The following is a 114,207-nucleotide window of genomic DNA, read 5'->3' as shown; positions in this document are numbered from 1 at the left end:
GCATGGGGGGTCTGGCGCTGCATGCGCTGCCATCCGCACAGCCCACGCGCGCCAGCTTTCCGCCGTGGCTGCTCGTCGTGGCCGGCCTGCTGGTCGGGGTCGGCACACGCATGGGCAATGGGTGCACCAGTGGTCACGGCGTCTGCGGGCTGGCGCTGCATTCGCGTCGCTCGCTGGCCGCCGTGGCGGTGTTCATGGCGGTGGCGATGGCGGTGACTTTCCTGGTGCGGCATGTATGGAGTGGTCCGTGAGTCGCCAGATCTGGGCCGCGGCGGCCTGTGGCGCGCTGTTCGGCGTCGGCCTGGTGGTCTCGGGCATGACCGATCCGCAGCGCGTGCTGGGCTTCCTCGATGTCGCCGGGCGCTGGGATCCGCGTCTGCTGTTCGTCCTGGGCGGCGCGGTGCTGACCAGCGGCGCGCTGTTTCCGCTGATCCGGCGACGTCAGGCACCGGTGTGCGCGCCGTCGTTCTCGCTGCCGGCCGCACGCGCGATCGATCGTCCGCTGTTGCTGGGCGCCGCGCTGTTCGGCGCCGGCTGGGGCCTGGCCGGCTACTGCCCCGGCCCCGCGCTGGTCGGCCTCGGCGCCGGCATCGGCGAGGCGCTGTGGTTCGTGCCGGCCATGCTGGCGGGCATGGCGCTGCACCGGCTGTTGGCGGGGGCATAAAAAAAGCCGGCGCAACGCGCCGGCTCTTCTCTGCAAACCTTCTTGGGCGAAGGCTTACTGCTTGGCCTGCCAGCGCACGCTGACGGTGTACTCGCGGCCGGGCTGGTTGTACCACTGGACGGTCTCGTAATCCTTGTCGAACACGTTGGCGGCCTTGGCCAGCAGGGTCCAGTCGCGCGACAGGGCGTATTCCAGGCGCACGTCCATCGTGCCGTAGCCGGCCAGGCGCTCGGTGTTGGCCGCGTTGTCGTAGCGCTTGCTGGCGGCGTTGCCGGTCAGGCCCAGGCGGAAGTCGCCGATCGCATAGTCCAGGTCCAGGCGCGCGGTGTCGCGTGCGCGGCGCGCCAGCCACTTGTCGTGGTTGGCGCCGTCGCCGTCGTCGCGCGCATCGGCGTGGCTGAGCTGGGCGTTGATGTCCAGTCCGGCCAGGGTGACGAAGCCGGTCAGCTCGGCGCCGCGGATCCTGGCCTTGTCCACATTGACGATGTTGAAGGCCGTGTCGTAGCCGATCAGGTCCTCGATACGGGTCTCGTAGGCGTTGAAGGTCCAGTTCCAGCCCTGGCCGTACTGTGCCAGGCCCAGATTGAGCGACTTGCTCTTCTCCGGCTTGAGGTTCGGATTGCTGAAGCCCGGGTAGTACAGGTCGTTGAAGTTGGGCGCCTTGAAGCCGGTGCCCGCGTTGGCGGTGAACTTGAAGCCGTTGCCGAAGCCGAAGCCATAGCCCAGGCTGCCGGTGGTGTGCGAGCCGAACTGTTCGTTGTCGTCGTTGCGCACCGAGGCCTGCAGCGCGTGCGCGCCGAAGCTGCCCTGGTACTCGGCGAACACGCCGGTGTTGTCGCGCGCGTCGATGTCGTAAGGCGTGGTGCTGGTGACGCGGTCGTTCAACCAGTCCACGCCCAGGGTGAAGGTCTGGCCTTCGGCGAAGCGGTAGTCGCCCTGCGCCGAGGCGGTGTCGCGGCGGGTATCGAAGGTGCTGACGAAGCTGCGCGTGCCGGTATCGGCATCGGCGAAGTAGTTGTCGGCCTCATCGTCGTTGCGGCCGGCCTGCACGGTCAGCTGGAACGCTTCGTTCGGGTTCCAGCGCAGCTTGCCGCCGGCCACGCGCTGCAGGCTCTTGGCCTCGTTGCCGCCGAACAGGGTGCCGTCGTACTCGTTGTAGCTGTCGGCGTTGAGGAAGTTGCCCTCCAGCGCCAGCGTGTCGGTGACGTCGATCCCGGCGCGCAGGCCGAAGGAGGTGTTGCGGTAGCCGTCGCGGTCCGGCTCGTCGGCGTAGCAGCCGGCGCCGAAGGGATGGGCCGCATCGCCGGCGGTGCCGCGGCAGGCGTTGATGCCGTCGGTGTCCTGGTAGCCGCCGTTGGCCGACAGCCAGCCGCGTTCGCCGCGATAGCTGAAGCCGGCGCTGTGGTCGCGCAGGCCATGGCTGCCGAAGCCGGCCTGGGCGTAGGTGGTCAGGCCCTTGCCGCCGCTGCGGGTGAAGATCTGGATGACGCCGCCGATGGCTTCGGAGCCGTACAGGCTCGAGCGCGGGCCGCGCACGATCTCGATGCGCTCGATCTGCGACACCGGCAGGTCCTGGAACGCGGCCAGCCCTGCGGTGACCGAGCCGATGCGCACGCCGTCCACCAGCACCAGCACGTGATCCGATTCGCTGCCGCGCAGGAACACGCTGGTCAGCTTGCCCGGCCCGCCCTGGTTGGCGATGTTGATGCCGGCGCGGCCGGCCAGCAGCTCGGGCAGCGAGGTCGCCTGGCTGCGCTCGATCTCCTCGCGCGAGATGACCTGCACGGGAACCAGGCTGTCCTGGACGGCGACTTCGGTGCGCGTGGCGGTGACGCTGATCTGGTCCAGATCGGTCGCGTCGTCGGCGGGCCGCGCCAGGGCGGTGGCGGAAAGGCTCAGGCCGATGGCCAGGCACAGCAGGGTGGTCTTCATGTGGGGAACTCCGTCGCGCGCCTCGCGCGCTTGCAAGGCAGGAAAGTCGCGGCGACGGAAGGCAACACAGGCGGACAGCGCGCACGGCAAGGCGTGGGCGCGGCACGCGCGACGCCCTCCGCATCGCAACCGGTGGTGGGTTCGGTACGAACCCGTGCTGCTCAGGCCGGTCTCCGGGCTTGCGAGCTGGAAGGCACTCCTTCCGCCGTCGCGCCTTCCCGCGTGCGCTAAAGGCACGCAGTGGCCGATGCGTTGGCATGGCTCGCTTACCGTTGCGGGGGCAGCGCCGGATTCGTCCCGTGGCGGGGCTCACCGGCTTCCCGTTTCAACCTGGACGCGATGGATGCGCGGCAGGTCACCTGAAAGCGGCGCGGATTGTACGCGATCCGGCGCCTGGCGCGGCGCTCAGTCGCTGTCGCGGCCGGGGCTATCGAAGAAATCGAACGCCGGCGCGGCGCCGCCTTCCTCATCGTGGCGGGTGGTGGTCACCGGTGCGGCGGCGGGGCGGCCGCGCGGGGCGGGCAGTGCGGCGGCGGCGACCTCGACCTCGGCGACCATCTGCTGACGGCGGGCGTCGGGCACGTCCTGCCAGTGGCAGCCCAGCAGGGCGCCTTCCAGGGCGTAGAGCAGGTTGAGGCTGGGGCGGAAGCCGGCGCGCTTGATGCGCATGAAGGCTTCCACGGGACCGGCCGCGCGCAGGTCCTCCTCGGTGCGCAGGCCGACCTGACGCAGCCACGCAGCGGACTTGGGGCCGATGTTGCGCAGCTGCGTGGTGCTCACGCCAGGGTGTCCACGAAGGCCGCGGCGATGGCTTCCAGGCCGCGCTGGTCGTCTTCGTCGAAGCGGCCCACCTGGGGGCTGTCGATGTCCAGCACGCCGATCAGGGCGCCGTCCTTCACCAGCGGCACCACCAGCTCCGAGCGCGAGGCCGCGTCGCAGGCGATGTGGCCGGGGAAGGCTTCCACGTCGTGGACGCGCTGGGTCTGGCGGGTGCTGGCCGCCGCGCCGCACACGCCCTTGTCCAGGGCGATGCGCACGCACGCCGGCAGGCCCTGGAACGGCCCGACCACCAGCTCGGTGCCATCGAAGAAATAGAAGCCGGCCCAGTTGAAGCCGGGCAGTGCGTGGTAGAGCAGCGCGGCGAGGTTGGCGGCGTTGGCGATGCGGTCGGTTTCCCCGTACATCAGGCCGCGCGCCTGCTCCAGCAGCTGCGCGTATTGCTCGGGCTTGGTCCCGGATAGGGTCTGGGTCGCGAATGACATGTCGTGGATTCTACGACGCATGGCGCGTAGATCGGCCATGGTTGTGCAGGAAACGCTATGTCCCTGGTGCGCGCGGCGCGGAAAGTTTGGTTCTTGCGATCGAGGATCGAGGGGGCGTGTGCGGTTGGGCAGCGGTCCGGCGGGCGGTGTCCGCTTTTCCCTCGGTCGGGGCGTCATGCCCTGATTCGGGCGCTCGGCTTCCTGCCTCGCTAGGCGCGGCCCCCGCCCGCCGGCCCGCTGCCGCGCGCGTCGAGATGATCGGCTTCGGTCGAAAGAGGTCCTGCTTGGTTCACTGGGGAGCCTCGACTGTCCCGGCCCGTGGCGGCGCGCTATCGGATCCCCCCATCTCCATGGGAGCGACTGTCTCCTCAATCTCGCAGCGGCCTGTCTGTAGAGCGGAGCTTGTGGCAATCCCCTTTTGGGGACTCCGCTGCTCTTCGTTCGGTTCGTAGGGAGGGCCCCAGCGGAGCGAGCTCCGCTCTACAGGCTCCCACCGAGCACGAGCGGAGCGAAGATCGGTCGGCGAAGCGTGTTTCCCGGCCCTGCACCCTGATGGTGGAGACAAAAAAAAAAAGGCCCGACAGGGGGAGGGACCTGTCGGGCCTGGATTTGTGCGGGGGGAGGGACCCACACAAATGGGGGTTGCGTGGCGCGGTGCGCCGGCGCGAGAACTGCTGTTGCGACGCAGCATAACGCCGGACTTGGTGCGATGCAACATCCCCTGTTCGTACGACCGACGAACGGTCGGCCGCGGGTCGATGACGCGCCTCGGTGTCAGTCCGCGCGCGGTCCGCGATAGCGGCTGCCGGCCGTGCAGGTCTCGTGGACCACGACCTGGCTCAGCATCGGCAGGGCCGGCTTGAGGTGGTCCCAGATCCATTCGGCGATGCGCTCGCTGGTCGGGTTGTCCAGGCCCTCGATGTCGTTGAGGTAGTGGTGATCGAGCCGTTCGTAGAGCGGCTTGAAGGCCGCCTTGACGTCGGCGAAGTCCATCACCCAGCCGGTGTGCGGATCCAGCGGGCCGGTCAGATGCAGTTCGACGCGGAAGGAATGGCCGTGCAGGCGGGCGCACTTGTGCCCCTCGGGCACGTTCGGCAGCCGGTGCGCGGCCTCGAAAGTGAAGACCTTGAAGATGTCCATGGCGGGCAGTCCGGGGCCGGCGCGTGGGCGTCGGCGGTGAAGGAAAGGAGACGCGCCGGCCTGCGGCGCGTCCCCGCTGGCAGCTTAGTGCGCGGCGCGCGGCGCGCTCTGGCGCCGACCGCCGTCGCGGCGGCCGCCGTTGTTGGGCGCGCTGCCGCTGCCGTGCTTCTTCGGGCCGGCGTGGGCGTGGGCCTGCCCCTGGCGCGGGGCGTCGCCGTGCGGGCGGCGGCCGTGGCGGCGCGGCGGACGGGTGCCCGACGGCTGCTCGGCCTTGCCCGGCGCGCTGTTGCCCCAGCGGATCGGATGCTGCGGCACGAAGCCCTCCACATCGCGGATCTCCACGTCGCGGCCCAGCAGGCGCACGATCTGGCGCAACAGCTTGGCGTCTTCCTGCGCGACCAGCGACACCGCCTCGCCCGTGGATCCATTGCGGCCGGTGCGGCCGATGCGGTGCACGTAGTCCTCGGCCACCATCGGCAGGTCGAAGTTGATCACCTTGGGCAGCTGGTCGATATCGATGCCGCGCGCGGCGATGTCGGTGGCCACCAGCACGTTGATCTTGCCGGCCTTGAAATCGCGCAGCGCGCGCAGGCGCTGGGCCTGGCTCTTGTTGCCGTGGATCGCCGCGGTCTGGATGCCGGACTTCTCCAGGAAGGTGGCCAGCTTGTCGCTGCCGTGCTTGGTCTTGGCGAACACCAGCGTCTGCACGCGCGTGTCGGCCGCCAGCAGGTGCAGCAACAGCTCGCGCTTGCGCGCGCTGTCCACCGGGTGCACGCGGTGGGCGATGGTGTCGGCCACGGTGTTCTTCGGCGTGACCTGGATTTCCAGCGGGTCCACCATGAACTCGCGCGCCAGCGCCTTGATCGGCTCTGCGAAGGTGGCCGAGAACAGCAGCGTCTGCCGGTCCTGCTTGGGCAGCTTGGCCAGGATGCGCTTGATCGAGGGCAGAAAACCCATGTCGAGCATGCGGTCGGCCTCGTCCAGCACCAGAATCTCGATGCCCGACAGGTCCACGCTGCGGCGCTCGATATGATCCAGCAGGCGGCCCGGGCAGGCGATGACCAGGTCCACGCCGCGACGCAGCGCGTCCAGCTGCGGGCCCATGCCCACGCCGCCGTAGATGGTCGCGGCCGGGATGCGCAGGTACTTGCTGTAGTCGCGCAGGCTCTCGAAGACCTGCGTGGCCAGCTCGCGGGTCGGGGTCAGCACCAGCGCGCGCGGCCGGCGCGGGCCGCGGGTGACCTCCTGCGAGGACGTGCCCAGGTGCTGCAGCAGCGGCAGGCCGAAGGCGGCGGTCTTGCCGGTGCCGGTCTGCGCGCCGGCCAGCAGGTCGCGGCCTTCCAGCGCCGGCGGGATCGCCTGCTCCTGGATCGGGGTGGGATGTTCATAACCCTGCTCGGTCAGCGCGCGCAGCAGGAACGGGGCAAGCCCCAGGGATTCAAACGACATGAGAAAACTCCGGATGGACGCCCACGCCGCGCGGCCCCTGCCTGATCCGTGCGACGCAACAGCGCCGCCGGCCACGCAAGCCAACGCGAGGAGAAGCGTGTGTTGCCCGAAGCGTTCCCGAACCGCGCTGCGAGTAACTGGATGGGCGGCCCGTGCCGACACTGGCGCGAACCGTCTTTGCGAAGCGAAAAGGCGTCGGAAGGAAGGGGGGCGAGGCGGGCGTAGGGCCCGGGCCGCGCCGCTGGTCCCGTCAAGGGAAACACGACTGCCGCTAGCGAAGCGCGTCGATGGTAGCAGATTCCAGGCCCGCCCGTGGCCCCGCCTCGCGCCCGCCCCCGCACCGCGGCGCTTCTGACGAGCGCCACTGCCGCCTCCGACCACGTCACGGCCTTTGTAGAGCGGAGCTTGCTCCGCTGCTTTTCGGCCGGATCAGGGGAAAGCCCCAGCGGAGCAAGCTCCGCTCTACAAGGGCCGGATCAGGGGAAAGCCCCAGCGGAGCAAGCTCCGCTCTACAAGGGCCGGATCAGGGGAAAGCCCCAGCGGAGCAAGCTCCGCTCTACAGGTGGGGGCCGCCATGGCGGCGATGAGGCTTTGCCATGGGCCAACCCGGCCCCCAACACCAGGGGCGTATCATGCAGCCTCAGTTAAGGCAGAGCGGCCGATCCGACCATGAGCCTGCGCATCCAACGCAATCCCACCGACCCCGGCCAGACCAGCGTGGAGGGCCACGGCTGCCGCGTCTGCCTGGTGCGCCATCTCGCCGTATGCACCGCCCTGCCGCCCGATCAGGCCAAAGCGCTGGAGGCGATGACCGGCGACACCCATCTGCGCGCCGGCGAACTGCTGGCGCGCGAAGGCGAGCCGCGTCGCTACGTCTTCACCGTGCAGAGCGGCGCCCTGCGCCGCACCCGCACGCTGGCCGACGGCCGCCGGCTGGTGGCCGGGTTCCTGATGCAGGGCGACTACATCGGCTTCTCCGGCGCCAGCCACTACCGCCACACCATCGAGGCGATCACCGACGCCAGCCTGTGCGCGGTCTCCCAGCCCGGCATGCGCCAGCTGTGCCAGACCTATCCGGGCCTGGAACACGAGCTGATGGAGCGCGCCTGCATCGAGCTGGACGCCACGCGCGACAAGCTGATGGCGCTGGCGCGGATGACCCCACCCGAGCGCCTGGCCGGCTTCCTGGTGGACATGGCCGCGCGCCGCGCGCGCCAGGGCCTGGACGATGCCGTGGTCGAACTGCCGATGACGCGTACCGACATCGCCGACTACCTGGGCCTGACCATCGAAACGGTCAGCCGCTGCTTCACCCGCCTGCGCACCGACGCGCTGATCGCCACGCCCGAGCCGCACACCGTGCGCCTGCTCGACCGCAACCGGCTCGAGGCGTTGGCGGCCGCCGCCTGAGGCGTCTGCGCGGTCCCTAGGGACTGATGCTGTAGGTGATGTACAGGCCGCCGCCGGTCAGTACCACCATCGCCACGATGAAGGCCACGTCGGCCACCTGTTCGAGCCGGTGGTTGCGCGTGCCGGTGCGCAGCCCGAAGTAGGACACCAGCGTGGCGATCAGGAAGATCACCGCGTCCCAGGCCAGCAGGTCGTCGGCCAGGGTCGCCTTCTGATTCACCGCCGTCGCCACGTGCAGCAGGCCGACTCCGGTCAGGCACACGCCGACCATGGCCGCCGAGATCGGGCAGATCAGCGCGCAGATCTTCTCGTCGAGCTTGCTGCGAGCAGGGTCGTACATGGCAGAACATGGGGGGGATACGAACGTCGACTCTAGCGCAGCTGCGCGCATCGGCCGTTGCCCGGACTTAAACGCGGGCGTGCGTTTCGCTCATGGCTGCGAGCGGGGCGCGAGCCGGCCGTCGATCAGCTGCCAGTGCGCGTCGGCCCAGCCTGCCGGCAAGGCGTCGTGGGTGATCACGATGACGGTGCGGCCGGCGCTGGCCTGGGCCAGGTCGGCGAGCAGGGCCTGGGCGGTGTCCACGTCCAGGCCTTCGGTGGGTTCGTCCAGCAGCAGGATCGGGGCATCGCGCAGCAGCGCGCGTGCCAGGGCCAGGCGCCGGGCCTGGCCGGCCGACAGGGTGCGGCCGTGTTCGCCGACCCAGCCGTCGAGCTGGCCGGGCAGCGCGCGCACCAGATCGTCCAGGCGCACCTGCGCCAGCGCCTGCCACAGGCGCGCCTCGTCGGCTTCCGGCGCGCCCATCTGCAGGTTCTCGCGCACGCTGCCGGCGAAGACCGGCGCCTCCTGCGGCAGCCAGGCGATGTGGCGATGCCAGTCGGCCAGGGCGAAGCTGCGCAGTTCCTGGCCGCCGTAGCGCAACGTACCTTCGGTGGGATCGACCAGCCGCAGCAGCAGCGCCAGCAGCGAACTCTTGCCCGCGCCGCTGTCGCCGCCGATGGCCACACGCGTGCCCGGCGCGATGCACAGCTGCACCTGCCGCAGTACGGGCGCGGCGGCGCCGGGCCAGCGGAAGGCGACCTGGTCCAGCTCTAGTGCGCCGGTGGCGGGTACGGCCTGCGGCGCTTCGGGATCGGCCACCTGCGGGGCGGGGGCCAGGGTGGCCTCCAGCCGCTGCGCGGCGGTGGCGGCGGCGTGGCGTTCGCGCCAGGCCAGGGCGGCGCCCGCGCTGGCTTCCAGCAGGGCCACGGTCATGAAGAACAGGCCGGCGGCCGCGGGCGAACCCAGCGAGCCGGTGCCGACCGCCTGCAGCAGCAGGCCCAGCACCAGCACCAGGGTCACCGCGCTGATTGCGCCATGGCCCAGGGTGCCCAGCGCGAGCACGCGCTTGCGCTGGCGTTCGAGCCGTTCGAAGTGCGTGCTGCGCGCGTCGATGCGCGCGGCCCAGGTGGCGCTGGCGTGCAGGGCGGCCAGGTCGGTCGCGCCGTCCAGGCCGTCCAGCACCTCGGCGCGCAACGCGGCGCGGGCCTGCGCGCGGGCCTGTTCCTGCGCCTGTGCGCCGCGCGCGGTCAGCCAGGGCAGGCCGAGGCCCAGCAGCGCGCACGCCAGCAGCAGGGCCAGCCCGGCCAGCGGCAGCACGCAGGCCATGACCACGCAGGCCAGCACCATCAGCGTGCCCAGTGCGACCAAGGGGCCGAGCGCGCGCACCAAGCCGCCTTCGACGCGTTCGATGTCGCCGACCAGTTGGCCCAGCAGTTCGCCGGTGCGCAGATGGCCCAGCTGCAGCGGCGCCAGCGGCAGGGCGCGGCGGAAGAAGCCGGTGCGCAGATCCGCGCCGATGCGCAGGGTCACGTCGTGGCCGATCAGTTTCTCGAAGTAGCGCGACAGGATGCGGATGAAGGTCAGGCCGCGGATGCCGGCCGACGGTCCGAACAGGTTGAACCCCAGCGCCCCCACGCCGGCCAGCGAGGCGGCGGTGAGGAAGTGCCCGGCCAGGCCGAGCAGCGCGGTGCCGGCCAGCGCGGTGAGCGTCATCAGGGCCAGGGTCAGCGCGACGCTGCGGCGATGCCGGGCCAGCAAGGCGTTCATGCCGCCCTCCGTACGCCCGGCGTGCGGTCATCGCCCAGCCACAGCACCTGGCCCAGGCGTTCGATCACGGCCGCGCTGTGCGTGGCCACCAGCAGGGCGCGGCCCTGGCCGAAGCGCAGCAGGGCCTCGAGCAGCGCGGTCTCGGTGTCGGCGTCGAGGAAGGCGGTGGGCTCGTCGAGCAGCAGCAGTTGCGGGTCCTGCAGCAGGGCGCGGGCCAATGCCACGCGCCGGGCCTGGCCGCCGGACAGGCCGAAGCCGCCCTCGCCGATGCGCGTGTCCAGGCCATCGGGCAGCGCGCGGGCGAAGTGCAGCACCTGCGCGGCCTCGGCGGCGGCCTGCAGCTGCGCGGGGCTGGCCTGCGGTGCGGCGACGCGCAGGTTGTCGGCGATCGTCCCGGCGAACAGATGCGGGCGCTGCGGCGCGTAGCCGATGCGCAGGCCGGGGGCGTGCTGGATCAGGCCGGCCTCCGGCGGCAGCCAGCCGGCCAGGGCCTCGAGCAGGGTGCTCTTGCCGCAGCCGCTGGGGCCGGCCAGGGCCAGGTGCTGGCCCGGGGCCAGGTCGAAGGACAGGCCCTGCACCGCGGCGCGCGCGGCACCGGCATGGCGCAGGCGCAGGTCGCGCACGCGCAGCAACGCCGGGGCGAGGGTGGGCGCCGGCCTGGCGTCGGCGTGCGGCGGCGGAGCGGGTGCCGCGTCGTCCACGGCCAGCGCGCGGTTGATGCCGTCCAGCGCGGCCAGCGCGCCGGCGCGGTCGTGGTAGTGGGCGGCCAGCCGGCGCAGCGGGGCGTAGACCTCCGGCGCCAGCAGCAGGCAGAACAGGCCGGCGGCCAGGTCCAGCGGCGCGCTGCGCAGCTCGAGCATGCCCAGATAGGTCAGGCCCAGGTACAGGGCCACCATCGCCACGCCCATCGAGGCGAAGAACTCCAGCACCGCCGAGGACAGGAAAGCGATGCGCAGCACCTTCAGGCTGCCCTCGCGCACACCCTGCGCGGCCTGCGCGATGCCGGCCAGCGCGGCGGAGGCCTGGCCGTACAGGCGGATCAGCCCCAGCCCGCGCAGGCGGTCGGCGAAATGCGCGCCCATGCGCGCCATGGCCTGCAGCTGGCGGTCGCTGGCGGCCTGTGCGCCCCAGCCCACCAGCGCCATGAACACCGGGATCAGCGGCAGGGTGAGCAGCAGCACCGTGCCGACCACGCGGTCCACGCAGAACACCGCGGCCAGCAGCGCCAGCGGCACCCAGACCATTTCCATGCGCGCCAGCAGGAAGCCGCCGACATAGCCGTCCAGCGCGTCGATGTGCGTGCCGGTCAGCTCGCTCAGCGCGCCGCTGCGCTGGCGCCGCAGCCACAGCGGGCCGCGCGCCTGCATCCGCGCGAACACGCCCAGGCGCAGGCCATGGCGCAGCGCCTGCACCGCATCGTCGGCCAGCGTTCGGGACGCCCAGGCCAGCCCAGCGCGCGCCAGGCCCACGCCCAACAGCGCGGCCAGCGGCCACCACAGCGTCTGCATGGGCCGGTGTTCGGCCAGGACGTGCTGGGCCAGCAGCGCGATCAGGCCGGCCTGCGCGATCAGCAGCACCCCGCTGGCCGAAGTGGCCAGGCCGGCCAGACGCAGGCGGCCGCGGACCGGTGCGACCAGGGTCTCCAGGGTCAGGGGGGCGTCTGCGGTGGGCGCGACCAACATGGCGTCCATTCTGCGCCACGCCTCCTGGAAGGGCGTTGATCCAGATCAAGGTCGAATCCGGGCCAGGCGCGTAAGCTGTCTGCAATCTCCCAAACAGCTGCTCGTGCCATGCCCGACATGACCGTCGTTGAACTCAGCAGGCTGCAGTTCGCCCTGACTGCGCTGTACCACTTCCTGTTCGTCCCATTGACGCTGGGGCTGTCCTTCCTCATCGCCATCATGGAAAGCGTCTATGTGATGACCGGGCGCGATGTGTGGCGGCGCATGACCCTGTTCTGGGGCACGCTGTTCGGCATCAACTTCGCCATGGGCGTGGCGACCGGCATCGTCATGGAGTTCCAGTTCGGCACCAACTGGTCCTACTACAGCCAGTACGTCGGCGACATCTTCGGCGCGCCGCTGGCCATCGAGGGGCTGATGGCCTTCTTCCTGGAGGCGACCTTCATCGGCCTGTTCTTCTTCGGCTGGGACAAGCTGTCCAAGGTCCAGCACCTGGTGGTCACCTGGCTGGTGGCGCTGGGCTCGAACCTCTCGGCGCTGTGGATCCTGATCGCCAACGGCTGGATGCAGTACCCGGTCGGGGCGAAGTTCAATCCGGAGACCATGCGCATGGAGGTCACCGACTTCGCCGCGGTGCTGTTCAACCCGGTGGCGCAGGCCAAGTTCGTGCACACCGTCAGCGCCGGCTACGTGTGCGGGGCGGTGTTCGTGATGGCGATCAGCGCCTGGTACCTGCTGCGCGGGCGCCACCTGGAGTTCGCCAAGCGCTCGATGGCCGTGGCCGCCAGCTTCGGCCTGGCCGCTTCCTTGAGCGTGGTGGTGCTGGGCGATGAGAGCGGCTACATCGCCGGTGAGAACCAGAAGATGAAGCTGGCCGCGATCGAGGCCATGTGGGAAACCGAGCCTGCGCCGGCCGGCTTCAATGTCTTCGCGCTCCCCGACCAGGACACGCACAGCAACAGCGCGCAGATCCATATCCCCTGGGTGATGGGCCTGATCGGCACGCGCTCGTTCAATACCGAGATGCCCGGCATCCTGCCGCTGGTCGAACGGGCCAAGGAGCGCATCCGCAGCGGCCAGCAGGCCTATGCGGCTCTGCAGGCCCTGCGCGCGGACAGGAACGACGCCGCCGCGCGCGCCACCTTCGATGCGCACTGGGGCGATCTGGGCCACGGCCTGCTGCTCAAGCGCTATCGCGACGACATCGCCAACGCCACCGACGCGCAGATCGATCAGGCCGCCTTCGACACCGTGCCGCGCGTGGCGCCGCTGTTCTGGCTGTTCCGCGCGATGGCCGGGCTGGGCTTCTACTTCATCGGCTTCTTCGCCCTGGCCTTCTGGTATGCCAGCAAGCACACGCTGCATGAGAAGCGCTGGTTCCTGAAGCTCGCCTTCTGGACGCTGCTGCTGCCGTGGGTGGCGATCGAGTCCGGCTGGATCGTGGCCGAATACGGCCGCCAGCCCTGGATCATCGACGGCGTGCTCCCGACCTTCTTCGCCGCCTCGGGTCTGAAGCTGCACCAGATCCTGATCAGCCTGGGCGTGTTCGTCGGTCTCTACACCACGCTGGCGGTGATCGAGATCTACCTGCTGCGCAAGACCATCCTCAAGGGCCCCACCGAAGTCTCCGGTGGGCGTCAGCCCGACACCACCGGCACCCCGCTCGCCGCCGTCAACGCCTGAAGGTCAGCTCATGGACACGATTCCGCTTAATTACGAAACCCTGCGCTTCATCTGGTGGCTGTTGCTGGGCATCCTGCTGATCGGCTTCGCGGTCATGGATGGCTTCGACCTGGGCGTGGCCACGCTGCTGCCCGGCGTGGCGCGCACCGATCAGGAGCGCCGGCTGGTCATCAACGTGGTCGGCCCGGTGTGGGAAGGCAACCAGGTGTGGCTGATCCTGGGCGGTGGCGCGATCTTCGCCGCGTTCCCGGCGCTGTACGCGGTCAGTTTCTCCGGCTTCTACCTGGCGATGATCCTGATCCTGATGGCGCTGATCCTGCGGCCGGTCGGCTTCAAGTTCCGCAGCAAGCTGGAGAAGCCGGCCTGGCGCGCGACCTGGGACTGGGTGTTGTTCGCCGCCGGGCTGGTGCCGGCGCTGGTGTTCGGCGTGGCGATGGGCAATGTGCTGGTCGGCGCGCCGTTCCGCTTCGACGAGTCGCTGCGCACGATCTACGAAGGCGATCTGTTCGGCCTGCTGATGCCCTTCCCGGTGCTGTGCGGCCTGGTCAGCGTGGCGATGCTGGCCACGCACGGCGCGGGCATGCTGGTGATCAAGACCAGCGGCGAGATCCAGGCCCGCGCTCGTCGCCTGGGCAGCCTGACCGCGCTGGCCACGGCGGTGCTGTTCGCGCTGGCCGGCGTGTGGCTGGCGCTGGGCGTCAAGGGCTATCAGCTCGTCGGCGCGCTCGATCATGCCGGCCCGTCCAATCCTTTGGCCAAGCAGGTGGAGGTGGCCGCCGGGGCCTGGATGAGCAACTACCACGCCATGCCGTGGACCTGGATCTTCCCGGTGCTGGGCGTGGCCGCCTTCCTGGCCTGCGCGGCGCTGCTGCGCGCCGGGCGCGAGGTGCCTTCGTTTCTGGCCTCGGCGGTGGGCATCGCGGCGATCATCCTGACCGAGGGCGTGGCGGTGTTTCCCTTCATGCTGCCGTCCTCGCTGGATCCGCGTTCCAGCCTGACCCTGTGGGATGCCTCGTCCAGCCACATGACGCTGTTCATCATGCTGCTGGCCACCGCGGTGTTCCTGCCGATCATCCTGGCCTACACCGCCTGGGTCTACCGCGTGCTGCGCGGCAAGGTCGGCGACGACGCCCTGACCCGCAACCCCAACGCCTACTGACGGCGCTCAACCTTAGGAGCAACGACGATGTGGTACTTCTCCTGGATCCTCGGCGTGAGCCTGGCCTGCTTCTTCGCCATCCTCAACGGCATGTGGTTCGAAATGCGCGAGGACGCGCGCAAGCGCTGATCCTCCGCGCGTGATGAAGCGAAGCCCGCCGTGAGGCGGGCTTTCTTTTGGTTTCTCCTGATCGAGGCGCTGTGGCGCTTGGGCATTGCGGCTTCGGATGGGCAGCGGTCCGGCGGGCGGTGTCCGCTTTTCCCTCAATCAGGGCATCCTGCCCTGATTCGGGCGCTCGGCATCCTGCCTCGCTCGACGCGGCAGGATGCCGAGCGCCGGCCCGCTGCCTCGCGCGTCAAGTCACAGGACTTCGGTCTGAGCCCCCCTCCCTTTCGCCGCAGGCGAAGGGGAGGGCCGGGGTGGGGTGCTTTTGCTCTTGCTTCTGTGGCTTGCCCGGGAAAGCCCCCGACCCCTCCCCATCCCTCCCCTTCGCCTTCGGCGAAGGGGAGGTGGCAGAGCGCTTGCTCGATGCCTGCGAGTTGTAAGGAGTTCCGATCTTTCCACGCACCGAGCCTCGCGCCGACCGGGCGTGGGGCAGAGCGGACTGGATGTCTTGTGACGACGCGCGGATGGGCATGGCCCTCGCGGATGACCGACGCAATCCCCGTGGGAGCCGCCCTTGCGGCCTTTTCGGCCAACGGCGGCGATGGGGCTTTACCGATAGAGCCTCATCGCCCCCGTGGCGGCTCCCACCGAGGCGCCAGCCTCGGTCAATTACAAGCATCGGCCATGGAGGCCAGCCGACGATCGGCGCCCGGCCGGGTCGAGGCTGATTGGCGAAGTCCGTTCGCCGATCCGCCTCTCATGCCGCCAACTGATTCGCGTCCCGCACTCCGGCAAAGCCTCTGTCCGCTCGTCGGCTAGCGCCGTACATGTGGACGCCTGTGTCGTTTATTCGTGCGTGCCCGGGTCGGCCAGGAACACCGTGCTCCACAGCTGTGCGGCATTGGATTCGTCCTCGTGCGCGCCCTGTGCGCCGAAGGGCTCGATGCGATAGCGCCCCTGTTCCCAGCGCCAGGACCACAGCTCGGAGGTGCGCACCTCGCCGGCGGCCTTGATCAGCTGCTGCAAGCGCGCCTGCGCCTGCTGCAGCTGGGCGCGCACGGGTGCAGGCAGGTCATCGCGCGCCAGCTGGCGGCGCAAGCCCGCCAGCATCACCGCCTGTTGCCAGGCCCACACCACGGTGCCGTGGTAGGCCTGCGGCCCCAGGCGACCCCAGGCCGCCTGGTCGGCGAAGACCGGGTTGGCGACCACCATGCCCACGTCGGTGATCAGCCCGGCCGGGAAGGGGCGCATCACCGCGGCCACGTCGCGCGCCAGCGTGTCCGGATCGGGCCGGCCGAACAGCAGCCCGAAGCCCACATCCGAATGCAGCACCGGCACGGCGCGCCCGTCCGCGTCCAGCGACAGCGCCGGGAACGCCAGCCCGGCACCGTCGAGCGAGGCCAGGGCCGGCTCGACCGGCACGCCGAGCTGCTGCGCATAGCCACGCAGCGCAGCGTCGGCCTGCGTGGCATCCAGGCGCACTTCGAACAGCGCCCGCGCCTGACGTTCCCAGGCATCGGCGCGTGCCGCGGCCGCGCGCAGGGCCTGGCGCTGCGCGTCGCTGGCGACGCCGTCCAGCAGGCCGCTGTCGACGAAGGCGCCGATCGCGCGCAGCGCCGCTGGCATCCAGGCCACGTTGACGTCGTATGGATAACGGCCGCGGCCCAGGCCTTCCTCGCTGTCGCGCCACTGGCCAGTCATGCGCCCGGGCTTGAGCGCAAGCAGATGATCGAAGGTCGGCGCCGCGGCGAAGGCCTCGCTGTTGTGCGCCACATGCAGCAGGTTGCGCAGCAGCGCCTGGGCGTTGCTGCTGTGCTGCAGGTCGTTGCGGGCGGCGAGGAACGCGCGGGCGCGGGCCTGGCCGCGCGGGTCCTCGACCAGCCAGGCCGCCATCACCGGCGCCAGCATGTAGTCGCCGTCGATCATGCCGTAGTCGTAGATCGGCGCATCCGAGCGCGTGCCGTCGCCGGCCAGATGGCGCAGGATGGCGAACTCGCCGATGTCCTCCTCGTGCGCGACTTCGCCCTGTGGCGACAGACGCGCCAGCACCGCGCCCAGGCCGGCTTCGACCGCCGCCGGCTGCAGCACGGGCATCAGCAGGCGCGTGGACATCAGCGTGTCGCGGCCGAAGTAGGTGTCGAAGCGCCACGAGCCGGCGAGGAACTTCTCGCGATAGCTCAGGAACTGCAGCGCGTTGCGCATGCGCGCATCGGATGCGGCCTTGGCGTTGAGCAGCTGGCCGCTGGCGAGCGGGGTCAGCGGCGTCTCGCCGGTCGAGACGAGCAGGCGCAGGTGCACGGTGCCGCCGGCGCGCGCCGGTTCCAGCGTGATCGCGCCGGCCCGGGAGACGACGCGACCCTGGGTGATCTCCAGCGCGACGCGGTAGCCCGGCGCATCGTCGAGCCGGCGCCGCGCCCAGCTGACGCTTTGCGCGGCGACCTTCGCCTCGGTGGCCACCTGCGCGGGGATGGGCTGGCCCAGCTGCACATCGCGCAGCACGCGGATGCTGCCCAGCGCCGCCTTGTCCAGCGTCAGCGGACCGCCGCGCAGTTCGAGCTCGGCCACGATGCCGTGCATCGCCGGATCATCGCCCGACGCCTGTGGCCGCACCGACTGCAGCGTCCATTGCACCGGCGCCGTGGTCGGCGCGAACCACACCGCCACGCCGCTGTTGCCGGCCGGGAATGCGACCAGCAGACGCGGACGCGTGCCGCTGGTGGCCAGCACATGCGCCGCCACCGGCCCATGCTGATAGAAGGCGTTGGTGGTGCTGCCCTCGTCGATGCGGAACTGCAGCGCCTGCGCGCTGGCCGCGGACGGGGCGAGCGCGGTCAGCAGACCGGCGATCGCCAGGCCTCTCCAAGTCCTGCCCAGTGCGGCGCGCAGGCGTGGCGCGGTCGATGGCCGTGGACGGCGCGATGGCTGGTGCATGTGCTCGTTCCCTTTCAAGAAGTCATCAACGACAACGCCCGGGCAGATCCCGGGCGTTGTCCTGTGCGTTGCCTGTCGTGTCACCAGACGGCGCGCCTGCGGGTCACCACAGGTACTTGGCCTGGAAGTTGACCTCGCGGCCCTCCAGCGGACGGGCCAGCAGCACGCCGCCGGCACTGGCCGCATTGCCGAAGATGCGCGAGTTCGACTCGGTCAGCCCCAGCTCGTTGGTCATGTTGGTGCCGCGCAGGTTCAACTGCCAGTGATCGCCGATGTTGCTGGTCACGCCGAAGTCCACCGTGTGGTACGAGCCCAGCTGCTGCAGGCCCGACTGATCCTGCGTGTGATCGCCCACATAGGTGTAGGTGACGTACGGCAGGATGTCGCCCCAGGCGGTCACGAAGCGGTAGCTGGGCGTGAACATGCCGCGGAACTTCGGCTGGCGCTGCAGCTGCTTGCCCTCGATCGGCGCGCAGGCGTTCTTGCCGTTGATGTCGGTGTACTGGAAGCAGGCGTTGTAGTCGGTGTACTCGCCGTCCAGGTAGTTGGCCACCACCTGCAGGCGCAGGTTCTCCACCGGGGTCAGCGCGCCCATCAGGTTCACGCCGTTGGACTTGGAGCCGTAGATCGAGCGGTCGCCCACCGGCGTGCCCAGGCCGTTGGTCGGCTGGTACTGCAGGCCGGTGAAGACGCGGTGGTAGGCGCTCAGGTCCACGTAAACCAGCGGCGACTGGTACTTGAAGCCGACTTCGTAGTTGCGGATCTTCTGCAGCGGCGGGTAGTCGTCGTTGGTGGTCCCGCGGATGCCGTTGTCGAAGTCCAGGAAGTGCCCGCCGGTGTTGACGCGTCCGTAGGCCGAGGTGTGCTCGTTGAAGCTGTAGTTGGCGCCGGCCGTCCACGAGGGATGGGTCTTGTCGTACTCGTTGCGCGCGTAGGTGCCGTTGCACACCGGCACGGCGTTGTCGTACAGCGTGCGCGGATTGCCATCCAGGTCCTGGTTGGTCATGTTGCACACGTCGCTCTTGGCGTCCTGGTTCTCAAGACGCCCGGACAGGTCCAGCAGCCAGTTGCCCACGCGCCACGAGTCGGACACGTAGATCGCCTTGTTGGTGGCGCTGCCGCGCTGGGCGATGTGGTAGCCGCCGAAATCGGCGAAGCCCTGGCCGTCGGTGCGGTAGTAGGTCTGCCCGCCATCGACGTAGGTGACCGCGATCGGCGTGGCGTTGGGCGTGTTGGTCATCAGCATCTGGTTGCCCAGCGACCACTTGTCGGCCATCGTGTAGTGCGCGTAGTACAGGCCGACGGTCAGCGTGTTGCCTTCGAACAGTTCGCGGCTCAGACGGAAGTCGTTGTTGAAGCTCTTCAGGTGCTTGTGGATATGCCACCAGCCCTGCTGGATCACGCTCTGGTCCAGCGGCACCGCGCCACCGGTGGTGGTGTAGGTGGCGGTGGCCGAACCGGCCGGCAGGTTGAAGCCGCCGGGCGTGTTCGGGTTGTAGAGCATGTCGGCCAGGCTGGCCGGGTTGTTGCCCGAGAACAGCGCATTGGTGTCCATGTCGCCGGCATCGAACAGGAAGCGGTCGCTGATCGACCAGCCGTTCTCCAGCTGATAGTCGAAGTTGCCGCCCAGGAAGAACATCTTCGCGCCGCGCCCGTCGGCCAGGTCGGCGTTGGTGCCGCCGTTGGGATAGCTGGGCAGGTACACGTGCTGCATGGCCTTGCTGTAGTACGTGTCCTTCAGCGGGTCGAAGCCCGGATAGGCGCTGAAGCTGTCGGTGCCGCGCTGGATCAGCGGGATCGGGGTGATGAACTGATTCTTGTCGTTGAGGTAGCGGCTGTACAGGGTGAACTTGCCCGCGTCGGTCTCGTGCGAGAGCGTGGCGGTCAGCTGGCCGCCCTTGTCGGCCTTGAATTGCGGGTCGCGCACGCCGTCGGATTCGCGCCAGAAGCCGCCCACGCTGCCGTACCAGCTGTCGGCCAGCTTGAAGCCGGAGAAGCCATCCAGCCGCCACAGTCCCTCGTTGCCGTAGGTCACCCCGATGCTGCCGGAGGGCACGTCGGTGCCGGTCTTGAGGAAGAAGTTGGCCGAGGCGCCCATCTGGCCATCGGCGAACACCACCGACGGGCCGCCCTGCAGGATTTCCACGGCCTCCACCGTGTCGTCCAGGCGGAACATCGAGGTGGTCTCGAAGAACGACAGCGTCGGCATGCCGTACAGCGGCGAGCCCATCAGCAGCGTGGAGAAGTACGGCGCATCGCCGCCGCCGGGGAAGCCGGCGATCTCGATGTTGGCGCCGGTCTGGCCGCCGCTGCTTTCCGGCCACATGCCCGGCGAGATCTTGAGCAGATCGGCCGTGCTCTTGGGATTGGCCTGCTTGATCTGCTCGGCATTGGCCGTGACGATGTTGAAGCTGGCCTCCAGCTTCTTCACACCGCCGGCCTGGGCGGTACCCGAGACCACCACGGTATCCAGTGTGGTGGCGTTGTCCTTGGACGCCGGGGCGGGCGTCGGTGTCTGTGGAGCGGTCGCGGCTTCCTGCGCGAAGGCGGTGGCGTTGAGACTGGCGGCGATCGCCGCCGAGAGCGCATAGCGCGTCAACCAGATGCGTTGCATGGTTCCCCTCCCCGGAGAATGTGGTTCCACGTCGTTCTTAAAGACAGCACGGACACGCATGCGCGACGCTGTCTGCCTCCGTTGCCAGCGCCCCTCCTGCAGCCGGCAACGGCCCATCGCGCACGCGATGCGCGGCACGGTAGGGACGCGGTTACAAAGGTGTCAAATTGCCCAAGGCAACGGCGCTCACAGTGCCGTCATGTCCTGCGCTGTCATGCGCGCGGACCAGCGAAATCGCCTGCAATTCGCGCTCTTTTGATTTTGCTGCTATCGAACGCGATGACACGCGCAGGCAGGGCGAGCGTTGCGACGCAGCACAGCGTGGCGCGAACGGGACATGCGCTGACGTCGGCGCTGTCCGTTCATGTCCGGCACGCGCCCGGCCGGCGCGCCATGTTCATGGTCGCGCCTAAGGTTGGCGGCGGGGAAAGTTCCATACGGCAATATGCGGTGCGTCAGCAGGCTGCCGCTGCCGAGGTCTCGACCTAGACCTGTCCCATGCCCCCGTCCACGAACAGTTCCACGCCGGTGATGAAGCTCGCCTCATCGCTGAGCAGGAACAGCGCCGCCGAAGCCACTTCCTCCGGCCTGGCCATCCGCCCCAGCAGAATGGGCGCGACGATCGACGCGCGCACCTCGTCCGGCACGCGCGCCATCATCTCGGTGTCCGTGGGGCCCGGCGCCACGACATTGATGCGGATGCCGCGCGGCGCGAGCTCGGCCGCCCAGGTCCGCGCATAGGAGCGCAGCGCCGCCTTGGTCGCCGCATAGGTGCCGTAGTTGGCGATGCCGAGCGAACTGGCGACCGAGCCCACCAGGACCACCGCCGCACCCGATCGCAGCGTGTCGACGGCGGCCTGCAGGCCATGCAGCGCGCCTCTCACATTGACCGCGAAGTGTCGATCGAAGTGATCCTGGGTGACATCGCCCAGCGCCGCGGGCTCGCTGATGCCGGCATTCAGCACCAGCGCATCCAGGGCGCCACAGGGCTCCCGCACCGCAGCGATCGCACGATCCAGGTCCTCGCGCGCGCTCGCATCGGCGACCAGCCCCTGGGCGTCATGGCCGATGACGGAGACGGCGGCCTCCACCTGATCCCGCGCGCGCCCGGTGATGAACACCTTGGCCCCCTCCGCCGCCAGGCGCGTTGCGATGGCCAAGCCGATGCCCTTCGCGCCGCCCACGACCAATGCGACCTTGTTTGCCATCCGATTCATCACGCATGCCTTGCCCAGGAAGAGATGCGCGCTAAGGTATACGCAGTAAATCTGGTATCAAGAACGCACCATGAGTAGCGTAGATATACACGGCGATACCGAGCTGGCCGCTCAGTCGTGCAGGGTGCTGTCCCAGATGGCGCAGATCCGGCCCGTGCTCGACAAGATCGCGGACAAGTGGACGATCCTGATCCTGATCGTGATCTGCCCGAAGCCCTCGCGCTTCAACGAAATCAAGCGTCGACTGGACGGCATCACCCACAAGGCGCTGGCCGACGCGTTGAAGCGCCTGGAACGCAACGGGCTGGTGACAAGAACCGTGCTGCCGACCTCGCCCGTCGGCGTCGAATATGCGATCACGCCGCAGGGACACGCCTTGCGCGAACCGTTCGAAGCGTTATGCGCCTGGGCGCTCGAACATGGCAGCGAACTCGATGCCGCGAGCACGCGGTTCGATCAGCAGCAGAAGGCGCAGGCTTGAGCTGCGGACGCAGGTCGCGACAGGCCTGGAGACTCTGGCTAGGCCATCGAGCGCGGCCCTGATCTTCGATGCGCAGGCGACCTTGCCGAAGCAGGTTGTCCCCCTCGCATCGGCGTCGCCCAACAAAAAACCCGCCGATGGGCGGGTTCTTCCTAACGCGCTGATTCCACAAGGGAAATCTGGTGGCTATGGGTGGACTCGAACCACCGACCCCAGCATTATGAGTGACCGCTCGATGCTGCCAAGTCGCTGAAAATATTACTAAAAATCAAAGATTTCTAGGCCTGAGTCAGGGGCGGGCACGGCCGTGAGCCGAGGTGAAGCCGGCACAAGCGATGGATCCGCCAGTATGAGCTCGCAGTGCCTCATGTGGCGGATCGCCTGGAGGCCTCCTAATCCGTATGCTGGAAGCCAGGGAGTGGTGAGCAGGGAGCGGGAAGCATGGCCATTTACGAGGAAGTGTTGGCTTGGTCTGGAAGATTGCCGCTATGGCGGCAAGACGCACTGCGTCGTCTATGCGTCCACGGATCGTGGAGCGAGCTAGACTTGGAACAGCTCCTGGATCTCGTCGAGCAGCAACACGGAATCGCGTCCGGGCTTGAGTCGGCCACTGAGCCCACGCCATTTGCGACGGACCATTTCCCGGCAGAGGCGACCAGGGGCGCGCGAGTGGTGCTTACATCCCTCCACTCACTGAACAACGTCGGGAAAATCCCGAGCGACCAAGTGCTGGAGTTCGCAGCACAGGGATTGACCATCGCGTATGGAGGAAACGGTACGGGGAAATCCGGGTATGCGCGTGTAATCAAGCAGGCTTGCCGCGCGAGAAGCCCAGGTGCGGTCTACCCCAATGCCTATGACCCCCAGTTCCAACAACTCACACCCAGCGCAACGCTCACCTTTCTGCTAGACGATGTGCCCCATCAGGCGAATTGGAGTGCACCGAGGATCAATAGGGTTGCATGCGTCGACCAGCACGTCTGCGAACAGAGCTAACCATTGCGTGTAATAGCCGCGACAAAGGCACTCTCAACCTGGCGGCGAAGGTCTTCGTCCAGGTCTTTGATTGACTTCATAGCTCGCTCTTGAAGTGGTTCCAGAAGTTCTACATCACTTGGATCAACATCCTCAAGTCTTCGAAGATCTGTTGGCCAATCCGACTCAAGATCGACTACAAGCGACACTCGTCGAAGAATGCTGGGGATGGACAGAGAAAGGTCCCCCCCACCGCACGAAAGGACGACGACGGGAGACCTTTTCGTCCCTGAGGTTGCATCATCAATAAGTGAGTCGATCAACGAAGCAGCATAGATCTCGATAGGCGAAAGGTCCGAATTGAGGATAGCCAGCCCGCCTGCACCAGCTAGCTCGGATGCTTCGCTATGAACGAGATCACTTGATGTCAGTCCCATTGAGACTTCCATGAAAGCAGCGTTGTCTCGATCCTGGCGCGCCAGAATTCTGGCGCATTGCCTTGCCAAAGTTCCTACCAGAGCCAATGCTATCCCGCAGGACGCCGCCATAACTGCAAGCGACGACAAGATAATGGCCTTCCGTCTATTCACTCCTAGCGCCAACATCCTCGAAATCGCATCTTCAGTTGAAATCGCGGTATGGCGAACGAACAAGCCTGATGGCGCCTTCTCTGCAGGGGTATCACTCGAAAGGCTCGGAGCACGGTATGTGCTAGATAGCGTCTGAAACACCTCGGCATTTGCTAGCGCCACGGTGCCTTCGCGGATCGCTCTATCGAAGGCCTCTTTCACCTGCTCCGCCGCGGATTCGGCTTGCTGGCGGTTGCTGCGCTCTTTATCTCTTGCAGCTTTATCAAGCTCAGAAATCTTACTCCTGAGAGCAGAGATCTCGGCCATCAGTCCGGCTCTATCGGACTGCCGCGCTTTCAGCTCCTCGGCTACAAGTTCCTCAACTCTATCGCGAACAGCGTTCTGTGAACCAAGAAGAGAAAGCACTGCATCCAACTCATCGGAATTCATCGAGATCTGCTCAATGGATGAGGCAATCCTTTTGGCTCGGTGAGATATTTCTCCTCCCGCCCTCTTGCGAAGAAGTTCTGAAATCTCGCGTCGCTGGGCTTTGGTGGACGTTAGCTTTGTCTCAGATTCAATGTCTCGAAGCAGTCTCCGGAAAGCGATCTCAAGGGTGGATAGATCCAGATTTGATGAGGGCCCAGTAGGAAGGCTCAAGCAATACTGTTCGCCTTCTATGAGGTGTGTTTCCAATGAGCTCCAGGCCTGCCATGGCTGCTCAAATGCGTCGTCTCGTGCATAAGAAATCCCTTTGGGTGAGGCAATCGCAACGTTGTCAGATAGTAAGAAGACGACCTGCTGTCCCGCCTGGGCCCGGCCATGGATCGAGCAAGACTTAATGCGATCGCGGACTTCGTCAGCGTCACTGCTCGGGACTGAGAGCTTAACCACACTGATGGGCGCATTCTGCTCGCTGCTCATGTGGAATCTTGTCTTGCCCTCCGCACCATCTCGCTCAGACACGATCCAGCGAACAAGCGCGCCTCGTTTGAATGCAGATCTAAGCGCAGATCTGTGGCTCATCACGGAGCCGCTCTCTGGAAACATATGAAGTCTGTCTTCCCTGCCGAGATAGTAGGGATTGCCCTCCAAGATGATGAGGACAGGATCGACAAAAATTGCTCCGTTACTCAGTTCCGTTGTGTAGATTCCAACAATCTCAAACTGGGCGCCCTCTGGTATGCGCGGCAGTGCTGATGGAGTAAGTGCACGAATTCCCGTCGGAGAGGCACCATCCGCCTGATGGTGACTGGCCTGCGCGAGTGCACGGCGAACAAGGTCAGATTCAGGGCCGCTAGATGGCAGAAGAGACAACTGTTCTCGAGCAGAATCCTTGTCGCCGGCACGTAAGCGAACTAGCGCATTGACTAGCCCGCGAGTGCTTTCGGAGAACGGAGCCAAGGCGTCATCGATCGCGTTCTCATCGCTCGCGACAATGGCGGCGATGAGCTCTGCTAGGTGAAAGTTCTGTATAGGACCAACGCTATCGTGCTCTTTTGACACCGACTCAAAGTCCTGCTCATCTAGATCTGCTGAAACTTCATGGTCGTTTGCCGCAATTTCCTCAACCACCCGTGGACCAAGTGGCCGTGCGAGAAGCTCAATCAGACGCTCGTCAGGGTTGTCAGAGAACAGATTGCTGAGCGCTGAGCGACATATGGCGAGTTCCTCCGCGGCTGGAAGCGGTTCGTTCTCGTCGAACAGCGCCTCCAGATACATAAGGGCCTCTTCCATGGGCGTCGGTGTCGCAATGGAAGCATTTGTCGTAAACCAGTTACGGAGGACTTCGTCCGTCTTTCTAGGGAGCCTTTCGCAAATGACCCGAATTCGCTCCTCTCGCCCGTGAGGAAGGTTCTGAACCTTGGCGCCCCTTAGAAGTAATAGCTGCTTTGACTCCTGAAAGAATCTTCTTAGCTCGCCTTCGTGTGTTCCATTCGATATCAGGACATTGAGCTTTTTTGCATTGATGTTAAGAAACGCCATGGGTGCTCTCAGAAGACAGGGCGGTTAGCACAAAGGGAAGGGCGTGCGAGGCATTGTTTTCCATGGCCCAACGGACAGCCTGTTCTTTCGAACAGACATCCGCCAGCTTGCCTGACGCTGCTGGCGATAAAGATCGGAGAATGTGCTGGCTCAAGCTGTGGTGCCATGGTCGCGGCTGCTCGCTAACGACGATCGGCTTTCTGGGGACATGAACCGACCCAAAGGAGCCAAGATCGAGAGCGCCGAAACTCCCCGAGAATGTATTCTCTAATCCGTCCGGCACAGGTCGAACTGCCACGTCATCTATTCTTAGCTTTCTCCACAGTAGCTCCGAAGGAACGACAAGGTCGACGTAGCCAGTTCTGGAGATATGCTCAGCCGCCTCCGTTGAGAACAGGTTGACGGCCTCGTGTGCTATGACCATTGCCCCGCGTGGTCCAGTCAGGTCGTGTGGTAGAAAGCGGATAGTTCTAACAAATCCAGAATCTAACCAGATTGCGAGTTCACTAGGTCTCTCGCAGAAGTCAACCTGGTAAAAGGCGTCTGCAATCTTGTTCACCTTTACGGCAACATCGGTCTGTGTTGCAGCGGCATGGATGGTAGGTGCCCAGGATCGAACAATCAGCTGCGTGACCGTGTCTGCGAAGATAGGGGATCCATCAAGATCGAAGCGAATCGGCGGTGGCCAAACGATATCGACGCGTGGCTTGGAGGGTGCGATAGCGCGCGCCAAGTAATACTTTAGGTCGATGATGTCGCCTGCTTGGTGCTCAGGTGAGTCGCGGAGACGTAGGCGGTAGATAGTCCAGCTTCGATGCTGCTTCTGGGGCTCTGTATGAATCAACGCGGGTGGACAAGGCGAGCGCAACGGGCGCTGAGTAACAAGAACGTACTCTTCACCAAGTTGAAGTGGCGCAGTCGCCTTCTCGAGAACTCCGCCGGTGGCTGTTACTCGAAAGTAGTTTCCAGAGAGGCAGAACTGAGACAAGGCCGCCTCCACTCGCATTGCCAATCCAGGATCAACCGGACTAGTTTCAACTTTGGCAGGCGGGGTGCTCAGCGAAAGCTGTGCGAAAGAAGTTCGTGATAGCTCCTCTCCAGAAAACTCGGCTCTGCCCAATGATGAGCAGACTGCAAGGGTGGATCTATAGCCATCGGCAACTTTCGGAAGGCGAAGTTGTAAGCTAAGCGGAATGGGTCGCTGATCTACCCAGACAACTGCCGGACCTGCTGACGTCGGCGGCTTAGAATGGGGCGACGCTGCCTTCGGTCTGACTGAGCCAGTGCCGGGCTGATAAAGCTCGCATGCGAGACTAAAATTCCGACTGTAATGCGCAAAGTGCGGTCGATTGTAGTTCCCGTGTCGATGATAGACGCTTGCCTCGCATACCGGGCATCTCAGTAGATGCTGATAGGCCGCAGGAGTTCCGGCCTTGACGTGATCTCTGGAAGAGTCAATTGCCCAGTCCATGCGCTTGCACACCGGCTAGATCGAGTCGAGGCGAATTTCCATGTATCGAGGCGAGGAGGTCGGTGACTAGCCAGTCTCTATAGCGAAGATCTCTTTCACTTCGAGGAATCACCCATCTCTCAAGCGCAGCCCGCGAAGCCTCGCGAACGGTAGGTAGACCGCCATACAAGACGCGTCTTCCCTCACCTCGGAGCAAAACGTCCGCATTAGAGGCAATCTTACAAAGGAACACCTCTCTGACAAAGCCGTGCTTAGCGAGCTTGGTGTCCATCCCAAGTCGCTCAAGCGCTCGCCGAATAACGCGAATTCGCCAATTCGGGCCTGAGCCGAACTCGAAGTTAGTCGCATAGTCATCTTTGACGTGCTCGAGGTACGAGCGAAGCTCGTCAAAGATACTGCCTGAGAAGTGGAAGTGACCCCATCCCGAAGTGAATCCAATTGGCTCGAAGATCTTTCGGCCATTCAACTGAAGCCGATTGTATGTCGACGACCTTCCAAGTGCAGATGTAGTTGTCACTGCCAGAAGTCGCGCGCTCTTCTTCTTCTTTGAAATGAGGCCTCTTGACCCCACATATCTCTCCTCGAAGGCGTTGACGACCTCCCGCGATCTGATCAGCGAGGCAACCAACTTGCCTCCGAGCAGGTGGCTGTATGGGGGTAGGGCTCCAAGTACGTAAGCATCCATCAGGTTCACCAGCGCTTCGGAGCGGCGATGGTGATCCCAGCCTATTGCTGCGTCACGAGCTGCCTGATTGAAGACGGCATCCCCCAGGGCAAATATGCCAATCAGCTTGTCATTTCCCCGATCCCACACAAGAAACCTCATCCTTCTCCCATAGCCGTCGGACACAGGCACCTGCCAATAAAGGCTCGCCATGCGGAATAGGTCTGACTGCCAGGTGCGACCATCTACGAGCTCCAGTTCTGGACGGATCAAGTGAGGCTTAATGTCAGAGCCTGATGCAAACCATCTAAGAAGAGAGCTCTGATGTTTGCCTAACCAAGCCTTGTTTGCAACGAGCTTCTCTTCGCGTTGGCCGCGATGGAACCGCCGATAGGCATCCTTATCTAAACTTGGGGGCTGCAAGCGACCTTCTGCATCGCGCTGAAAGCCGAGCTCCTGGAGATGATGCCGGATCAGATGCTTAAGCCTTGCTTCTCTTGATGCCAGCGGGATCACGTTTCCCTTACTCATGCCAGTTCCGCGAATGCACTTGGAAGGTCCCTTGCTAGCTCATAAGGAGTAAAAGTTAGAAGTGTCTCTCCGTCTAAGCGAACCTTTGGGTCGCAGGCTCGTAAGGATGGGCATGCCGCTAGACGAAGTGCTCTGCCATTGTGAGTTACGGAAGTTCCCCGCGGCCCGTTTGTGATCGTCCATCCAGCTAACCTAACCATCTCTAAAAGAGGATGTAGAGCCGCCAATTGCGAATCCTCCGATAACTCTTCTGGTGCCAAGCCGAGTTCTACGTAGTTGGCAAGGTCGATTCCTAGGCTTCTGTCGAGATCTGCATGAAAGAAGCGATTCGAGTAGTGGCGTAGGCACTTCTCACACGATGTGGTGCAATCGCAATTGGATAACAGGGTTCTGGCTTCGGCAAATATCGATGCAAAAGACTCTCCGGCCTGCAGCGCGTAGCCGGCGCCGCCAGACAAAGTGTCATAGATAAAAATGTCCGCAAATGATGTCGACCCGTCATTGCCAAGGCGATAGCCCGCGCTGACTTCCTTCGTATCTATGTCAAGAATACGCCCCATTGAAAGAGTTAGCGCTTCGCACAGCGTCTGCAGTGCGTCCTCCAGCGGTTTCCTGTCTCGGCGCTCAAGAATTCCGAACCTTAGTGGGCTATCGAGATTTACTCTAAGAAGAAGCACGTCCGATGTGAATGCATAGCCCAAGAAGACGCTCTTGAACTCCCCATCGCAGCGCGGCGGAAGCTGTTTGCCAGCGGAGCGAATGTAGTAATCGCGAGCGTGAGCTCCCTCGTGATCTCCCTCTGACAGAACCTTTCCGCATTTGCAGCACACGCGGAAGCCGACTTCATCCGACTCTGGATCGCCCTCATTGACTACCACCAGCCGTTGCTTGCGTAGGTGAGCAAGGCCGCCGCGGACTCCAAACGGCTTGGTCTCGATCCGGCGATCCTCTTCGGGTAAGGGGAGCTGTGCTTGAGTAACGCGGCTGAAAACCTGGTCCTCAAACTCATCTAAACCTTTACGCCCATCGGGGAACACCATCTCCGGACGGATGACGGTCATCGTTCTGAGCGTGCCAGACCCACACTGAGGGCACTGCTTCTCACCATCATCGCTCGCTATGAACCCAGCGGTGTATGAGCACTGTGTGCAGCTTCTATGTACCTTGCTCTGGTCGAACAAGACCTTTGCGCGGTCCACTTCAGTATCCGGCCCGGAGGACGCGACGGTTCCTATGCGATAGGTTTTCTTGTTTACTACTACAAGGCGTCCTGGGGCATACTCCGAGAGGGCAATGCTAAGGCCCTGCTGCGCCTTCTCTACGGTTCGAAAACCGCCCTTGCTAGTCGGCTCCTGTATTTGCAAGGCGCAGAGATCCGTAGGGAATGCGTAGGAAGGCAGTAGTCCCTTTGAGAACAGGAACTCTATGAGGCTTGTCTCTAGGCCTTCTTCAGAAGAGGGGCGCCTGGCTTCGATCTCTTGGATCATCGCGTCGGCGACGGATGCAGCGATCTGCCCATCAGGAAGCCATTCTTCAGCTCTCCGAAGCGAGTCAATTCCCTCAGGTTTTGTGCGCACCCATGATTTGAACTCTTCGAGGCCGGTCGACTTATCCGAGTTGTAGAAGGTCCAAGTGTCACCGAGAGCGGTGTAGATATCCCCGGTCGCCGAGGCCGTTGCGAGAGGGCGAAAGAAGTCTTGCAAGAGCTGGGCAAGAAGATGCCTATCCGTGATCCGCGCGTTAGATGTATCGAGGACGGGCTTTGGCGGGTCGCCGGCCAAGATCTTGTTCGGATTCTGGAAGTAGTGAGCATCGTGAGCGCTGGATTGCGCATACGTAACGACAGTAGACACCGATGAACCGCGTCGGCCGGCTCGGCCTGCACGCTGCTGGTAGTTCTGGCGCATCGGTGGGACATTGCGCATTGACACCGAAATCAGTGAGCCGATATCGATGCCGACTTCCATAGTCGTTGTGCAACTTAGCACGTCGATTGCCCGCTCTCCGGGACGAAGTATGTCGCGAAACTGTCGTTCAAAGACTTCTGTAGTCGGGGAAGGGCTGCTCGCATCCTTGTGGGAAAGCTGGGCGCTGTGCTCCTGCACATCAATGTTCATCAAAGGCGAACCCAGAGCCACAGCCCTTGCGACCGGATCTCGCCAGAAACCCTTGCGAGCTCGAAGATAGCTGGTGCTGTTAGGGTCGACTAGCGTCGCTGCGCTGTCTGTGCAGTTTGGGCAGCGTCCGAAAAGTAGTCTTGGCGATACGCTTTTGCATCGCGCGCACTGCGCCCAATGGTCGTCTAGCGCGGGACGCAGGGATATGTGGGCCGGTCTGAGATAGATTGAACCATCTGGTTTCGCATCGCACAGATTGCTGGCGAGGCAGTTTGCTATATGGTCAACATTCAGGCCTTTTGATTCAAGTAGAGCTTTCTGTGAGCGCGAGAACCCATCGGCAGCGAACGAACGCTTTATTGGATACCTAGATGCCTGGTTCCTTACGCCATCAGGAATGTCTCTCCCGAAAGCAAAACGAGCCAAGAGACGTTGTATCCATACAACGGAGATGGCTTCTAGATCGACTGGCGTGACTCCATCTATTTCAGAGGCGATCTTGAGTCCAATGGGCCGGGCTACCGGGGCAACGTATCCTAGAGTTAGCGCACTCACTGAATAGAAGGGCGTTCCCAACTGTTTGAGGAGGATCGCCCAATAGCTCGGGGGTGGCGACAAGCTATCGTCCTGCAGCTGCGCTTCTAAGTCGCCGTCGTAGAAGCGATTGAAACTCCGAAGGTCACTCTCAATATGTGATCTGTCATCGCCATCGAAAAATCGTAGATCATGGACGAGAAGGCACTTAAGAAACGCGACATACAAGTCTTTGTGCAGCCTCGGCTCCCGCTTGCGCTCCAGAAGGAGCTTGGCAGCCACAAATATTGTCTGACGAAAGACGTCAAGCTCGATTTCGCGAGGAATATCTCGAGCCAATCTGGCGGCCTTCTGTCGACCATCAGAGAAGACAATCGTCTTTCTGCCACCATTTGGTGTCTGCGGTGTTTGAGATCTAGTAAGAGGCTGGGCAGCCACTTGCGCCCGGATTAGATGAGCGAATGGGGCTTCTCCCTTGGTTGCTAGATCCATTGCAAGAGGTGCTTCTGCGCTACTTCTTTGGCCGCACGCGGGGCAGTCGCCCTTTAAGCTAAGAACTCGACGTCCCTGCTCTCTTGTCTCTGCGTTTGGACGAAGAAGCGGCAGGTACTCTCCGCTTCTTTTTCCGCTCGGAGCCGTCGAAACCAATTGGCCGGTCAAAGTGTGCAGCCAAGTCATCGTGCCGCCACTTAAGGTGGCGGCTTCCTGTTCAGAAACGACATAGAACTGAGATTCGACTAATTGGGTTTCCGTCCAGGTTCCGTTGGATGGCTGATGCCACAAGAAGTCACCATCTGCGCCCGACAAGTATCCACGTAGAAAGCTAGCGCCGCATGATCTGTGAGTGAGCAGCTCGTAGACTCTGGATCCACACTCGCATCGCAGTCTTGCATTCGCGTGAAGTCGTCCGAGCACATGGCTTCCGGATGATGCGCGTGAGCCACACTCGATGTTGGTGCATGCAAAGAGTCCGGGAAGACCGCGAAAGAACAGGTGAGATCGGATAGGGCAGAAGGAGCGGTTCTTGTCGTAGTCCTTTGCGAACGACATCAGCGCCAGAAGAGCCTCCGTTGCAGCTAGCCTGCCTTCGCTATAAGGAAATGCGAGCTCAGCACATTCGGTGAGCGTCAGCGGCGAGCGCGATAGCCGCTCTGCAACTAGCAAGGCCACAGGGAGCTTCTCAAGAAACCTGAAAGCATATTGCTGAAGACCCTCTTGGCTAGGCGATGGATCTGCCACCAAAATGGATAGAGACTTAGACAGTGCGACTATATCGGCCTGCGCCCTGCTGACGTCCATGGAGGCAGAGAGAATCGCAGAGAAGTCGAACTCTGAAAGCGTCTTCTGCGTTAGTGCGTCGGCCGGTTCCCCGCCTGAACGCTTTTCCAGGTCGCCTACTACTAATTTGAAACTCGAAGAAGGACCCCCGGTAAGCTTCTCGGCAAAATTCGTGATCTCAGTCTCGGCATCCTCAGATGATCCTAGACTTGCGCTGGTCAAGATGAATCGGATGCGGTTTGCCGCAACATTTAGTCGTGATCGAAGCCTGCGGAGGAGGTAGGCAACCTCGGCGCCGCCAGAGCCTCTATACATGTGAGCTTCGTCAAGAACAATTATCAGTTCATTCTGATTGTCTTCCTGGAGCCACTCTGCAGTCTGCTGAAAGATGGGCGCTTCGAGAGGCCGCAGCATCATGTACTCAAGCATGGAGTAGTTTGTGACCAGGATGTCTGGAGCAACGCACTGCATCTCATGACGCGTTAGGAGTTCAGAGTCGGTTGGACTTGTTTCAAGTCTCGAGTCCAAGAAAGATGCGAGGTCCTTGGCTGGCCATTTGCCTTCAGCCTTAAGTTGGCTGCTGTAGTCGTCAGTCATTCCCTCGAAGTAGAGTTTTCTGATCTCGTCTTCTATGCGCTCCTTATCCTTCCGGTTCGATCGAATTCCGGGATAGGGAGAGCGGCTTGTATACATGCCGAATGTTGCTCTCCGGGAATTGGCCCCTTGTAGCTTCTCGCTTACCGTTCGATTGCCGAAGAGGCGTCTCAGTCGACCCAGTTGATCATTGACCAGCGCATTCATCGGATACAAAAGAATCGCGCGAACTCCAGTCTTTCGCCAAGATTGAGGCCTGCTTTTAGCCTCAATGGCGAGGCTCGAAAGGATTGGCATCAAAAAGCTCTCGGTTTTTCCCGAGCCGGTGCCTGTTGCAACAATCAAGTTCTTGCCGGCAAGGAAGTGCTCAAGTGCTTTGCATTGATGCGTGTAAGCGATCTTTGGGATCCCGGTGGAGCCTTCACTGGAGGCGCACACCAAGATTGACTTTGCGGGTTCGGGAATTTTCAGGTCAGGGTAGCGGCTGCCCTGAGAGTATTGCGGTGTCGCCTCGAGCCTAGGCTCCTGGAATGTGTTTCCAGGCTGCTCAAAGATTCGGTCCCGTTCGCTGATAAGCCATTCGTCCCAGATGTGATATTGAGCACTAAGGTATTGATGTAGTGTGTCAAGCAGCGTCTTATGGACTGAGTGAACGGAATAGGATGGTGTAGTCATATCAGGGTGTCCGAGAAGCAGCCTAGCTTCGCGATTCGCGAGAGGAGAACTGGTGCTAGTTCCGTTGGTGCTGTGAAGGTTGTTGTAAGGCCGGAACGGACTGTCTGCGTAGAGATGGCAAGGGCGAGTCGGTATTCCGCGGCGGGTAGCCTCAGATTTAGAGTGATGCTCGTTTCACGCTCGCTCGACCGAATGATGGCTTTGGGGGCCGATCCAAGGTGACTCGCAACAGAGAAGAACAGCCTGGCAGCCTCAATATTTATCGGTGCTTCGGAGATGACTGAGCCGTTTCGCACGCTCGCGGAGAAGAAGCGCGTGCTGCCATGAGCTCGTTGTCTACATATGGCAATCTGGTCGACTAATGCCGCTTTGTTGGGCTGGTCAGTCCAAAGAAATGGGATGTGTCCGTCTCTTGTGCTCGGCAGGCTCAAGAATTCCACGCCAGACAAGCCAGAAGTCTTGGCTGAATTGAGTTTGTGGCCGGATATGAGTGCAGCGACAACGCTAGCGGGGTCGTGGTCGGAAGCCCCCATCCAATTTTCTAGGGCCTGGTGCGGCAAGTTCTCAGCGGTATCTTTCGACACAAAACGAGAAAGCCCGTGGCGTGTGCATCCTCCCAGCAACCCATGCATGTTAGGGGCCGCTCCCACAAACATGAATTTTCCATTGATCTCTACGACTCGGTATGGTGTCAGTAGCCAGTAGCCACCCATGACGGGCTCTGCTTCTCGCAGAAGTTCGAGTAGTCTCAACGCCACCCTACACAGCGTTGCCGAGCCAAGTCTATTAAAGGAATTTCGTACGCGGGAAACGTGCACTGCACCAAAAGCCCCCGCTTCCAGCCTGGCCAGGCCGTAGAGGGTTCCACGGGCGAATTCCATCAGGGAAAAACGATCCCCATCTTCAGGTGACTGAAGCCAAGAAAGCGGTATCGATTGTCTGTAGCCGCTTTGAGAGTCGGTAGGCGCACTGCTCATTCGCTGTCACTATCCGTTTGTCAGCGGTCTTCGACTGCGTACGCGTCAGGCTTCGAACCTGCCGTTGCTGCGAATTTGATCCCCAGCGATGAGAATAGTGCACTCTCCGCTGACATGCGACCGGCCCGCTGGCGCACAACTTTAGTGGACGGTTCTGAGCCTGGCCGCGATGATTTGCAGGCCATCCGATGCAGGGCACGGCAAAAGCCGGCGTGAGATGGAAACTGACGCTCCTCATTTTGGAGAGATCGGCGCTCCTAGAGACTAGAGCGAGGGTGGCCTGTTGCCAGTGAGTGCAGCGAGGCGAGGCGGCCCACTAAGCCGTCCTTAAGCCGACCTCATCCCATGCCGTAAGCCTTCCCGCAGACAACAAAAAACCCGCCGTGAGGCGGGTTCTTTGTAACGCGTTGAATTTCAACGAAATTCTGGTGGCTATGGGTGGACTCGAACCACCGACCCCAGCATTATGAGTGCTGTGCTCTAACCGGCTGAGCTACATAGCCGCGCGAAGAACCGGCAATTCTGGGCATCGGCCCGTGGCTTGTCAATCGATGCGCGGCGGGTTGAGGCTGCGGCCGGGGCGTGGCACATTCGGACCCAGTAGATTTTCAGGAGTCCGCGTCGTGATCGATCCGGACGGTTACCGACCCAACGTCGGCATCGTGCTCATGCATCCGGAAGGCAAGGTCTTCTGGGCGCGCCGCGTGCGCCGCGACGGCTGGCAGTTCCCGCAGGGCGGGATGAACACCGACGAGACGCCGGTGGAAGCCATGTACCGCGAACTGCGCGAGGAGACCGGGCTGCTGCCCGAACACGTCGAGATCCTCGGCGCTACCCCCGGCTGGCTGCGCTACCGGCTGCCGCCGCGCGCGGTGCGCCGCAACGAGCGGCATGTCTGCATCGGCCAGAAGCAGGTCTGGTTCCTGCTGCGCCTGGTCGGCGAAGAGCGCCACGTGCGCCTGGACGTGACCGATACGCCCGAGTTCGACCACTGGCGCTGGGTCGACTTCTGGTACCCGATGGAGCACGTGGTGATGTTCAAGCGCGGCGTGTACGCCCGGGCGCTGGGGCATCTGGCGCCGATGGCGCGGGTCGTGGCCGGCGCGCAGGCCGTGCCGCAGCAGCGCCAGGAGCGGCGGCCGGGCGAAGGCCAGGCGCGCAGCTCGCAGCGTCCGCGCGCCCGGGCGGGCCGGCGGCGCGAGGGTTCAGGCCCGGGCACGCCTGCAAATTGACAATCATTCGCATCCGCGATTGAATGGCATCGGGCCGGTCCGGCCCGCCGCCGTCCCGCCATCGCCGTGTACGTCTGCATCTGCAACGGGGTCACCGACCACCAGATCCGCGAAGCCGCCGCCAACGGCTGCAGGACCGTGTCCGAACTGACCATGCGCACCGGCGCCGGCAGCACCTGCGGCAGCTGCCTGGACATGGCCGCCGACCTGCTCGATGCGCACCACGCCAGCGTGGGGTTCCCGCTGCCGCTGCTGGGCGCCGCCCTGGCCAACGCCGCCTAAGGGCGCACCGCCCGCGCAGCGCGCGGGACTGATCACGATTCGCGTTTCCTCACGGCCTCGTGTCGGTCGCTATCCTGCGCGTCGATTCTCTGCGCATGGATATGACGATGAAGGGCGACGCCAAGGTCATCGAGTTCCTCAACAAGGTCCTCTACAACGAGCTGACCGCGATCAACCAGTACTTCCTGCACGCCAAGATGCTCAAGCACTGGGGCCTGAAGGAACTGGCCGAGTACGAATACAAGGCATCCATCGACGAGATGAAGCATGCGGACAAGCTGGCCGACCGCATCCTGTTCCTCGAGGGCCTGCCGAACTTCCAGGCGCTGGGCAAGCTGCGCGTGGGCGAGAACCCGCGCGAGATGCTCGAGTGCGACCTGGCGCTGGAGCTGGAGGCGCTGCCGGTGCTGCGCGAGGGCGTGTCCTACTGCGAGACGGTGGGCGATTACGTCAGCCGCCAGCTGCTGGTGGACATCCTCGATTCGGAGGAAGAGCACGTGGACTGGCTGGAAACCCAGCTGGACCTGATCGGCCGGATCGGCGAACCGAACTACCTGTTGACCAAGCTCGACGACTGAGCCGCGGCCGGCGCGCCCTCCAGGCGCGCCAGATAGTCCTGCAGCGCCACCCGGGCACGCGCGAACTCGGCGATCACCAGCGCCACCGCCACGGCCGGGCGCTCCAGGCGCGCCTCGCGCGCGCCCAGTTCGATCCGCTTGGCCGCGGCCGACAGGGCCAGCGCGCCGAGATTGGCGCTGGAGGACTTGAGCGAATGCGCCGCCGCGCGCATGGCTTCCAGGTCGGGCGCGGCCGAGGCGGCCTCCAGCTCGGCGATCAGCCGCGGCGCGTCCTCGAGGAAGACCTGGATGATGCGGCCGGTGTCCGGGCCGGTGAACTCGACGAGCTCGTCCAGCAGCGCGGTGTCCAGCGCGACCGGGATGCCGAGCGCAGGCGCGCTGGGCGGCGGCGCAGGCGACGGCGGCGCGGCGGACACGGGGTTGCCCTCTGAGACCGGAACCGCGGGGAGCGCGTCCGCACTGGGCTCGTTGCTTGGGGTGTCCGAATCCGAGGCTTCGCCGACCGGCGGCAGCCAGCGCACCAGGCATTCCTCCAGCAGCGCGCGCGAGACCGGCTTGGACAGGTAGTCGTCCATGCCGGCGTCCAGGCAGCGCTGGCGGTCGCCGGCCATGGCGTTGGCGGTCATGGCCACGATCGGCAGGCGCGGCTGGCCGCGCTCGGCCTCGCGCTCGCGCCAGCGGCGCGTGGCGGTATAGCCGTCCAGCAGCGGCATCTGACAGTCCATCAGCACCAGCGGGTAGCGGGTGCGCTCCATCTTCTCCAGCGCCATCACGCCGTTGTGGGCGTGGTCGGCGCGGAAGCCCAGCGACTCGAGCATCTTCTCGGCCACCGCCAGATTGACCGGGTTGTCCTCGACCAGCAGCACGCGGCGGCCGTCCACGGCGATGGGCTGCGAAGCGTCGGCGGCGGGTCCGGCGCCGGCGAACGGCTCCGGTTCGGGCAGGGGCAGCGGCTGCTCGACGTGGACCGGCGCGCTGGCCGGGGCAGTGGGGGGCTTGGGGATGGTGCTCAGCAGCGCGCGCAGGTCCGATTCATGCGCCAGGCGCGGCAGCGAGGTCGCGCCGACGCGCAGCTCCTCGGGTACCGGTTCGTCGCCGTAGAGCCAGACCAGCTGGGTGCCGGTCTCCTGGGCGAGGCGGCCGATCACGCGGTGCAGGGCGCGGGCGCTGCTGCGCATGCTCGGGCTGAGATCGGCCACCACGGTGTGGAAGCCCGCGGTGTTGGCGCGCAGCCGTTCCAGCGCCTCCTGCACGGTCTCCACGCACTGCAGGGAGGCGTTCCACTGCGGCACCAGGTTGGACAGGCGCGAGCGCAGCCGGCCGTCGGCGCTGACCAGCAGCACGCGCGCCTGCGCCGGGCGCGCCGGCGCGGGCAGGTCGCCCAGCGCCTTGAGCAGCGGGATCTCGAACCAGAAGGTCGACCCGCGCCCCAGCTCGGACACCACCGCGATCCGCCCGCCCATCAGGCCGACGATGCGCTTGCAGATGGCCAGCCCCAGGCCGGTGCCGCCGAAGATGCGGGTGGTGGACGCATCGGCCTGGCTGAAGGGACTGAACAGCCGTGCCTGCGCGTCGGGGTCGATGCCGATGCCGGTGTCGCGGACCTCGAAGCGCAGCAGGTGCTGGGCGCCGGTCTCGCCCAGGCGCCGGGCGACCAGCGTCACCGAGCCGCGCTCGGTGAACTTGATGGCGTTGCCGATCAGGTTGGTCAGCACCTGGCGCAGGCGCAGCGGATCGCCGCGCACCGACAGGCGCACGGTCGGGTCCAGCTGCAGGCCAAGGCGCAGGCCGCGGTTCTCGGCCGGGCGCTGCATCAGCTGCATGACCTGCTCGAGCACCTCGCGCAGGTTGAAGGCGGTGTTCTCCAGCTCGAGCTTGTTCGCCTCCAGCTTGGAGTAGTCCAGGATGTCGTCGACGATGCGCAGCAGGGTCTGCGAGGAAGCGGTGGCGGTCAGCAGCAGCTGGCGCTGGTCCGGCGCCAGGGCCGAGCGCGAGAGCAGTTCGAGCATCGGCACGATGCCGTTGAGCGGGGTGCGGATCTCGTGGCTCATCGTGGCCAGGAACTCGCCCTTGGCCAGCACCGCCGATTCGGCCGCCTGCTTGGCCTTGATCAGCTCACCCTCGACGCGGCCCAGGCGCTCGACCTCGCGCTGGGCCATCTGGCGCTCGGACTCGGCGATGGCCGCGCGCGCGTCGGCGGCCTCGATGTGGCGCGCGACCGCATGCAGCAGCACCAGCGTGGCCACGGTGGCCAGCAGGGCGGCCACGCCCGAGGAGAAAGCCACCAGCAGCCACGGGCCGGGCACCATCGACAGGTCCAGCCACAGCGAGACCAGCAGCAGCACGGCCGCGGCGGCGGCCAGCCAGGACATCAGTGCCGCACGTCCTGGCGCGGCGACCACTACAGCACCGCGTTATGGAAGTCGAAGCCCAGGTCCTCGCCGACGCCCTGCACCAGGTTGCCCTGGATGAAGTCGACGCCGCCCATCCACATGGCCGCGGCGGCCTGCGGGTCCTCGATCTGCTGGCCGATCACCAGCAGGTTCTGGCGGTGCGCCAGGTCGATGGTGGCGCGCAGCTGGCCGCGCAGCGCGGCGTCCTTGTGCGCGCCGGCGAAACGGCTGGAGACGCGCAGATAGCTCAGCGGCAGCAGCGAGAGCAGCGCCTCGGCATCGGTGCCGGGCTCGAACTGGCTCAGGCAGAACTGTACGCCGGCCTGCATCGGAGCCTGGCAGAAATCGCGCAGCGCCACGGTGTGAATCAGCGCGTCGGACAGGCGCAGGTCCATCACCAGCGAGGACGGCTCGATGCCGCGGCGGCGGATCTCGCCGATCAGCCAGTCGGCCGCGCCAGGGCGGTTCAGGGTCAGCGGCGACTGCGACACGAACAGACGCAGCTCGGCGCCCTCGACCTTGCGCTTGGCGATCAGGTCCAGCGCGCGGGCGATGATCTGGCGGTCCAGATCGACGATGTCGCCGGACAGCTCGGCCGCCGGCACGACCTGGGCGGCCGGCAGCAGCGTGCCGTCGGCCTGGCGCAGGCGCATGAGCACCTGGAACTGGGCCTGGTCGCCGCCGGCCACCGACACGATCGGCTGGAACAGCAGCTCCAACGTGGTGTCGGCCAGCGAGGCGCGGGCCTGTTCGCTGGCCGAGGGCGCCGGCACGTGCGCGGCGACGTGGCCGGGCTGGCTGCGCGCGGCCACGGCGGCGTGCTCGACCGCCTCCAGCGCCGCATCGCGGTCGGCGAAGCCCAGGGCCAGCTCGGAGTAACCGATGATCGCGCGCAGCTGGATGGTCTCGCTGGCGCGCACCGGCAGCGACACCTTGGCCAGCTGGTCGTGCAGCGAACGGGCGAAGCCCTCCAAGGCCTCACGCGGCAGGCCGCGGGCCACGGTCAGGAAGCTGTTGTCGTTCAGGCGCGCCAGCGGATGCGGCGCGGCGAAGCCGGACAGCTGGCGCGCGGCCTGCGACATCAGCTGCTCGAAGGCGGCATAGCCGTAGCGGTCGCGCAGACCCAGGGCGCCGGCGATCTCGATGAAGAACAGGCCGCCGTCGGCGTGTTCCTCCAGCGCCGAGGCCAGCTGCTGCTGGACGTAGGCGCGGGTGTGCAGGCCGGTCTCCGGATTGACGTCCAGCGGGGTCTGGTTGACCTCGGGCGCGGCGCTGGTCAGCACCTGCACCGGCAGGCGCTGGCGCATGCGGCGGATGCGGTTGGACACCGCGGCGATCAGGTGGCGCGGGCGGATCGGCTTGTTCAGGAAGTCGTCGGCGCCGCTGTCCAGCGCGTCGTACTGGCGTTCCGGATCCGGATCGCCGGTGAGGAAGACGATCGGCAGGTCCAGGTACTCGGGGCGCTCGCGGATGGCCATCGTCAGCGACATGCCGTCCTGGCCGGGCATGTGCAGGTCCATGAGCAGCAGGTCGGGCACGAAGCGCTGGATGCTGTCGATGACCTTGTCGGCCTCCATCTCCACTTCGGCCAGCATGCCCGCGCCGTGCAGCACGCTCTGGGCGAACAGGGCCTGCGGGCGGTCGTCTTCGACGATCAGCACGCGATACGGCGATTCGGCCGGACCGCCTTCGCCCTCCGCCGCGCCGGCGGCCGGGGGCGCGCCCGCGCCGCCGGGCAGGCCGGCGCCAGCGCCGTTATCGGACTCTGCTTCGGCGCTGGCGGAGAGGGCCGGCACGTCGTCGGTCCAGCGCCGCCAGTAGTTCGGCGGCGGCATCTCGGCGCGCACCAGCGGGCGCGGAGAAGAAGATGACGAAGACGTGGGGGACGGCGGTGCGGGCATCGGGCTTTCCGGCGTGACTGATGTCCATTATGCGACGGACTGCCGTTAAAACGGGTTCTCGACCCGCTTACGGCCGCGATGCGGCCGTGGGTGATGAACGGGGTCGCAGGCGTCGCCACACCGCGCGGGCGATCCATCCCAGCACCAGCGCGATGGTCAGGCTCAACACCACCGCCACCGACAGCGCCAGCCAGGGATGGGCCAGCGCCAGGGCCAGGCCGCCGGTCACCACCACGTCCTCGGCGAGCGAGGCGGTCCAGTTGCTGACCGGCTCGGGCGAGGTGTTGAGCAGGGCGCGCGAGCCGGCCTTGAGCAGATGGCTGGTCAGCGCCACGCCGGCGCCGGCCGCCAGCGCACCGGTGCCCAGGTGCCCGTCGGGCGAGAGTGTCGCGGCCGCGAGGAAGGCGCCGGCCGGCACCCGCGCCAGGGTCTGCAGCAGGTCCCAGACCGAATCCACGCCGGGGATCTTGTCGGCGAAGAACTCGGCCACCGCCAAGGCGCCGGAGGTGCCCAGCACCCACCACGACTGGGTGGCCTGCAGCGCCGGCGGCAGCTCGACCCAGCCCAGCAGCCCGGCCAGGCCGATGCCGAACACGGTCAGGTAGGCGCGGATGCCCGCCATCCAGGCCAGCAGGATCCCGATCACGAACAGATGTGCTTCGGTCATGGCCAACACGCTCTAGACTGGGGGCGACGGGAGGGGAGCGCGCGTCCCGTCGGGTCATCGCCAGTATAGGTCCCGCCGGGGCCGCGTCCGTGCAGGCGCGCGGGGGCGGTGCGTGGACCGTGCCGGCCTTCCTTGCCAACGCCGTGTCCGCCATGCACTCCACCATTCCGCAGTACCGCATCGTCCGCGGCCGCCAGGGCCGCCGCCTGCCGTGGCGGCTCCTGTTGGTCCTGGGCTGGCTCGCCTCGCTGGCGCTGGTCGCCGCCGCCGTCCTGTGGCTGACGCGTCCGGCCGGCCTGGACCAGCTGCGCCAGCGCGCGGCCAGCGCCGAGGCCGCCGAGCGCCAGTCCAGCCGCGAGGTCGCCGAGCTGCGCCGCCGGATGGTGGTGCTGGAGCAGTCCGACCGCATCAGTCGCGCGGCCAACCTGGACCTGCAGGACACCCTGGCCCAGCGCGAGACCCAGATCAACGATCTGCGCAGCGACCTGGCCTTCTACGCACGCCTGGCCGGCCCGACCGCCCAGCGCACGGACCTGACGGTGTTCTCCTCCAGGTTCGCCGCCCAGGGCGACGGGGCCTTCGGCTACCGGATCGTGCTGACCCAGACCCTGGACCGTGATGCGATCAGTACCGGGCAGATGCAGCTGGCGGTGGACGGGGTGCGCGCCGGCCGCCACGAGACGCTGGACTGGGCGCAGCTGCACACCGGCGGCGAGTCCGCGCCGCAGGCGTTCTCCTTCCGCTATTTCCAGGAGCTGTCCGGGCGCATCGTGCTGCCGGCCGGCTTCACCCCGCAGCGCGTGCGCGTGACCCTGCAGGCGCCCGGGCGGGCGCCGGTCGAGCGCGCGTTCGACTGGGCCCCGGCCCGCGGCTGACCGCAGTCCCCTTCCTCCCACGGAGCGTCCATGTTGAAGAAGAAGAGCAGCTGGCACGACGGCCAGGCCGTCGACACCCTCATCGGCGCGCAGGTCGTGCTGCATGGCGATCTGCAGTTCAGCGGCGGGCTGGTGGTGGAGGGCCGCATCCACGGCCGGGTCTTCGCCGCGCCCGGCCAGCCGGCCACGCTGACGCTGGGCGAGGCGGGCCTGATCGAGGGCGTGGTCGATGTGCCGGTGGTGATCGTCAACGGCCGCATCGAAGGCGACGTGCGCGCCACCGAGCGCGTAGAGCTGGCGCCCAGGGCGCGGGTCAGCGGCAACATCCACTACAAGGTGGTGGAGATGCGCGCCGGCGCGCTGCTGGTGGGTCAGCTGATGCATCTGGCCGAGGGCGAGCCGGCGCAGGCTGCGGCGCCCGTGCCGGCACAGCTGGACGCGCTGCCGGAGGCCGCCAACGCCTAGGCCGCGCAGGTGGACCTCGGCCCTGTTCATAACGGGCCGACTAAGCTGACCCCATGTCCGCGAACGATCCGCCCAACGGCGCGCCGCGCCCGGCGTCCGAAGGCCCGCATCTGCTGCCCGTCAGCCGCGGCGCGCGGCTGACGGTGTATGCGCTGCTGGGCGTGCTGGTGCTCGCGCTGGGCTTCGGTGCCTGGGGCCTGTGGACGGTGTTCGCCCCGGGCGCGCGACAGGCGCCGACGGCGGCGCAATGGCAGGCCACGCAGGGCCGCGTTCATGACCTCGAACAGCAGGTCGCCACGCTCTCGCGCTCGGACCAGATCAGCCGCGAGGCCAACCGCGACCTGCAGGCCACGCTCAGCGACCGCGAGGAACAGATCGCCGGCCTGCGCGCGGACGTGGCCTTCTACGAGCGCTTCGTCGGCGCCACCGCGCAGCGGCGCGGCCTGGCGGTGCACGAGCTCAAGCTACAGCCGCAGACCGACCAGGCCTGGCACTTCACCGCCACGCTCACCCAGAACCTCAACCGTGGCGCGGTCAACCGCGGCCGCCTGCAGCTGAGCGTGGAGGGCACGCGCGCGGGCAAGCTGGAGACGCTGGACTGGGGGCGGCTGCGCCAGCAGCCGCAGGCCGACGGGATGGCGTATTCGTTCAAGTATTTCCAGCAGATCGAGGGCGAGATCGTGCTGCCGCCGGACTTCAAGCCGCTGCGCGTCACCGCGCGCCTGCAGCCGGACAACAGCGAGCGCGTGGACCAGTCCTTCACCTGGGCGCAGGCCGCCGGCGCGCAGGACGATGCGGCCCAGCCCTCGGGTTGAACTGACATCGTCCTGGCCCCATCCTTGCCGTCATGAGCACGCTCGTCTCCCTGCCCAATGCGACCCCGGCGCCGGACTACCAGTCGCTGGAGCGTCCGCTCAACTTCACCCATGCCGCCGCGGCCAAGGTGCGCGAGCTGATCGCCGAGGAAGGCAACGCCGACCTGGCACTGCGCGTGTACATCGAGGGCGGCGGCTGCTCGGGGTTCCAGTACGGCTTCGAGTTCGACGAGAACCGCGCCGAGGACGACGTGGCCGTGCGCACCGACGAGGTCACCCTGCTGGTCGATCCGCTCAGCCTGCAGTATCTGATGGGCGCCGAGGTGGATTACACCGAGAGCCTGACCGGCGCGCAGTTCGTGATCCGCAACCCCAACGCCAAGACCACCTGCGGCTGCGGCAGCAGCTTCAGCATGTGATGCCGGCCGACGCGGGCGGCGCACGCACGCCGTTGCCTCTTCAGACCGGACCCTTGTCCGGTTTTTCGTTCGTGGCCGAGCCATTGGACCGCGCCGATGCGCTGCGCGACGACGCGCGCGCGCTGGCCGCGCTGTGGCCGCAGGCGCGGGTGCTGGTGATCGACGCCGACGGGCTGGCCTACGCCGATCGCCACGGCGAGCTGCTGGCGCCCACCGGCGAGCAGCTGGGCGGCGGGCCGGGCCTGGCGACGTTCTTGGGGCTGCGCGGGGAGGTGGCGTGGTTCGCCATCTCGGCCGACGTGGTCGCCTTCCAGGCGCCGGGCCGGATGGAGCTGCGCCAGGCCGCCAGCGACTGGGCGCATGCCGATTCGACCGCCTTCGCCCAGGCGCGCGCGCTGCTGCACTGGCAGCGGCGCACGCGGTTCTGCACCGTTTGCGGCGGCCGGCTCGAACTGCGTCGCGCCGGCTATATCGCGCGCTGCCTGCAGTGCCGCGCCGAGCACTACCCGCGCGTGGATCCGGCGGTGATCGTGGCCGTCAGCGACGGCACGCGGCTGCTGCTGGGGCGCCAGGCGGCGTGGCCGGCGCAGCGCTACTCGGTGGTGGCCGGTTTCGTCGAGCCGGGCGAGAGCCTGGAGCAGACCGTGGCCCGCGAGGTGCTGGAGGAGACGCAGGTGCGCGTGCGCGCCGCGCGCTATCTCGGTTCGCAGCCGTGGCCGTTTCCCGGCGCCCTGATGCTGGGCTTCGAGGCCGATGCCGAGCCCGACGAACCGCGCGTCAACGGCGAGCTGGAGGACGCGCGCTGGTGCAGCGTGGACGAGGTCGGCGCGGCGCTGCGCGGCGAGGGCGAGCTGCTGCTGTCGCCGCCGCTGTCCATCGCCCGTGCGCTGATCGCGCACTGGCACCGCAAGATGACGGCCTGAGCCGCCCGGCGTCGATCGCTCTAGAATCGGCGCCACGCAAGGGAGCCTTCGAAATGTCGATCACGCTGGTAGCGGTCGTGGTGGCGGTGGTGCTGGGCCAGCTGGCGCCGCATGCGGTGAGCGCGTACCGGCGCCACGATCTGTACGCGCGCTGGTTGCACTGGCTGCAGGTGCGGCTGGGCGGCAGCGGGCTGTGGACCGGTCCGGCCGGCGCCGCGCTGGCGATCGCGCCCTGGCTGCTGCTGGTGATCGTGGTGCAGGCCTGGCTGCATGCGCCGCTGCTGGGCCTGCTGGGTCTGGTCTTCGGCGTGGCGGTGCTGGTCTGGGCCTGGGGTCCGCGCGACCTGGATGCCGACGTGCGCGCGGTGCTCGAGGCCGAGGAGGCCGCCGGGCAGCGCCTGGCGATGGCCGAGCTGGGGCCCGACAGCGACGACGCGCCGGGCCTGGTCGAGGCGGTGTTCCGCGCTGCGCTGACGCGCTGGTTCTCGGTGGTGTTCTGGTTCGCGCTGCTCGGCCCCGCCGGCGCGGTGCTGTACCGGCTGTGCGCCCTGTCCGCGCGCGGCCCGGCAGCCGACACCCTGCCCGAGGCGCACCGCGCCGGCGCCGCGCGGCTGCTGACCCTGCTGGACTGGCCGGTCGCGCAGCTGATGACGCTGTCGATGGCGCTGATGGGCAACTTCGATGCGGTATTCCAGGCCTGGCGTGGCGCCGGTGGCAACCGCTGGCGGCTGGACACCGGCTTCCTCGGCGCGGCCGCGCGCGCCAGCGTCAGCGCCGAAGTCGCCGAGGAAGTGCAGGACTACCTGGACGACGGCGTGCCCCCGCCGCCGCAGCTGCGCGACATGCCCGAACTGCGCGACGCGATGAGCCTGGTCTGGCGCATCCTGCTGCTGTGGCTGGCGGTGATGGCCTTGCTGGTGATCGCGGGGTGGGTGAGCTGAAGCGCGGCATGCCGCGCTTCAGCGAACGCCCGGCCAGGGATGGCCGGGCCGGACAATCCGTAAGGCAGCCAAGCTGCGCCATGGACGGCGATGCGGCGGATAATCGAAGTGCAATGGCTTGCGCGGCATGCCGCGCTTCAGCGAACGCCCGGCTGCTGCGATACGTTGGCCAGCTCGATTCCGCGTGCCGGCTTAAGGTAGATCACAAAAAATCGTCGCTCCCGCGAAAGCGGGAGCCCATGGACGTTGTGCGGTCTGGACGAATGTCCCTGGATCCCCGCGTTCGCGGGGATGACGAGAAGAAGGATTTCCCGCGAACGGCGCAGGCATCCGAACGGGGTGAGCGCTTGCTCGCGCTGACCTCAGGCAATGTCAGCGCTCAGGCCGTGCCAGCACTCAAGCCGGCGGCGCCAGCAGCGTGAAGGGAAACCACGGCAGATTGCGCAGCAGCCAATAGGCGGGAATCACTACCAGCCACACCCGCGGATCCATCGCCCAGCGCATGAGCGGCTGCAGCACGCGCGGCTGCCAGCCCCACGACCAGAACAGCATCATCGGCAGCAGCGGCAACATCAGCATGCCCAGCGGATTCATGTGCAGGGCGGTGGGCAGGTCGCCCTGCAGCAGGGCGTGCAGCGCGCGGGTCATGCCGCAGCCCGGACACCACAGGCCGGTGAGGCCGTGGAAGACACAGCGAGGCAGCAGATTGCCCGGCTGGTTGGGATCGACCACCCGCAGTACCAGCGCGCCAGCGGCGACCAGTGGAACGGTTGCCGCCAACAGGAGGACGCGCGGGCGCGTCAGTGCGATCACTGGCCGGCCTGCGCCCGGATCTGCTGCATCATCAGCTCGTAGTTGGCCATCGCATGGCCGCTGGCGAAGTTGTAGATCATCAGCACGATGCCGATCGCGGCGAACACCGTGGTCACGATGCACCAGGTCTTGGCCGTCTGCGAGGCGCGCTGGGCACCGGCGAAGTCGCCCGCGGCCAGCAGGCTGTTGACCTTGGCGGCGAACACGATCGCCACGATGCCGGTGATCAGGCCCGGGATGCCGCAGCACAGGCACAGGCTGAAGACCGTGGCCAGGATCGCCCACACCAGGTGATTGGGCACCGGGCCCGGCGCGGCGGCCTGCGGCGGCGGGGTGTAGGGAGGCGGCGTATACGGCGGCGGATCGGACGGCGGCGTCGGCGGGCCGGGCGGCGGCGGAATCGTGCTCATCTACTCATCTCCCCAAGGGTTGGTGGCTGGAGTCTAGTCCAGCGTTGTGATCCTGCGAACCCGCTGTGCCTTCAGGCCGCATCGCCGCGCAGTGCGCGTACGCGGGCTTCGAGCTGCTCGGCGCTGCTGTCGGCGGGCATCGGTGCGCCGGCGACCACTTCGATGTGGGCACGGAAGCGGCGCGGCAGGCGCATGCGGTGCAGGCGCGAGTCGCGATGCGACCACATGCTGGTCCACATGCCGCGCAGCGCCATCGGCACCACCGGCACCGGGCGGCGTTCGAGGATCTTCTCCACGCCGGACTTGAACGCGGCCATCTGCCCGTCCTTGGTCAGCGCGCCCTCTGGGAAGATGCCCACCAGCTGGCCGTCGGCCAGCGCCGCATCGATCTGTTCGAAGGCCTCCTGCATCAGCGCGGGGTTCTCGCGCGCGCCGGCGATCGGGATCGCCTTGGCGTTGCGGAAGATCCAGCGCATCACCGGGATGTTGAAGATCTTGTAGTACATGACGAAGCGCACCGGGCGCGGGATCGCCGCCGAGAGGATCAGCGCGTCCATGTAGCTGACGTGGTTGCACACGATCAGCGCCGGGCCCTCGTCGGGCAGGTGGCGCTCGATGCCGTGCAGGCGCAGCCGGTACAGCGCGCGCACCATCACCCAGCTCAGGAAGCGCATCAGGAACTCGGGCACGATCGAGAAGATCCAGATCGCCACCACGGCGTTGGCGATGGCCAGCGCCAGGAACACCTGCGGGATCGACCAGCCCAGGAAGCGCTGCACCGCCACGCCCAGCACCGCGGCGATGACGATGAACAGCGAGTTCTGGATGTTGACCCCGGCGATCACGCGCGAGAGCTCGCTGCGCGGCGTGCGGCTCTGGATCAGCGCGAACAGCGGCACCACGAAGAAGCCGGTGAACAGGCCGATGCCGACCAGGTCCATGCAGATGCGCCAGCCGCCGTGCGCCTGCAGGAACTGCATCACGCTCAGCCCGCTCTGCGTGGCCGCGCCCGGGCGGGCGAAGTACAGGTCGAGCATGAAGGCGGTGATGCCGAACGCGCCCAGCGGCACCAGGCCGATCTCCACCACGCGGCCGGAAAGCTTTTCGCACAGCAGCGAGCCGGTGCCGGTGCCGATGGAGAACAGCGCCAGGGCGAAGATGTACAGCGAGGGCGTGCCGCCCAGGTTGACCTCGGCATAGGTCGGCAGCTGCGCGGTCAGCACCGTGCCGATGAACCAGAACCACGACACGCCCAGGATCGCGTTGCGCACCGCCAGCTGCTTGCGCGCCAGACGCATGATGGCCAGCGATTCGCCCAGCAGGTTCCAGTTGAGCTTGAGGTCCGGCGCGCCTGCTTCCACGCGCGGCACCTTGCGCGCGACCAGGTTGCCGGCCACCGCGAACACGATCACCGCCGTGGCCGCGGTCACCGGCCCGTGCGTGCCGGCGATCTGGAAGATCAGCCCGCCGAAGATCATGCCCACCAGGATCGACAGCGAGGTGCCCATCTCGACCAGGCCGTTACCGCCGGTGAGCTCCTCGGGCTTGAGCACCGAGGGCAGGATCGAATACTTGACCGGACCGAACAGCGTGGACTGCGTGCCGGTGCAGAACAGCGCCACCAGCAGCACGGGCAGGTTCTGCGTCAGGAAGCCGACCGCGGCCAGCGTCATGATGCAGATCTCCATCGTGGTAGTGATCACGATCAGCCGCTGCTTCTCCAGCTTCTCGGCGATCTGCCCGGCGATGGAGGAGAACAGGAAGTACGGCAGGATGAACAGCGCCGGCGCCAGATTGGTGTAGAGCGTGCGCTGCTGGGCATCGATGCCTAGGTAGAACAGCAGGCCGATGATGGCCTGCCGGTACACGTTGTCGTTGAAGGCGCCGAAGCACTGGACGGCGAAGAACGGCAGGAACCGGCGCTGCTTGAGCAGCGCGAACTGGTTGTGGCCCGAGGACATGCGCGATTCCGTGCGAGAGCTGGGGCGCAGCCTAGGCCATCGTGGTGGGGTTGGGGAAGCGGGGATTGAGGGGAGCGGGGATTCGGGATTGGGGAGTTGCATGGGGCGCGGCAGGGGTAGAGCGCGTGCCGCGAGGTGAGCGCTATTGATCGCTGAAGCGCTCTTATGGGCGCAACCGTCTCTTCCGCGCCACATCGCGGCCTCCTGGTAGAGCGGAGCTTGCTCCGCTGCCTTTCGGCCGGGTCAATCGGGAAAGCCCCAGCGGAGCAAGCTCCGCTCTACAGGTGGGAGGCGCCGTGGCGGCGAGGGGCCTTACCGGGAAAGCCTCATCGCCGCCATGGCGGCTCCCACAAAGCTCTGCCCCGTCCCTTTCGCGAAGCGAAGGGAGGGATGGGGAGAGGTTGCTCTTAGGCGGGCGCCGCGCTGGCGCCGGGTGTGCTGGGCTCGGACGCGGGGCCGCGGATCACCTCGTCGGCGGCGGCGCGCAGTTTGGGCAGCAAACGCAGGATCAGGGCCAGCTGGGTGCGCAGCAGGCGCTGCTTGTCCTCGATGTCCTCGGGCATCTGTTCGAGCGTGTCGGCCAGCTCGGCCACGCCGGCGTCCAGGTCGGCCGGCGGCGGCTGGCGCGCGGACAGCGCGCTCGCGGCCTGGCTCAGCGCGTCGTGCAGGCGCTGGCCGGCCTGGTCGATGAGCGCGTCGTCGGCGTGCGGCGGCAGCGTGGCGCGGTGCGCGCCCAGCGCCGAGAGATAGCCCAGCAGCGTGTTGGACAGCGCCAGGAAGCGGAAGCCCGCATCCAGGTTGCGGCGCAGATAGCCTGGTTCGCGCACCATGTTGGCCAGCGCCGCCGATAGCGCCGCGTCGGCGTTGTGCATGTCGCGCCGGGCGATGCGATAGGCCAGATCGTCGCTGCCGCGGCCGCGGTACTGCGCCAGCACCTCGTCCAGGTAGCGGGTGCAGGCCTGCACCACGGCGGCCATCACCAGGTGCAGGCGCCGGCCCTGCCAGTCGGGCAGGATCAGGAACGAGGCCGCCGCGGCGATCGCGCAGCCGATCACCGTATCCAGCAGGCGCGGCCAGATCAGCAGGAAGCCGTCGCCCAGCAGGTTGAAGCACAGCAGCGCCATCACCGTGATCGCGGCGGTGGCGATCATGTAGCGGTCGGTGCGGGTGACGAAGAACACCAGAGCGCCGGCCAGCGCGATCAGCAGCTGCAGCTCGGTGCCGGGGAACAGTTGCATCAGCGCCCAGGTGGCGCCCAAGCCGACCAACGTGCCGGCGATGCGCTGCACCAGCCGCAGGCGCGTGGCGCCGTAGCTGGGCCGGCAGACGAAGGCGGTGGTCAGCAGGATCCAGAAGCCGTGGTCGGGATGGATCGCGCGCATCACCCCGTAGCCCACCGCCAGCGCGATGGCCATGCGCAGCCCATGGCGGAACAGCAGCGACTTGGGCGTCAGCTGCGCCACCAGGCGCGCGCCCATCTCGCGCAGCGTATGCGGCGAGGCATCGCGCAGGCGCGTGTCGATGCCTTCGCTGGTGGTGTCGGACAGGGCGGTTTCCGACAGCCGCCGCTCGATGGTCTGCAGGTTGGTGCCCAGCAGTTCCAGCGAGCCGAGCAGGCGGTTCCAGCGCGGGTTGTGCTGGTCGCGCAGGAAGGCCAGCGACTCGCGCAGGTCCGCCGTGGCGATGCGCGTCTGTTCGCCGTACTCGAACGGCGTGCGCATGCGGATCGCCACGCCCAGCGCGGCGCAGGCCTTGCCCTGCAGCGCCAGCAGGCGCTGGCAGCGGTACAGCACGTCGCTGTGGAAGAAGGCCTCGGTCAGCGCCTCGTAGGGGTAGTGCGAGGAGCTGGCGCGCTCGTGGAAGTCCTGCGCCATGTAGTACAGGCGGAAGTACAGGCCCGACTGCACGCCGGGCCGGCCCGAGCGCCCGAAGCGCGCCAGGATCGCGGTCTTGGCGCCGTTGAGCGCCTCGACCACGCGCGCGTTCTGCTGGGCCAGCGCCAGCCGGCGCGCGTTGACGTCGACCTCGCGCACCGGCTCGAACAGATCGGCCTTCAGGCGTAGGAAGCGGCCCAGCTCCCAGAACAGCCGCGCCAGCCGTTCGCGCACCGGGCGGTTGGCGAACAGCACCGTCCACAGGATCGACAGCAGCCCGTACCAGGCCGCGCCGAGCAGCAACAGCCCGGTGCCCTGCCAGCTAGCGGCGGTGTGCGCCGGCGCAGGGTTGATGCCATGGTCCATGCCGATCATCGCGTAGATCGACAGGCTGACCGTGCCGGTGGCAATGGAGGCATAGCGCTCGCCCAGCGCACCGAGCAGGGTCAGGGCGAAGGTCGCCAGCGCCAGGCTGATCACGAACAGCAGCGGATGCGGGAACAGCAGCTTGACCGCGCTGGCGGCCAGCACGAAGCACAGCAGCGACAGCAGCACCGACTTGGTCCGGCCCAGCCAGTTGTCGTCGGTCTCGGCCAGGGCGCTGGCGATGATCCCCAGGAACAGCGGCGGGATCCACAGCAGCCGGTCGTGGTACCAGCACAGGCCCATGGCCACCGACAGCGCGATGAACACCCGCAGCCCGTAGCTGGCTTTCTCGTGGGCCCAGAGGCGGCCGAGGCGGGATTCGAAGGACGAGGACATGCGAAAGGAGCAGGCGCACCGGGACGGACGAGACGCCAGTGTGCCGCAAGCCGATGCAACGCAACGTGGCCGGCGCGCGTGGGCCTAGCGGCATCCCGCGTCCGTTCGAGTCCAGACACGGACTCAGCGGGCGGGCGCGGGGCACGCCAATGCCCGCAGTGGCCGGCACGCTTGTCGGTCAGGCGATCGATGCGCCGGCGCAAGATCGGCGTATGCCCATCGAGCCGGCGCCGCAGCGGCTGCCGGCATTGGCGAGCCGCAAAAAGGAAACGCGCCCGGTGGGGCGCGTTCCGTTCAACGCGTCGCGCTGAAGACGCCGGCGCTCAGTCCTGCTCGCGCGCGATCGCGCGCCAGCCGATGTCGCGGCGGTGGAAGGCGTGCTCGAAGCCGATCCTGTCCACGCCGGCATAGGCGTTGGCCTGGGCCTGTGCGACGCGCTCGCCCAGCGCGGCCACGCACAGCACGCGGCCGCCAGCGCTGACCACGCGGCCGTTGGCGTCCAGCGCGGTGCCGGCGTGGAAGACCTTGGCGCTGGCCGGCACCGCGTCCAGGCCTTCGATGACCTCGCCGGTGACCGGCGTGTCCGGGTACGGGCGCGCGGCGATCACCACGCCCAGCGAGGGCCGCGGGTCCCACTGCGCCTGGACCTCGTCGAGCCGGCCGTCGATGGCGGCCTCGACCAGCTCCACCAGGTCCGACTGCAGGCGCAGCATCACCGGCTGGGTCTCCGGGTCGCCGAAGCGCACGTTGAACTCGATCACTTTCGGCGCGCCGCTGGCGTCGATCATCAGCCCGGCATAGAGGAAGCCGGTGAACGGCACGCCGTCGGCGATCATGCCGGCCACGGTCGGCTCGACCACCTCGCGCATCACGCGCTCGTGCACCTGCGGCGTCACCACCGGCGCGGGCGAGTAGGCGCCCATGCCGCCGGTGTTGGGGCCGGTGTCGCCGTCGCCCACGCGCTTGTGGTCCTGGCTGGTGGCCATCGGCAGCGCGGTGCGCCCGTCGACCATCGAGATGAAGCTGGCCTCCTCGCCGTCGAGGAACTCCTCGATCACCACGCGCGCGCCGGCCTGCCCGAAGGCGTTGCCGCTGAGCATGTCGCGCACGGCGGCCCCGGCCTCCTCCAGCGTCATCGCCACGATCACGCCCTTGCCCGCGGCCAGGCCGTCGGCCTTGATCACGATCGGCGCGCCCTTGTCGCGCACATAGGCCAGCGCCGCGTCCACGTCGGTATGCACCTGGTAGAACGCGGTCGGGATGCCGTGGCGGGCGAGGAAGTCCTTGGCGAAGGCCTTGCTGCCTTCCAGCTGCGCGGCGGCCGCGCTCGGCCCGAAGATGCGAAGGCCCGCGGCGCCGAACGCATCGACCACGCCGAGCACCAGCGGCACTTCCGGCCCGACCACGGTCAGCGCCACGCCTTCGTCCTGGGCGAGCTTGAGCAAGCCTTCGATGTCGGTGACCTTGACCGGCACGTTGCGGCAGCCGCGCTCGGTCGCGGTGCCGGCATTGCCCGGCGCGACCAGCACCTCACTGACGCGGGCGGACTGGGCCAGCTTCCAGGCCAGGGCGTGTTCGCGGCCGCCGGAGCCGATGACGAGGATTTTCATTGGGGGGCTGGGATTGGGGATTCGGGATTGGGGATTCGTTAGAAGCAGAGGCGGGATCGTGGGTCTGGAAGGGGCTTCGCTGTTACGAATCCCCAATCCCGAATCCCCAATCCCGGCTTCTCAGTGCCGGAAGTGCCGCACGCCGGTGAAGACCATCGCGATGCCGTGCTCGTCGGCCGCGGCGATGACTTCGCCGTCGCGCATCGAGCCGCCGGGCTGGATCACCGCCTTGATGCCGGCCTGCGCGGCGGCGTCGATGCCGTCGCGGAACGGGAAGAACGCATCGCTGGCCATCACCGAGCCCTCCACCACCAGGCCGGCGTCCTGCGCCTTGATGCCGGCGATGCGCGCCGAGTACACCCGGCTCATCTGCCCGGCGCCGACACCGATCGTGCGGTGGTCCTTGGCGTAGACGATGGCGTTGGACTTGACGAACTTGGCCACCTTCCACGCGAACAGCAGGTCCTCGAACTGCGCCTCGGTCGGCGCCAGCTGGGTCACCACCTTCAGCTCGTCGCGGGTCACCACGCGGTCGTCGGCGGTCTGCATCAACATGCCCGAGCCGATGCGCTTGGTGTCGATGAAATGCGGCGAGGGCGGCGCCAGCGGGATGCGCAGCACGCGCACGTTGGCCTTCTTGGTGGCATAGTCCAGCGCGCCCTGCTCGTAGTCCGGCGCGATCAGCACCTCGACGAACTGGCGGTCCAGGATCACCTTGGCCGTGGCCGCGTCCAGCGTGCGGTTGAAGGCGATGATGCCGCCGAAGGCGCTGGTCGGGTCGGTCGCGTAGGCCAGCTCGTAGGCATCGCCGGTGCCTGCGCCCACGGCCACGCCGCAGGGGTTGGCGTGCTTGACGATCACGCAGGCCGGCGCGTCGAACTGGCGCACGCATTCCCAGGCCGCGTCGCTGTCGGCGATGTTGTTGTAGCTCAGCTCCTTGCCCTGCAGCTGGGCGAAGGTGGCCAGCGAACCGGGCGCCGGATACAGGTCGCGATAGAACGCGGCGCGCTGGTGCGGGTTCTCGCCGTAGCGCAGGTCCATCACCTTGACGAAGTTGCCGTTGGCCTGCGCGGAGAACAGCGAACGCTCCGGCGCGGCCTCCATGGCCTGGTCGCGTGCGGCGGTGCCGGCCTCCGCGGAAGGCTCCACGCACGAGGACAGGTAGTTGCTGATCGCCGCGTCGTACTGCGCCACGCGGTTGAACGCGGCCACCGACAGCGCGAAGCGCTTGGCCGCCGAGAGCTGGCCGTCGTGGGCGTCCAGCTCGGCCAGCAGTTCGGCGTACTGGTCCGGCGAGGTCGCCACGGCCACGCGCGCGAAGTTCTTGGCCGCGCTGCGCAGCATCGCCGGGCCGCCGATGTCGATGTTCTCCACCGCGTCGGCCAGCGTGCAGTCGGCCTTGGCGGTGACCGCCTCGAACGGATAGAGGTTGAGCACCAGCAGATCGATCGGGGCGATGCCGTGCTGCGCCATCACCGCATCGTCGAGGCCGGCGCGACCCAGCAGGCCGCCGTGCACCAGCGGATGCAGCGTCTTGACCCGGCCGTCCATCATCTCGGGGAAGCCGGTGACCTCGGACACGTCCTTGACCGGCAGGCCGGCGTCGCGGATCGCCTTGGCGGTGCCGCCGGTGGACAGCAGTTCGACGCCGCGCGCGGCCAGCGCACGGGCCAGCTCGAGCAGGCCGGTCTTGTCGGAAACGGACAACAGGGCCCGGCGCACGGGCAGCAGATCGGAAGACATGGTCAGGAGTGGGAAGCGACGCGGGGGCGATATTGTAGAGCCCCGCGGCCCGTGGCTGCCGCCGGGCTGTCCCGGCTCGCGCCGCTGCCAGGCAGTGGCTTCGCGGTCCACGCCGCGCAGCGCGCGGGTGATCAGGCGGGTGCCGAGTGGCAGACCGCTTCGATGTTGTGGCCGTCCGGGTCGCGCACGAAGGCGCCGTAGTAGTGGGTGTGGTAGTGCGGCCGCACGCCCGGGCCCCCGTTGTCGATGCCGCCTGCCGCCAGGGCCGCGGCGTGGAAGGCATCGACCGCCGCGCGGTCGGCGGCCCGGAACGCGATATGGATCGCCGGCCGGTTGGGGCCGCCGCTGCTGATCCAGAAGTCGGTCTTGGGCGGCTCCCCGAAGCCGGCCATGTCGTGGCTGCCCGTCAGTTCCGCGCTCACTTCCATGAGCAGGCGGTAGCCCAGGGGCGCGAGCGCCTGGGTGTAGAACGCCTTGCTTCTCTCGTAGTCGCTGACGGCGATGCCGGTGTGGTCGATCATGTTGGATGCCTCTGCCTGTCCATCGGGTTCGGGAACCTGCCTCGGCGAGAGTTTATGCCGCCGGCCTGTCGTGGCAGGCGCTCCTGCCATGGCGATGGCGCGTTGCTGGCCGCCGCTGGCTCCGCCATCTGTGCAGTGCCTGTGCGCAAGAGATGCAGGTCGACGATCCGCTCGACCGTTCGCCTTCTGGCCGGCTTCGCAGTGCGGGTGTGACGTGTTTGTTGCTTGTTGCGCCATGCGCAGCGTGGATCGCGTGGTGCGCGATGCGCGCGTTCGGATGCGCGCGATGTGGATCGTCAGCGAAAGCGTGCGCGTGCTGCGCCGCGCCGGATGCCGATGGGCCACCGAGCGCTCAGGTCAGCCCGTAGTCCTTGAGCTTCTTGCGCAGCGTGGCGCGATGGATGCCCAGCAGGGCCGCAGCGCGGCTCTGGTTGCCTTCGCAATGGTTGAGCACTTCGACGAACAGCGGGATTTCCATCTCGCGCAGCACGATCTCGTAGACGTCGTCGGCCTCGCAGCCGTTGAGGTCGCGCAGGTAGCGGCGCACCGACTGGGCAACGTGTTCGCGCAACGGCGACTTTGGCGTGCCACGACTGGAGTCCTGGCGGGTCGTGGCGTTCAAGGCATCCCCGGATGTTTGTCGCATCGAAATGAACCCGGCCGGCGTTCGACACGCGAGGCGGAGCGCGGCGGGGGAGCGAGTCTAGCGCGTGGCCGCGGCGGGCGCACGCGCGCTGCGTCGCTTCTTCGCGTGTTCAGCGAAATTCGAAGGCGAAGGCAACCGCGCCGCCGTCCGGTTCACGCACCGGTACGGTCATCTGGCCGCTCTGGCCCGGGGCCAGCGTTGTCCCGCGCAGGCCAGGCTCGAGGTAATCGCTGGGCAGCAGCGCGCGTGCGCCGGTCACGCGGCCGTCGGCATCGGACAGCGACAGAACGATCGCAGGCCAAGGCTGCGGCCACGGCGCGTCGTTGCGGAAGGTGGCGCGCACACGCAGCATGCCGGCGGCATCGGCCATCGGCTGCACGTCGCGGGTCAGCATGGTGTAGTCGCGCGGCTGCTGCCACGCCGGCAGCGTGCAACGCAGCGCACCGCACAGCCGCTCCAGGGTCGGGCGCCAGGCCGCGTCCTGGGCCAGGCGCGCGCGATCGGCCACCAGCAGCTGCAGCGCCAGCAGCGCGCCCAGCGCGGCCAGGATCGCCCACTGCCAGCCCGGCACCGGAGGCCGCGCCACCGGCGCCGCAGTGCGCAGGAAGCTCGGGGCGGCCTGCGGCGTGTCGGCGGTCGGCGCTTCGGTCGTGGTGGAATCGCGGGAGTCGGGATCGATCATCGAAGGGTCTTGCACGACGGCGGCCTGCGCGGCCGCCGGAGGTTCTGTGGGGAGGTGTTCGGGAACGGCGCGCGGCGCTTCGGCAGCGGGCGCGGCCGGTGCGGCGGGCGGGTCGGAAGACGGCGCGGGCCGGGTGAAGTGGCCCACCTCGCCCTGCGGCGGCGCGCGCAGCAGGCTGGCGATGCTGGCCGCGCGCGCGGGCGCCTCGCCCAGCGCCTGGCCGCAGCGCGGGCAGTGCGCCGGCCACGCGCCGCTGCCCGGTTCGGTCGGCAGCGGCAGGTGGCAGTGCGGGCAGGCGCTCATCGCCTTATTCAAGCATGTTCAGGCCGGCGCGGCCTCGGTGCGGCGCACGCCGTCGATGCGCATCCAGTCCTCCATCCGGGTGGCGCGCAGCTCGGTGAACCACGGCGCGTAGCGCTGCAGCAGTTCCTCCTCCTGGCCGTGCAGGATGCCGCTCATGGCCAGGCGTCCGCCCGGTGCCACGCGCGCGGCCAGCGTATCGGCCAGCGCATCCAGCGCCGAGGCCAGGATGTTGGCCACCACCACCGGATAGGTGCGCGCCGGCTCGTCGGCCGGCAGGAACACCTGCAGCCGCGCCTGCACCGCGTTGCGCTCGGCGTTGTCGTGGGTGGCGATCAGCGCCTGCGGGTCGTTGTCCACGCCCACCGCGCGTTCGGCGCCCAGCTTCAACGCGGCCAGCGCCAGGATCCCCGAGCCGCAGCCGAAGTCGAGCACGGTCTGGTCCCGCAGTCGCCCCTCGCCGGCCAGCGTGTCCAGCCACTGCAGGCACAGCGCGGTGGTCGGGTGCGTGCCCGAGCCGAAGGCCAGCCCCGGGTCCAGCCGGACCACGGCCGCGTCGGCGGCCTGGGCGGCCTCGGGCAGGTCATGGTTCCACGGCACGATCCAGGTGCGCGCGCCGAAGGCCATCGGCTGGAACTGGTCCAGCCATGCGCGTTCCCAGTCCTGGTCGGCGACGATGCGGAAGCTCGCCTGGGTCCAGTCCAGCCCTGGATCGAAGGCCTCCAGCGCCGCCAGCAGGGCCAGTGCGTCGGTCTCCTCGGGGAACAGCGCGGTCAGCACCAGCGCCTCCCACAGCGGTGTCTGGCCCACGCCCGGTTCCAGGATCGCGCGCTCGTTGCTGGTCTCGGCGTCGGCATCGACCAGGGTCACGGCGAGCGCGCCCAGGTCCTCCAGCGCGGTCTCGTAGCGCGGCTGGCGGGCCTCGCTGCAGGGGACGGAGAGTTCGAGGAACGGCATGGGCGTGGTCAGGCGGGCAAGGGGGCCGGGCATGCTAGACCATTGCCCTCGGACAGGCCCAGAACCGGGACGCAGGTCCGCTCTGCCGCGCCTGGGCGAGGACCCGGCGCCGGGCATGGGCTAGACTGCCGGCCGCCGTGACCCGCCGCGCCCTGCGCCGGTGGCGGTCACGCCTCTTTTCTGGCTTCCCGCGTGTGTCGTCTCGACGATGAGGCATCTGGTGTTTCGCAGCACTGCAATGCGTTGCGCTGCCGGGCTGGCCCTGGCGGCGGCGCTGGCGTGGGCGATGACCGCCACGCGCGGTGCGCGGCATGCGGCGCTGGAGGCCGATGCCGGTACGCAGGCGCCGCTGCACAGCCTGCCGGTCGTGGCGCTGTCGGCGCTGGAGCAGGCCCGGCGCGGGACGTCGATTCCGCTGCACGGTCTGCCGGTCGATCTGTCCGCCGCGTTCGAACAGGTCCCGGACCTGCACGACTACCGCCAGCGTCTGCAGGTCGCGGCCGACGCCGGCGACGTGCAGGCGCGCTGGGTCGCCAGCCAGGTCGACGAGTACTGCGCCGGCTATGCGCAGGATCCACAGGCCTTCGACGCCGATACGCGCGCCATCGCCGGCCTGGCCGGACAGGCCGGCGCGGCGATGGCGCAGGCGCGCGCGCGCATGGGTTCGCGCTGCAGCGGCTATTCGCCGGCCGATGGCGTCAGCCGCGATCGCATCGTCGCGGCGCGCCGGCAGGCCGCGCGCGGCGGGCAGCTGGCGGCCGAGGCCTCGCTGCTGGCCTTGGGCCAGCCGCTGGAGCCGTCGGCGGCGTACAAGCGCGCGCTGGTCCAGCGTGTGCTGGATGCGGGCGATCCGCAGGCCTATCTGGCGCTGTCCGGTGCGCTGGGCGCGGCGGCCAGCGGCGATGACACCTATCAGGACATGGTGGCCGGCACGTCCTTCGCCGAGCTGGCCTGGCAGCTGGCCGCCTGCAAGCTGGGGCTGGCGTGCGGGCCACGCAGCGCGCTGATGACGCGCTATTGCGCCAACGGCGGCATCTGCTCGCGCGATGCCAATCAGGATTTCCCGGCGTTCGTGATGGACGCGGCCGTGCCGCGCCAGGGCGCCGACACGATCGACACGATGGTCAATCGTCTGGTGCAGTCGACCAGGCAAGGAGAAGCAAGATGAAGCAGCGGCGTTTTCTGAAAGGCGTGCGCACCTGGGGCTGGGCCGTGCTGTTCGTGGCCTATACCGTCGGTGCGGTCGGGATCGTGATCCTCGACACGGCCGAGGAGCGCTACCGCGGTCTGTCCAAGATCCAGCTGACGTCGGTGACCTCCGAGCGCGACACGCGCCGTGCCGGCGCGGCCGAGATCGCGGCGCTCTACCGTGCGCAGAGCGGGATGCCGTTCTCTTCGCTGCAGCCGGGTTCGACCTTCCAGATCGTCTGGCCGGATGGCTCGACCGAGACGGTGATGGTGGTCAGCCCCAGCTCGGCGCTCGGCACCGAGCCGCTGCCGGGGACCGCGCAGCCGGCGCCCACCAAGCACTGAGGGTCTCGGTATCGCGCTTACTTCGGTATGCGCGGAGACGAAAAGGCCGGCTTGATGCCGGCCTTTTTCTTGGTCCTTCCCGTTTTTGAGGAGCGCTGTGGGGGGAGGGCGTTTGTGGCTTCGGAAGGGCAGCGGTCCGGCGGGGGGGCCGCTGATCCCTCAATCAGGGCATCCTGCCCTGATTCGGGCGCTCGGCTCCTGCCTCGCTAGGCGCGTCCCCCGCCCGCCGGCCCGCTGCTGCAGGCGTTAGGTCATAGGGCTTCGGTTTGCGAGGGCGCTCGAACCCCTCGCGCAAAACGCGATCAGTGACGGGAAGGTATCGACTTGAGGCCCCCTCCCTTGCGCGCAGCGCAGGGGAGGGATGGGGAGGGGTTGGGGCTTTACCGATCAAGCCGCCGAAAGCGAAGAGCAAAAGCACCCCACCCCCTCAGTCGCTAGTTCGCGACTTCGAGCTCCCCTTCGCCTACGGCGAAAGGGAGGGGGCGAGGCTGGTGGGCGAAGTGCGCTTGCCGGCCGCGCGTTGCGGTGGAGACTTCTTTGGGCGACGCGCTGACCGATCAGGTCAGCGAGATCGCCTTGGTCTTGCGCTCGGCCAGGCGCTTTTCCAGGTAGTGGATGTTCTGGCCGCCGGCCTGGAAGCCCTTGTCGCGCATGATCCGCTGCTGCAGCGGGATGTTGGTGCGGATGCCTTCGACCACCGTCTCGCTCAGCGCCACGCGCATGCGCGCGATGGCCGTCTCGCGGTCGGGGCCGTGCACGATCAGCTTGCCGATCATCGAGTCGTAGTTCGGCGGCACGCGATAACCCTCGTAGATGTGCGTGTCCACGCGCACGCCGGGGCCACCCGGCGGATGGAAGTGCTGGATCAGGCCCGGATGCGGCATGAAGGTCTCCGGGTCCTCGGCGTTGATGCGGCACTCGATGGCGTGGCCGTTCAACACGATGTCGCTCTGCTTGATCGACAGCTTCTGGCCGGCGGCGATCTTGAGCTGCTCGCACACCAGGTCGATGCCGGTGACCATCTCGGTGACCGGATGCTCGACCTGGATGCGGGTGTTCATTTCGATGAAGTAGAAGCGCCCGTCCTCGAACAGGAACTCGAACGTGCCCGCGCCGCGATAGCCGATGCGGATGCACGCATCCACGCAGACCTTGCCGATCTCATCGCGCAGCGCCGGGGTGATGCCCGGGGCGGGGGCTTCCTCGACCACCTTCTGGTGGCGGCGCTGCATCGAGCAGTCGCGCTCGCCCAGGTGGATGGCGTTGCCCTGGCCGTCGGCCAGCACCTGGATTTCCACGTGGCGCGGATTCTCCAGGTACTTCTCCATGTAGACCTCGCCGTTGCCGAAGGCCGCCTTGGCCTCGGCCTTGGTCGTCTCGATGGAGGACTTCAGCGCGCCCTCGGCGTGCACCACGCGCATGCCGCGCCCGCCGCCACCGCCGGCCGCCTTGATGATCACCGGATAGCCGATCTCGCGGGCGATCTTGGTGTTGGTCACGATGTCATCGCCGAGCGGGCCGCCCGAGCCCGGTACGCAGGGCACGCCGGCGGACTTCATCGCGCGGATGGCCTCGACCTTGTCGCCCATCAGGCGGATGGTGTCGGCCTTGGGGCCGATGAAGATGAAGCCGGACTCCTCCACGCGCTCGGCGAAGTCGGCGTTCTCCGACAGGAAGCCGTAGCCGGGATGGATGGCTTGGGCGTCGGTGACCTCGGCCGCGGCGATCAGGCGCGGGATGTTGAGGTAGCTCTCGGCCGAGGGCGCCGGGCCGATGCACACCGACTCGTCGGCCATGGCCACGTGCTTGAGGTTGCGATCGACGGTGGAGTGGACCGCGACCGTGCGGATGCCCAGGGTTTGGCACGCGCGCAGGATGCGCAGCGCGATCTCGCCACGGTTGGCGATGACGACTTTATCGAGCATGGGAAGGCCGGGAATTGGGAATGGAGAATCGGGAATGGAGGACGGTCTGCATCGTCAATCTCCGCGCTTGCCTAAGACATTCATCAATGCGGTCAACTTGGCGAAGATCGTGTCGATCAACCCGTCCAGTGAAGCGGCATCGGAGGTGTAGTCGAGCCGGTGTGCGATCTGCAGATGCGTGCTGGCCTCGGACAGCGAGCCGCGCGCGATCGACAGGAAGCGCAGGTATTCGGGAGTGGAGCGGCGCGCCGCGCCTTCGGCGATGTTGGCGGGGATGCTCACCGCTGCACGGCGCAGCTGCGCTGTCAGCCCGAAGCGTTCCGTTGCCGGAAACGCTTCGGAGAGGCGGTAGATGCGTTCCACCAGATCCATGGAGTCGCGCCAAACGTCGAGCCGCTCGTGCGGTCGCTTTGACGATTCCCCATTCTCCATTCCCGAGTCCCTGTCTTTAGCCAATCACAAACAGCGGCTGATCGAACTCCACCGGCTGGCCGCTCTCGCACATGACCGCGACGATGGTGCCGGACTGGTCGGCCTCGATCGGGTTGAACATCTTCATCGCCTCGATGATGGCCAGCGTCTCGCCGGCCTTGACCTGCTGGCCGACGGTGACGAAGGCCGGCTTGTCCGGGGCCGGGGAGGTGTAGAAGGTGCCGACCATCGGCGAGCGCAGCACGTGGCCCTCGGGCAGGCCGCTGGCGGGCTTGGCCGCACCGCCGGTGGAGGCCTCGGTCGGCGAGCTCATCGGCATGGCCTTGGCCTCGGCCGGCGCGGGCGCGGCGGCGTAGCTCACCGGCGCGGCGGCGGGTGCGGCGTAGCCGCCCTTGGGCACGCGGGCCAGTCGGACGGACTCCTCGCCTTCCTTGATCTCGATTTCGGCGAGATTGGATTCTTCCAGCAGGTCGATGAGTTTCTTGATCTTGCGCAGGTCCATGAAAGGCCTCGGTGGTTGAACGCGATAAGGAGGAGGTGGCGGGCCCGGCGGATGGGCCGGGGGCGCGGATCAGGCGCGGCAGGCGCGCGCTGGTGCGGCCGTGGCCGCCGGCGTGCAGACGCGGGGCCAGGCTGCGCGGCGAAGGGATCGATACTGCTGGTCGGCCATGGCGCGCTCCGCGAGGAGGCGGCAGTCTGGAGGAAGCTGGCAATGCTGTCCAGTTCGCCGAACTTTGCGGCGATTTAATCGCGCGTTTGAATTTGCCCTGCCGCCGGCGCCGCAGCGCCGATCCAGCGCTCGATCTCGCCGTCGGCGAAGGGTCCGACCTTCTGTCGCAGGATGCGGCCATCGGCGCCGACCAGCACGCTGTAGGGCAGCACGCCGGCCCGGTTGCCCAGCCGGACGCTGGCGTCGGCCGGGCCGGGCGTGTCCAGCACCAGCGCATAGCGCACCGGCACGCGCTGCAGGAACTGCTGCACGTTCTGCGCGCTGTCCAGTGCCAGGCCGACCACCTGCACGCCGCGCGCGCCCTGGGCCGCGGCGAAGCGGTCGAGCTCCGGCATCTCCTTGACGCAGGGCGCGCACCAGCTGGCCCAGGCGTTGATCAGCAGCGGCCGGCCGCCGGCCAGCTGCGCCAGATCGACGGACTTGCCGTCCGGATCGGGCAGGACGAGGGCGGGCATCGCTTCGCCGACCGTGGCCATCGGCACCGTGGGCGTGGCGGGAGCAGGGGAAGGTGCTTCGGTGGTGGGGCGCCGCGAACCCGCGCCCCACCACCACCCGGCGGCGACGCCGAGCACGCCGGCGGCCACGGCCACCAGCACCACCCGGGCGCTCACCGTGCCGAGGCCCGCTGCAGGGCGTCGCGCACCATCGGCGTGGTCAGCACGGTGGGCAGCACCTCGCCCTCGCCGCCGCTCTTCGGGAACACCACGTACAGCGGCACGCCCACCGCCTTGTGCGCCTGCAGGAAGGCGGTGATCTGCGGATCGACATTGGTCCAGTCGCCGCGCATCAGCACCGCGCCGGCCGACTGCATCGCTTGCTTGAAGTCATCCCCCGACAGCACGGCCTTCTCGTTGGCCTTGCAGGTCACGCACCAGTCGGCGGTCATGTCGACGAAGACCACCTGGCCCTGTTTGCGCAGCGCGTCCAGGCGCTGCGGCGAATAGGGCTCGATCCCGTCGGCCGCCGCGGTGGCCGCGGGCGTGCTCGCGGCGGGCAGCCGGTGCAGCAGCACCAGCGGCACCAGCGAGGCGATCAGCACCACCACCGCCAGGCCGCGCCGCAGCGGCGCGGTCTGGAAGCGCACGCGCTGGAACGCCCACAGCCCCAGCGCCAGCACCACCAGGCCGACCAGGGCCAGGCCGACCGCGTCGATGCCGCGCTGCTTGCCCAGCACCCACAGCATCCACACCGCGGTCAGATACATCGGGAAGGCCAGCACCTGCTTGAGCGTGTCCATCCACGCGCCCGGGCGCGGCAGCCGCGCGGCCAGCGCCGGCACCAGCCCGATCAGCAGGAACGGCAGCGCCAGGCCCAGGCCCAGCAGCGCGAACACCGCCAGCGCGACCGGCACGGGCGCGGCGAAGGCGAAGGTCAGCGCCGAGCCCATGAACGGCGCCGTGCACGGGCTGGCCACCACCACCGCCAGCACGCCGGTGAAGAAATCGCCGGACAGCCCGCCGCGCTCGGTCAGCCCGCGGCCGACACCGGCCAGCCCGTAGCCGACGGCGAACACGCCCGACAGGCTCAGGCCCACGGCGAACATCAGATAGGCCAGCGCGCCGGTGACCAGCGGCTGCTGCAGCTGGAAGCCCCAGCCCAGCGCCTGCCCGGTGGCGCGCAGCGCCAGCGCGACGCCGCCGACCAGCAGGAAACTGAGCAGCACGCCGGCGGTATAGGCCAGGGCGCCGGCCCGCGCCCGGCCGCGTCCGCTCTCCGCCAGGGACAAGGCCTTGAGCGAGAGCACCGGCAGCACGCACGGCATCACGTTGAGGATCAGTCCGCCCAGCAAGGCCGCGACCAGGGCCAGCGCCCAGCCGGACGCGCCGCCGGCGCCCTGGTCGGCGCGCGCCAGCGCCTCCGGCGGCGGGGTCGAACGTGGCACCTCGGCCGGAGCCGGCGGCGTTGCCGCCGGGGCAGCGGTGCCGGCTTCCAGCGCCACCGGTGCGGCCAGCGCGACGGCGCGCGCCTCGGGCGGCGTCACCGTGCCGGCCGGCAGCGCAAGCGCGACCTGGCGGGTCATCGGCGGATAGCAGATGCCATCGGTCTGGCAGCCCTGGAAGGTGACCTCCAGCGTGGCCTTGGCCGCGTCGGCGCGGTCGCGGATCACCGGCACCGGCACCTCGACCTGGTCGAAGTACACCGTGACCTCGCCGAAGTGCTCGTCGCGATGGGCCTTGCCCGGCGGCCAGCGCGGCGCGCCCAGCGACAGCCCCTCGGCGCCGTGCAGCGCCAGCTGGGTGCGGTCGCGGTACAGGTAATAGCCCTTGGCCGGGGTGAAGCGCAGCAGCAGCTGATTGCCGCCGTCGGCGATGGCCTCGAAGGCGAAGGCCTGCGCCTCGGGCAGGGGCGCCGTATCGGTGGCGCCCGGCACGGCGGCCTGCGTGCCCAGCAGCGTCGATCCCCCGGCCGCGGCGCCGCCGAGCGGCAAGCCCAGTCCGGTGCCGGCGCCGGACGCGGCGGCCGCCGGAACCGCCACCTGCAGCGTGCGGGTCTGCGGCGGATAGCACAGCCCGGCATCGGCGCAGCCCTGGTAGCGCACCTTCAGCGTGACCTGGCCAGCGGCCGTGGCCTTGCCCGGCAGGAGCGCATCGAGCTGCTTGCGGTAGGTCTCCACCGGCCCGAAGAACTCGTCGACATGCTTGTCCCCGTCCGGCAGCTGCAGCGCGCCGGCCGTGAACCCGCCGCCCTGCGCCTCCACCGAAATCCGCTGCCGGTAGAGGTAATAGCCGTCGGCGATCTTCCAGTGCAGGGCGATGCCGTCCGGCTTGCCTTGGGCGCCCAGCACGAAGGCCTGGTCGACCGGCAGCAGCTCGGACGGGTCGGCCGCCGTGGCCGGCAGGGTGGGGACGAGCAGGGAGAGCAGGGCCAGCGGACGGGCCAGACGGGAGATCAGCGACATGCGGCCAAGCTTAGCGGAGCGGCCGGTCCCGCAGGCGGCGCCACTGTGTTGCAAGGGGCATGGGCGTGCCGCCGATCCGGTGTCTGGGCCTTGCCGGCACCGGGCCTGAGGTCGATCGCCGCCCGCGCGCCGCGGGCCGGGCCGGATCGCTCAGCCGCCGCGCGCGTCGCCGCCCGGGCGGCCGGGACCGCGGGTGCGGGGGCGTCCGGTGCGCTGCAGGGCCAGGGTTTCCATCACTTCCAGCAGCGACAGGCGCGCCTTCAGCGGCGCCTCGCGAAAGGCGCGCACCAGGCGGAACTCCAGCGGGTCCTCGACCAGAATGGCCTCGGCGGTGGCGATCGAATCCAGTTCCACCTCGCGCGAGAGCGTCATCGCGCCGCGGCCGGTGGCCAGCCATTCGAACTGCGTGCCCGTCGCCAGCGCCACTTCACGCAGGTGCGAGACACTGGGACTCTTGCCTTTGGGGGACTCCCAATGGCTCACGGCGCTGCGCTGCACCCCGACGGATTCCGCCAACTGACTTTGCGAGAGACCGGCAAGGCGCCGCGCCATGCGGACTCGCTCGGGTGCATCCATCAAACCTCTCCGTGGCGATCGCCATCCAGAAACTTTTGTGACCATAGCCAAACGTTCCACGGATCGGAATGGAAAACGATAGTGATACTAACGTAGTGACCAAAAATAGGCATACGTGGTGCGCTTTTGGTAACCAAAAGTTTTCCATAGCGCGCTAACAAAGGGTTTCGGCGGGATTGCGCGCCTTGTGCTCACTAGTTTTCCTGCGTTTAGGTCGGCTACAGGCTTGGCTTCGCCCAACCGCATTGGTATCTCTATGCCTGCCGGCAGGACGCTGGCACTGACAGGACGTCGGCGGGGGGAGTTGGCGCACGTCAAGGCGCGACGGAATCGGATTCCACAACCATTCCCTATGAAGCGCACGCATGCCGCACATGCGTGCGCTTCTTTTTTTGGCGGCGCCGAATCGCCCCGTCTGCCGCAGGCGCCTTCGCAAGAAATTCTCGCCGGCCGCCTTGAAAGGCCTGCCCGAGCGCCCCATCTGCCCTGTCAGCCCCCCGAGCCGTCCTGGCGCTGGGTCTTGGCGTTCCCGGTGTGCTGGCACTCGTCATGGACGAGTGCTAACATCGCCGGCCCTTTCCTAGTCCAATCAATCACTTAAGAGGATTGACATGAGCAACATCAAGCCGCTGTTCGACCGCGTGGTCATCAAGCGTATGGAAGAAGAAAAGCTGTCCGCGGGCGGCATCGTGATCCCCGACTCGGCCACCGAGAAGCCGATCAAGGGTGAGGTCGTCGCCGTCGGCGCCGGCAAGATCCTGGACAACGGTTCGGTGCGCGCCCCGCAGGTCAAGGTCGGCGACAAGGTCCTGTTCGGCAAGTACAGCGGCACGGAAGTGAAGCTGGACGGCACCGAGTACCTGGTGGTGAAGGAAGACGACATCTTCGCGACCATCGGCTAAGGCCGGCGCGACGTCCGCTTTCTCTCATCCCCATTATCCAAGAACAATCGAGGTAATACGCAATGGCTGCCAAGGACATTCGTTTCGGTGAAGACGCCCGCTCGCGCATGGTGCGCGGCGTGAACGTGCTCGCCAATGCCGTCAAGGCCACCCTGGGCCCGAAGGGCCGCAACGTCGTGCTGGAGAAGAGCTACGGCGCCCCGACGATCACCAAGGACGGCGTGTCCGTCGCCAAGGAGATCGAACTGGCCGACAAGTTCGAGAACATGGGCGCGCAGATGGTCAAGGAAGTCGCTTCCAAGACCTCCGACAACGCCGGTGACGGCACCACCACCGCCACCGTGCTGGCCCAGGCCTTCATCCGCGAAGGCATGAAGGCCGTCGCCGCCGGCATGAACCCGATGGACCTCAAGCGCGGCATCGACAAGGCCGTGACCGCCGCCGTCGCCGAGCTGAAGAACATCTCCAAGCCCACCGCCGACGACAAGGCCATCGCCCAGGTCGGCACGATCTCGGCCAACTCGGACGAGTCGATCGGCAACATCATCGCCGAGGCGATGAAGAAGGTCGGCAAGGAAGGCGTGATCACCGTCGAGGAAGGCTCGGGCCTGGAGAACGAGCTGGACGTGGTCGAGGGCATGCAGTTCGACCGCGGCTACCTCTCTCCGTACTTCATCAACAACCAGCAGAGCCAGTCGGCCGACCTGGACGACCCGTTCATCCTGCTGCACGACAAGAAGATCTCCAACGTGCGTGACCTGCTGCCCGTCCTCGAGGGCGTGGCCAAGGCCGGCAAGCCGCTGCTGATCGTGGCCGAGGAAGTCGAGGGCGAGGCCCTGGCGACCCTGGTGGTCAACACCATCCGCGGCATCGTCAAGGTCGTGGCCGTCAAGGCGCCGGGCTTCGGCGACCGTCGCAAGGCGATGCTGGAAGACATGGCCGTGCTGACCGGCGGCACCGTGATCTCCGAGGAAGTGGGCCTGTCGCTGGAGAAGGCCACGATCAAGGATCTGGGCCGCGCCAAGAAGGTGCAGGTCTCCAAGGAGAACACCACCATCATCGACGGCGCCGGCGACACCGCGGGCATCGAGTCGCGCATCAAGCAGATCAAGGCGCAGATCGAGGAGACCTCCTCGGACTACGACCGCGAGAAGCTGCAGGAACGCGTGGCCAAGCTGGCCGGCGGCGTGGCCGTGATCAAGGTCGGTGCCTCCACCGAGATCGAGATGAAGGAAAAGAAGGCCCGCGTCGAAGACGCCCTGCACGCCACGCGCGCTGCGGTGGAAGAAGGCGTGGTCCCGGGCGGCGGCGTCGCGCTGATCCGCGCCAAGGCCAACATCGGCGAGATCAAGGGCATCAACGAAGACCAGAACCACGGCATCCAGATCGCCCTGCGCGCCATGGAAGCCCCGCTGCGCGAGATCGTCACCAACGCCGGTGAAGAGCCCTCCGTGATCGTCAACAAGGTCAAGGACGGTTCGGGCAACTTCGGCTACAACGCCGCCAACGGCGAGTTCGGCGACATGGTCGAGTTCGGCATCCTGGATCCGACCAAGGTGACCCGCACCGCGCTGCAGAACGCCGCGTCCATCGCCGGCCTGATGATCACCACCGAAGCCATGGTGGCCGAGTCGCCGAAGAAGGAAGAGCCGGCGATGCCGCCGGGCGGTGGCATGGGTGGCATGGGCGGCATGGACTTCTAAGTCCGCCGCGCAGCCTCACCGCTGCTGCTGTACGACAAGGACCCCGCCGCAAGGCGGGGTCTTTTTTTATGGCGCAGCGAGGTGATCGATTCTTGTGCGGGCTTGGACGCAAGCGAGGGAGCGAGTCAACCGGGATCGATCACCGAGCCCGCCGGTCGCCGACCGGGCAAGATCGGCCTGATTACCGCCGCTAGGGAGCGTCCCTGCGTGTCAGGGAATCGGCCATCAAGCTAGAGTTGTCCGAAAGACCGATGATGATGATCCAGATGGCATCCGTTGTTCCTCCTGCGCCTGACGAGCCTGTGAATGCATGAGCGAGTTGATCCTCTACACCAGCGAAGATGGCAAGAGTCGTATCCAGCTCCGCGCCGAAGGCCAGACCGTCTGGCTGACGCAGGCAGAGATGGCGGAACTCTTCGACGTTACATCCGATAACATCAGCCTGCATCTGAAAAACATCTTTTCGGACAAAGAGTTAGAGCCTGAACGAACTACCGAGGAATCCTCGGTGGTTCAGCGCGAGGGCGGGCGCGAGGTGCGCCGGCCGGTCATGCTTTACAACCTGGACGCCATCCTGGCCGTGGGCTACCGGGTGCGGTCGCGGCGTGGGGTGCAGTTCCGCCGTTGGGCGACTACCACGCTCAGTGAGTACCTGCTCAAGGGCTTTGTCATGGACGACGAGCGCCTGAAAAATCCGGATGGTCGACCAGACCACTTCGACGAGATGCTGGCGCGAATCCGCGATATTCGCGCCTCAGAAAAGCGTTTCTACCAGAAGGTGCGTGATCTGTTCGCACTGAGCGTGGACTACGACAAGACCGATCGTGCGACGCAGATCTTCTTCGCGACCGTGCAGAACCTGCTGATCTATGCAGTCACGCGCAAGACCGCGGCGGAGCTCATTCTGGCGCGGGCCGATGCCGGCGATCCACATTTCGGTTTGCGCGCATGGAGCGGCGGGCGGGTACGCAAGCAAGACATCGTGATCGCAAAGAACTACCTGAGCGAGGACGAGATAGATACCCTCAACCGGCTGGTGACGATCTTCCTGGAGACCGCCGAGCTGCGCGCCAAGAATCGCCAGGAGATTCACATGCGCTTCTGGATGGAGAACGTAGGCCAGATCATCACCTCCAATGGATTTCCATTGTTGGCGAACGCTGGGTCTGTCAGCCACGCGCAGATGGAAGCGCAGACTAACGAGCGGTATCTCGCCTTCGACGAACAGCGCAAGAAGCAGGAAGCACAGGCGGCCGACGTCGCCGACGAGGCGGATCTGGCCGCCATCGAGAACAAGATCAAACGACGCTTGAAACCTTGATTGAGGACGACCAGAAACCGCTGGGCAAGACCCTCTGAGTCATCGCCTGCTACGCGCAGCATGAACGCGGGCAGCATGGGCCTTACATGCGCTTGTCTTTGTGCCTGCGCTACCTGCCGACAACTCCGGTGCGGCGGCACGACATTTCCCCGCCTAGCTGCACTTCGCGACCTCAGCGCGGTGCGAGGAACTGGCGCATGCGTGCCAGTTCCTCGTCCAGCGCCTGGCCAAAGGCCGCCTCGCTGGGCGCCGCGCCCGCCGCATAACCGGTCGCTGCCTCCAGCTGGCCTTCGCGCGAGGTCAGGTTCGCCCAGCCGATCACCTGCCCGCGCCAGAGCATCGGCAGGGCGTAGTAGCCGAACTGGCGCCGGGCCGCGGGGGTATAGGCCTCGAACTTGTAGGTCCAGTCCCAGAACAGGCTGAAGCGGCGCCGGTCCCAGACGATGGGGTCGAAGGGCGCCAGCAGGCGTAGCTGCTCGTCGAAGCGGTAACGGCGCGCTCGCGGATGTTCGTCGGCGGGCCAGTACCAGTCGGTGCCGTCGATGCGCACCTGGGCCAGGCGCTGGCGCGCCAGGCGCAGGGCATCGCGCAGTTCGTCGCTCAGATGCGGCGCGCCGCCGCCGAGCAGGCGCGCCAGGTAGACCAGGCTGGTGGCAGGCAGCGGCGCGTACTTGCGCACCACCAGGTCGAGCAGCGCCGCGGCGCGTTCGGCGCGGGCGGCCGGCGCGTCGTCCGCCGGCGCATGCGCCACGGCCTCGTAGACCCGCGTGCCGCTGTCGCGCCGCTTGACCCGCAGCAGGCCGCGGTAATGCAGGCCGTCGAGCAACTGGGTGGTGGCATTGCTCGAGCCGCCCCAGTAGTTGCGCACGCGGCCATGGGCGAAGTGCTGCTCGACCTGGCGCGGATGCACCGCGCCGTGTTCGCGCACGTAGGCCAACACCTCGTTGGCCCGTCGCCGGGTCTGCGCGTCCCAGGCGGCCTTGACCTGGCGCGGATGCAGCAGTGCCAGCAGGGGGCGCGGCAGGAAGCCGTAGTTGACCAGGAAGTCCTCCTCCACCTGCAGCCGCGCGTAGCGGCGTTCCAGGTCCCCGGCGCGGTAGTCCTTGACCCGATGGCGCAGGATCAGGTCCTGCGCGCGCGCCGGGGCGCGGATCGGATCGGCCTGGACGAAGCCCAGCTTCGCGATCGCGCCGGCCAGCGTGGTCGGGGCGAACAGGCTGCGCGCGACCGCGTAGCGGCGCAGGTCTTCCAGTCGGGGCGGGGCGGGCATGGGCGGCATTGAATCATGCGGCGAAGGATCGGCCCGATCGTGCATTGCCTGAGTTGCCTATGAAACAGTCGCGTCGGCGCAAAAGCCGTGGTATCAATGCTGCCCATGAACGCACACCGCGCCCGCTATTACTTTTGGTTTCCGAAGCCACAGGCGGAGGAAGGAGCGCGTTCACCCTGAAGAAACCCTTCAGACGCATCCCGAAAGCCGCCAGCAACCCTGGCGGCTTTTTTGTTGCCAGCCCGGCGGTCCACGTACCCCACCGATCCGACGACACGAGACTTCAAGATGGCCCCGCTCACTTCCGACCTGCGCATCCGCAAGATCGAGCCCCTGCATACCCCGGCCGAGCTGATGACGGAGTTTCCCTGCGATGACGTCGCCTCCGACACCGTCGCCGCCGCGCGCGCGGCGCTGCACGAGATCCTGCACGGCCGCGACGACCGTCTGGCGGTGGTGATCGGCCCCTGCTCGATCCACGACCCGGCCGCGGCGATGGACTACGCGCGCCGGCTGCGCCCGCTGCGCGATGCGCTGGGCGGCGAACTGGAAATCATCATGCGCGTGTACTTCGAGAAGCCGCGCACCACGGTGGGCTGGAAGGGCCTGATCAACGACCCGCGTCTGGACGGCAGCTTCCGCATCAACGAGGGCCTGGCCACCGCGCGCAGCCTGCTGCGCGAGATCAATCTGCTCGGCCTGCCGGCCGGCTGCGAGTACCTGGACGTGATCTCGCCGCAGTACATCTCCGACCTTGTGGCCTGGGGCGCGATCGGCGCGCGCACCACCGAGAGCCAGATCCACCGCGAGATGGCCAGCGGCCTGTCCTGCCCGGTCGGCTTCAAGAACGGCACCAGCGGTGATGTGAAGATCGCGGTCGACGCGGTAGGCGCGGCTTCGCATCCGCATCATTTCCTGGCCGTGACCAAGCACGGTCAGTCGGCAATCGCCTCGACCACCGGCAACCCGGACTGCCACGTGATCCTGCGCGGCGGCAAGGTGCCCAACTTTGACGCGGCCAGCGTGCAGGCCGCCAGCGAGGTGCTGGCGCACAACGGCCTGGCGCCGCGCCTGATGATCGATGCCAGCCACGCCAACAGCGGCAAGAAGCCGGAGAACCAGCCCAAGGTCGTCGAGGATCTGGTGGCCCAGCTGGCCACCGGCGAGGAGCGCATCGTCGGGGTGATGGTGGAAAGCCATCTGGTGGGCGGCCGCCAGGACCTGATCGAGGGTCAGCCGCTGACCTATGGCCAGAGCATCACCGACGGCTGCATCGGCTGGGACGATTCGGTGGCCGTGCTCGAGCGCCTGGCCGCCGGCGTGCGGGCGCGTCGCGCCCGTCGGATCGCGCAGGCCGCCTGACCCCGCGCGCGGCCCGGCGGTCGCCGCCGGCCGCGCATACGTCCTGAACACACGCGTCGGGCATGCTTGGCCCGATGAACGCTTCCGACGCCGCGACGGCCCAGCGCCGTCCATCCCCCCTGCGCCGCTGGATGCGGCGCCTGGCCTGGCTGCTGCTGGGCTGCTACGCGGCCTATCTGGTCGCCGGCAATCTCTACCTCAACACGCCGCTGGGGCCGTGGAGCGTCAACCGCAAGCCGGAGAAGTTCGCCATGCACTGGGGCCCGGCGCTGACCTGGTGGCCGGGCGAGATCGTGTTGTGGAAGGTGTCGCTGCGCGGCCATGTCGGGCGCGTGGTGTGGACCATGCAGGCCGATCGCGTGGCCGGGCACATCTCGCTGCTCAACCTGGTGCACAAGGAAGTCTATGTGCCGCGCGTGCGCGCCACCGAGGTGACCGGGCAGATCGCCAGCGTGGCGCAGGAGATCCCGCCGCCGCCGGTGCGCCCGGGGGGCTGGCTGCTCAACTTCCCGGCCATCACCAGCGACAGCGTGCGCGGCGGCACGCTCGGGCCCTTGACGCTGGAGGGGCAGGGCAAGGCCAAGGTGGGCTTCACCAAGCGCCTGCGCGGCGGCCCGGCCGAGCTGCTGCCCTCCACCGCGCACTTCGAACATCTGCGCCTGGGCTATGGCCAGGTCGCGCTGCTGGAGGACGCCACGCTGGGCAGCGAGTTCGCGATGACGCCGACCACGCGCGCCCAGGCCAAGGGCATCCAGAAGCTGCGGCGCATGCGCATCGCGCTCGACGTGGCCGGCGGCACCCCGGCGCTGGCGGCCCGGCAGAGCGACGCGGGCAAGCTCGAACTCACCCTGCAGCCCGGCCAGGGCCGCGTGCAGGGGGCGCTGAAGCTGGTACAGGCCGAACTGGCCCCGGGCGGCGTGCTGTCCTGGCGCATGCCGGTGGTGATCACCGATGTGCACGGGCAGGTGCATCGCAGCACGCTGACCGCCCAGCTCTCGGTCGACCGCGATCTGCATCTGAAGGCCAACATGCCGCCGCAGACCGAGGGCGTGCTGGCGCTCGACGCGGACCTGCGCGCCGATGGCACGCGGATCCCGTTCGAGCAGCCGCGCACGCTGCTGCCGCGCACGTCCGGGCGGCTGGCCGGGCAATGGCAGTTCAGTTCACTCAAGTGGGTCACCTCGCTGTTCGTCAACGTGCCCTGGCTGTCGCTGGACGGCGCCGGGCGGGTGCAGGGCGATGTCACGCTGGACCACGGCGTGCTGGCCGTGGGCAGCCACCTGGAGATCCCGCACGTGCAGGCGCAGGCCGACGTGGTGGCCCAGCGCGTGACCGGCACCGGCAGCGCCAAGGCGCGGCTGGAAGCCGGCGAGGGCGGGCGGCCGCGCTCGCGCGTGGACGTGGCGCTGACCGACTACAGCGTCGCCGCGATCGACCAGCTCAAGCGGCCCTACATCCGCGGCAAGGACCTCAAGCTCCATACCGACAGCGACGCCGACCTGGCCAAGGCGCGCGAGTCGCTCAAGGCGCAGGCGACCTTCACCAATGCCCAGGTGCCGGACCTGCGGGCGTACAACCGCTTCCTGCCCAATGACCATCTGCGCTTCGACGGCGGCTCGGGCACGCTGACCGGTCAGCTGGCGCTGGATGCGGCCGGCCAGGCGGGCAACGGCCAGGCGCGCATCGCCGCGCGCGCGGCCCAGGTGCGGGCGGCGGGGCTGGCGATGCGCGGCGATGTGGACGTAGACCTGCGGCTCAAGCGCGCCGACCTGCAGCGCCAGCGCTTCGCCGTGGATGGCAGCACGGTCGCGCTGAAGAACATCAGCTTCGCCCATGCCGGGCTGAGCCGCAGCGGCTGGTGGGCCAACGTGTCGCTGCCGCGCGCGCAGATGGACGTGGCCGAAGAGCGCCTGGCGGTGCAAGGCACGGTGTCCACGCAGATGAAGGATGTGGGCTTCCTGCTGGACCTGTTCTCGCAGGATCGCGATTACCCGGGCTGGATGGTCAAGCTGGTCGATGCCGGCACGGTGCGGGCGTCCACGCGCGTGCGCTGGCGCCAGCACGACCTGGTGCTGGACGATATCGACGCGCGCAACGACCGCTTCGACCTGGTCGGGCGTTTCCGTCTGCAGGGCCGCGACAAGGCGCAGGGTGATCTCTACGCGCGCTGGGGCGTGCTGGGCGCGGCGGTGGAGCTGCGCAACGGCGCCCATACCTTCCATGTGCTGGGCGCCAAGCGCTGGTACGAGGCCCAGCCGGGCTATCTGGATTGAGGTTCAGCTCGCAGCAGGCGTTCGTTTTGCACTGCAGCGTGCAATGTCCTCGCGGGGGGCGCAGGATTGACCCGCATCCCGACGTGGGGGAGGGAGCAGGCCCGGAACTGGCGCAAGCTGTTTCGGGCTTTTTATTGCCTGTTTTTTGGGTCGACGGCCGGCCGTGTGGGCGTTGCGGCTGCGTTGGGGGGCAACGGCGGCGATAGGCATCGTCGGTGGAGCCTCATCGCCGCCATGGCGGCTCCCACCTCCCACCACCTCCCGGCTCCCACATCGCATTGCTGCGTTCCGTGGGGCGGGACGCCCGCGGCGGCGGGGGCGAGGCCCAGGCGATAGAATGACGCCATGGACACGCCCGCTCCCCGCCAGATCCCGTTGCAGGTCGTCACTGCGCCCACCGCCGCCGCCTCGCTGGAGACCGGCGCCAAGCAGCTGGGCGGCGACAAGATCGGCCGCTCGCCGGTGCAGTTCGCCGACGCGCCGGTGCTGCGCAAGCCCTCCTGGATCCGTGTGCGCATCCCCTCGGGCAACGCCGTGGCCAACCTCAAGGCCAAGCTGCGCGAGAACCGCCTGGTCACCGTCTGCGAGGAGGCCAGCTGCCCGAACATCCATGAGTGCTTCGGCCACGGCACGGCGACCTTCATGATCCTGGGCGAGGTCTGCACCCGCCGCTGCTCGTTCTGCGACGTGGCCCACGGCCGGCCCAAGCCGCCCGATGCCAACGAGCCGGCCAGCCTGGGCAACACCGTGGCCGACATGGGCCTGAAGTACGTCGTGGTCACCAGCGTGGACCGCGACGACCTGCGCGACGGCGGTGCCCAGCATTTCGTCGACTGCATCGGCGCGATCCGCGAGAAGTCGCCGGGCACCCGCATCGAGATCCTGACGCCCGACTTCCGCGGCAAGGGCCGCATGGAGCGCGCGCTGGAGATCCTGGCGACCAATCCGCCGGACGTGTTCAACCACAACATCGAGACCGTGCCGGACCTGTACCGCAACGTCCGTCCGGGCGCGGACTACCAGTGGTCGCTGACCCTGCTCAAGCAGTTCAAGGCCCAGCACCCGGAGATCCCGACCAAGTCCGGCATCATGCTCGGCCTGGGCGAGACCTTCGAGCAGATTCAGGCCACCATGCGCGACCTGCGCGCGCACGAGGTGGACATGATCACGATCGGCCAGTACCTGCAGCCCACCCCGCACCACCACCCGGTGCTGCGTTACTGGACGCCGGAGGACTACAAGGCCCTGGAGGTCTACGGCTACGAGCTGGGCTTCAGCCACGTCGCTTCGGGTCCGATGGTGCGCTCGTCGTATCACGCCGACCAGCAGGCCGCCGGCGCGGGCGTGGCCGCCTGATCCGCGCCTCCGGCCCCAACCCGCGCAGCACCCTGTCCCGCCGCCTGGCCTTTAAGCCTGGCGGCGGTGTCGTATGGACGCCTTGTGCGGGCGCGTTCACATTGCGGAACCGCCTCCCCCCTAGGCTCGCATCGTGCGTGACAGCCCGCGCAACTTTCGGCACTGTGGCGTTGTCAACGTTCCACGCATCTTTCCCCACACGCTTCCACCGGCCCCGCGGCCGCGAGTCCATCGAATGAAAGCCAAGCTCACCCTGACCCTGCTGGCCCTGGCCCTGACCGCCCCGGTGGCGCTGCTGGCGCGGCCTGACGTGACACCCAGCAAGCCGGCCAGCACCAGCGTGGTGCCGATGGGGCCGACCGCCGACCAGTCCACCACCTCCAAGCTGGTCTACGGCCTGCTGTCCGACAGCCGCTACGCCTACCGCCCGCGCGCGCTGGACGATGCGCTGTCCCAGGACGTCTACAAGCGCTACCTGGATGCGCTGGACGGCGGCAAGCAGTTCTTCACCGCCAAGGACATCGAGGGCTTCATGCCGCTGTCTACGCGGCTGGACGATGCGATCAAGAGCGGCCAGCTCTCGCCGGCCTACGACATCTTCCAGGTCTACCGTCAGCGCGTCGGCGAGCGGGTGGCCTATGCGCGCAGCCTGCTGAAGAAGCCGGACTTCGATTTCACCACCCACGAGCGCTGGGAGTACGACCGCGAGAAGGCGCCGTGGGCCAAGGACAGCGCCGAGCTCGACGCGATCTGGCGCAAGTCGGTGATGAACGACTGGCTGCGGCTGAAGATGGCCGGCAAGAAGCCCGACGCCATCGCCCAGACGCTGGACAAGCGCTATGCCAACATCCAGCGCAGCGTGGACGAGCTGGACAGCGAGGACGTGTTCCAGACCTTCCTCAACGCCTATACCTCGGCGGTGGACCCGCATACCGACTACTTCACGCCCAAGACGGCCGAGCAGTTCAACCAGCAGATGTCGCTGTCGCTGGAAGGCATCGGCGCGGTGCTGCAGCGCCAGGACGACACGGTGGTGATCCGCGAGATCGTCCCGGGCGGCCCGGCCGACCTGTCCAAGAAGCTGCAGCCCGGTGCGCGCATCGTCGGCGTGGCCCAGGGTAGCGATGGCGCCTTCACCGACGTGATCGGCTGGCGCACCGACGATGTGGTCGATCTGATCCGCGGCAAGAAGGGCACCCGCGTGCGCCTGGAGTTCATCGCGCCGGAGGCGGGCATGGACGGCCCGCACAGCACGGTGACCATCGTGCGCGACAAGGTGCAGCTGGCCGAGCAGGCCGCCAAGAGCGAGATCGTGACGCTGCCGGCCTCGGGCGCCACGCCTGAGCGACGCATCGGCGTGATCAAGCTGCCGGCGTTCTATCAGGACTTCGAAGGCCGTCGCCGCGATCCGAACAACTACACCTCGGCCACGCGCGACGTGCGCAAGCTGCTGGACGGCTTCAAGGGCCAGCACATCGACGGGGTGGTGATGGACCTGCGCAACAACGGCGGCGGTTCGCTGGACGAAGCGGTCGATCTGACCGGGCTGTTCATCGACCAGGGTCCGGTGGTGCAGGTGCGCGAATCCGGCGGCCGCGTGTCGGTCAGCGGCGACACCACCCCGGGCGTGTCCTGGGACGGGCCGCTGGCGGTGCTGATCAACCGCGGCTCGGCCTCGGCCTCGGAGATCTTCGCTGGCGCCATCCAGGACTACGGTCGTGGCCTGGTGATCGGTGAGACCAGCTTCGGCAAGGGCACCGTGCAGAACCTGGTCGACCTGGACCGCTGGCCGGCCAACGAGGGCGGCAAGCGCTTCGGCCAGCTGAAGCTGACCATCGCCCAGTTCTTCCGCGTGGCCGGTGGCAGCACCCAGCACAAGGGCGTGGTGCCGGACATCGCCTTCCCGGCTAGCATCGATGCGACCGAGTACGGCGAGGACACCTACGACAACGCGCTGCCGTGGACCAAGATCGCGCCGGTCAGCCACACCCAGTACGGCAACTTCGCCCCGCTGCTGCCGAAGCTGGAGGCCCTGCACGACGCACGCGTCAAGAACGACCTGGAATACCAGTGGTGGTCCGAGGACGTGGCCCAGTTCCGCGCGGAGAAGGCCAAGAAGTACGTGACGCTCAACGAGGCCGAGCGCCTGGCCGAACGCGATCGCCAGGAAGCCCAGCGCAAGTCGCGCCAGGAAGAACGCAAGAAGCTGGGCATGCCGCTGGACCCGCTGGCCGGCGATCTGGCCGACGACGGCCTGGGCGCGAGCGAGCGCGACATCGTCAAGGATGCCGCGCGCGAGAAGCTGGCCGACAAGCGCCCCGATCCGCTGCTGCACGAATCGGCCGCGATCCTGGGCGATGCGATCGGCGTGCTGGGCCAGGACAAGCAGCTCTCGGCGCAGGTGTTGCCGGTGTCGACCAAGTCGGGCAGCTGGGCGGATTAAGGGCGTCGCCACGGGCGGGAGCAGCTGTCTGCTCAAATCTCGCGGCGGCGTGCCTGTAGAGCGGAGCTTGCTCCGCTGCTCTTCGTTCGGTTCGTGGGGGAGGCCCCAGCGGAGTCCCCAAGAGGGGATTGCCACAAGCTCCGCTCTACAGGTGGGAGCCGGCATTCCCGCGTTTGCGGTAACGGCGGTAGGAGATTTCCGGAGGCTTTGGGTTGGTGGCCGCCGGATGATGATGGGATGCGGGCGCCTTCGGGCGCCCGCGTCGTTTGGCGCCCGGGCGAGCACCCGCAACGTCGGATTCCATCGGTGCGGGTGTAGCCAGGCGCGGGGCAGGCCCTAGACTGTGCGGCCCCGCGCTGTGGTGAACCCCCATGTCTTCCCCGATGCACGCCGCCACGTCTCCGCGCACCGGCGGCCTGGCCGTGCCGGCCGCGCTGCTGCTGGTCTACGTGGTCTGGGGGTCGACCTATCTGGGGATCCGCATCGCCTTGGAGCACGGCATGCCGCCGCTGCTGGTGACCTCGGGCCTGCGTTTCGTGGTCGCCGGCGCGCTGCTGTTCGGCGTGCTGCGCCTGCGCGGGGTGGCCGCGCCGACGCGCGCGCAGTGGAAGAACCTGGTCGTCATGGGCGCGCTGCTGCTGGGCATGGGCAATGCGCTGGTCGTGCTGGCCGAGACCACCGTGTCCTCCGGCCTGGCGGCGGTGGCGGTGGCCTCGGTGCCGGTGTGGATGGGGCTGTTCGGCCTGCTGCGCGGCCAGCGCGCCACGCGCATCGAGTGGCTCGGCCTGATGCTGGGCTTCGCCGGGGTGGTGTGGCTCAACGCGGGCGGCACGCTCACCGCCAGTCCGCAGGGGCTGGTGTGCCTGCTGCTGGCGCCGATGGCCTGGGCCTTCGGCTCGGTGTGGTCGCGCGGGCGCGACCTGCCGTCGCCCTTCATGGCCGCCGCCGGGCAGATGCTGTGCGGCGGCACGCTGATCATGCTGGCCGGCTGGCTGCGCGGCGAACGCCTGCACGCCGTGCCGCCGCTGGAGGGCGTGCTGGCGGTGGTCTACCTGGCGCTGTTCGGCTCGGTCATCGCCTTCACCGCCTACGTCTGGCTGCTGCATCACGTGCGCCCGGCGCTGGCCGGCAGCTATGCCTACGTCAATCCGATCATCGCCGTGGCGCTGGGCGCGTGGCTGGCGCATGAGCGCTTCCCCGCGCACGACCTGGGCGCGATGGCGGTGATCCTGGTCGGTGTGGTGGTGATCACGCTGGCCAAGGTGCGGCGCAAATGAGTGCGGCGGCGCCGATGCTGGACCGGCGCGGCGTCGCGGCCACGGTCGGGGCGTTCGTGGTGTGGGGCCTGTTCCCGCTGTACTGGCGGCTGCTGCAGCATGTGCCGTCGCTGCAGATCATCGCCCACCGCGTGGTCTGGAGCGCGGTGCTGGTGGTCGGCTGGCTGTGCCTGCGCGAGCGCGGCGCCTGGCTGCGGCGCATCGCCGCCCAGCCGCGCGCACGCGCCACCCTGGCGCTGACCTCGGTGCTGATCAGCTGCAACTGGGGGCTGTACATCTGGTCGGTCAACAACGGCCATGTGGTCGAGGCCAGCCTGGGCTATTTCATCAACCCGCTGGTCAACGTGCTGCTGGGCGTACTGGTGCTGCGTGAGCGGCTGACGCGGCTGCAGTGGATCGCGGTGGCGGTCGCGGCCGGCGGCGTGGCCTGGCTGACCTGGCAGGCCGGGCGCGCGCCCTGGATCGCGCTGGGCCTGGCCCTGAGCTTCGGCGCCTATGGCCTGCTGCGCAAGCTGGTGCAGGTCGATGCGGTGTCGGGACTGGGCATGGAGAGCGTGTACCTGTTCGTGCCGGCGCTGGCGCTGGTGGCCTGGGGCGAGGCCGGGCACGGCGGCGCCTTCGTGCACGGCTGGAGCCTGGGCACCGACGTGCTGCTGGTGCTGGCCGGGGCGGTCACCGCGCTGCCGCTGCTGGGCTTCGCCTACGGCGTGCGGCGTATCCCGCTGTCGCTGGTCGGGCTGCTGCAGTACATCGCGCCGACGCTGCAGCTGCTGCTGGGCGTGCTGGTGTTCGGCGAGCCGTTCGGGCTGGAGCGGGCCTTGGGCTTCGCCCTGATCTGGGCGGCGCTGGGCGTGTTCGTCGGCGACAGCCTGTGGCGCGGACGCCGGCGCGGCTGATGGCCTCACGACCCCGTCAGCCCGCAGGCGCGACCATGGTCGCCATGAAGGACGACGTGACCGCCCCGCCGAAGATCGCCGACGTCCAGCGCGCGGTGCTGGACGCCGCCGCCGGCGCCGACCCCGCGCACGCGGCGCTGGCGCTGGTGGTGGACACTGACGGCTCGACCTATGTGCGCGCCGGCGCGATGGCGCTGTTCGATACCCACGGCGGGCAGGTCGGCTGGCTCAGCGGCGGCTGCCTTGAGCCTGAGATCCAGGTGCGCGCGCTGGCGGCGATCGAGCACGGCGCGGCCGACTGGCTGGAACTCGACACCCGCGAAGACGAGGACCTGCTGTCCGGCTCGGCGATCGGCTGCCGCGGTCGCCTGCAGCTGGCGCTGCTGCCGCTGGCGCTGCTGCCGGGGCTGGAGACCGCGATCGCCGCCTGGCGCGGCGGTCAGGACCAGACGCTGCGGTTGCAGACGCACAAGCCCGATCAGCTGACCCTCACGCTGGGCGCGCAGCGCTGGACGCTGCCCTGCGCGCCTGCGCCCATCGGGCTGGCCGCCGGCATCGTGCTGCTGTTCCAGGCGCCGCCGCAGGTGCTGGTGCTGGGCGCCGGCCCGGAGACGCCGCTGCTGCTGCCGCTGCTGCGCGAGATTGGCTGGACCACGACCCTGGTCGAACGCCGCCCGCGCTGGCGGCCGGCCGACGCGCAGGCCGTCGGCGCCGATGCGCTGCAGCCTCTGGCGCCTGCCGAGGCGCTGACGCTGCCGGCTTCGGCCGCGGCCGATGCGGCGCTGGTCATGCACCACAACTTCGAACTGGATCGCGAAGCGCTCGAAGCGCTGGCCGCGACCGATATCCCCTTCGTCGGCCTGCTGGGGCCGGTGCGGCGGCAGCAGGACCTGTTCCGCCTGCTGCCGCCGGTGGCGCGCCAGGCGCTGGCCCCGCGGCTGCGTTCGCCGGTGGGGCTGGACCTGGGCGGGCGCGGCGCGCAGGCCATCGCGCTGAGCATCGCCGCGCAGCTGCAGGCCTGGCACCACGGCCGCACGGCGTGAGCGACCACATCGCCGTGGTGCTGGCCGCCGGCGGGAGCCGGCGCCTGGGCCGCGCCAAGCAGCTGCTGCCGCGCGCGGGCGAACCGCTGGTCTGCCGCGCCGTGCGCCTGGCGCGGGCCACCGCGCCCCTGCGCCTGCTGGTGGTGGTCGGCGCGCGCGCCACCCAGGTCAGCGCCGCGGTGCGCGCCGCCGATGTGGAGACCGTGATGAACCGCCAGTGGCGCGAAGGCCTGGCCGCCAGCGTGCGCGCCGCGCGCGATGCGCTGGCGACCGACGCGCGCGGCGCCACGCGCGTGCTGCTGCTGGCCTGCGATCAGCCGGCGCTGGAGGCCGCGCATCTCCAGGCGCTGCTTGAGGCCGCCGCGCGGTCCGATTCGGGATGCGCCGGCACGGTGCACGGCGCGCGCATCGGCATCCCCGCCGTGGTCCCGCTGGCGCGCCTGGCGCAGGCCCAGCCGCAGGGCGATGCCGGCCTGCGCGAGCTGCTCAACGCGCTGACGCCCGAGACGGTCGGCCGGCTTGCGGCGCCGGAGCTGGAGTTGGACCTGGACACGCCGGCGGACCTGGTCACGGCGACCGCCCGCGGCCTGATCGATCCGCTGCCGTCCACGAGCGAATAACCGCTTCTTGTGGGAGCAACCGTCTCCTCAAATCTCGCAGCGGCCTGCCTGTAGAGCGGAGCTTGTGGCAATCCCCTTTTGGGGACTCCGCTGGGGCCTTTCCCACGAACTGAACGAAGAGCAGCGGAGCAAGCTCCGCTCTACAGGTGGGAGCCGTCCTTATGGCTTTTTGGCCCGCGGCGGCGAAGTGCTTTGCCGGTAGAGCCCATCGCCGCCGTGGGCCGAAAAGGCCACAAGGGCGGCTCCGGCGATGCAGGGCTTTCGCTTCGCAACTGGCCTTACTGGGCAGACAGTGATGCGGCGTGATGGGAAGGCCTCATCGCCCCCGCGGCGGCCTTCGGCTTGTCGCCTTCAGCGCTGCGCCGTCAGTGCATCGGTCGGCAGCGGCGGGGTCAGCGCCTCGGGCACGGGGCAGCGCGAGGCGGGGGTGGCGGTGGCGGCGAACCAGGCGTCCACCGTCGGCGCCAGCCGGTCCAGGCGCATCGGCAGGCTCAGATGCGTTTCGCCCGGGACTTCCAGATAGCGATCGCGCGGCGCGGCGGCGGCGAGCATGCGGCCGTGCGCGACCGGGATGTGGTGGTCGTTGGCGCCGTGGACGATCAGCACGCAGGCCGGCGTGGCGCGCAGGGCGCCGGCGACGTCGACATCGTCCAGGTTGAGCCCCAGCTGCGCGTCGGCCGCGGCGATCACCGCGTCGAGGTTCTGCCGGCCGTAGGTCGCCTGCGCGATCAGCGTGGTCGCGGCGGACTTCCACGTGTCCGGCCGCGCGGCCAGCATGTGCGGGACCATGTCGCGGATGCCGCGGCCGGCGTTGGCGAAGGATTCCATCGCCACCACGCCGGCCACCTGGGTGCCCAGGTCGTGCGCGGCGAAGATCGCCGTGGCCGCGCCATAGGACACGCCGAACAGGTACAGCGGTCCGGCGATCTCGCCGCGCTGGCGCAGTTGCGCGACCACGCGCGCCACGTCCTGTCCTTCGCGCGTGCCGTAGCCGGCCGGGCCGCTGCCGGAGCGGCCGTGGTTGCGCAGGTCCAGGGTGATGGTGCGGTAGCCGGCCTGGGCCAGCTGCAGCGCCCAGGGCATCAGCGAGTCGCCGTCCATCATCCAGCCATGCAGCAGCACCACCGTGCCGCGCGGGGCGGCCGGCGCCTGCGGCCGCACGAAGTCCACATTGAAGGCCACCTGCTGCAGCGCGCTGCCGTCCGGGTTGCCGGTGTAGCGGTAGTCCAGCCGGTAGTCGCCCGGGTCCAGCGCGCGCCAGTAGATCGGCACGCCGCCTTGCCCCGGCAGCTTGCCGCTGCGGGTGGGCAGGCGCGCCATCAGCCCCTCGATGCGTGGGGCATCCAGCAACGGCGAGACGCCACCGGGCGCGACGATGCGGGTGCTGAGCGAGGTCGAGTTGGGCGGGATGCAGGCGACCAGCCAGACGCAGCAGGCGAGCACCAGCACAAGCAGGCGGGACATCGGCGTGGGGAAGACAGCGAACGGCGGCGCAGCCTAGCGCCGCCGCCGGCCGGCGCGCTATCGCACCGGCGTGACATTCGCATGACAGCTGTCGTGGGTTCAGACAGGCGGCTTGCGTGCGGTTAGGCGGTCACCGCGACGACGATGCGCGGTGACCGCCCAGTCCGATCGACTGCAGGCGTCGATGGCCGGACCGCCGGCGACGCCACGCCACCCCTTCCGCCGCGCCGGCGGTGACCTCACCGCCTCCAGGCGCTCACGACGGAAGCAGCCCTCAGACCTCGCGCAGCGCCTGGGTGATCGGCAGGCGCGCCGCGCGCAGGGCCGGGAACAGCCCGCCCACCAGCCCGATCGCCAGCGCCCACTTCAGCCCGCTCCACAGCAGTGGCGCGGAGACCTTGAACTGGAACACCACCTGGCTGAAGTTCTGCCCCAGCGTGGACACGCTGTAGTTGTTGAACAGCAGCCACGCCAGCGCGCCGCCCAGCAGCCCGCCCAGCAGCGCCAGCAGCATGGTTTCCAGCATCACCGCGGTCACCACCGGCAGGCCACGGAAGCCGATCGCGCGCATGGTGGCGATCTCGCGGGCGCGGGCGGCCACCGCCGCATACATCGTATTGAGCGCGCCGAACACTGCGCCCACCGCCATGATCGCGCCGATCACCGTGCCCAGGATGGTCAGCAGCTTGTTGAGGCCGCCGCCCTGCTTGGCGTAGTAGGCGCGCGTGGTCTCCACGTCCAGCTTCAGGCGCGGATCGCCGGCCATGGCGGCCCTGAACTGCTCGAAGCCGGCCTTGCCCTCGGTCCTGACGGTCACCGACTGGTAGGCGCGGCGGCTGTAGGCGCTGGCCAGGGTTTCCGCATCGGCCCACAGCTCCGAGTCGTGCGCATCGCCGGAGGCGAACACGCCGACCACCTGCCACTGCTGGTTGCCCAGCTTCAGCGGCTGGCCGACCGAGAGTCCACCGAACTGATGCAGCGCGCCCTGGCCGACCACCAGCTCGCGCATGCCCGGCTTGAAGCGCCGGCCCTGGATGATCCGCATGCGCTCGTGCACGGCCCAGGCTTCCTCGCCCACGCCGCGCACCTGCACATTGGTGTCCGAACCATCGGACTTGGACGGCAGCGCGACCACCTGCGACAGCTCGGCCGAGACCAGCGGCCGGCCGTTGGCATCGCGCGCGATGCCGGGCAGGCGGCCGATCAGCGGCAGTTGGTCGCGGGTGATGACCGAGTTGGCCTCGGCCTGCGAGCCGCCGCGCAGCACGATGGCGCTGGTCTCATCGCCGGTGCCGTTGAGCTGGGCCTGGAAGCCGTTGCCCATCGCCAGCATCGCCACCAGCACCGCGACCACGCCGGCGATGCCGACCACGATCACCGAGGCCGCGCCCCAGCGCTGGGGCAGGCTGGCCACGCCGATGCGCGTGGCCTGCAGCGCCAGGCGGCCGGTGCGGGTCAGTCCCAGCCACAGCCCCAGCAGCGCCGCGAGCGCCAACACGAGAAACCACGGCAGCGCCACCCAGACGCCGATGCCCACCACCAGTGCGCCGATGGTTAGCGCATTCCACAACCCTTGCTTGCGTTTCATGCGTGCGCTCCTTCAGCGGCCGGCCAGTGCATCGACGATCTTCAGGCGGCTGGCGCGTAGCGCCGGCAGCACGCCCACCACCAGCCCGATCACCACCACCAGGCCCGCGCCGACGGCCCAGGTCTGGCCGGGCACGCGCGCCGGCAGCATGCCGCCGGCCTTGGCCGCCAGCGCGGGCAGGATGCCCGCCGCCAGCCCCAGGCCGATCGCCCCGCCCAGGCCGATCAGCAGCAGCGATTCGACCAGCACCAGCCACAGCATCGTGCGGTCCTGGAAGCCCAGCGTCTTGAGCGTGGCCAGCTCCGGCACGCGCTCGCGCACGGCCTGGGCCATGGTGTTGCCGGTCAGCAGCAGCAGGGTGAAGAACACCGCGCCCATGATCGAGGTGACGATCAGGCCGATGTCGGCGAACTGCTTGACGAAGGCCTGCTGCCAGGACGATTCGGTCTGCGACTTGGTCTCGTGGTCAGAGTTCATCGACAGCGCATCGATGGCCTGGGCCACGCGCGAAGCGTCGTCCGGGTTGTTGAGCGTGACCGTGTACCAGCTGACCTGGCTCTTGATGTAGTCGTTGGACTCATCGAAGTACTTCCAGTTCATCACCAGCTGGTTCTCCTCGTTGGCCGCCGTGCTGCGGTCCTTGGCGCGGAAGATGCCCACCAGCTGCAGCGGCCAGTCGTTGCTGCCGCCGCGCGGGAAGATGGTGGCCTGCAGCGGGATGGTGTCGCCGAGCTTCCAGCCGAACTTGCTGGCCAGCGTCTCGCCCACCACCGCGCCGGTGCGCGTGGTCTGGAAGGCCTTGAGCTGCGCGGGCGGCAGCTGCAGGTTGGGGTAGAGGTCGAAGTAGTTGGGCGCGACCGAGAAGTTGGGAAAGAAGTCCTTCGGGTCGCGGTAGATACCGCCGAACCACATCGCATAGGTCACGTCCTTGACCCCCTGGACCTGCTTGATTTTCTGCTCCAGGTTGAGCGGCAGGGTCTGGGTGATGGACAGGCGCGAGGCGACGATCAGGCGGTTGGCGCCGTCGACCGAGCCGCCGGAATTGAACGCCACGCGCACCGAGTCGAGCATCCCGTACAGCAGGAACGCGGCGACCACGCTGAGCAGGGTCAGGAAGGTGCGCGTCTTGCTGCGGAACAGCTGCGCCCAGACCAGGGAGAGATATTTCATGACGGACCTCGTGAGGCGAGGAGGGCTAAGGGAGAAGCGCGTGGAGGCGTCGTGCGGCGCGGGCCTCGGCGCGCGATTGCATTCGCGCACGGCCCGCGCCGGAGTTCATCGCTCAATGCTCGACCGCATCGACCAGCTCGCCCTTGTCCAGGTGCACCGTATGGGTGGCGTACTCGGCGGCCTTGGGATCGTGGGTGACCATGATGATGGTCTTGCCGTGGTCGCGATTGAGCAGCTGCAGCAGGGTCAGCACTTCCTCGGCCGAGGCGCGGTCCAGATCGCCGGTGGGTTCGTCGCAGATCAGGAAGGTCGGGTCGGAGACGATGGCCCGGGCGATGGCCACGCGCTGCTGCTGGCCGCCGGAGAGCTCGTTGGGGCGATGGTCGCGGCGCTCGGCCAGGCCCACCAGGGTCAGGGCGATCTGCGCGCGGCGCTTGCGGTCGGCGGCCGACAGGTCGGTCAGCAGCAGCGGCAGCTCGACGTTCTTCTGCGCGGTGAGCATCGGCATCAGGTTGTAGAACTGGAACACGAAGCCCACGTGCCGGCTGCGCCAGTTGGCCAGCTGGCCGCCGCTGAGCCGCTCGATGTGCTCGCCTTCGATCTGGATCTCGCCCGAGGTCGGCGAATCCAGTCCGCCGATCAGATTGAGCAGGGTCGTCTTGCCCGAGCCGGACGGCCCCATCAGCGCGACGAAGTCGCCGGCGGTGATGTCCAGGTCCAGGCCATGCAGCACGTGCACCTTTTCCGGGCCGCGCTGGTAGGTCTTGGTGAGGTTGCGGATCGAAACCAGGGACGTCATGGCGATGCCTCGTGTGGATGCGGGCCAAGGCCCGGGCAGAAGGAAACAGGCGCAAGGCGCGTGGCGCCTTTCGCGTGCGGTCCGGCGCCTGCTGCGCCGGTCTTGCTCGATTGCAACGACGGTCGTGCGCGGCGGGGTTCGACATCGCCCGCCGCCTGAAACTCGAAGACCTCAGGACGCCGGTGCGCCATCGCCGACCGCGACGCTGTCGCCGTCCTTGAGCGTGGCCGGCGGATCGAGCACCACCTGCTCGCCGGCGCGCAGGCCATCGAGGATCTGGCGCTCGCTGGCCAGCGTCTGGCCGGGCTTGAGCGTGCGGCGCTGGACCTTGTCGCCCTCGACGACGAAGGCCACCGGTACGCCATCGCGCTCCACCACCGCCGCGGCCGGCACGCGCACGCCCTGCGGCGCCGGTGCGTCGGCCTTGGGCGCGGCCTCCAGGAAGCTCACGTTGACGCCCATCTCCGGCACGATGCGCGGGTCCTTGACCTTCAGCGCGATGCGCACCTTGACCGTGGCCTTGCCGCGGTCGGCGGTGGGGATCACGGCGATCACCTCGGCCGGGATCTTCCAGTCCGGATAGGCGTTGAGCGTGGCCACCACCGGCATCTTGGGCTGCACGCGGCCGATGTAGGCCTCGCCCACGTCCACCTCGACCTCCAGCGAATCCATGTCCACGATGGTGCCGATGCCGGTGCGGGTGAAGCCGCCGCCGGCCGACAGCGGCGAGACGATCTCGCCGGGCTGGGCCGCCTTGGCGGTGATCACCCCGGCGAAGGGCGCGCGCACCACGGTGTAGTCCTTGCCGATGCTGGAGATCTTCAGCTGGTCGCGGGCGACCTGCACGTTGCGGCGCGCGGTCTCCAACTGGGCGCGCAGCGCATCGCGCTCGGCGACCTGCTGGTCGTACTGCGAGCGCGAGACCAGCTGCTGGTTCACCAGCGCATCCAGGCGCCGGGCCTCGGCCTCCGAACGGGTCAGCTGCGCCTGCACGTTCTGCACCTGGCTCTGCGAGGAGGAGAGCTGGGACTGCGCCAGGCGCTGTTCGGCATCGGCGTTGATCGGGTCCAGGCGCGCCAGGATCTGGCCGGCCTCCACGCGCTGGCCTTCCTCGATCATCACCTCCTCGACCCGCCCGGTGATCTGCGCCGAGACGGTGGCCGTGCGCCGCGCGACCACATAGCCGGTGGCGTCCAGCACCGAGGCCGGCGCGTCGGCGCCGCCGGTCATCGCCGCGACCGTGGCCGTGCGCACCTGCACCGGCTTGGCCCGGCCGAGCGCGAACCACGCGGCCGCCGCCAGCACCAGCAACACCAGCACGACAACCACCGCGATCCACACGCCCTTGCGCGAGGGCGCCGGCGGCGGTGTCTTGCTGCGATCGATGCGCAGCTCCTTGAGCAGTTCGGCTGAGGCGTTCATGGATCCATCGATGACGTCGTTGAGGCGCAAGTGTGACCAGACCGGGTGATTCGTACCAAGTTGCCGGAAGTCACAACCTGCCTGCGGTCGGGGCGCAGCATGCGCGGCGCGCGGGCCCTGCGGCCAGTGACAGCTGTCATCCGCAATGGCTGATCGACGCCACTGCCGGACCCGCGCATGACGGCGCAGGCTAACCGCACCTTCCGGTAATGGCTGATACGTCCCATGCCCCTCATTCCTCTCGATCCGGCGTCACCGGCACCCGCGGCCCTGCTCGGCGCGCATGCCCGCTATGGCGCGCTGGTCGCGCTCGACGGCGTCGATCTGGCGCTGCGGCCCGGCCAGGTGCTGGCGCTGCTCGGCCCCAACGGCGCCGGCAAGAGCACCAGCGTGGCCCTGCTGCTGGGCCTGCAGCGGCCCGACGCCGGGCAGGCGCTGCTGTTCGGACACGATCCCGATGCACTGAGCGCGCGGCGCCGGGTCGGCGTGATGCTGCAGAGCGCCGCCTTGCCCGACACGCTCACCGTCGGCGAGCTGATCGCGCAGACGCGCGGCTACTACGCCTGCCCGCTGAGCGTGGCCGACTGCGTGGCCATCGCCGGCCTGGACGGCCTGCTGCCGCGCCGCTACGGCCGGCTGTCGGGCGGGCAGCAGCGGCGCGTGCAGTTCGCCCTGGCCATCTGCGGCCGGCCCGAGGTGCTGTTCCTGGACGAGCCCACCACCGGCCTGGACGTCCAGGCGCGGCGCCAGCTGTGGGCGGCGATCCGCGCCCGCGCCGCGGCCGGCTGCGCCGTGCTGCTGACCACCCACTACCTGGAGGAGGCCGAGGCGCTGGCCGACGAGGTCGCGGTGCTGCAGGCCGGGCACATCGTCGCGCGCGGCAGCGTGGCCGAGCTGCGCGGCCGCGTGCTGCAGCGCTGCATCCGCGCCCGCACCCGCGTGCCGGCGGCGGAGATCGCCCGCTGGCCCGGCGTGCACGCGGTGCGCCACGACGGGCAGGTCCTGGAGATCCAGGCCGAACCGGCCGAGCCCATCGTCGCGCGCCTGCTCGCCGCCGATCCGCAGCTGGACGAACTGGAAGTGCGCCGCGCCGGCCTGGCCGACGCCTTCCTCGCCATCACCCAAGGCCGGGAGGCCGCATGAACGCCATCACCGCCACCGCGCCGTCCACGCTGCGGCTGTATGCCAACGAGGCGCGCTTCGAGGCGCTGCGGCTGCTGCGCACGCGCTCCTTCGTGCTGCCCACGCTGCTGTTTCCGCTGATGTTCTATCTGCTGTTCGGCGTGCTGCTCAACCATGGCAACGCCGAGGCCAAGCGCTATCTGATGGCCAGCTACAGCGTGTTCGGGGTGATGGGGCCGGGCCTGTTCGGCTTCGGCGTCAGCCTGGCGCTGGATCGCGAACGCGGCCTGCTCACCCTCAAGCGCGCACTGCCGGTGCCGCCGGGCGCGCCGCTGGCCGCGCGCATGCTCATGGCCATGGTCTTCGCGCTGTGCGTCGGCGTGCTGCTGCTGATCGCCGGCACCGTACTGGGCGGCGTGCAGCTGACGCCCACGCAGGTGGCCGCCCTGCTGACGGTGGACGTGCTGGGCGTGCTGCCGTTCTGCGCGCTGGGGCTGCTGGTCGGCGCCCTGGTCGGCGGCAGCGGCGCCCCGGCGGTGGTCAACATGATCTACCTGCCGATGTCGCTGCTGTCCGGCCTGTGGCTGCCGCTGTCGATGCTGCCGGGCTTCTTTACCAGGCTCGCGCCGCTTTGGCCGGCCTGGCACCTGGGCCAGCTGGCGTTGAAGGGCGTGGAAATGGACGATGGCGGTGCGGTGCTGGTGCATGCAGGCGTGCTGGCCGCGTTCGCGGCGGTTTGCTTCGCGCTCGCCCGGCGCCGGCTGCGCCGCGCATGAAGTCCCGGCGCCTGTGGTGGCAAGATCGTGGCTTCGCTCAGGACCTGATCCTATGACCTTTCCCGTTCCTGCATGGCTGCGGCCCGCGCCGGGCTCGCATGCCGCCGAACAGATCGCACAGGGCAAGTCGCCGTGGACCGAGGCGATCCACCTGATCTGGTCGGCCTGGGTGTTCGTGGTGCCGGTATTCGAGCGCAACGGCTTCACCACGACCTGGTGGCTGTGCACGCTGGTGTCCTATCCGCTGTTCCTGCTGCTCTATACGCTGACGATGGTGGCGCCGCGCCGGGGCGCGAACATCGCCGCGCTGGGCATGGTGGCGATGGCCGCTGCGCTATGCCCCGTGTATCCCTCGGCCATCAGCTATTTCATCTTCGGCCTGCTGACGCTGCGGGTCGAGGGGCGGCATGCGTTCGTGCGTTACCTGGGGATCATGCTGGTGCTCAATGCGGCCTTCCTGGCGTTCGCATTGGCGGTCGGCTATCCCTGGCAGATGCTGGTGTGGCTGCCGATCTCCACCATCGGCACCGGGCTGGTCATCGCCGTGCAGCAGATCAACCGGCACAAGGACTCGGCCCTGCGCCTGAGCCACGACGAGGTCCGCCGCCTGGCCGCCGTGGCCGAGCGCGAACGCATCGGCCGCGACCTGCACGACCTGCTCGGCCACACCTTGTCGCTGGTGGCGCTGAAGTCCGACCTGGCCGCGCGCCTGGTCGAGCGCGACCCGCGTGCCGCGCGCGTGGAGATGGACGAAGTCAGCCGCGTCGCGCGCGAGGCGCTGGCCCAGGTGCGGCGCGCGGTCAGCGGCATCCGCTCGGCGCAGCTGGCCGCCGAGCTGGCCTCGGCCAAGCTGCTGCTGGAAACCGATGGCATCGCCATGGACTACCGGGTCGACGGCACGCCGCTGCCGCCGGCGGTGGAGACCGCCTTCGCCATGGTGCTGCGCGAGGCGGTGACCAATGTGCAGCGGCATGCGCGGGCGCGCACGGTGCACATCGCCGTGGCCGCGCAGGACCAGGCGCTGACCCTGCGCATCCACGACGACGGTCGCGGCAGCGCGCTGGTGCCGGGCAACGGCCTGGATGGCATGCGCGCACGCGTGCAGGCCCTCGGCGGCACGCTGCAGGTGGACAGCGTGCGCGGCCACGGCACCACCGTGCTGGCGCACGTGCCCTGCGCCTCCCCAGTCCTCGCCGAAGACTCCACCGTGGGCGCAACGGTCTCTTCAAATCAGATCGCAGCCCCCTCGTAGAGCGGAGCTTGCTCCGCTGCTTTTGGCCGGATTGATCGGGAAAGCCCCAGCGAAGCAGGCTCCGTTCCAGCTCGCGGCCTTCAGCGGAGCTTGTGGCAATCCCCTCTCGGGGACTCCGCTGCGTTTTGGCCAGATCGATCGGGAAAGCCTCAGCGGAGCAAGCTCCGCTCTACAGGGGGGCGCCGCAGCGGCGGCGATGAAGCTTCCCCATATAGAATCCCGCCATGCCCACCCAGCGCCCTCTGCCGTGATCCGCGTCCTGCTGGCCGAAGACCAGGCCATGGTGCGCGGCGCGCTGGCCGCCCTGCTGCGGCTGGAGGACGACATCGACGTGCTCGAAGCGGCGGCCGACGGCGAAGCCGCCTGGCGCGCCCTGCAGCGGCTCACGCCCGACGTGCTGGTCACCGACATCGAGATGCCCGGCCTGTCCGGCCTGGAGTTGGCCCAGCGCGTGCAGCGCCACGGCCTGGCCACACGCGTGGTGATCGTCACCACCTTCGCCCGGCCCGGCTTCCTGCGCCGCGCGCTGGACGCCGGCGTGGCCGGCTACCTGCTCAAGGACGCGCCGCCCGAACACCTGGCCGAGGCCCTGCGCAGCGTGCATCGCGGCGGCCGCGCCATCGCCCCGGAGCTGGCGCTGGAAGCCTGGTCCGAGCGCGATCCGCTCAACGAGCGCGAACGCCAGGTGCTGCGCCTGGCCGGCGACGGCGCCAGCGCCACCGACATCGCCAGGCAGCTGCGCCTCTCGCATGGCACGGTGCGCAACTACCTGTCCGAGGCGATCAGCAAGCTCGGGGTGGGCAACCGCATCGAAGCCTTCCGCGTGGCCAGGCAGAAGGGCTGGCTCTGATCGACCAGGCGCGACGGGCCGGGCGCCTGCGCCCGAATCGAAAACTGCGACGCGCGTAAGCCTTTTGCGCGCAATCGCATCGCGCCTGCCCGCTACCATGGCGCGTCGTCCCGCCCACGCCGCGCATGCTGTCCAAGAACCGCCTCGTCAACCAGATCGGCCCGCTGCTGGCGGCCATGATCTTCGTCCTGATCGGCTGGGGCATCCTGCGTGGCGCCGACCGCTTCGCCACCGATGCGCGCTGGGTCTCGCACACCCACGAGGTGATGGCGCGCATCGATGAGATCGAGGCGAGACTGCGCGAGGCCGAATCGGCCGAACGCGGCTATCTGCTGACCGGCCAGGTCGGTTACCTGGCCGACTACCAGACCGGCAAGGCGCAGATTCCGCAGCTGTTCGCCGCGCTCGGCGCCCTGGTGCGCGACAACGGCCCGCAGGAGCAGCGCGTCACCCAGCTGCGCACGCTGATCGACCAGCGCCTGCGTCAGACCGACGCGGTGGTGCAGATCTATCAGCAGCAGGGCCTGGCCGCCGCGCAGGCGACCATCGACACGCAGGCGCGTCTGACCTCCGATGCCATCCGCCGCCAGGCGCGGACGATGGGCGACGCCGAGCGCGCGCTGCTGGTCGAACGCGCCGCCTCCAGCGACGAGAGCGCCACGCTGCTGCGCATCCTGGCGATCGCCGGCATCCCGATCGGCATCCTGGTCATCGCCATGGTCTATGCGCTGATGGTGCGCGAGATCCGCGGCCGCCGCCGCGCCGAGCGCCGGATCCAGCAAAGCAACGCGCGCCTGGAGGCCACCGTGGCCGAGCTGGAGCACACCAGCGGCGACCTGCGCGTGCTCAGCCACTTCGCCAGCATGCTGCAGAGCTGCGTGCGCGTGGAGGAGGCGCTGGCCTTGACCTGCGAGGTCATGACGCAGCTGATGCCGGGCACCGGCGGCTGCATCTATCGCATCCGCGCCTCGCAGGACTACGCCGAGGCGATGGGCGGCTGGGGCACGCCGAGCGCCGCCAGCGCGGCGATGCTGACGCCCGACGATTGCTGGGCGCTGCGCCGCGGCCAACCGCAGCTGGTGCAGGGTCCGGGCACACTGCGCTGCCACCATATCGAGGGCGACGCCGGCGCCACCGCCTGCATCCCGCTCATGGCGCAGGGCCAGCAGCTGGGGTTCCTCTATGTTTCCGCGGACGCCGCCGCTTTCCTGGCGCGCGTGCAGCTGATCGAGACCGCGGCCGAGCAGCTGGCCATGGCGCTGTCCAACCTGGAGCTGCAGGAACGCCTGCGCATCCAGTCCATCCGCGAGCCGCTGACCGGCCTGTTCAACCGGCGCTATCTGGAAGAATCGCTGGCGCGCGAACTGGCGCGTTGCGCGCGCCGTGGCCTGCCGCTGGCGCTGATGATGCTGGACCTGGACCACTTCAAGCGCTTCAACGACATCCACGGCCACCCGGGCGGCGACGCGCTGCTGGCCGGCTTTGGCCAGCTGCTGCAGCAACTGTCGCGGCAGGAGGACATCGCCTGCCGCTATGGCGGCGAGGAGTTCACCCTGATCCTGCCCGAGTCCACGCCGCAGGCCGCGGCCGAGCGCGCCGAGCAGATCCGCGCCGCGGTCGAGGCCATGCGCGTGCCGCATCTGGGCAAGGACCTGCCGCCGGTGACGGTGTCGATCGGCCTGGCCTGCTTCCCGCACGACGGCCAGGAGCCCGAGGCCCTGCTGCGCAGCGCCGACCAGGCCCTGTACCGCGCCAAGGCGCAGGGCCGCAACCGCGTCGAAAGCAGCCACGACCCGCGCGCCGTCCGCTCGGCCTGATCTCAGCCCCGGACGTCATCCCACTTCGGCAAAAGCCCCCTCGGTGTGAGCTTGCCGGTGGGAGCTTGCTCTGTGGGAGCCGCCATGGCGGCGATGAGGCTCTCCCGGTAAAGCCCCTCGCCGCCATGGCGGCTCCCACCTGTAGAGCGGAGCTTGCTCCGCTGGGGCTTTCATCTACGAACCGAACGAAGAGCAGCGGAGCAAGCTCCGCTCTACACCCAGGCTGCTGCGAGAGCTGTGGAGATATCTGCTCCCACCCAAGCAGCGTATCAAGGCGGCTTGCGCCATCGCCCGAGCTGATGCGGAGGGCCTGGTCCAGGCGATCAGCAAGCTCAACGAAGGCAGCCATCTCCAGGCCTCGCGCATAGCCCGGCAGGAGCTGGCTGCAGCGCCGATTCGGCCGTGCGCACCGTGGCGCGGTGCGCACGGCCGCCCGGATCAGAACGCCCAGGTCAGGCTGAGCGTGCCGCTGCGCGGCGCACCCCAGCCGCCATAGGCGGACGCGATCTGGGTGACGTAACGCTTGTCCAGCACGTTGTCCAGGTTCAACTGCACGGCCACCGCCTGGGTGATCCGATAGCGGCCGAACAGGCTCAGCAGCGCGTAGGCGCCCTGATCGATGCGCGCCGAGCGGGCCACCGGCGCGGTGATGTAGACCACCCGATCGTTGTAGATGCGGTTCTGCCAGTTCACCCCGCCGCCCACGGTCAGGCCGTCCAGCGGACCGCCCTGGGCGGCATAGCGGGTGAACAGCTTGAGCGTAGTCGTGGGCAGGTAGGGCACCGGCGTGCTGTCGTCGTGGGCATTGCGCATCAGGTTGCGCGAGACGCCGAAGGTCGCGTTCCAGCCCGCCGCCAGACGGCCGTTGACCTCCAACTCGTAGCCGCGGCTGACCACGTCCGCCGGCAGCGAGATCGCATTGCCCGCGGTGTTGTACAGGCCGGTGGAGACCGGGAAGTTGTCCTGCGCGGTGCGGTAGACCGCCAGCGAGGCGGTGAGCGCGTCCTCGAACCAGCCCGCCTTGACGCCCAGTTCGTAGCTCTTGCCCAGCTTCGGCGCCAGGAAGCGGTTCTGCGCATCGCGCGCGGTCTGCGGATTGAAGATGCCGGTATAGCTGGCATAGGCCGACCAGGTCGGGTCGATGTCCCACACCAGGCCCGCATAGGGGATGGTCTTGTTGCGCGTGTCGTTGTACTCGCCGGCGCTGCTCCAGTGGGTGTAGCGCGCGCCGGTGATCAGCGACAGCGGGTCGGCCAGCGACCAGCGGACCGCGGCATAGCCGGACTTCTGGGTGATCGTGCCGCGACCGGAGACCTGCAGGGCCTTCCAGTTCGGCTCGGGCGCCTGGCTGCCGTCCCAGTCGTGGTAGTCGGGCAGCAGGATGCGGGCATTGAAGTCGTAGGTGCCGGTGTTGAGATAGCGGCGGCGGTTCCAGCTGGTGCCGAACATCAGCTGATGTTCGCGGCCGAACAGCGAGAATGGGCCGTCCGCGGCGGCATCCAGGCCTTCGACCTTGCGGTGGATGATGTACCAGCCCCCGTAGGGGATCACGCCGCCGCCGCTGCTGCGGTCCAGTCCGTAGATCGTGTAATAGGGGTAGAACAGCTTGCTGTCCCCGTCGCTGCGGTCGTGGGTGGCGTTGAGCCTGAGCGACCAGCCGTTGTCGAAGCCCTGCCGCAGGCTGGCGAAGGCGCGCTTGCTGGTCGTGTTCCAGTAGGCCCAGTCGGCGCCGGCGTTGAACGTGCGCGGCCAGCGGGTCCGGGTGCCGTCGGCATACAGCACCGGGAAGCCGCCCCAGGTCACATCGTCGGCGTTCTTCCGCTGCCAGTCGTAGCCCACGCTGAGTCGCGTGGAGGCGCCCAGGTCGGCGTCGATCACCGCATAGCCCAGGGTCTTTTCCTGCGTGTAGCGCGCGAGGTTGAAGTCGCGGTCGGTGTAGTTGCCCACCGCCCGCGCCCGCACGGTGCCGCTGGCGTTGAGGGGCGTGGTCACGTCCACCGTGGCCCGGGTGCTGCCGAAACTGTCGCCGCCCACCGTCACGCTGCCGGTCAGCGTGTTGCTGTCGGCATGCTTGCGGATCAGGTTGACCGAGGCCGAGGGATTGCCCGTGCCGGTGAGCAGGCCGGCGGCGCCGCGCACGATCTCCACGCGCTGGTACAGCGCGGTGTCCATCGAGGCATCGCTGTAGTTCCAGCCCTGCTCCATCGTGGTGGGGATGCCGTCGAACTGGAAGTTGTCGATGTCGAAGCCGCGCGCGTAGAACTGGTTGCGCTCGCTGTCGACCTGCCTGTTGGTTACGCCGGCGACATTGCCCAGCACCTCGCCGATGGTCTGCAGGTTCTGGTCTTCGATGCGCTGCTGGGTCACCACGCTGACCGACTGCGGGATCTGGCGCAGGCCCAGGTCCAGGCCGGTGCCGGCGGCGGTGGTCTTCACCGTGTAGTCCGGGGCGCGCTCGCCCTTGACCTGGAGCTTGTCCAGCGTGGTGACCCGCGCGTCGTCGTCGGCGGGCCGGGCCGCCAGCGGCGCCGGGAGCGCGGACAGGCAGGCAAGGGCGAGCAGGGTGGGTGGCAGCGCGCGGCGCGTGCCGGTGGGGGGAATCGCAGTCATGGCAGTCTCTCCGTGGAACAGATGGCCGACGCCGGGCAACGCCGTGCGTCGGGCGATGGGCGGAAGAGCTGGCTGGACTTGACGATCGCCGGGATCGGCCCACAGGGGCCGCGGCGTGATGTGCGAAGGCGGAGCTGGCGAGGTCGCGACCCCCGGCACGGAACGCACCGGCGGCCTGCGTCTGGCCGGGCGGCTTAGCGCCGCCGGCAGCGCGCGCAAGTGTAGCGACAGCGGCGGCGGGCTTGTAGAGGCCTGGCGCGGCGATCCTTTTACCGCCGTCGCCGGCGTGTGGGCCTCAGCCCACGCACATGCGCTGGAATCGCGCCGCGCCTTCCGCCCGGCCTGATCCCCGCCTCAGGCGTGAGCCTGCCTGGGTAGAAGCCTGCTTGCTAGGAGCTTGCCCGGTGGTAGTTCGCTCGGTGGGAGCCGCCATGGCGGCGATGAGGCTTACCCAGTAAAGCCCCTCGCCGCCATGGCGGCTCCCCCCTGTAGAGCGGAGCTCGCTCCGCTGCGTTTCGTTCGGTTCGTGGCGAAGGCCCCAGCGGAGCAAGCTCCGCTCTACAGGCAGGTTGCTGCGAGATTTGAGGAGACAGTTGCTCCCACAGAAGACCACAGCGCCTAGGCGGCGCTGTTGCCGCTCACGCCGCGTAGCGGCTGCGCAGCATCTCGAAGGCCGCGCGCAGCGCCATCGCCTCGCCGCCGGCGGGGCGGCCGGGGCGATCGTTGTCGTTCCAGGCGTACACGTCCAGATGCGCCCACGGCGTGCCGGCCGGGACGAAGCGCTCCAGATACAGCGCCGCGGTCACCGCGCCGGCCATGCGCGAGCCGGCGTTGGCCAGGTCGGCCACGTGGCTGGTCAGATAGCGCAGGTACGGCCGCCACAGCGGCAGGCGCCACAGCGGGTCGCGCGTGCGCTCGCCGGCGGCCAGCCAGGCGTTGGCCAGCGCGTCGTCGTTGGAGAACAGCACCGGCAGCTCGGGCCCCAGCGCGATGCGCGCCGCGCCGGTGAGCGTGGCGAAGTCCAGCAGCACCTCGGGCTTGTCCTCGCCGGCATGGGCCAGCGCATCGCCCAGGATCACGCGCCCTTCGGCGTCGGTGTTGTCGATCTCCACGCTCACCCCGGTGCGCGTGGCGATGATCTCGCCGGGGCGGAACGCATCGGGACCGATCGCGTTCTCCACCGCCGGCACCAGCAGGGTCAGGCGCACCGGCAGGCGCTGGCGCATGACCAGTTCGGCCAGCGCGATCGCGTGCGCCGCGCCGCCCATGTCCTTCTTCATGTTGCGCATGCCGTGGGCCGGCTTGAGGTCCAGCCCGCCGGTGTCGAAGCACACGCCCTTGCCGACCAGCGACACCTTCGGCGCATCCTCGGCGCCCCAGCGCAGCGCGATCAGGCGCGGGGCGCGGTGCGAGGCGCGGCCCACCGCGTGGATCGCGGGGAAGTTCTGCGCCAGCAACGCATCGCCGGTGATCGCCTCCACCTGCGCGCCATGCTCGGCGCCGATCTGGCGCACGACCGCTTCCAGCTCGTCCGGGCCCATGTCCTGGGTCGGCGTGTTGACCAGGTCGCGCACGCGCAGGCAGGCCGCCAGCAGGGCGTCGGTGCGCGCATCGACCGCTTCGCGCAGCAGCCGGGCCGGCGCGCGCGTGGCGGTCTTGTAGCGGTCGAAGCGATAAGCGCCCAGGCCCCAGCCCAGTTCCAGCGCCGCGCGCGCGTCGGCCGAGAGCGCGCTCACCACCTCCCAGGCGCTGCCGGCCGGCAGGCCCATCGGCGCGTGGCCGTAGGACAGCGGATCGCCCGCGTCGGCGATGCCCAGCACCGCACCGGCCACACCGGCCTCGCCCGGCAGCAGCGCCAGCGTGCCCGGCGCGGCGCTGAAGCCCTGCGCCTGCAGCCACGCGGCCACCGCCGGCGGCTGCTGCGCGCACCAGCCGCCGAACTGCTCGCGCTGCAGCACATGCAGCGGGCGCACCTGGTCGGTGCGGGCGTCGAGAAAGGCGGGAGCACTCATGCGGCGGCGGAGTCCTTGTCGTCCAGATGCGCGTCGAGCCAGTCGGCCAGCGCGGTGAGCGTGGAAAATTCGAGATCGGGCCGCGGCTCGTGCAGCGGCCAAGGCGCGCCCTCGCGGTTGAGCCAGGCCGCGCGCAGGCCCGCGCGCATGGCGCCGGCCGCATCCATCACCGCGTGGTCGCCCACGTGCAGCACCTGTTCGGGCGGCAGCGCCAGGCGCACGCAGGCGGCGTGGAAGATGCTCGCCTCCGGCTTGGCCGCGCCGTGTTCGCGCGCGCCCAGCTGGAACACGAAGTGCTGATCCAGCCCGCAGCGCGCCAGGTCGGCATTGCCGTTGGTCAGCGCCGCCACCGGCACGCGCGCGGCGATCCGCGTCAGCGCGTCGACGGCGTCGGGATAGCACTCGACCCGGTTGCGCTCGGCATAGAAGATCTCGAACGCGGGATCGAGCAGCGCCAGGTCGGCCCCGCTGTGGCGCAGCGCGTGTTCCAGCGTCAGCTTGCGCAGCGCCGAGAGGTCGTGGATCAGGTGCGGGTTGTCGGCGGTGACCTGGGTGCGCAGCTCGCGCATGACCTCGATCGGGAACTGGCGTGCGGTGGCGGGGCTGTGGGTTTCCAGCCAGGCGTGCAGCTTGCGTTCGATGCGCTCACCGATCGGGGCGAACGGCCACAGGGTGTCGTCCAGGTCGAGGGTGATGGCGCGGATGTCGAAGGTCATGGGGGCATTTTAGCCTGTGGGCTGTGGCGCCTGCCTTGAGGGGCGCAGCCCGCCGTTGCCGTTGCAGGGCTGTTGCTGTTGCTGTTGCCTTGGCCATGCTGTTGCCTTTGCTTTACCTGTCTGAGCCGTAAAGCGAGCCGAGCATCGCAGGAAGACGGGGCCGAAGAGGGGCCCTGTTTGAGCGAAGCGAGTTTGGGCCCCGTGCCCCGTCTTCCGAGAAGCGCAGGGGACCGCCGCGCAGCGGCGGCTCGCGTCCCGGCGAGAAGCGGTTTTGGCTACTTTTGACAAGACAAAAGTAGCTCGCGCGGCGAAGCCGTGCGAAAGCTTTGCTTTAGCTTTGCTCTAAGAAGCGCCTGCATGGCGCTCAAGTTTTGCTTGCAAATTTAATGCAAGCCTGGCTATGAACTTACACCAGCACTCTTAGGACGAAAGCAACGCGCCTGCGGCGCGCCAAGTGCAAAGCTTTCGCGCCTGCGGCGCGACTTCCTTTTGTCTTGTCAAAAGGAAGCAAAACCGCTTCTCGCCGGGACGCACGCCGATGCTTCGCATCGGTCCCCTGCGCTCCTCGCGAAGCAGGGCACGGCGCCCAAACTCGCTTCGCTCAAACAGGGCGCCTCTTCGGCCCTGCTTCGCTGCGGTGCTCGGCGTGCTTTACGGCTCAGACAGGGGAAGCAACGGCCAAAGCACAGCAACCGCCAAGGCACAGCAACCGCCAAGGCACAGCAACAGCAACGACAGACGCAACAGCAACGGCTACTCCATCAGCCGCGCCCACCCCTCCATCCCCTGCACCCGCGCCAACACCAGCTTGATGCACACCAGCATCGGCACCGCCAACAGCAGCCCCACGATCCCCCACAGCGAACCGAACACCATCAGCGACAGGATCAGGATCAGCGGCGACAGACGCATCTGCCGGCCCAGCACGATCGGCGTGACCACCTGGCCCTCCAGCGTGTGCAGGCCCAGGTAGATCGCCGCCGGCAGCAGCGAGGGCCAGGCATCGTCGAAGGTGGTCAGGCCCACCACCAGCATCATCACGATGCCGATCAGCGGCCCCACATAGGGGGCGAAGTTGAGGATCGCCACCATCGTGCCCCACAGCAGCGCATCGGCCAGCGGGAACTTCAGCAGCATCAGCGCGCCGGCGAACAGCAGGCCCACCACACAGTTGATCAGGCTGATGGTCAGCACATAGCGCGAGACCGCGCGCTCGATGGACTGCAGGATGCCCACGGTCAGCTTTTGCTGCTGGCGCCGCGGCATCAGCGCCACGGCATGGCGCTGCAGCGGCTGGCCATAGACCATGAAGAAGAACGTCAGCAGCACCACCGCCAGCACCGAGGCGATCATGCGCGGGGTGGCGGTCAGGGTGCGGTACGGATCGTCGGCGGTGCGCATCACCTGCGGGCGCCGGCCGGTGTCGCCGGCGGCGGCGCGGGCGAAGTTCTCGGCCGCCTGGTTGGCGTCGTAGACCGGCTTGGTCAGCTCATGCAGCTTGGGTGCGAGCTGGCGCAGCTCGCGCGGCGCCGCCTTGGCCCAGGCCGCGGCCGGCGGCACCATCTGGTAGGCCAGCGCCCCGGCCGCGGCCAGGCCCAGCAACAGCACCAGCAGCGCACCGAGGAAGCGCGGCACGTACAGCCGCTGCAGGCCGCGCAGCAGCGGGTTGCCGACCAGCGCCAGGAACACCGCCAGCAGCACCGGCAGGATCACCGCCTGCGCCAGCCACAGCGTATAGCCACAGGCCAGGAAGGCCAGGATCACCAGCGACAGCGGCCCGCGCGGGCGCGGTGGCGCCGGTTTGACGGGCAGGGGCGTGGGCGCCGGCGAGAGATCGGCTTCGGAGGTGGACATGCGGCAGCTGGCGTTAGCGTTCGGAAACGTCGGTGGCCGCTTCGGCCGGGCGCGGCGCCTGCGCCGCCCAGGCCTCGGTCTCACCGCGCGCCTCGGCGGCGCGGCCATAGGATGACACGCCGCGCGCCGCGGTCGGCGCCGGCCCGCCGTCGGCGGTGGCCAGCCCGGCCGCCCGCGCCGTGGTGTTGCCCTGCGCCAGCCGCGCCGCGTCGTCCGCGCCGGTGGTCGCGGCCGCCGCACCCGCCGCGGCGGCGGCCTGATGGGTGGCCCCGGCCGCAGACTGCGCGCTGCCGGCCGCATCGTGCGCCGTGTCCGCCGCCTGATCGGCCTGCCAGGCGGCCATGGCCGCCTGCAGCGAGGTGAACATGCCGGAGATCGCGCTCACCGAGCGCAGCCACTTGGTCGCCCCGACCGCGCGCATCGGCCGGGTCTGGCCGATCACGAAGCCCAGCCCCAGGCCGGCCAGCACGATGCGCCACGGCGTCCACCCGCGCCTCCAATGCCCGACCAGGGCATCGGCATCGGCCAGGGTCTGGGCACGGCGATGCTCGACCAGCGCTTCGGCGCGGTCCACGCGATGGCGCAGGTGAGCGAACTTCATGGCGTGCCTCCTTGCTGGGCGCGCAGCTGCTCGGCGGCCGAGCGCGCCTCGGGCCCGGCGTCTTCCTCGTCGTCGTCGCCCAGGCCCATGGCCTTGAGCTGGCGCCGGGTGGCGTCCATCCGGCTGAAGCCGAAATAGCGCAGCGTCTGCCACACGCCCAGCGCGGTGATCGCCAGGCTCAGGCCCGCGGCCACCGACAGCGCGCCGAGCCAGGACAGCCCCAGCCGCTGCAGCAAGGCGATCAGCGCGCCCATCAGCAATAGCCAGCTGGACACGCCGAACGCGGCGGCCACCGACATCCACACCATCGCCCGCGCCAGCGAGGCGCGGGCCAGGGCGAAGTCGGCCACGACCAGCCGGCGCAGCGATTTGGCGGTGGCTACCGCCGAGGACAGGCTGTCCTTGCCGGCCTTGCCGACGCGCCGCAGGCTCTCGTCCAGCGAGGGCGTTGCGTCGTCGCCGGGGGCGGCGTCGTGGTCGGGTGCGCTCACGCCGGCTCCGGTGTCGCGGTCGTGCGGGCGATCAATCGCTGCTGCGTCCCAGCTTGGCGATGACCCAGCCGGCGGCCAGGGCGATGCCGAAGGAGGCCAGCGGACGCTCGCGGATCAGTTCGGCGGCGCTGTCGATCAGGTCGCGGCCCTTGTCCACCAGGGCGTCGACCTGCTCGCGGGCAGCTTCGCCGCCGAATTCGGCCGCGCTCAGGCCGGCCAGCGCGCCGTCGGACAGCTCGGCCTTGGCCGTGGCCTTGCCCAGGCGCAGCTCGTCGCCGGCGACCGAGGCGGCGCCCTTGACCGCATCGCTGGCGGCCGAGGCGGCGGACTTCAGGTGTTCCCCGGCCTCACCGAGGGAGGACTTCATCTTGTTGGCAGCGTCGGACATGGCATGGCTCCTTGAACGGGTGGGACAGCAGGTGGTCGAGCCTACCCCAGGGCCGCATGAATGCCCCGTCAGCGTGCCGCATACGGCCCGTGACGGGACGGCCGGCATTCAGCGCATCAGCAGCGTGCCGTCCTCGCCGTCGCGCAGCACGCGCAGCACCAGCTGCTGCGGCGGCTTGGCGAAACTGCTGCGGAAGCTGGGCAGGTCGGCGAAGCGGCCGTTGCTGCCCTCGATGATCACATCGCCGCTGCGCAGCCCGTTGGTCCAGGCGCGGCTGCGCGGCTGCACCTGGCCGACCTGCACGCCGCCGCCCACGCCATTGGCGCGCAGGGTCTGGCGCAGGGCCTCGTCGACCTCGTTGAAGGTCGCCCCGGACAGGCGCGGGTCCAGCTGCGCGCCGGGCAGGTCGCGCTGCTGTTCCTTCAGGCCCACGCGCAGGCTCAGCGGCTTGCCGTCGCGGCGGATGTCCAGGGTGACCTGGCTGCCCACGCCCTGCAGGCCTTCGAAGTTGTGCAGCGCCGCGCTGTTGTCGATGCGCTGGTTGTTGGCCTGCAGCACCACGTCACCGGGCTTGAGCCCTGCGGCGGCCGCGCCCGAGCCGGGATACACGCCGGTCACCAGCGCACCGCGCGGCGTATCCAGGCCCAGCGCCGTGGCCAGGCGCTGATCCACATCCTGCGTGGTCACGCCCAGGGTGCCGCGCTTGACCACGCCCTTGTTGGTGTAGAGCTGCTCGGCGATGTTGCGCGCCAGGTCGATCGGGATGGCGAACCCTAGGCCGATGTTGCCGGCCATCGAGCCGGAAGGATTGAAGCTGGCGGTGTTGATGCCCACCAGCTGGCCCTGCAGGTTGACCAGCGCGCCGCCGGAGTTGCCCGGGTTGATCGAGGCATCGGTCTGGATGAAGTTCTGGTAGCCGGCCACCGGGATGCCGCTGCGGCCCACCGCCGAGACGATGCCCGAGGTCACCGTCTGGCCCAGGCCGTAGGGATTGCCGACCGCGACGACGAAGTCGCCGACCTGCAGCTTGTCACTGTCGCCCAGCGGGATCTGGGTCAGGTCCTTGGGCGGGATGCGGATCAGGGCCACGTCGGTGTCCGGGTCCGAGCCGAGGAACTCGGCCTCCACCGTGCGCCCGTCGCTCAAGGTCACCGACACGCCGTCGGCGTTCTCCACCACGTGGTGGTTGGTGAGCACCAGGCCGCGCTGGGCGTCGATGATCACGCCCGAGCCGAGCGCGCGCTGCACGCGCTCCTGCGGCATGTTGGGGATGCCGAACAGCCGGCGGAACACCGGATCGTTGGCGAACGGCCCCAGCGGGCTGGCCACGCGCACGGTCTGGCGGCTGTAGACGCTCACCACCGCCGGGGTGACGCGCTTGAGCATCGGCGCCAGCGAGGGCACCGCCTGGCCTTCCACCGCGGCCGGCAGCGCCGCGCCCGCGGCGGCGGCCGGCACGATCGCCGAGGACGGCGGCCCGTCCTCGCGCGCCAGCGCGGGATGGTCGAGGGTCTGGTACAGGCCAAGGGCGACGAAGCCGCCGAAGGCAGCGGCGGCGGTCAGGGACAGCAGAGTCGGCAGTGGGCGCATACGGGTCGGGTGGCGATCGGCATGGAAGGAGGCGCCCGGGGGCGTGCGGCATCGCGGCAACGCGCCTGTCCTCACCGCCCCCGGCAACCTGAACGAGTGTGATCAGCGACGCCTAAACCGGCAATGAAATCGGCCCGCGCAGGCGCGGCGCGGGTTCCATGGAAGGTGCACCCGAGCGTTCCACGCAAACTGCGTGACGCGTGGTTGACAGCCCTCGGGGGCGGGACTACTTTCCATGGCTTGCGGCCCCAAGATGTAGCGAGGTGGCCGCGCAATGGCCCCAAGCCATAGGGTTTGGCTTGGGTTTCCCGGCGCCAGTGGGGAAGCGGCGCATGCATCAGGTGTGCAGGCGGTCCAGGCCGGACCGTCACCACAATCTGTTCGACGCTTCAGTGCCTTGCCCGGGCATGCGTGCGCACACGCCGCAGCTGACCGAAATTTCATCCATCTCGCGCGCGCGCCTAAGCTGGCGTGCGCGCCTTTCATCCATGACGGAGAGCTCCAATCCATGAGCACGGTGCGCCTTGAGGCGGTCAAGAAAGCAGAAGCGGCCCGCGTCATCCCGATGCAGCCCGCGTCCCAGGACATCTGGGACAAGAAGTACCGCCTGAAGAGCAAGTCCGGCGTGGCCATCGATGCCGACATCGACGGCACCTACCAGCGCGTGGCCCGCGCCCTGGCCGATGCCGAGCCGACCGCCGAGAAGCGCGCCTACTGGTACGAGCGCTTCGTCTGGGCGCTGCGCCGCGGCGCCATCCCGGCCGGGCGCATCACCTCCAACGCCGGCGCGCTGGAACACAAGCCGGCCACCAGCACGATCAACTGCACCGTCTCGGGCACCATCACCGACTCGATGGACGGCATCCTGGAGAAGGTCCACGAGGCCGGCCTGACCCTCAAGGCCGGCTGCGGCATCGGCTACGAGTTCTCCACGCTGCGGCCCAAGGGCGCCTTCGTCGCCGGCGCCGGCGCCTACACCTCCGGCCCGATGTCCTTCATGGATATCTTCGACAAGATGTGCTTCACCGTGTCCAGCGCCGGCGGGCGCCGCGGCGCGCAGATGGGCACCTTCGACGTGTCGCATCCGGACGTGAAGGACTTCATCCGCGCCAAGCGCGAGGACGGCCGCCTGCGCCAGTTCAACCTGTCCCTGCTGATCACCGACGGCTTCATGCAGGCGGTGGAGGACGATGCCGACTGGCCGCTGGTGTTCCCGGTCAACCAGAAGGAACAGGGCGACATCGACCTGACCGATGCGGCCAAGGTGGTCTGGCGCGAGTGGCCCAACGCCGACCAGTACGTGCGGCGCGACGACGGCCTGGTGGCCTGCAAGGTGTACGGGCACATCCGCGCCCGCCACCTGTGGGACATGATCATGGTGTCCACCTACGACTACGCCGAGCCGGGCTTCATCCTGATCGACCGCGTCAACGAGATGAACAACAACTGGTGGTGCGAGAACATCCGCGCGACCAACCCCTGCGGCGAGCAGCCGCTGCCGCCTTACGGCGCCTGCCTGCTGGGCTCGATCAACCTGACCACCTTCGTGCGCGACCCCTTCACCGAGCAGGCGCGCTTCGACTGGGAGGAATACAAGGAAGTCGTGCGCGTGTTCACCCGCATGCTCGACAACGTGGTCGAGGTCAACGGCCTGCCGCTGGAGCAGCAGCGCAACGAGATCCTGCGCAAGCGCCGCCACGGCATGGGCTTCCTCGGCCTGGGTTCCACCCTGACCATGCTGCGCATGAAGTACGGCAGCGCGGACTCGTGCGAGTTCACCGAGCAGATCGCCCGCGACATGGCCGTGGCCGGCTGGGAAACCGGCTTAGGCCTGGCCAAGGAGAAGGGCGCCGCCCCGATCATGGAGGAGCGCTTCGAGGTGACCCCGGCGATGCTGCGCCAGCGCCCGGAGATGGAACGCGACGGCTGGCGCGTCGGCCAGCAGATCGAGGGCAAGGTGCTGCACGCCAAGTACAGCCGCTACATGCAGCGCGTGGCCTCGGTCGCGCCCGAGCTGGTGGACGAGCTGGCCGAGGTCGGCGCGCGTTTCACCCACCACAGCTCCATCGCGCCCACCGGCACCATCTCGCTGAGCCTGGCCAACAACGCCTCCAACGGCATCGAGCCCTCCTTCGCCCACCACTACAGCCGCAACGTGATCCGCGAGGGCAAGAAGTCCAAGGAGAAGGTGGACGTGTTCTCCTACGAGCTGCTGGCCTACCGCGAGCTGGTCAACCCCAAGGCCATGCCGTTCTCCGAGGACGCCCAGGCCAAGCTGCCGGACTACTTCATCGCCGCCGACGACATCAGCCCCAAGGAGCATGTCGACGTGCAGGCCGCCGCGCAGAAGTGGGTGGACAGCTCGATCTCCAAGACCGCCAACGTGCCCACGGACTATCCCTACGAGCAGTTCAAGGACATCTACCGCTACGCCCACCAGCAGGGCCTGAAGGGCTGCACCACCTTCCGCTTCAACCCGGCCGCCTTCCAGGGCGTGCTGGTCAAGGAGGCGGACCTGGAGAACACCACCTACCGCTTCGAGCTGGAGGACGGCTCCTTCGTCGAGGTCAAGGGCAACGAGCAGATCGAGTACGACGGCGAGATGCACACCGCCGCCAACCTGTTCGACGCGCTCAAGGAAGGGTATTACGGCAAGTTCTGAGCGCCGCGCGCGCCGGCCCACACCGGCATGCGCGATGCTGGAAGACCCCTGCGTCGCCGGCAGCACGGCGCAGGGGGGGGGGCACCCGTAACACGCGGCTGCAATGGCATCGTCTTGGCACCCCTACGAGCCCTGATGGAGGGCACATGAGCACAGGAACGGAAATCTCGGCCACGCTTTCCGAAGCCGCCGAAAGTGTGAAGGAAAAGACCAGCGAGCTCGCCACCGTCGTGGCCGAGGCCGCTTCGCATGCCGCCGACACCGTCGCCAAGCGCGCGGCCACGGCGAAGAAGTCCGCCAGCAAGACCCTGGAGAAGGCCAAGAAGGCCGTGACCAAGCGCACCAGCAAGGTCACCAAGGCGGTCAAGAAGACCGTGGCCAGCACCAAGCAGAAGCTGGTCGCCGCCAGCGCCTCGGCCAAGGCCGAGGCCGCCGCGCTGAAGGCCAAGGGCGTGGGCAAGAAGGTCGCCGCCAAGAAGGCCGCAAAGAAAGTGGCCAAGAAGACGACGGCCAAGCGACTCGCCGCCAAGTCAGCGGTAAAGAAGGCCGCCGCCAAGAAGGTTGCGGTCAAGAAGGCCGTCAAGAAAGCCGCAGTGAAGAAAGCGCCGGCCAAGAAAGCCGCCGCCAAGAAGGCGCCCGCAAAGAAAGCAGTGAAGAAAGCCGTCAAGAAAGTCGCCAAGAAAGCGAAGTAACCCGCAGCACCGCCCTGGCCGCGCACCGGCCAGGGCACACCGCCTGAGCGCGCCCACTGGCGCACGGCGGTGTCCTCCCACCTCAACGCAGTACCGCATCCAGGACCCAAGGCCATGGCCGTCAAGATCGACAAGAAAATCAAGGGCTACAGCGTGCTCACCCCGGAAGACAAGGCGCGCCAGGCCGCCGCGCCGGTGCCCGCCGAGTCCGTCAGCCGCGCCACCGCCGAGGCCGAGCTGCCCGTGGCCGAAGTCATCCAGATGCACGAGCGCATCGAGCGCCCCGACGTGCTGGTCGGCAGCACCTACAAGATCAAGTCGCCGATGGTCGAGCACGCCATGTACGTGACCATCAACGACATCGTGCTCAACGCCGGCACCGAGCACGAGCACCGCCGCCCGTTCGAGATCTTCATCAACTCCAAGTCGATGGAGCACTTCCAGTGGATCGTCGCGCTGACGCGCATCATGTCGGCCGTGTTCCGCAAGGGCGGCGACGTGACCTTCCTGGTGGACGAGATGAAGGCCGTGTTCGACCCGCGCGGCGGCTACTTCAAGGCCGGCGGCGTCTACATGCCCTCGCTGGTCGCCGAACTCGGCGCCATCGTCGAGGAGCACATGAAGTCCATCGGCCTGATCCACGACCCGGAAATGTCCGAGCACCAGAAGGCGATCCTGGCCGAAAAGCGCAAGCAGTACGAAGACCGCTCAAAAAAAAACACTGACGTAACCCCCAGCAGCGCCAAGCGCAGCGAGGCGGCCACCCCCTCCCTTTCGCGAAGCGAAGGGGAGGGCCGGGGAGGGGTCGCTCCTGCCTCTGCTCCTGCCTCCGCCGTCATCCCCAACAGCACCGCCGACCACGTCGAGGACATCGAAGTCACCGGCGACGGCGCCAGCTTCCCGCCCTCAGCCAGCATGTGCCACAAGTGCAACACCAAGGCCATGGTGATCATGGACGGGTGTCAGACGTGTTTGAATTGTGGGTATTCGAAGTGCGGGTGATTTAAGGGAAGCGGACTCAAAATCCCCCGCCCTTAAAAGCGTGTGGGTTCGAGTCCCGCCTTCGGCGCCACGGGGGAAAATCCATTATATTCAATTGGTTACATGGATTGCCTAATTTCCGCTACGCGACTTGTTAGGTGGCCGCGCAGAGGGCCTCGGTGTGATTACCGGGGCCTTTTTGCGTCACGGTGCGCAGGTTTTCACCTCGACCGATGGATGCTGGCCGAAAAGTGGGGCAAAAATTTCCGTGTGGGTATCTAAGGATGGGCCGTGTGACTCACCCCCCGTGGGTGGTCGGGCCGACCTATCCCAAAGAAGCGCTCGACGATGCGGATTTGAAGGATGTCTGGGCGAAGGCGCATGTGAACCTCAGCCGCGCAGATTGCAGCAGATGAGGCCGCATGGGATCAGAGGCTGGAGGAGATGATCGAGGCGGAGGGCCTGAATGGCGAGATAGTTTCGACTGAAGATCGTTACTTTGGTGGCCTGCCGGATCTTCCGCTGGATCGTGAGCCAACCAACAGCGAGGCCAGTGACTTCTATTGGGCCGTGGTAGCTCAGGTGGACTATCAGATTGTCGGAGAAGAGATCGAGGCGAAGAAGCGGCAGGACGCGGAGATCAAGTTGCGCACGCAAGCGAAGAGAGCAGCTGAGATGGCAAATCCCGAAGCCGCCGCTCCGGAGAAGAAAGAAGTCGCCGCGAAGAAGGCTGCGGACCGGCAGCGGAGATTCCGGGAGCGAAAGAAGACGCAGAAGAGCACAGGGAAGCCGGCACCGTAACGCTCCCACCCCTATGGATGAGAGCGAAGATCCACGACCTCAGGTTGACCACTGGGCGATCCCTGGCTCCAGTGGAGCGGATGACCATCAAGATCGTAACGCTTCCACCCCTTTAGGTAAGTAGAGCGAAGGCTCACGACCTCAGGTTGAATAACTGGGTGATCCTGCTCAGTCGAGCTTGTCAATCACCTTGAATACGATCTCTTGGTCGGCCCTTTCTTGCCATCCCTCTTGTTGGTCTTTGAATTGAATACCGACGATGTCTTTGGGGATGCCAACAATTGGTGTGTCATCAAGGTAGACGGGTATGACCTCTCCCTTCTGGATGCGGGGGACAAATACCTCCCGTTCAAAGGTAGGCCATATCTTCGCTTGGTGATGCTCGTCTAGAAGGCACAGGACATATCTAGATGCCTCTCCAAAAATCCGGGTGAACTGCTTGCTCCATGCGGTCCCCAGGTAGTTGGCCTCGAAGTTCTCGTCGTAGAACACCTGGTAATCCAAGGCGATGAACTGCTCTGCCAAGTGCTTCGCCAATGCCCTGTTCTCGCCGGCAAATGAGATCGCGATATCGAACTCGTGCTCCTCTTCGCGGCCTCGGAAGCCGCAGTCGGTTCGCAGGGCCTCCCAGTCGAGATGTCGAAGGAAGTAGAAGACAGCGGGATCTTCAACCGCAAACGTAGTGGTCTCCGGTGAGTAGAAAAAGTAACGAGCTGCCAACTCTTTCGACTCCAGTACGTTGGTGAGCCTCGCATCCTTGATGTTGTTGATGCTACCCCGCACCTCAACGTTCGCATTGGCAAGCATGGTCAGATCTACGACCGGATCGCCGGTCTCAGCCACCGCTTTCAGCACCTTGAAATAGGGGTCGTTACTGGGGCGAAATCGTCGACCGCGACAGAACTCTTTCACTGCCGGGTAATACGCCGCGCGTAGCTTCTCGACGACCACTCGCCTGATCGTCGGTATGTCAATCGCCACCTCGATTAGGTCGGCAGATTCTTCAAGCACGCCTGCAGCAGTGCATGCGGTCTGGCAGAGCTGCTGAGTCAGCCAATAGTCGCCCCTGGATTCCTCGAAGATCAGCTGGGGATTTCCAAACCTAACATTGAGCGCGCTTGCTCCGCGCTCTATCAGCTGATCGAACAATTCTTGGTTGGCCGGCGCGATCTTGTGGATACCCACCCGTTTAGCGATATCAGGCACAAACTGGATAAGTGTAGAGCCCACCTCATTGATGCCGATGAGGATCAGCTTGGGATACTGCTCTGCGTCCCACTCCTCCGCTGCGAGCTTGGCCAGATCGGCGAGTTTCGTTTGAAGCTCGGGGGATAGCCGGTGAAAGTCATCGATGATGAAGGAACCGAGTTCAGTTCCTTCGCTCAGTTTCGTGATTGTTTCGACGTGCCTTGGTTTACGTCCGGACAAGTACGTGGGCACCAGCGCTTCGTCGAGCGCTGATTGGATCTTCTTGACGGTAGTGGTCTTTCCCGTCCCAGACTGACCCTCGATTACTACCGGCTTCCCTGGGCGCCTGATGTCCACAAAAATGTCGTGGTAGTTCGGCGGCTTAACGAACGTTTCGTTAGGCACCCCTTCGGTGACGAACACATCTTCGACGAGCTTTCTCATGCTTCCTTGTCTCACAACCGCGCGATGAAGTCGCATCGTGGCCTGTCGCGCGCCTAGACTCAACCTGGGCCACCGCTCCGCAAGGGGCCGGAACCTATCGCAGCTCCTTGAGCTGCTTGCTATTCCATAGGCCGGGTGCTGTAAAGGTTATCCCCGTCAGGGAGGGCAAGCGGCACTTCGAACTGCACACGACTTACGCTGCTTGACTGGTCGTTGCTCTCATTGCGCTTACCCAGCGCGATGGATGCCACCACAACGCCGATCCCCTCACGGCTAGTGCTTCCTTCTGACGCGGTAATCGCCACGTCGAAGTTCACCGTTTGAACAACACCACGCGAGAGGTGGGTACCCATTCCGCCTGTGTCATAACGTTCGTAAGGGTTGACGCTCCCGCCAATCTCACGAACTTCCCCCTGTGCATCCTTCACACCCTGCGCGATCTGCACGAGCGTTGCCTTGACGAAGTTCTTGAGTTCCATGCCACCTCCTGATGTACAGCTGCGATTCTAATCAGCGCTGTGCCGCGAGGGCCGATCACACTCCCCGGCAGAAGTCGGCAAGCACCGCTCAGCGAGTCACTTGTTCTTCTTGGGCGGCGGGGGCGGCGGCTCGTAACCCCTGTTCGGTTTGTGATCGTTCCCGTAGTCCTTCTGCGGAGGGCGCGGCGGCTGGCTTGGCGGTTGAGTCGGCGGGCGGTGTTTGTCGGTCACGCGAATGCTCCCTGGAGCTGATGTTGATGGAAACGAACACAGTCATGCACAGAACGCCTGCGACGAAGAAGACCGCTCCGAGAGCGTTCAACCACCGCAGGATCGAAGTGAAAAATCCGCCAGGAGGTTCGCATCGAATAGTGTCGCTGTCGCACTGTTCGATAGCCTTCCGTAGCGCCTTCCTGCTGTAGTAGAAGGAGGCCAGCATCGATGCAAGACTCAGAGCCCACAGTCCCCAGCAAGCCACTAGCCAACCAGGGTGTTTGATCGGACCATCCCCGAGGATGTCTTTGACGAACGCGAAGGAGATGGCCAGCGCGCCGCCCGACAGTGTGATGACAGTTTTGTCGTAGTCCTCCTGCGCCTTTTGCTCAGCGGCCACAAGCCACTGCCTATACTGCTCATCTGCAGCACTAAGTGCCTGCGCTGGATCGCACTTCGGGTCAGCCTCAGCCATGTGTCGTTCACCCCCTGAACTGCCCTCAGCTTACCCGAACAGATCCACGCCTTGCTCGTAGCCCTCAGGGTGAGGAGCGGCCGGCGCCTTTCGTCCACAGTTGCCGATTCAGCTGCACAGATATGCGGCCTCCTCAACAGAATTCTGGGGTCAGAGTGGACTTTTCCGCCAGCGCCAGTCCTACTGGCAGACAAATTGCCGCGAAAGCGATTGCCCAGCCTGCAAATCGGCGTAGCTCTATCCCATAAAGCTGGTAAGCCATGCTGGTCACAGGCAGCCGGCGGATGCCGTGGTCAGAACAGACTTTTGATGGGCGCATAGCTTGCATTTCATTCAAAAAATGCCGTTGACGCTGGCCTATTGAAAGCGCAAGATCGAATCGCGGCGTTAAATCATGCCGCCGGGATTGGTCTCCCGTCATCGAGGCGCACCAGCGCCCATCGTCCGATGCTTGGCGTTTTTTATTGCCCTGCATAGTGCGAGGGGCTTGCTCGTCAGTTCATGGCGGGCGGTACGTGGGGGGCTTCGGCCCCGCCGGTCCTCGGTCCGGTAGACCAACCCGTACCGTCCGCCACCTCGATTGGTCTCGGTGTGGCGGATTCCCTTTCTACCGAGGAATCCACGATGTCTCGCAAAGCATCCACACCCACCAGCACCCCCTCCCCCCGTCGCCGCACCCGCAAACCAGCAGCGCCGTTCGACGTGCCCGCTCCCACCGCTCCGACGCCGGGGCTATCGCTCGGCAATCTGGCGTACACCACGCTGTTCACACCGGTGCCGATGGAAGACGAACTGCCGCGCAAGCGCGCGTCGCGTCCGCGCCAACCCACCCAGTGCACCATCGGCACCATCTGCCACGATGTGCTGGTGGACGGCCGCACGCGAAGCCAGTGCCTGCCCATGCTGCGCCTGCGCGGCCAGTGGCTGGCCGCGCTGGGATTCGTGCCGGGCAGCAAGCCGCGGATCGCCGTCGTCGATGGCACGCTGGTGATCACGCCCACGTTAGACGCCAAGCGCCGCTGAGCCGTCGCGCCGATTGGCCGCTTCCGTCAATCGGCACCGACCATAGGGGTCAGAGTGCAGCTTTGCACGCGGCCGACGGGATCTGGACCGGCCAGCCTTTCGTAGACATCCGGTTGCCATAATTGATGGCAATGACCGAGGTGTTTATGGGCAACAGCAAGCAGTACACGGATGAGTTCCAGGCCGAAGCGGTGAAGCAGGTGATCGAGC

The 114,207-nt window shown here is 67.9% G+C and carries 93 protein-coding genes, 1 tRNA gene, 1 pseudogene and 1 riboswitch (1 of these 96 only partly in view); of the genes and pseudogenes, 40 read left to right on the top strand and 55 right to left on the bottom strand.

Annotated features, from left to right (window positions below):
* Together EAT51_RS16975 and EAT51_RS16970 are read left to right on the top strand one after the other, a co-directional pair.
* Positions 1-251: the 3' portion of a YeeE/YedE family protein gene (locus EAT51_RS16975; RefSeq protein WP_130516485.1), read on the top strand. Its footprint begins 175 nt before the window's first position; the window shows 251 of its 426 coding nt (coding positions 176-426); its start codon lies off the left edge, out of view; its stop codon occupies positions 249-251.
* The gene (locus EAT51_RS16970) at positions 248-664 is read left to right on the top strand and encodes a DUF6691 family protein (RefSeq protein ID WP_130516487.1); all 417 of its coding nucleotides are present in this window, start codon (positions 248-250) and stop codon (positions 662-664) included. Before EAT51_RS16975 ends, EAT51_RS16970 begins: the two co-directional genes overlap by 4 nt.
* 54 nt (positions 665-718) lie before the next feature.
* On the opposite strand, the gene btuB is transcribed toward EAT51_RS16970, so the two are convergent.
* From btuB to EAT51_RS16945, 5 genes are all read right to left on the bottom strand, one after another.
* A complete protein-coding gene (gene btuB, locus EAT51_RS16965) occupies positions 719-2,596 on the bottom strand; it encodes a TonB-dependent vitamin B12 receptor (protein WP_130516490.1) in 1,878 nt (625 codons plus the stop codon).
* A gap of 147 nt (positions 2,597-2,743) precedes the next feature.
* Positions 2,744-2,976, bottom strand: a riboswitch (cobalamin riboswitch).
* Between the two features lie 25 nt (positions 2,977-3,001).
* Positions 3,002-3,376 (bottom strand): TfoX/Sxy family protein, encoded by a 375-nt coding sequence (locus tag EAT51_RS16960; RefSeq protein WP_130516491.1) that lies wholly within the window; start codon positions 3,374-3,376, stop codon positions 3,002-3,004.
* Positions 3,373-3,858 (bottom strand): GAF domain-containing protein, encoded by a 486-nt coding sequence (locus tag EAT51_RS16955; RefSeq protein WP_130516493.1) that lies wholly within the window; start codon positions 3,856-3,858, stop codon positions 3,373-3,375. Before EAT51_RS16955 ends, EAT51_RS16960 begins: the two co-directional genes overlap by 4 nt.
* A 774-nt stretch (positions 3,859-4,632) precedes the next feature.
* The gene (gene queD / locus EAT51_RS16950) at positions 4,633-4,998 is read right to left on the bottom strand and encodes a 6-carboxytetrahydropterin synthase QueD (RefSeq protein WP_130516495.1); all 366 of its coding nucleotides are present in this window, start codon (positions 4,996-4,998) and stop codon (positions 4,633-4,635) included.
* A gap of 84 nt (positions 4,999-5,082) precedes the next feature.
* On the bottom strand, positions 5,083-6,447 hold the full coding sequence (locus tag EAT51_RS16945; protein WP_130516497.1) for a DEAD/DEAH box helicase: 1,365 nt from the start codon (positions 6,445-6,447) through the stop codon (positions 5,083-5,085).
* A gap of 669 nt (positions 6,448-7,116) precedes the next feature.
* On the opposite strand from EAT51_RS16945, the gene EAT51_RS16940 reads away from it, so the two are divergent.
* Positions 7,117-7,857, top strand: coding sequence for a Crp/Fnr family transcriptional regulator (locus tag EAT51_RS16940; protein ID WP_130516499.1), 741 nt, complete (start codon positions 7,117-7,119; stop codon positions 7,855-7,857).
* A 16-nt stretch (positions 7,858-7,873) separates the two neighbouring features.
* On the opposite strand, the gene EAT51_RS16935 is transcribed toward EAT51_RS16940, so the two are convergent.
* From EAT51_RS16935 to cydD, 3 genes are all read right to left on the bottom strand, one after another.
* Positions 7,874-8,197: a hypothetical protein gene (locus tag EAT51_RS16935; RefSeq protein WP_130516501.1), complete on the bottom strand. Its 324-nt coding sequence runs from the start codon at positions 8,195-8,197 to the stop codon at positions 7,874-7,876.
* A gap of 90 nt (positions 8,198-8,287) precedes the next feature.
* On the bottom strand, positions 8,288-9,943 hold the full coding sequence (gene cydC / locus EAT51_RS16930) for a thiol reductant ABC exporter subunit CydC (protein ID WP_130516503.1): 1,656 nt from the start codon (positions 9,941-9,943) through the stop codon (positions 8,288-8,290).
* Complete coding sequence (gene cydD / locus EAT51_RS16925; protein WP_228257981.1) at positions 9,940-11,625, bottom strand: thiol reductant ABC exporter subunit CydD; 1,686 nt, start codon at positions 11,623-11,625, stop codon at positions 9,940-9,942. The genes cydC and cydD overlap by 4 nt, the downstream gene beginning before the upstream one ends.
* A gap of 108 nt (positions 11,626-11,733) precedes the next feature.
* Between cydD and EAT51_RS16920 the strand changes: the two genes are divergently transcribed.
* Genes EAT51_RS16920 through cydX form a run of 3 tightly spaced genes read left to right on the top strand, consistent with a single transcriptional unit; the run spans position 11,734 to position 14,596 of the window.
* The gene (locus tag EAT51_RS16920) at positions 11,734-13,308 is read left to right on the top strand and encodes a cytochrome ubiquinol oxidase subunit I (protein ID WP_130516508.1); all 1,575 of its coding nucleotides are present in this window, start codon (positions 11,734-11,736) and stop codon (positions 13,306-13,308) included.
* 10 nt (positions 13,309-13,318) lie between these two features.
* Complete coding sequence (gene cydB, locus EAT51_RS16915; RefSeq protein ID WP_130516510.1) at positions 13,319-14,467, top strand: cytochrome d ubiquinol oxidase subunit II; 1,149 nt, start codon at positions 13,319-13,321, stop codon at positions 14,465-14,467.
* 27 nt (positions 14,468-14,494) lie between these two features.
* On the top strand, positions 14,495-14,596 hold the full coding sequence (cydX, locus tag EAT51_RS16910; RefSeq protein ID WP_130516512.1) for a cytochrome bd-I oxidase subunit CydX: 102 nt from the start codon (positions 14,495-14,497) through the stop codon (positions 14,594-14,596).
* An 822-nt stretch (positions 14,597-15,418) separates the two neighbouring features.
* Here the strand turns inward: cydX and EAT51_RS16905 are convergent.
* The 3 genes from EAT51_RS16905 to EAT51_RS16895 all read right to left on the bottom strand — a co-directional run bounded on the left by EAT51_RS16905 (position 15,419) and on the right by EAT51_RS16895 (position 21,325).
* On the bottom strand, positions 15,419-17,503 hold the full coding sequence (locus EAT51_RS16905) for a hypothetical protein (RefSeq protein WP_130516514.1): 2,085 nt from the start codon (positions 17,501-17,503) through the stop codon (positions 15,419-15,421).
* A gap of 103 nt (positions 17,504-17,606) precedes the next feature.
* Positions 17,607-20,117 carry a TonB-dependent receptor gene (locus EAT51_RS16900; RefSeq protein WP_130516516.1) on the bottom strand — a complete coding sequence of 837 codons (2,511 nt, stop codon included), beginning with the start codon at positions 20,115-20,117 and terminating at the stop codon, positions 17,607-17,609.
* A 485-nt stretch (positions 20,118-20,602) separates the two neighbouring features.
* On the bottom strand, positions 20,603-21,325 hold the full coding sequence (locus EAT51_RS16895) for an SDR family NAD(P)-dependent oxidoreductase (protein ID WP_205953501.1): 723 nt from the start codon (positions 21,323-21,325) through the stop codon (positions 20,603-20,605).
* A 79-nt stretch (positions 21,326-21,404) separates the two neighbouring features.
* Between EAT51_RS16895 and EAT51_RS16890 the strand changes: the two genes are divergently transcribed.
* Positions 21,405-21,815 (top strand): winged helix-turn-helix transcriptional regulator, encoded by a 411-nt coding sequence (locus tag EAT51_RS16890; protein WP_130516520.1) that lies wholly within the window; start codon positions 21,405-21,407, stop codon positions 21,813-21,815.
* 992 nt (positions 21,816-22,807) lie between these two features.
* On the opposite strand, the gene EAT51_RS16880 is transcribed toward EAT51_RS16890, so the two are convergent.
* The 6 genes and pseudogenes from EAT51_RS16880 to EAT51_RS16860 all read right to left on the bottom strand — a co-directional run bounded on the left by EAT51_RS16880 (position 22,808) and on the right by EAT51_RS16860 (position 34,689).
* On the bottom strand, positions 22,808-25,345 hold the full coding sequence (locus tag EAT51_RS16880) for a hypothetical protein (RefSeq protein WP_130516522.1): 2,538 nt from the start codon (positions 25,343-25,345) through the stop codon (positions 22,808-22,810).
* Positions 25,332-26,333, bottom strand: a complete 1,002-nt coding sequence (locus tag EAT51_RS16875; RefSeq protein ID WP_130554028.1) for a hypothetical protein — start codon at positions 26,331-26,333, stop codon at positions 25,332-25,334. Before EAT51_RS16875 ends, EAT51_RS16880 begins: the two co-directional genes overlap by 14 nt.
* Before the next feature lie 345 nt (positions 26,334-26,678).
* Positions 26,679-26,816: pseudogene (locus tag EAT51_RS20960) on the bottom strand (competence protein CoiA family protein); the annotation flags it as partial.
* The gene (locus EAT51_RS16870) at positions 26,800-28,011 is read right to left on the bottom strand and encodes a Druantia anti-phage system protein DruA (protein ID WP_130516524.1); all 1,212 of its coding nucleotides are present in this window, start codon (positions 28,009-28,011) and stop codon (positions 26,800-26,802) included. The pseudogene EAT51_RS20960 and the gene EAT51_RS16870, both read right to left, overlap by 17 nt.
* On the bottom strand, positions 28,008-33,209 hold the full coding sequence (locus tag EAT51_RS16865; protein WP_130516526.1) for a DEAD/DEAH box helicase: 5,202 nt from the start codon (positions 33,207-33,209) through the stop codon (positions 28,008-28,010). Before EAT51_RS16865 ends, EAT51_RS16870 begins: the two co-directional genes overlap by 4 nt.
* Positions 33,210-34,612: 1,403 nt before the next feature.
* Positions 34,613-34,689, bottom strand: a tRNA-Met gene (locus tag EAT51_RS16860).
* 120 nt (positions 34,690-34,809) lie between these two features.
* Between EAT51_RS16860 and EAT51_RS16855 the strand changes: the two genes are divergently transcribed.
* From EAT51_RS16855 to bfr, 3 genes are all read left to right on the top strand, one after another.
* Positions 34,810-35,418 (top strand): RNA pyrophosphohydrolase, encoded by a 609-nt coding sequence (locus EAT51_RS16855; RefSeq protein WP_130516528.1) that lies wholly within the window; start codon positions 34,810-34,812, stop codon positions 35,416-35,418.
* Positions 35,419-35,484: 66 nt separating this feature from the next.
* A complete protein-coding gene (locus EAT51_RS16850) occupies positions 35,485-35,700 on the top strand; it encodes a (2Fe-2S)-binding protein (RefSeq protein ID WP_130516530.1) in 216 nt (71 codons plus the stop codon).
* A gap of 107 nt (positions 35,701-35,807) precedes the next feature.
* On the top strand, positions 35,808-36,278 hold the full coding sequence (gene bfr, locus EAT51_RS16845) for a bacterioferritin (RefSeq protein ID WP_130516531.1): 471 nt from the start codon (positions 35,808-35,810) through the stop codon (positions 36,276-36,278).
* On the opposite strand, the gene EAT51_RS16840 is transcribed toward bfr, so the two are convergent.
* From EAT51_RS16840 to EAT51_RS16830, 3 genes are all read right to left on the bottom strand, one after another.
* Positions 36,251-38,650, bottom strand: coding sequence for a hybrid sensor histidine kinase/response regulator (locus EAT51_RS16840; RefSeq protein WP_130516533.1), 2,400 nt, complete (start codon positions 38,648-38,650; stop codon positions 36,251-36,253). The two genes, bfr and EAT51_RS16840, sit on opposite strands and share 28 nt — an antisense overlap.
* 29 nt (positions 38,651-38,679) lie before the next feature.
* Positions 38,680-40,572 carry an EAL domain-containing protein gene (locus tag EAT51_RS16835; RefSeq protein ID WP_130536080.1) on the bottom strand — a complete coding sequence of 631 codons (1,893 nt, stop codon included), beginning with the start codon at positions 40,570-40,572 and terminating at the stop codon, positions 38,680-38,682.
* Between the two features lie 67 nt (positions 40,573-40,639).
* Positions 40,640-41,239: a DUF4126 domain-containing protein gene (locus EAT51_RS16830; RefSeq protein ID WP_130516537.1), complete on the bottom strand. Its 600-nt coding sequence runs from the start codon at positions 41,237-41,239 to the stop codon at positions 40,640-40,642.
* A 152-nt stretch (positions 41,240-41,391) separates the two neighbouring features.
* On the opposite strand from EAT51_RS16830, the gene EAT51_RS16825 reads away from it, so the two are divergent.
* From EAT51_RS16825 to EAT51_RS16800, 6 genes are read left to right on the top strand one after another with little or no spacing between them, the layout of a single operon-like run.
* Complete coding sequence (locus EAT51_RS16825) at positions 41,392-42,114, top strand: DUF6776 family protein (protein WP_130516539.1); 723 nt, start codon at positions 41,392-41,394, stop codon at positions 42,112-42,114.
* Between the two features lie 30 nt (positions 42,115-42,144).
* On the top strand, positions 42,145-42,579 hold the full coding sequence (locus EAT51_RS16820) for a bactofilin family protein (RefSeq protein ID WP_130516541.1): 435 nt from the start codon (positions 42,145-42,147) through the stop codon (positions 42,577-42,579).
* Positions 42,580-42,632: 53 nt separating this feature from the next.
* Positions 42,633-43,394, top strand: coding sequence for a DUF6776 family protein (locus tag EAT51_RS16815; protein WP_228257980.1), 762 nt, complete (start codon positions 42,633-42,635; stop codon positions 43,392-43,394).
* A 32-nt stretch (positions 43,395-43,426) separates the two neighbouring features.
* Positions 43,427-43,813, top strand: a complete 387-nt coding sequence (gene erpA / locus EAT51_RS16810; RefSeq protein WP_130516543.1) for an iron-sulfur cluster insertion protein ErpA — start codon at positions 43,427-43,429, stop codon at positions 43,811-43,813.
* On the top strand, positions 43,813-44,736 hold the full coding sequence (nudC, locus tag EAT51_RS16805; RefSeq protein ID WP_130516545.1) for an NAD(+) diphosphatase: 924 nt from the start codon (positions 43,813-43,815) through the stop codon (positions 44,734-44,736). Before erpA ends, nudC begins: the two co-directional genes overlap by 1 nt.
* A 53-nt stretch (positions 44,737-44,789) precedes the next feature.
* Complete coding sequence (locus EAT51_RS16800; protein WP_130516547.1) at positions 44,790-45,677, top strand: hypothetical protein; 888 nt, start codon at positions 44,790-44,792, stop codon at positions 45,675-45,677.
* 396 nt (positions 45,678-46,073) lie between these two features.
* On the opposite strand, the gene EAT51_RS16795 is transcribed toward EAT51_RS16800, so the two are convergent.
* The 4 genes from EAT51_RS16795 to yccS all read right to left on the bottom strand — a co-directional run bounded on the left by EAT51_RS16795 (position 46,074) and on the right by yccS (position 51,497).
* Positions 46,074-46,457, bottom strand: a complete 384-nt coding sequence (locus EAT51_RS16795) for a DUF2752 domain-containing protein (RefSeq protein WP_228257979.1) — start codon at positions 46,455-46,457, stop codon at positions 46,074-46,076.
* Positions 46,458-46,486: 29 nt separating this feature from the next.
* Entirely contained in the window at positions 46,487-46,900 is a 414-nt protein-coding gene (locus tag EAT51_RS16790; RefSeq protein ID WP_130516549.1) for a CD225/dispanin family protein, read from the bottom strand.
* Positions 46,901-46,971: 71 nt separating this feature from the next.
* The gene (locus tag EAT51_RS16785) at positions 46,972-48,861 is read right to left on the bottom strand and encodes an MFS transporter (protein ID WP_130516551.1); all 1,890 of its coding nucleotides are present in this window, start codon (positions 48,859-48,861) and stop codon (positions 46,972-46,974) included.
* A 407-nt stretch (positions 48,862-49,268) separates the two neighbouring features.
* Positions 49,269-51,497, bottom strand: coding sequence for a YccS family putative transporter (gene yccS, locus EAT51_RS16780; protein WP_130516553.1), 2,229 nt, complete (start codon positions 51,495-51,497; stop codon positions 49,269-49,271).
* Positions 51,498-51,646: 149 nt separating this feature from the next.
* Here yccS and EAT51_RS20355 point away from each other — a divergent pair, with 149 nt between their 5' ends.
* Positions 51,647-51,808 (top strand): hypothetical protein, encoded by a 162-nt coding sequence (locus EAT51_RS20355; RefSeq protein WP_165421957.1) that lies wholly within the window; start codon positions 51,647-51,649, stop codon positions 51,806-51,808.
* A 12-nt stretch (positions 51,809-51,820) separates the two neighbouring features.
* On the opposite strand, the gene purD is transcribed toward EAT51_RS20355, so the two are convergent.
* From purD to prmA, 6 genes are all read right to left on the bottom strand, one after another.
* Complete coding sequence (gene purD / locus EAT51_RS16775) at positions 51,821-53,107, bottom strand: phosphoribosylamine--glycine ligase (protein ID WP_130516554.1); 1,287 nt, start codon at positions 53,105-53,107, stop codon at positions 51,821-51,823.
* 120 nt (positions 53,108-53,227) lie between these two features.
* Positions 53,228-54,850, bottom strand: a complete 1,623-nt coding sequence (gene purH, locus EAT51_RS16770; RefSeq protein ID WP_130516556.1) for a bifunctional phosphoribosylaminoimidazolecarboxamide formyltransferase/IMP cyclohydrolase — start codon at positions 54,848-54,850, stop codon at positions 53,228-53,230.
* 131 nt (positions 54,851-54,981) lie between these two features.
* Complete coding sequence (locus EAT51_RS16765; protein ID WP_130516558.1) at positions 54,982-55,371, bottom strand: VOC family protein; 390 nt, start codon at positions 55,369-55,371, stop codon at positions 54,982-54,984.
* 352 nt (positions 55,372-55,723) lie between these two features.
* Entirely contained in the window at positions 55,724-56,017 is a 294-nt protein-coding gene (fis, locus tag EAT51_RS16760; protein WP_425478228.1) for a DNA-binding transcriptional regulator Fis, read from the bottom strand.
* A gap of 109 nt (positions 56,018-56,126) precedes the next feature.
* Positions 56,127-57,002 carry a DUF3426 domain-containing protein gene (locus EAT51_RS16755; protein ID WP_130516563.1) on the bottom strand — a complete coding sequence of 292 codons (876 nt, stop codon included), beginning with the start codon at positions 57,000-57,002 and terminating at the stop codon, positions 56,127-56,129.
* 18 nt (positions 57,003-57,020) lie between these two features.
* Positions 57,021-57,956, bottom strand: coding sequence for a 50S ribosomal protein L11 methyltransferase (prmA, locus tag EAT51_RS16750; protein ID WP_130517602.1), 936 nt, complete (start codon positions 57,954-57,956; stop codon positions 57,021-57,023).
* 238 nt (positions 57,957-58,194) lie between these two features.
* Between prmA and EAT51_RS16745 the strand changes: the two genes are divergently transcribed.
* Both EAT51_RS16745 and EAT51_RS16740 read left to right on the top strand, forming a co-directional pair.
* Positions 58,195-59,124: a hypothetical protein gene (locus EAT51_RS16745; RefSeq protein ID WP_228257978.1), complete on the top strand. Its 930-nt coding sequence runs from the start codon at positions 58,195-58,197 to the stop codon at positions 59,122-59,124.
* Entirely contained in the window at positions 59,121-59,489 is a 369-nt protein-coding gene (locus EAT51_RS16740) for a hypothetical protein (RefSeq protein ID WP_130516565.1), read from the top strand. The genes EAT51_RS16745 and EAT51_RS16740 overlap by 4 nt, the downstream gene beginning before the upstream one ends.
* A 557-nt stretch (positions 59,490-60,046) precedes the next feature.
* Here the strand turns inward: EAT51_RS16740 and accC are convergent.
* The 6 genes from accC to EAT51_RS16710 form a co-directional block, all read right to left on the bottom strand.
* Complete coding sequence (gene accC / locus EAT51_RS16735) at positions 60,047-61,414, bottom strand: acetyl-CoA carboxylase biotin carboxylase subunit (RefSeq protein WP_130516567.1); 1,368 nt, start codon at positions 61,412-61,414, stop codon at positions 60,047-60,049.
* 54 nt (positions 61,415-61,468) lie between these two features.
* Entirely contained in the window at positions 61,469-61,846 is a 378-nt protein-coding gene (locus EAT51_RS16730) for a four helix bundle protein (protein ID WP_130516569.1), read from the bottom strand.
* A gap of 16 nt (positions 61,847-61,862) precedes the next feature.
* On the bottom strand, positions 61,863-62,348 hold the full coding sequence (accB, locus tag EAT51_RS16725; RefSeq protein WP_130516571.1) for an acetyl-CoA carboxylase biotin carboxyl carrier protein: 486 nt from the start codon (positions 62,346-62,348) through the stop codon (positions 61,863-61,865).
* A 242-nt stretch (positions 62,349-62,590) separates the two neighbouring features.
* Positions 62,591-63,187 carry a TlpA family protein disulfide reductase gene (locus tag EAT51_RS16720; protein WP_228257977.1) on the bottom strand — a complete coding sequence of 199 codons (597 nt, stop codon included), beginning with the start codon at positions 63,185-63,187 and terminating at the stop codon, positions 62,591-62,593.
* Positions 63,184-65,475 (bottom strand): protein-disulfide reductase DsbD family protein, encoded by a 2,292-nt coding sequence (locus tag EAT51_RS16715; RefSeq protein WP_130516573.1) that lies wholly within the window; start codon positions 65,473-65,475, stop codon positions 63,184-63,186. Before EAT51_RS16715 ends, EAT51_RS16720 begins: the two co-directional genes overlap by 4 nt.
* Before the next feature lie 150 nt (positions 65,476-65,625).
* Positions 65,626-66,051 carry a helix-turn-helix transcriptional regulator gene (locus tag EAT51_RS16710; RefSeq protein WP_165403037.1) on the bottom strand — a complete coding sequence of 142 codons (426 nt, stop codon included), beginning with the start codon at positions 66,049-66,051 and terminating at the stop codon, positions 65,626-65,628.
* Between the two features lie 611 nt (positions 66,052-66,662).
* Here EAT51_RS16710 and groES point away from each other — a divergent pair.
* The 3 genes from groES to EAT51_RS16695 all read left to right on the top strand — a co-directional run bounded on the left by groES (position 66,663) and on the right by EAT51_RS16695 (position 69,977).
* Complete coding sequence (groES, locus tag EAT51_RS16705; RefSeq protein ID WP_130516576.1) at positions 66,663-66,953, top strand: co-chaperone GroES; 291 nt, start codon at positions 66,663-66,665, stop codon at positions 66,951-66,953.
* 62 nt (positions 66,954-67,015) lie between these two features.
* The gene (groL, locus tag EAT51_RS16700; protein ID WP_130516578.1) at positions 67,016-68,656 is read left to right on the top strand and encodes a chaperonin GroEL; all 1,641 of its coding nucleotides are present in this window, start codon (positions 67,016-67,018) and stop codon (positions 68,654-68,656) included.
* Between the two features lie 310 nt (positions 68,657-68,966).
* A complete protein-coding gene (locus EAT51_RS16695; RefSeq protein WP_130516580.1) occupies positions 68,967-69,977 on the top strand; it encodes a virulence RhuM family protein in 1,011 nt (336 codons plus the stop codon).
* Positions 69,978-70,149: 172 nt separating this feature from the next.
* Here EAT51_RS16695 and EAT51_RS16690 read toward each other — a convergent pair whose 3' ends face one another.
* Positions 70,150-71,247 carry a DNA glycosylase AlkZ-like family protein gene (locus EAT51_RS16690; protein ID WP_130516582.1) on the bottom strand — a complete coding sequence of 366 codons (1,098 nt, stop codon included), beginning with the start codon at positions 71,245-71,247 and terminating at the stop codon, positions 70,150-70,152.
* A gap of 288 nt (positions 71,248-71,535) precedes the next feature.
* On the opposite strand from EAT51_RS16690, the gene EAT51_RS16685 reads away from it, so the two are divergent.
* From EAT51_RS16685 to EAT51_RS16650, 8 genes are all read left to right on the top strand, one after another.
* Positions 71,536-72,609, top strand: a complete 1,074-nt coding sequence (locus tag EAT51_RS16685; RefSeq protein ID WP_130516585.1) for a 3-deoxy-7-phosphoheptulonate synthase — start codon at positions 71,536-71,538, stop codon at positions 72,607-72,609.
* 74 nt (positions 72,610-72,683) lie between these two features.
* Entirely contained in the window at positions 72,684-74,882 is a 2,199-nt protein-coding gene (locus tag EAT51_RS16680) for an AsmA family protein (RefSeq protein WP_130516634.1), read from the top strand.
* Between the two features lie 345 nt (positions 74,883-75,227).
* On the top strand, positions 75,228-76,238 hold the full coding sequence (gene lipA, locus EAT51_RS16675) for a lipoyl synthase (RefSeq protein ID WP_130516636.1): 1,011 nt from the start codon (positions 75,228-75,230) through the stop codon (positions 76,236-76,238).
* Positions 76,239-76,473: 235 nt separating this feature from the next.
* Positions 76,474-78,681, top strand: coding sequence for a carboxy terminal-processing peptidase (locus EAT51_RS16670; RefSeq protein ID WP_130524487.1), 2,208 nt, complete (start codon positions 76,474-76,476; stop codon positions 78,679-78,681).
* A 371-nt stretch (positions 78,682-79,052) separates the two neighbouring features.
* The gene (gene yedA / locus EAT51_RS16665; RefSeq protein WP_130561852.1) at positions 79,053-79,958 is read left to right on the top strand and encodes a drug/metabolite exporter YedA; all 906 of its coding nucleotides are present in this window, start codon (positions 79,053-79,055) and stop codon (positions 79,956-79,958) included.
* Positions 79,955-80,854, top strand: a complete 900-nt coding sequence (gene rarD / locus EAT51_RS16660) for an EamA family transporter RarD (protein ID WP_130524485.1) — start codon at positions 79,955-79,957, stop codon at positions 80,852-80,854. The genes yedA and rarD overlap by 4 nt, the downstream gene beginning before the upstream one ends.
* Entirely contained in the window at positions 80,854-81,897 is a 1,044-nt protein-coding gene (locus EAT51_RS16655; protein WP_228257976.1) for an XdhC family protein, read from the top strand. The genes rarD and EAT51_RS16655 overlap by 1 nt, the downstream gene beginning before the upstream one ends.
* Entirely contained in the window at positions 81,894-82,517 is a 624-nt protein-coding gene (locus tag EAT51_RS16650; protein ID WP_228257975.1) for a nucleotidyltransferase family protein, read from the top strand. The genes EAT51_RS16655 and EAT51_RS16650 overlap by 4 nt, the downstream gene beginning before the upstream one ends.
* A 351-nt stretch (positions 82,518-82,868) precedes the next feature.
* On the opposite strand, the gene EAT51_RS16645 is transcribed toward EAT51_RS16650, so the two are convergent.
* The 5 genes from EAT51_RS16645 to EAT51_RS16625 form a co-directional block, all read right to left on the bottom strand.
* A complete protein-coding gene (locus EAT51_RS16645; protein ID WP_130516643.1) occupies positions 82,869-83,981 on the bottom strand; it encodes an alpha/beta hydrolase in 1,113 nt (370 codons plus the stop codon).
* Between the two features lie 274 nt (positions 83,982-84,255).
* The gene (locus EAT51_RS16640) at positions 84,256-85,569 is read right to left on the bottom strand and encodes an ABC transporter permease (protein ID WP_130516645.1); all 1,314 of its coding nucleotides are present in this window, start codon (positions 85,567-85,569) and stop codon (positions 84,256-84,258) included.
* Between the two features lie 12 nt (positions 85,570-85,581).
* Positions 85,582-86,739 carry an ABC transporter permease gene (locus tag EAT51_RS16635; protein WP_130516647.1) on the bottom strand — a complete coding sequence of 386 codons (1,158 nt, stop codon included), beginning with the start codon at positions 86,737-86,739 and terminating at the stop codon, positions 85,582-85,584.
* 112 nt (positions 86,740-86,851) lie between these two features.
* Positions 86,852-87,538 carry an ABC transporter ATP-binding protein gene (locus tag EAT51_RS16630; RefSeq protein ID WP_130516649.1) on the bottom strand — a complete coding sequence of 229 codons (687 nt, stop codon included), beginning with the start codon at positions 87,536-87,538 and terminating at the stop codon, positions 86,852-86,854.
* A 171-nt stretch (positions 87,539-87,709) separates the two neighbouring features.
* Positions 87,710-88,960 (bottom strand): efflux RND transporter periplasmic adaptor subunit, encoded by a 1,251-nt coding sequence (locus EAT51_RS16625; protein ID WP_130516651.1) that lies wholly within the window; start codon positions 88,958-88,960, stop codon positions 87,710-87,712.
* 225 nt (positions 88,961-89,185) lie between these two features.
* Between EAT51_RS16625 and EAT51_RS16620 the strand changes: the two genes are divergently transcribed.
* The 5 genes from EAT51_RS16620 (at position 89,186) to EAT51_RS16600 (ending at position 94,777) form a co-directional block, all read left to right on the top strand.
* On the top strand, positions 89,186-90,103 hold the full coding sequence (locus EAT51_RS16620) for an ABC transporter ATP-binding protein (RefSeq protein ID WP_130516653.1): 918 nt from the start codon (positions 89,186-89,188) through the stop codon (positions 90,101-90,103).
* Positions 90,100-90,858 (top strand): ABC transporter permease, encoded by a 759-nt coding sequence (locus EAT51_RS16615; protein WP_130561851.1) that lies wholly within the window; start codon positions 90,100-90,102, stop codon positions 90,856-90,858. Before EAT51_RS16620 ends, EAT51_RS16615 begins: the two co-directional genes overlap by 4 nt.
* 52 nt (positions 90,859-90,910) lie before the next feature.
* A complete protein-coding gene (locus tag EAT51_RS16610) occupies positions 90,911-92,110 on the top strand; it encodes a sensor histidine kinase (RefSeq protein ID WP_130516657.1) in 1,200 nt (399 codons plus the stop codon).
* Positions 92,111-92,357: 247 nt separating this feature from the next.
* Positions 92,358-92,960 (top strand): response regulator transcription factor, encoded by a 603-nt coding sequence (locus EAT51_RS16605; RefSeq protein WP_130516658.1) that lies wholly within the window; start codon positions 92,358-92,360, stop codon positions 92,958-92,960.
* Positions 92,961-93,085: 125 nt separating this feature from the next.
* Entirely contained in the window at positions 93,086-94,777 is a 1,692-nt protein-coding gene (locus tag EAT51_RS16600; protein WP_130561850.1) for a sensor domain-containing diguanylate cyclase, read from the top strand.
* 438 nt (positions 94,778-95,215) lie between these two features.
* Here the strand turns inward: EAT51_RS16600 and fhuE are convergent, their stop codons facing one another.
* The 8 genes from fhuE to EAT51_RS16560 form a co-directional block, all read right to left on the bottom strand.
* Positions 95,216-97,387, bottom strand: a complete 2,172-nt coding sequence (gene fhuE / locus EAT51_RS16595; protein WP_130516662.1) for a ferric-rhodotorulic acid/ferric-coprogen receptor FhuE — start codon at positions 97,385-97,387, stop codon at positions 95,216-95,218.
* Positions 97,388-98,025: 638 nt separating this feature from the next.
* Complete coding sequence (locus EAT51_RS16590; RefSeq protein ID WP_130516664.1) at positions 98,026-99,399, bottom strand: leucyl aminopeptidase family protein; 1,374 nt, start codon at positions 99,397-99,399, stop codon at positions 98,026-98,028.
* Positions 99,396-100,115: an HAD family hydrolase gene (locus tag EAT51_RS16585; protein ID WP_130516666.1), complete on the bottom strand. Its 720-nt coding sequence runs from the start codon at positions 100,113-100,115 to the stop codon at positions 99,396-99,398. The genes EAT51_RS16590 and EAT51_RS16585 overlap by 4 nt, the downstream gene beginning before the upstream one ends.
* Positions 100,116-100,868: 753 nt before the next feature.
* Positions 100,869-101,969, bottom strand: a complete 1,101-nt coding sequence (locus tag EAT51_RS16575; RefSeq protein WP_130516669.1) for an AI-2E family transporter — start codon at positions 101,967-101,969, stop codon at positions 100,869-100,871.
* A 13-nt stretch (positions 101,970-101,982) separates the two neighbouring features.
* On the bottom strand, positions 101,983-102,570 hold the full coding sequence (locus EAT51_RS20350; RefSeq protein ID WP_165422722.1) for a hypothetical protein: 588 nt from the start codon (positions 102,568-102,570) through the stop codon (positions 101,983-101,985).
* Positions 102,567-103,061 (bottom strand): phage holin family protein, encoded by a 495-nt coding sequence (locus EAT51_RS16570; RefSeq protein WP_130516671.1) that lies wholly within the window; start codon positions 103,059-103,061, stop codon positions 102,567-102,569. The genes EAT51_RS20350 and EAT51_RS16570 overlap by 4 nt, the downstream gene beginning before the upstream one ends.
* A gap of 31 nt (positions 103,062-103,092) precedes the next feature.
* Positions 103,093-103,449, bottom strand: coding sequence for a hypothetical protein (locus EAT51_RS16565; protein ID WP_130516673.1), 357 nt, complete (start codon positions 103,447-103,449; stop codon positions 103,093-103,095).
* Between the two features lie 108 nt (positions 103,450-103,557).
* A complete protein-coding gene (locus EAT51_RS16560) occupies positions 103,558-105,039 on the bottom strand; it encodes a Do family serine endopeptidase (protein WP_130516675.1) in 1,482 nt (493 codons plus the stop codon).
* A 508-nt stretch (positions 105,040-105,547) separates the two neighbouring features.
* Between EAT51_RS16560 and EAT51_RS16555 the strand changes: the two genes are divergently transcribed.
* The 4 genes from EAT51_RS16555 (at position 105,548) to EAT51_RS16535 (ending at position 110,175) form a co-directional block, all read left to right on the top strand.
* Positions 105,548-107,701, top strand: a complete 2,154-nt coding sequence (locus EAT51_RS16555) for an adenosylcobalamin-dependent ribonucleoside-diphosphate reductase (protein ID WP_130516677.1) — start codon at positions 105,548-105,550, stop codon at positions 107,699-107,701.
* A 146-nt stretch (positions 107,702-107,847) separates the two neighbouring features.
* Positions 107,848-108,393 carry a hypothetical protein gene (locus EAT51_RS20345; protein WP_165421955.1) on the top strand — a complete coding sequence of 182 codons (546 nt, stop codon included), beginning with the start codon at positions 107,848-107,850 and terminating at the stop codon, positions 108,391-108,393.
* Positions 108,394-108,507: 114 nt separating this feature from the next.
* Positions 108,508-109,395 (top strand): TSCPD domain-containing protein, encoded by an 888-nt coding sequence (locus EAT51_RS16545; protein WP_130516679.1) that lies wholly within the window; start codon positions 108,508-108,510, stop codon positions 109,393-109,395.
* Positions 109,396-109,818: 423 nt separating this feature from the next.
* Entirely contained in the window at positions 109,819-110,175 is a 357-nt protein-coding gene (locus tag EAT51_RS16535) for a hypothetical protein (RefSeq protein WP_130516681.1), read from the top strand.
* 168 nt (positions 110,176-110,343) lie between these two features.
* On the opposite strand, the gene EAT51_RS16530 is transcribed toward EAT51_RS16535, so the two are convergent.
* From EAT51_RS16530 to EAT51_RS16515, 4 genes are all read right to left on the bottom strand, one after another.
* Positions 110,344-111,807 carry a TIR domain-containing protein gene (locus EAT51_RS16530; protein ID WP_130516683.1) on the bottom strand — a complete coding sequence of 488 codons (1,464 nt, stop codon included), beginning with the start codon at positions 111,805-111,807 and terminating at the stop codon, positions 110,344-110,346.
* Between the two features lie 119 nt (positions 111,808-111,926).
* Complete coding sequence (locus tag EAT51_RS16525) at positions 111,927-112,286, bottom strand: hypothetical protein (RefSeq protein ID WP_130516685.1); 360 nt, start codon at positions 112,284-112,286, stop codon at positions 111,927-111,929.
* Between the two features lie 88 nt (positions 112,287-112,374).
* Positions 112,375-112,974 (bottom strand): hypothetical protein, encoded by a 600-nt coding sequence (locus EAT51_RS16520; RefSeq protein WP_130516687.1) that lies wholly within the window; start codon positions 112,972-112,974, stop codon positions 112,375-112,377.
* Between the two features lie 133 nt (positions 112,975-113,107).
* Positions 113,108-113,449, bottom strand: coding sequence for a hypothetical protein (locus EAT51_RS16515; RefSeq protein WP_130516689.1), 342 nt, complete (start codon positions 113,447-113,449; stop codon positions 113,108-113,110).
* A 227-nt stretch (positions 113,450-113,676) separates the two neighbouring features.
* On the opposite strand from EAT51_RS16515, the gene EAT51_RS16510 reads away from it, so the two are divergent.
* Positions 113,677-113,997: a SymE family type I addiction module toxin gene (locus EAT51_RS16510; RefSeq protein WP_228257974.1), complete on the top strand. Its 321-nt coding sequence runs from the start codon at positions 113,677-113,679 to the stop codon at positions 113,995-113,997.
* A gap of 26 nt (positions 113,998-114,023) precedes the next feature.
* On the opposite strand, the gene EAT51_RS20460 is transcribed toward EAT51_RS16510, so the two are convergent.
* The coding region (locus EAT51_RS20460) for a hypothetical protein (RefSeq protein ID WP_205965178.1) at positions 114,024-114,207 on the bottom strand (184 nt) is incomplete at its 5' end.

The sequence above is a fragment of the Pseudoxanthomonas winnipegensis genome (genome assembly GCF_004283755.1).
Classification (GTDB): domain Bacteria; phylum Pseudomonadota; class Gammaproteobacteria; order Xanthomonadales; family Xanthomonadaceae; genus Pseudoxanthomonas_A; species Pseudoxanthomonas_A winnipegensis.
The sequence above is the reverse complement of the archived record's forward strand: the minus strand, read 5'-3'. Positions and strand labels throughout refer to the sequence as shown.

Coding starts and splice junctions, on each gene's coding strand:
- EAT51_RS16865 (WP_130516526.1), bottom strand. CDS start 33,209: ATGACTACACCATCCTATTCCGTTCACTCAGTCCATAAGACGCTGCTT.
- EAT51_RS16830 (WP_130516537.1), bottom strand. CDS start 41,239: ATGACCGAAGCACATCTGTTCGTGATCGGGATCCTGCTGGCCTGGATG.
- cydD (WP_228257981.1), bottom strand. CDS start 11,625: ATGTTGGTCGCGCCCACCGCAGACGCCCCCCTGACCCTGGAGACCCTG.
- erpA (WP_130516543.1), top strand. CDS start 43,427: ATGAGCACGCTCGTCTCCCTGCCCAATGCGACCCCGGCGCCGGACTAC.
- EAT51_RS16825 (WP_130516539.1), top strand. CDS start 41,392: ATGCACTCCACCATTCCGCAGTACCGCATCGTCCGCGGCCGCCAGGGC.
- EAT51_RS16920 (WP_130516508.1), top strand. CDS start 11,734: ATGCCCGACATGACCGTCGTTGAACTCAGCAGGCTGCAGTTCGCCCTG.
- cydX (WP_130516512.1), top strand. CDS start 14,495: ATGTGGTACTTCTCCTGGATCCTCGGCGTGAGCCTGGCCTGCTTCTTC.
- EAT51_RS16565 (WP_130516673.1), bottom strand. CDS start 103,449: ATGTCCGACGCTGCCAACAAGATGAAGTCCTCCCTCGGTGAGGCCGGG.
- EAT51_RS16945 (WP_130516497.1), bottom strand. CDS start 6,447: ATGTCGTTTGAATCCCTGGGGCTTGCCCCGTTCCTGCTGCGCGCGCTG.
- EAT51_RS16940 (WP_130516499.1), top strand. CDS start 7,117: ATGAGCCTGCGCATCCAACGCAATCCCACCGACCCCGGCCAGACCAGC.
- EAT51_RS16520 (WP_130516687.1), bottom strand. CDS start 112,974: ATGGCTGAGGCTGACCCGAAGTGCGATCCAGCGCAGGCACTTAGTGCT.
- EAT51_RS16630 (WP_130516649.1), bottom strand. CDS start 87,538: ATGACGTCCCTGGTTTCGATCCGCAACCTCACCAAGACCTACCAGCGC.
- EAT51_RS16525 (WP_130516685.1), bottom strand. CDS start 112,286: ATGGAACTCAAGAACTTCGTCAAGGCAACGCTCGTGCAGATCGCGCAG.
- EAT51_RS16615 (WP_130561851.1), top strand. CDS start 90,100: ATGAACGCCATCACCGCCACCGCGCCGTCCACGCTGCGGCTGTATGCC.
- EAT51_RS16800 (WP_130516547.1), top strand. CDS start 44,790: ATGTCGATCACGCTGGTAGCGGTCGTGGTGGCGGTGGTGCTGGGCCAG.
- EAT51_RS16680 (WP_130516634.1), top strand. CDS start 72,684: ATGAACGCTTCCGACGCCGCGACGGCCCAGCGCCGTCCATCCCCCCTG.
- EAT51_RS16555 (WP_130516677.1), top strand. CDS start 105,548: ATGAGCACGGTGCGCCTTGAGGCGGTCAAGAAAGCAGAAGCGGCCCGC.
- EAT51_RS16695 (WP_130516580.1), top strand. CDS start 68,967: ATGAGCGAGTTGATCCTCTACACCAGCGAAGATGGCAAGAGTCGTATC.
- EAT51_RS16690 (WP_130516582.1), bottom strand. CDS start 71,247: ATGCCCGCCCCGCCCCGACTGGAAGACCTGCGCCGCTACGCGGTCGCG.
- yedA (WP_130561852.1), top strand. CDS start 79,053: ATGTCTTCCCCGATGCACGCCGCCACGTCTCCGCGCACCGGCGGCCTG.
- EAT51_RS16640 (WP_130516645.1), bottom strand. CDS start 85,569: ATGAAACGCAAGCAAGGGTTGTGGAATGCGCTAACCATCGGCGCACTG.
- EAT51_RS16620 (WP_130516653.1), top strand. CDS start 89,186: ATGCCCCTCATTCCTCTCGATCCGGCGTCACCGGCACCCGCGGCCCTG.
- EAT51_RS20345 (WP_165421955.1), top strand. CDS start 107,848: ATGAGCACAGGAACGGAAATCTCGGCCACGCTTTCCGAAGCCGCCGAA.
- cydC (WP_130516503.1), bottom strand. CDS start 9,943: ATGAACGCCTTGCTGGCCCGGCATCGCCGCAGCGTCGCGCTGACCCTG.
- EAT51_RS16905 (WP_130516514.1), bottom strand. CDS start 17,503: ATGCACCAGCCATCGCGCCGTCCACGGCCATCGACCGCGCCACGCCTG.
- EAT51_RS16815 (WP_228257980.1), top strand. CDS start 42,633: ATGTCCGCGAACGATCCGCCCAACGGCGCGCCGCGCCCGGCGTCCGAA.
- EAT51_RS20355 (WP_165421957.1), top strand. CDS start 51,647: ATGCCCGCAGTGGCCGGCACGCTTGTCGGTCAGGCGATCGATGCGCCG.
- EAT51_RS16610 (WP_130516657.1), top strand. CDS start 90,911: ATGACCTTTCCCGTTCCTGCATGGCTGCGGCCCGCGCCGGGCTCGCAT.
- EAT51_RS16745 (WP_228257978.1), top strand. CDS start 58,195: ATGCGTTGCGCTGCCGGGCTGGCCCTGGCGGCGGCGCTGGCGTGGGCG.
- EAT51_RS16645 (WP_130516643.1), bottom strand. CDS start 83,981: ATGTCCCGCCTGCTTGTGCTGGTGCTCGCCTGCTGCGTCTGGCTGGTC.
- fhuE (WP_130516662.1), bottom strand. CDS start 97,387: ATGACTGCGATTCCCCCCACCGGCACGCGCCGCGCGCTGCCACCCACC.
- EAT51_RS16935 (WP_130516501.1), bottom strand. CDS start 8,197: ATGTACGACCCTGCTCGCAGCAAGCTCGACGAGAAGATCTGCGCGCTG.
- EAT51_RS16635 (WP_130516647.1), bottom strand. CDS start 86,739: ATGAAATATCTCTCCCTGGTCTGGGCGCAGCTGTTCCGCAGCAAGACG.
- queD (WP_130516495.1), bottom strand. CDS start 4,998: ATGGACATCTTCAAGGTCTTCACTTTCGAGGCCGCGCACCGGCTGCCG.
- EAT51_RS16890 (WP_130516520.1), top strand. CDS start 21,405: ATGAGTAGCGTAGATATACACGGCGATACCGAGCTGGCCGCTCAGTCG.
- EAT51_RS20350 (WP_165422722.1), bottom strand. CDS start 102,570: ATGAAGTTCGCTCACCTGCGCCATCGCGTGGACCGCGCCGAAGCGCTG.
- bfr (WP_130516531.1), top strand. CDS start 35,808: ATGAAGGGCGACGCCAAGGTCATCGAGTTCCTCAACAAGGTCCTCTAC.
- EAT51_RS16870 (WP_130516524.1), bottom strand. CDS start 28,011: ATGAGTAAGGGAAACGTGATCCCGCTGGCATCAAGAGAAGCAAGGCTT.
- EAT51_RS16685 (WP_130516585.1), top strand. CDS start 71,536: ATGGCCCCGCTCACTTCCGACCTGCGCATCCGCAAGATCGAGCCCCTG.
- rarD (WP_130524485.1), top strand. CDS start 79,955: ATGAGTGCGGCGGCGCCGATGCTGGACCGGCGCGGCGTCGCGGCCACG.
- EAT51_RS16820 (WP_130516541.1), top strand. CDS start 42,145: ATGTTGAAGAAGAAGAGCAGCTGGCACGACGGCCAGGCCGTCGACACC.
- EAT51_RS16575 (WP_130516669.1), bottom strand. CDS start 101,969: ATGTCCACCTCCGAAGCCGATCTCTCGCCGGCGCCCACGCCCCTGCCC.
- EAT51_RS16710 (WP_165403037.1), bottom strand. CDS start 66,051: ATGGATGCACCCGAGCGAGTCCGCATGGCGCGGCGCCTTGCCGGTCTC.
- groL (WP_130516578.1), top strand. CDS start 67,016: ATGGCTGCCAAGGACATTCGTTTCGGTGAAGACGCCCGCTCGCGCATG.
- EAT51_RS16715 (WP_130516573.1), bottom strand. CDS start 65,475: ATGTCGCTGATCTCCCGTCTGGCCCGTCCGCTGGCCCTGCTCTCCCTG.
- accC (WP_130516567.1), bottom strand. CDS start 61,414: ATGCTCGATAAAGTCGTCATCGCCAACCGTGGCGAGATCGCGCTGCGC.
- EAT51_RS16765 (WP_130516558.1), bottom strand. CDS start 55,371: ATGATCGACCACACCGGCATCGCCGTCAGCGACTACGAGAGAAGCAAG.
- cydB (WP_130516510.1), top strand. CDS start 13,319: ATGGACACGATTCCGCTTAATTACGAAACCCTGCGCTTCATCTGGTGG.
- EAT51_RS16655 (WP_228257976.1), top strand. CDS start 80,854: ATGGCCTCACGACCCCGTCAGCCCGCAGGCGCGACCATGGTCGCCATG.
- EAT51_RS16785 (WP_130516551.1), bottom strand. CDS start 48,861: ATGTCCTCGGGCCACAACCAGTTCGCGCTGCTCAAGCAGCGCCGGTTC.
- EAT51_RS16535 (WP_130516681.1), top strand. CDS start 109,819: ATGATCGAGGCGGAGGGCCTGAATGGCGAGATAGTTTCGACTGAAGAT.
- EAT51_RS16730 (WP_130516569.1), bottom strand. CDS start 61,846: ATGGAGAATGGGGAATCGTCAAAGCGACCGCACGAGCGGCTCGACGTT.
- EAT51_RS16880 (WP_130516522.1), bottom strand. CDS start 25,345: ATGGCGTTTCTTAACATCAATGCAAAAAAGCTCAATGTCCTGATATCG.
- EAT51_RS16835 (WP_130536080.1), bottom strand. CDS start 40,572: ATGCCCGCACCGCCGTCCCCCACGTCTTCGTCATCTTCTTCTCCGCGC.
- EAT51_RS16670 (WP_130524487.1), top strand. CDS start 76,474: ATGAAAGCCAAGCTCACCCTGACCCTGCTGGCCCTGGCCCTGACCGCC.
- lipA (WP_130516636.1), top strand. CDS start 75,228: ATGGACACGCCCGCTCCCCGCCAGATCCCGTTGCAGGTCGTCACTGCG.
- EAT51_RS16955 (WP_130516493.1), bottom strand. CDS start 3,858: ATGTCATTCGCGACCCAGACCCTATCCGGGACCAAGCCCGAGCAATAC.
- EAT51_RS16530 (WP_130516683.1), bottom strand. CDS start 111,807: ATGAGAAAGCTCGTCGAAGATGTGTTCGTCACCGAAGGGGTGCCTAAC.
- prmA (WP_130517602.1), bottom strand. CDS start 57,956: ATGCCGTTCCTCGAACTCTCCGTCCCCTGCAGCGAGGCCCGCCAGCCG.
- EAT51_RS16600 (WP_130561850.1), top strand. CDS start 93,086: ATGCTGTCCAAGAACCGCCTCGTCAACCAGATCGGCCCGCTGCTGGCG.
- EAT51_RS16625 (WP_130516651.1), bottom strand. CDS start 88,960: ATGAACGCCTCAGCCGAACTGCTCAAGGAGCTGCGCATCGATCGCAGC.
- groES (WP_130516576.1), top strand. CDS start 66,663: ATGAGCAACATCAAGCCGCTGTTCGACCGCGTGGTCATCAAGCGTATG.
- EAT51_RS16590 (WP_130516664.1), bottom strand. CDS start 99,399: ATGAGTGCTCCCGCCTTTCTCGACGCCCGCACCGACCAGGTGCGCCCG.
- purH (WP_130516556.1), bottom strand. CDS start 54,850: ATGTCTTCCGATCTGCTGCCCGTGCGCCGGGCCCTGTTGTCCGTTTCC.
- EAT51_RS16515 (WP_130516689.1), bottom strand. CDS start 113,449: ATGCAGGGCAATAAAAAACGCCAAGCATCGGACGATGGGCGCTGGTGC.
- accB (WP_130516571.1), bottom strand. CDS start 62,348: ATGGACCTGCGCAAGATCAAGAAACTCATCGACCTGCTGGAAGAATCC.
- EAT51_RS16755 (WP_130516563.1), bottom strand. CDS start 57,002: ATGAGCGCCTGCCCGCACTGCCACCTGCCGCTGCCGACCGAACCGGGC.
- EAT51_RS16900 (WP_130516516.1), bottom strand. CDS start 20,117: ATGCAACGCATCTGGTTGACGCGCTATGCGCTCTCGGCGGCGATCGCC.
- nudC (WP_130516545.1), top strand. CDS start 43,813: ATGCCGGCCGACGCGGGCGGCGCACGCACGCCGTTGCCTCTTCAGACC.
- EAT51_RS16585 (WP_130516666.1), bottom strand. CDS start 100,115: ATGACCTTCGACATCCGCGCCATCACCCTCGACCTGGACGACACCCTG.
- EAT51_RS16560 (WP_130516675.1), bottom strand. CDS start 105,039: ATGCGCCCACTGCCGACTCTGCTGTCCCTGACCGCCGCCGCTGCCTTC.
- yccS (WP_130516553.1), bottom strand. CDS start 51,497: ATGTCCTCGTCCTTCGAATCCCGCCTCGGCCGCCTCTGGGCCCACGAG.
- EAT51_RS16790 (WP_130516549.1), bottom strand. CDS start 46,900: ATGAGCACGATTCCGCCGCCGCCCGGCCCGCCGACGCCGCCGTCCGAT.
- EAT51_RS16740 (WP_130516565.1), top strand. CDS start 59,121: ATGAAGCAGCGGCGTTTTCTGAAAGGCGTGCGCACCTGGGGCTGGGCC.
- EAT51_RS16545 (WP_130516679.1), top strand. CDS start 108,508: ATGGCCGTCAAGATCGACAAGAAAATCAAGGGCTACAGCGTGCTCACC.
- EAT51_RS16895 (WP_205953501.1), bottom strand. CDS start 21,325: ATGGCAAACAAGGTCGCATTGGTCGTGGGCGGCGCGAAGGGCATCGGC.
- EAT51_RS16840 (WP_130516533.1), bottom strand. CDS start 38,650: ATGTCCTGGCTGGCCGCCGCCGCGGCCGTGCTGCTGCTGGTCTCGCTG.
- fis (WP_425478228.1), bottom strand. CDS start 56,017: ATGCGACAAACATCCGGGGATGCCTTGAACGCCACGACCCGCCAGGAC.
- purD (WP_130516554.1), bottom strand. CDS start 53,107: ATGAAAATCCTCGTCATCGGCTCCGGCGGCCGCGAACACGCCCTGGCC.
- btuB (WP_130516490.1), bottom strand. CDS start 2,596: ATGAAGACCACCCTGCTGTGCCTGGCCATCGGCCTGAGCCTTTCCGCC.